Consider the following 96,641-nt stretch of genomic DNA (forward strand, 5'->3'; position numbering starts at 1 on the left):
CCGCCCTGGAGCTGCTGCGCCGCACGCTCCCGCAGACCGCGCTCGCGCTGGGCACGCTGCTGCTCGTGGCCGACCAGCTCACGCCCGGCAGCCTGGTCACGATCATCCTCTTCGCGGACCTCGCGTACGCGGCAGTGCTCTACGGCTCGCCCGCCGCCGCCCGGCGCATCCCGTGGACCACCGGTCTGGTCACGGTCGGCTCGACGATCGGGTTCCTGGCCTGGTTCCAGGAGCCCGAGGCCGTGCTGCTCGGCGTCATGATCGGGCTCGTCGGCTTCGCGCCCGCCACCACCGGAGCGATCGTCCGCAACCACCGGGACGCCGCCGAGACCGCCCGCCTGCGGGCCGAACAGACCGCGCTGCTCGCCGAGATGGACCGCACCCAGGCCGTCACCGCCGAGCGCGCCCGGATGGCCCGCGAGCTGCACGACATGGTCGCCAACCACCTCTCGGCGATCGCCATCCACTCCACGGCCGCGCTCTCCCTCGACGACCCGGGCACCACCCGCGACGCCCTCGGCGTGATCCGCGAGAACAGCGTCGAAGGACTGGCCGAGATGCGCCGCCTCATCGGCCTGCTCCGGGACGGCAGCGACGACCACGAGCCCGCCGCCGCCCCCACCCTCGACGGCCTCGCCGCCCTCGCCGAACAGGCCCGCGCCAACGGCCTCGACGTCACGCTCGACGGCCCCTCGCTCGACGGCCGCACGCTCGCCGACCACCGCCGCACCCGCTCCCCCCGCCTCCCGGCCCCGGTCGAGCTGGCCGCGTACCGGATCGTCCAGGAGTCCCTCACCAACGCCCTCAAGCACGCCGCGCCCGGACCGGTCCACGTCGCCCTGAGCCTCCCGGGCGAGACCCTCACGGTGACGGTGACCAGCCCGTTCGGCGACCCGTCGGGGCCGCGCGCGCCGGGCTCGGGGGCCGGGCTCGTCGGCATGCGGGAGCGGGCGTCGCTGCTCGGCGGGGAGTTCGAGGCGGGCCCGCGCGAGGACGCCGACGGCACGATCTGGTACGTACGGGCCGCGCTGCCCGTGGAAGGAGGAAGCGAATGATCCGGGTCCTGGTCGCCGAGGACCAGTCGGCGGTACGCGCCGGACTCGTCCTGATCCTGGGCAGTGCCCCGGACATCGAGGTCGTCGGCGAGGCGGCGGACGGCGCGGAGGCGGTGGCCCGCGCCCGCGAACTGCGCCCCGATCTGGTCCTGATGGACGTCCAGATGCCCCGCGTCGACGGCGTGACCGCCACCCGTCAGGTAGTCGCCGAGCAGCTGGCCGACGTCCTGGTCCTCACCACGTTCGACCTGGACGAGTACGTCTTCGGGGCGCTGCGCGCCGGCGCCGCCGGGTTCCTCCTCAAGAACACCGAGGCGGCCGACCTCCTTGACGCGGTGCGCACGGTCGCGCGCGGCGAAGGCCTGATCGCCCCCGCGGTGACCCGCCGCCTGATCGCCGAGTTCGCCGCCCGCACCCCCAACGCCCCTGCCCCGGCCGCCCTGGACACCCTCACCCGCCGCGAACGCGAGGTCCTCGGCTGCCTCGGCCAGGGCCTCTCCAACGCGGAGATCGCGGTACGCCTGGACATGGCGGAGGCCACGGTGAAAACCCATGTGAGCCGCCTGCTCGCCAAACTCAACCTACGCAGCCGGGTCCAAGCAGCAGTGCTGGCCCAGGAGTTGAGCACCTGACAGCCCCCCGCAACCAGTCTTCTTCCCCCACCCCGCCCCTTCCCGAAAGTCCTCGCCGGACAGGCCTCCTCAAACGCCGGAGGGGCTGAAATATGCGGGCTGGGGCTGGATTCAGCCCCAGCAGGGGCGGCTCTTAAGGGGCGCGGGGCTGCGACATCTGCGACTCCGCCACGTGGGCGCGACCAGCCACAACGCACCGGCAGCCGAACAACAACCGGGGCCGGGGTGAAGCCCCCGATAGGGGCGCGGGGAACTGCGCGACCAGCCACGACGACGCGGGCAGCCGAACGACGGCTTGGGGTTTGGGGCGCAGCCCAGTTGTTTTCAGGGGCGCGGGGAACTGCGCGACCAGCCACGACGGCGCAGCAGCCGAACAACTACCCGGGGGCTGGGGGCGAAGCCCCAGCCAGGGGCGCGGGGCTGTGACATCTGCGGCTCCGCCGCGTGGGCGCGACCAGCCACGACGGCGCGGCAGACAAAATGCAACCGGGAACGGGGCGAAGCCCCGAGAGCAGGGGCCAGGGGCGGCAGCCCCAGGCAGGGAGGGCGAGGGAGGCACAGCCTCCGTCAAGCAACGTTGACCCGCTGGCCCGGCGGCGCCGCCTCCAACCACGCCAGGAACCCGGTCAACGCATCCTCGCTCATGGCGAGTTCGATCCGCGTCCCCTCATGCGTACACCCGAGAACAATCGCATCGGAGAGCAGCGCCAGCTCCTCCTCCCCGTCGGGCGCACGCCGATCCACGACCTCGATCGCGGAGCGTTCCAGCACCCGCCGCGGCCGCGGCGCATACGAAAAGACCCGGAACCAGGCGATCCGATCGCCGTTGTACCGGGCCACCCCATAGCTCCAGCCCTTGCCGGACGTATCCCCCGGCTCGGGCGCGTTCCACCGCAGGGAACAGTCGAAGGTGCCGCCGGAGCGCTGGATCAGGCGCCTGCGCAGCCCGAAGACGAAGAGCCCCACCAACACGAGCACGACCACCAGCGCGCACACAACCACAGCGAGGATCATCGGCACCGACCTCCTCGCTCCGTCCAGTCACGCAAACCGACCATGCACCTGCATCGCCTCAGCCGCGGCCCGGTCCGGATCGCTCCGGTCCTGGCCGCGGCTGAGTCACACACTCCGCGTCGCGCTCTCGTCAGCGCGCCGCCACCGCACGAAGGCGGACGTCAGCGCGCCGCTCGGCGGCCGCGTCGGCCTCCGACTTCGCACGCTCCAGCGCCCGCTCCGCACGCTGAACATCGATCTCGTCGGCCATCTCCACGATCTCGGCAAGCAGCGAAAGCTTGTTGTCCGCGAACGAGATGAAACCGCCGTGCACCGCGGCGACGATCGTGCCGATCTCCTCGGAGGTCGTACGGATCGTCACAGGGCCCGACTCCAGCACACCGAGCAGCGGCTGGTGACCGGGCATGACGCCGATGTCGCCGGACGTGGTGCGCGCCACGACCAGGGTGGCCTCGCCGGACCAGACCTGGCGGTCGGCGGCGACCAGCTCGACGTGCAGCTCAGCAGCCAAGGGTGGCTCCTCGGGTCACCACCCGGCGGGTTCTGCCGGGTGTTGGGTCAAATTCTAGTAGGCGTACCGGGAGGGGCAGGACGCACCCGCCCCTCCCGTGAGTCAGCGGACTCAGGAGACGCCGAGCTCCTTGGCGTTGGCCTTGAGGTCCTCAATGCCACCGCACATGAAGAACGCCTGCTCGGGGAAGTGGTCGTACTCGCCGTCGCAGATCGCGTTGAAGGCCGCGATCGACTCGTCGAGGGACACGTCCGAACCGTCGACGCCGGTGAACTGCTTGGCGACGTGGGTGTTCTGCGACAGGAAGCGCTCCACGCGACGGGCACGGTGGACGACGAGCTTGTCCTCCTCGCCGAGCTCGTCGATACCGAGGATCGCGATGATGTCCTGGAGGTCCTTGTACTTCTGCAGGATCGTCTTGACACGCATGGCGGCGTCGTAGTGGTCCTGCGCGATGTACCGCGGGTCCAGGATGCGGGACGTGGAGTCCAGCGGGTCCACGGCCGGGTAGATGCCCTTCTCGGAGATCGGACGGGAGAGCACCGTCGTCGCGTCGAGGTGGGCGAACGTGGTGGCCGGGGCCGGGTCGGTCAGGTCGTCCGCGGGCACGTAAATGGCCTGCATGGACGTGATCGAGTGACCACGGGTCGACGTGATGCGCTCCTGGAGGAGACCCATCTCGTCGGCCAGGTTCGGCTGGTAACCCACGGCCGAGGGCATACGACCCAGAAGGGTCGAGACCTCGGAGCCGGCCTGCGTGAAGCGGAAGATGTTGTCGATGAAGAACAGCACGTCCTGCTTCTGCACATCGCGGAAGTACTCCGCCATGGTCAGACCGGCGAGGGCCACGCGCAGACGGGTGCCCGGCGGCTCGTCCATCTGACCGAAGACCAGCGCGGTCTTGTCGATGACGCCCGACTCGGACATCTCGTCGATGAGGTCGTTGCCCTCACGGGTGCGCTCACCGACACCGGCGAACACGGAGACACCGTCGTGGTTGTTGGCGACGCGGTAGATCATCTCCTGGATGAGCACCGTCTTGCCGACGCCGGCACCACCGAACAGACCGATCTTTCCACCCTTGACGTACGGGGTGAGAAGGTCGATGACCTTGACGCCGGTCTCGAACATCTCGGTCTTCGACTCGAGCTCGTCGAAGTTCGGCGCCTTGCGGTGGATGGACCAGCGCTCACCGACGTTGGCGTTCTCCTCGGGGACGTTCAGCACCTCGCCGAGGGTGTTGAACACCTTGCCCTTGGTGAAGTCGCCAACGGGGACGGTGATGCCGTCGCCCGTGTCGGTCACCGCGGCCTGGCGGACCAGACCGTCGGTGGGCTGCATGGAGATCGCGCGGACCAGGCCGTCACCGAGGTGCTGGGCGACCTCGAGCGTCAGGGTCTTCAGCTCGCCGTCGGCGGCCGGGTCGGCCACCTGCACGGTGAGCGCGTTGTAGATGTCCGGCATCGCGTCGACGGGGAACTCCACGTCGACGACCGGGCCGATCACCCGGGCGACGCGGCCCGTGGCAACGGCCGTATCAACAGTGGTCGTCATTACTTGTCACTCCCCGCGGTCGCGTCGGCCAGGGCGCTCGCGCCACCGACGATCTCGCTGATTTCCTGGGTGATTTCGGCCTGGCGGGCCGCGTTGGCAAGCCGGGAGAGGTTGTTGATCAGCTCTCCGGCGTTGTCGGTCGCCGACTTCATCGCGCGGCGCGTGGCGGCGTGCTTGGAGGCAGCCGACTGCAGCAGCGCGTTGTAGATACGGCTCTCGACGTACCGCGGAAGCAGGGCGTCCAGGACGTCCTGACCCGACGGCTCGAAGTCGTACAGCGGGCGGATCTCGTCCTTGGTGCCCGCCTCCTCGGCGACCTCTTCGAGGCTCAGCGGAAGCAGCCGGGCCTCGACCGCGTTCTGCGTCATCATCGAGACGAACTCGGTGTAGACGATGTGGAGTTCATCCACGCCGCCCTCCGCCGTCTCCTTCTCGATGGCCTCGATCAGCGGCCCGGCGACCGCCTTGGCGTCCGCGTACGAGGGCTCGTCCGTGAAGCCCGTCCACTCCCCCGCGATCTTGCGCTCGCGGAAGTTGTAGTGGGCGATGCCGCGGCGGCCGACGATGTAGCTGTCGACCTGCTTGCCCTCGGCCTGGAGCTTCTCGGTGAGCTGCTCCGCCGACTTGATCGCGTTGGAGTTGAAGGCGCCGGCCAGACCACGGTCGCTCGTGAGGAGCAGGACCGCGGCCCGGGTCGGGTTCTCCACCTCGGTGGTCAGCGGGTGCTTGTCGTTCGCACCCGTCGACACCGCGGTGACCGCGCGCGTGAGCTCGGTCGCGTACGGCGTGGAGGCCGCCACCTTGCGCTGTGCCTTGACGACACGCGAGGCGGCGATCATCTCCATCGCCTTCGTGATCTTCTTCGTCGCGGTGACGGACCGGATGCGACGCTTGTAGACCCGGAGCTGGGCTCCCATGAGTCAGGTCCCTTCCGTCGTCACTTGGAGACGTCGACGGCTGCCGGAGCGTCCTCGCCGATCAGCTTGCCGTCGGAGGTCTCGAACTGCTTCTTGAACTCCGCGATGGCGTCCGCGACGGCCGTGAGGGTGTCGTCGGACATCTTGCCGCCCTCCTTGATGGAGGTCATCAGACCCTGCTCCTTGCGGTGCAGGTGGTCGAGGAGCTCGCGCTCGAAGCGGCGGATGTCGGCGACCGGCACGTCGTCCATCTTGCCGGTGGTGCCGGCCCAGACGGAGACGACCTGGTCCTCGGTCGGCATCGGCTGGTACTGAGCCTGCTTGAGCAGCTCGACCATGCGCTGACCGCGCTCCAGCTGGGCCTTCGACGCGGCGTCCAGGTCGGAGCCGAAGGCGGCGAACGCCTCGAGCTCACGGAACTGGGCGAGGTCCACGCGGAGACGGCCGGAGACCTGCTTCATCGCCTTGTGCTGCGCGGAACCACCGACTCGGGAGACGGAGATACCGACGTTCAGCGCGGGGCGCTGACCGGCGTTGAAGAGGTCCGACTCCAGGAAGCACTGGCCGTCGGTGATGGAGATGACGTTGGTCGGAATGAACGCCGACACGTCGTTCGCCTTGGTCTCGACAATCGGCAGACCGGTCATCGAGCCCTTGCCCATCTCGTCCGAGAGCTTGGCGCAGCGCTCGAGGAGGCGGGAGTGCAGGTAGAAGACGTCACCCGGGTAGGCCTCGCGGCCCGGCGGACGACGGAGCAGCAGGGACACGGCGCGGTAGGCGTCGGCCTGCTTCGAGAGGTCGTCGAAGATGATGAGGACGTGCTTGCCCTCGTACATCCACTGCTGGCCGATGGCCGAACCGGTGTAGGGGGCCAGGTACTTGAAGCCCGCCGGGTCGGACGCCGGGGCGGCGACGATCGTCGTGTACTCGAGGGCGCCGGCCTCTTCGAGGGCACCACGCACGGAGGCGATGGTCGAGCCCTTCTGACCGATGGCGACGTAGATGCAGCGGACCTGCTTGTTCACGTCACCGGAGCGCCAGTTGTCGCGCTGGTTGATGATCGTGTCGACGGCCAGGGCGGTCTTGCCGGTCTGGCGGTCACCGATGATCAGCTGACGCTGACCACGGCCGATCGGGGTCATCGCGTCGACGGCCTTGTAGCCGGTCTCCATCGGCTCGTGCACCGACTTGCGCTGCATGACCGTGGGGGCCTGCAGCTCGAGGGCGCGGCGGCCGGTGGTCTCGATCTCGCCGAGGCCGTCGATCGGGTTGCCGAGCGGGTCGACGACACGGCCGAGGTAGCCCTCGCCGACGGCGACCGACAGGACCTCGCCGGTACGGGAGACCGACTGGCCCTCTTCAATACCGCTGAACTCGCCGAGGACGATCGAACCGATCTCGCGCTCTTCGAGGTTCAGAGCGAGACCGAGGGTGCCGTCCTCGAACTTCAGCAGCTCGTTGGCCATGGCCGAGGGCAGGCCCTCGACCTTCGCGATGCCATCGCCGGCCAGGGTGACCGTACCGACCTCCTCGCGCGAGGCCGCGTCCGGCTTGTACGCCTGGACAAAGTTCTCCAGCGCGTCCCGGATCTCCTCCGGCCGGATCGTGAGCTCCGCCATCTGGGTTCCCTGCTCTCCTTGTTGGGCCCGAAGTTTTCTTGGGGGGTCTGGGGTCAGCCCCCAGGAATCCTCTGCACGGCCCAACTCGGGCCGTAGTCATGCTTGTTGAGTTGATTCGCCGAGCGATACGCCCGGGTCGACCGTGTGGTCGTCAGCCGGCCATGCGGCGGCTCGCGTCCTCGAGCCGGTCCGCGATGGAGCCGTTGATGACCTCGTCGCCCACCTGCACCCTGATCCCGCCGAGGACCTCGGGGTCCACGTCGAGGTTGAGGTGCATCTGCCGGCCGTACAGCTTGGCCAGCGAACCCGCCAGCTTCTGCTTCTGCCCGTCGGACAGCGGCACGGCCGAGGTGACGATCGCGACCGTGCGGTCCCGGCGGTCCGCGGCAAGCTTGGACAGGGACTCGAGTCCCGCTTCCAGGCTACGTCCCCGCGGGTGGGTCACCAGTCGCGTGACCAGTCGCTCCGTCGTGGCCTCCGCACGGCCGCCGAGCAGGCTGCGCAGCAGCTCGCCCTTGGCCGATCCGGCGGCGGTACGGCTGGTCAGCGCGGCCCGCAGCTCGGTGCTGGAGGAGACGATCCGCCCGAAGCGGAACAGCTCGTCCTCGACGTTGTCGAGCTTGCCGGCGCGCTGCGCGGCAGTGAGGTCGGCGACATTGGCCAGCTCTTCGAGAGCGTCGACCAGGTCACGCGACTGCGACCAGCGGGAGCGGACGACGCCTGCCACCAGGTCGGCGGTCTCGGCGGAGACCTGTCCGCCGAGCACCCGGCCGATGAGCTCGGCCTTCGCCTCAGCGGCCTGCGCCGGGTCGGTCAGGACCCGACGCAGCGACACCTCGCGGTCGAGCAGCGCGGTGACGGCGGCCAGCTCGTCCGCGAGCGCGGCGGCGTCGACCGACGTGTTGTCGGTCAGCGCGTCGAGACGCTCACGTGCGGCGGCCAGTGCCTCGCGGCTCGCTCCGTTCATCGCGCGGCCTCGGCCTTCTCCTCGAGCTCGTCGAGGAAGCGGTCGATGGTGCGGCTCTGCCGGGCGTGGTCCTCGAGGGACTCGCCGACGAGCTTGCCGGCCAGGGTGGTGGCCAGCTGGCCGACGTCCTGACGCAGCGACTGCGATGCGGCCTTGCGATCCGCGGCGATCTGCGCGTGGCCGGCAGCGATGATCTCCTCACGCTGCCGCTGGCCCTCGACGCGCATCTCGGCGATGAGCTGAGCACCCTGCTCCTGCGCCTCCTGGCGCAGTCGCGCGGCCTCGTGCCGAGCCTCGGCGAGCTGAGCCTTGTACTGCTCGAGCACGCTCTGGGCCTCGGTCTGGGCGGCCTCGGCCTTCTCGATACCGCCTTCGATCGCCTCCCGGCGCTGCTCCAGAACCTTGTTGATGTTCGGGAGGAGCTTCTTCCAGAAGAAGAAGAAGACGATGGCGAAGGCAACGGTGCCGACGAGCAGCTCGGGGCCGGGCGGGACGAGCGGGTTCTGCTCTTCCTCGGCCGCCAGCTGCACCAGGTTGGCGATCACATCAGTGCCTTTCGTCTAAAGAGTGTCAGGTGGCTAGTTCTTAGACACCGAACACGAACGGCATAACGATGCCGATGAGGGCGAGCGCCTCACAGAAGGCGAAGCCCAGGATCTGGTTGGCGCGGATCAGGCCGGCGGCCTCGGGCTGACGGGCCAGAGCCTGCGTGCCGTTACCGAACACGATGCCGACGCCGATGCCGGGGCCGATCGCGGCGAGACCGTAGCCGATGGAACCGAGGGATCCGGTGACGGCGGCGAGTTCGATGGTCGCGGACATGCCGTTACTTCCTTCTCTTTCATGGACCGGTGGGGGTTGGCCACCGGGCGATCTGGGGGTGTTGCAGGCGGGGTGGCTCAGTGGTGCTCGGAGACCGCGCCCTGGATGTACGAGCAGGCGAGCAGCACGAAGACGTATGCCTGGACGGCCTGCACGAAAAGCTCGAAGAGGATCATGACCATGGTCATGACGAACGAGACGCCGGCAGCCGGGATCAGCCAGGAGTTCAGCAGGTACCAGGAGGCGACGGTGAACATCACCAGCATCAGGTGACCGGCGAACATGTTGGCGAAGAGTCGGACCGCGTGCGTGAAGGGGCGCACGAGCAGGTTCGAGAAGAACTCGATGAACGACACGAGCCACTTGATCGGGCCGAGCGAGTTGTCGTAGCCGGTGATGTTCTTCCAGCCGCCGACGAAGCCGTGGCGCTTGAAGGTCAGGGAGACCCAGGTGACGTAGACGATCGCGGCGAGCACGGCCGGGTAGGCGATGATCGAGGAGACCGGGAACTGGGCCAGCGGGATCACGGACCAGATGTTCATGATCCAGATGAAGAAGAACAGCGAGACCATCAGGGGGACGTACTTCTCGCCCTCCTTCTTGCCGAGGGTCTCGTAGACGATGCCGCGGCGTACGAAGTCGTAGCCCGCCTCACCGATCATCTGCAGCTTGCCCGGGACGACCTTCGCCTTGCCGAAAGCAAGGGTGAAGAACGTGACCACGATCAGCGTGGTGAGCAGCGCGAGCAGCATCACCTTGTTGAACTCGAAGCCGCCGATGTGGAACATCGGCTTGAAGAGGAATGAGTGCAGGCCCGGCGCCGGGAAGCCACATCCGTTGTCGGACATGATGCGGCAGCTCCAGTCAAAGGCGAGCTGGGTCTGGTCAGCACTCACCGCGGGCTCCTTCGGCGTGACGCATAAGTACGGCAACCTCGTTGTGTCGGCGCGGCGTGCAGCCGCGAGTCGGCACCGGTCTGGTGTTTCGGATATGGGGGCGGCGGCTATCAGGCGTTGAGCCTCGCGATGAAGCAGGCGTCAGCTCAGTTGCCCGCGCCCGCAGTGCCGCAGTTGGCACCGGACGATAGCAGGAGTTCTTACGGCTCTTTATCCCGGCCCTACCTGTCATGACGAAGACCCCGACTTGTCGTTCTTCGTGGCGTCCGAAGAGTCGGGGTCAATGTAGAAAATCTTCGCCTTGAGGTGGGCGCGGGCCTGTGCGGCAACCCATACGACAGCGGCAACGATGATCGTCGCGGCGAAAGCCTTCGGGTTGAAGAGAGTCGTGTTCTTGAAGATGGCGACGAACACGAACAGCACCAGCAACTGCGTCACATAGAGCAGCAGTCCCATGGCCTGGAACAGGTGCGGAAAGTGCTTGGCCGTGAACTGCAGGCCGAGAATCCCGAGCCCCATGAAGAGGCACACCACCGCGGTCGCGACGACAGCACCGATCGCTCCCTCGCCACCGGCGACGATTCCACTGACGACAGCGGCGATGGCGCCGACGGCGACGGTGGGCACGACGATGGGCACGAGAGTTCGGGCGTCATTGGACTGCATGGCGGCAGCTCCACTTACTGAAGAAGGGGACGAGTTGTCGTCATGGACGAGCGTAAGCCCGGGAACGGAGAGCTCCTGATGGCCAACCGACCGTCGCACTACGGTCCTTCGGCCCTACCCCGGGATCTCGTGAACGGTATCACAAACTATTTGATGAGGTCTTTACCCACCTGGTGTGCCAGCCGTCACACATGAGAGGTAATCCGCGCGTCTGCGCGCGCAACGGCCCGGCTTGTCTGGTATTGGCCCGATATGAAGAGTCGTCGTTCCCGACCGCCCTCCGCCCCCGCTCTCCGGGGCGGCGGCCACAGACCCCCCGTACGCCTCCTGTGAACGCCTGCGGCTCCGGTCCGCCCGGTCGGGGCGGTGCCGGAGCCGCGCGTTCAATCAGTGAAGCCGGAAGGCGTCAGCGGGCGTTCGGGGCGCCGGTCTAGACGCGGGAGTGGTCCGCCGCGGAACTGTCCTCCGTGAAACGGGAGCGCCCGCCGATCGCCGTCGAGCCGCCGGCCCGCACCGCGGTCCCCGGGGCCGGCTCCGCGGCCTGAGTCACACCCTCCGCCTCGCTGTCGGCCTCTTCCGCGGGCTCCGCCGCCAGGGCCCCCCGCCGGTACCGGGGCGGTACGAAGGCCTCCATCCACCGCGGCGTACGCGGGGTGAAGCGCGGAAGCAGCAGGAGCACCAGGCCGACGAAGCTCAGCGCCACGACCACCAGGACGATCCACATCGACGCCGAGTGCACCGAGTACGCCAGGGCGCCGAAGGCGATGAGCGCGGACCAGAAGTACATGATCAGGACGGCCCGGCTGTGCGAGTGGCCGATCTCCAGGAGCCGGTGGTGCAGATGGCCCCGGTCCGCCGCGAACGGCGACTGGCCGCGCCAGGTGCGGCGCACGATCGCGAGGATCAGGTCCGCGGCGGGCACCGCGATGATCGTCAGCGGCAGCAGCAGCGGGATGTAGACCGGCACCGTCTGGTGGACGGCGGAGCGCTCGGAGCCGGCGAAGAGGTTCATCGCGTCCGGGTCGACCTGGCCCGTGATGGAGATCGCGCCCGCGGCGAGCACCAGGCCGATCAGCATCGAGCCCGAGTCGCCCATGAAGATCCGGGCGGGGTGCATGTTGTGCGGCAGGAAGCCCAGGCACATGCCCATCAGGATCGCCGCGAACAGCGTGGCCGGGGCGGCCGACTCGATGCCGTAGCTGAACCAGATGCGGTACGCGTACAGGAAGAACGCCGTGGCCGCGATGCAGACCATGCCCGCGGCGAGGCCGTCGAGGCCGTCCACGAAGTTGACGGCGTTGATGGTGATCAGGACCAGGGCGACGGTCAGGAGGGTGCCCTGCTGGTCGCTCAGGGAGACCGATCCCACACCCGGAACCGGCAGCCACAGGATCGTCAGACCCTGCATGACCATCACGCCCGCGGCGATCATCTGGCCGCCCAGCTTGATCAGGGCGTCGATCTCGAACTTGTCGTCCAGGACGCCGATCAGCCAGATCACCGCGGCGCCGGAGAGCAGTGCTCTCGGTTCGTTGGAGTTCTCGAAGACCTCGTTGAGGTTCTCCAGGTGGTCCGCGACGAGCAGGCCCGCGCACAGGCCGAAGAACATCGCGATGCCGCCGAGCCGCGGGGTCGGTTCCCGGTGCACGTCACGCGCACGGATCTCCGGCATCGCCCCGGCGACGATGGCGAACTTCCGCACCGGCCCGGTCAGCAGATAGGTGACCGCTGCCGTGACGCAGAGCGTCAGCAGATATTCACGCACGGGCTTCCCCACAGGTATAGCTGGCCATCTCAGCCCCACACCCTAGCTTCGCGCGCATACGGTTGAGGACTTCCGGGTAGCGACGATGGTTGCACGGATGCCGGTCCACCCCGCTGCGCCTACCCCGGATCCGCACGGATACCGCCCAGGATGCGACGGTCCGTGACGGCGGCCGGGCCCTGACCGTGATGAACGACTCGGGATCAACGGCTCGGGATCAACGGCTCGGGTACGGCGGGAACCGGCGTACGAGCTCCCGGACCTCGGTGCGCAGCCGGCCGGGCTCGGCGTCGGCGTGCAGGGCCGACGCGAACAGCTCCGCGATCCGCGCCATCTCGTCGGCGCCCATGCCCTGCGTCGTGACGGCCGCCGTGCCCAGGCGCAGACCGCGGACGTCGCCGTGCGGCAGCGCACACGTGTCGAGGACCATACCGGCGGCGGCGAGGCGGCCCCGGGCGGTGCGGGCGTCCAGACCGAAGCGGCCGGTGTCCGCGGTGAGCAGGTGCGTGTCCGTGCCGCCGGTGGTGACGACCAGGCCGCGCGCCGTCAACTCCTCTGCAAGGACACGGGCGTTGGCGACCACCTTGTGCGCGTACGTGGTGAACGCCGGGGTCGCGGCCTCGCCGAACGCGACGGCCTTCGCGGCGATGGTGTGCATCTGGGCGCCGCCCTGCGTGAACGGGAACACGGCCCGGTCGATGCGCTCCGCGAGGTCGCTGCCGCACAGCACCATCCCGCCGCGCGGCCCGCGCAGCACCTTGTGCGTGGTGGCGCACACCACGTCCGCGTACGGCACGGGGTTGGGCGCCGCTCCCCCGGCGACCAGGCCGATGGGGTGGGCGGCGTCGGCGATCAGATACGCGCCCACGTCGTCGGCGATGTCCCGGAACGCGCCGTAGTCGATGTGCCGCGGGTACGAGATCGAGCCGCAGACCACGGCCTTCGGCTTGTGCGTGCGGGCGAGGGCGTGGATCTGCTCGTAGTCGATGAGGCCGCTCTCGGCGTCGACGCCGTAGCCGACGAACTCGAACCAGCGGCCGGAGAAGTTAGCGGGCGAGCCGTGCGTGAGGTGGCCGCCGAACGGCAGGCCCATCGCAAGGACCGTGTCGCCGGGGCGCAGCAGCGCGGCGTAGGCGGCGAGCACCGCGGAGGAGCCGGAGTGCGGCTGCACGTTGGCGTGCTCGGCGCCGAACAGGGCCTTGGCGCGGTCCACGGCGATGCGCTCGGCGACGTCGACGAACTCGCAGCCGCCGTGGTGGCGGGCGCCGGGGTAGCCCTCGGCGTACTTGTTCGCGAGCGGCGAGCCGAGGGCGGTGAGGACCGCGGGCGAGGTGAAGTTCTCGGCGGCGATCAACTGCAGGCCGTCCGACTGGCGTTCCAGCTCGGCGAAGAGGATCTCCGCCAGCTCGGGGTCCTGGCGGCGCAGGGCGTCGACGTCGGGCCCGAAGGGGCGTACGTGTGCGGCGGCGGCCGCGGAAGTGACCGGCATCATCGACTCCGGCGGGGAGAGGGACCTGGATCCCAATGTAGGCCGCCCGCCCGCGCCTTGCCCGGCGTACGCGTCCCGCCCTGCGGGCGGCTTGTTCCCCTCCCCGCCCCTTCCCGAAAGACTGCCGTCGGCGGTCGTTCGGCTGCTGCGCCGTCGTGGCTGGTCGCGCAGTTCCCCGCGCCCCTAAAACCAGCCCCTCCGGCGTTTGAGGAGCGGGGTCTGGGGCGGAGCCCCAGTTACGGGAAGGGGCGGGTACGGGGAAGAGAAAGGCCTACGCCGGCAACCCCGCCGCCGGAACCCCCGTCAAAGCGGTCACCACCGGGTCCAACGCCTGGTTGATCTCGTCGCCGATGGAGCGGAAGAACGGCAGCGGGGCGCCGTACGGGTCGTGCACCTCGTCCGCCTCCGCACTGGGCGCGAGCAGCCAACCCCGCAGCGCCGCCGCGGCCCGTACGAGAGCGCGGGCACGCTCCACGACGCCGTCGTCCAGCGGATCGGGCAGGGTCGCCGGATCTATGGCGCGGACGAGCCGCGTGAACTCCTTCAGGGTGAACGTGCGCAGGCCCGCGCTGTGCCCCATCGAGACGACCTGCGCACGGTGGTCGCGGGTCGCCGTGAGGACCAGGTCGGCGCGGATGACGTGCTCGTCGAGCAGCTCGCGCCCGATGAAGCCGGAGGAGTCCGCCCCGAAGTCGGAGAGGACCGTCGCCGCGTTGGTCTCCATGGCCGCGCCCTCGTGGCCCCAGGTGCCCGCGCTCTCCACGATCAGGCCGCGGGTGTCGAGGTCGCCGAGGCGGTGGGTCAGGGCATGACGGGTCAGCCGCTCGGTGATGGGCGAGCGGCAGACGTTGCCGGTGCTGACGTGGAGGATGCGGAAGCTGTCCGTGGGCCCGGCGAGTGCGCCGGGGAACGATTCGGGGAAGCCCGCTATGCCACGCCCCTCAGGGGCCGTCAATTGGCCACCTCGAGGTCGGGTACCACCTTGCGGAGCTCGTCGGCGTCGAGCGCGCCCGCGCGAAGGAGTACGGGGACCTTGCCGGTGACGTCCACGATGGAGGAGGGCACGATGCCGGGCGTCGGGCCGCCGTCCAGGTACACGGAGACGGAGTCGCCCAGCATGTCCTGCGCGGCGTCGCAGTTCTCCGGCGCCGGGTGCCCGGTGAGGTTCGCCGAGGTCACCGCCATCGGGCCGACCTCGGTGAGCAGCTCGATCGCGACGGGGTGCAGCGGCATCCGGATCGCGACGGTGCCCCGGGTGTCGCCGAGGTCCCACTGCAGCGACGGCTGGTGCTTGGCGACCAGGGTGAGGGCGCCGGGCCAGAACGCGTCGACGAGTTCCCAGGCCATCTCGGAGAAGTCGGTGACCAGGCCGTGCAGCGTGTTCGGGGAGCCGATGAGCACGGGCGTGGGCATGTTGCGGCCCCGGCCCTTGGCGGCGAGCACATCGGCCACGGCCTCGGACGAGAAGGCGTCGGCGCCGATCCCGTAGACCGTGTCGGTGGGCAGCACGACCAGCTCGCCGCGGCGGACGGCGGACGCGGCCTCGCGCAGACCGGTCACGCGGTCGGTCGCGTCGTTCGTGTCGTATCGCCGTGCCATTTAGCGAGCCTCCTCGTACGCGTACAACTTCTCGGTGATCTGCGGCAGTCGGGCCATCACGGCAGCGCCTTGCGGGCGGTCGCGAAGCGCGGCCGGTTGTTCAGGTCGGGGTGGTCGGCGGCGTCCGCCCAGCCCCGCTCCTCGGTGAAGATCCAGGGGACCTGGCCGCCCTGGGTGTCGGCGTGCTCGATGACGACGACGCCGCCGGGGCGGAGCAGCCGGTGCGCGGTGCGCTCCAGGCCGCGGATGGTGTCGAGCCCGTCCTCGCCGGAGAACAGGGCCAGCTCCGGGTCGTGGTCGCGGGCCTCCGGGGCGACGTACTCCCACTCCGTGAGCGGGATGTACGGCGGGTTGGAGATGACCAGGTCGACCTGGCCGTCCAGGTCCGGCAGCGCGGTGAGCGCATCCCCCTGGTGCAGCTGGACCCGCGTCCCCTCGACGTTCTTACGGGTCCACCGCAGCGCGTCCTCGGACAGCTCCACGGCGTGCACCCGCGAGCGCGGCACCTCCTGGGCCATGGCGAGCGCGATGGCCCCCGAGCCCGTGCACAGGTCCACGATCAGCGGCTCGACCACGTCCATCGCGCGGACCGCGTCTATGGCCCAGCCGACCACCGACTCGGTCTCCGGGCGCGGCACGAACACCCCTGGCCCCACCTGGAGTTCGAGGTACCGGAAGAACGCCCGGCCGGTGATGTGCTGGAGCGGCTCGCGGGCCTCGCGGCGGGAGACGGCCTCCCAGTAGCGGGCGTCGAAGTCGGCGTCCTTGACGTTGTGCAGTTCGCCCCGCTTCACGCCGTGCACGAAGGCGGCGAGCTCCTCGGCGTCGAAACGCGGCGAGGGCACGCCGGCGTCGGCGAGCCGCTGGGTGGCCTGGGCCACTTCCGCGAGCAGCACGCTGCGGGGGCTTGGGGGTCGCTCCCCAAATTGTCGCTGCACGCTGGTCCTCCGGTGCTGCTGTACGTGCTGATAGGTCGGTCGGTGCGTACGGCGGTTACTGCGCGGCCGCGAGCTTCGCCGCGGAGTCCGCGTCGACGCAGGCCTGGATGACCGCGTCCAGGTCGCCGTCGAGCACCTGGTCCAAGTTGTACGCCTTGAAGCCCACCCGGTGGTCGGAGATCCGGTTCTCCGGGAAGTTGTACGTACGGATCTTCTCGGAGCGGTCGACCGTGCGGACCTGGCTGCGACGGGCGTCGGCGGCCTTGGACTCGGCCTCCTCCTGCGCCGCGGCGAGCAGCCTGGAGCGCAGGATACGCATCGCCTGCTCCTTGTTCTGCAGCTGGGACTTCTCGTTCTGGCAGGAGGCCACGACACCGGTCGGGATGTGCGTGATGCGTACGGCGGAGTCCGTGGTGTTGACGGACTGGCCGCCGGGCCCGGACGAGCGGTACACGTCGATCCGCAGGTCGTTGGCGTGGATCTCCACGTCGACCTCCTCGGCCTCGGGCGTGACGAGCACACCGGCGGCGGAGGTGTGGATACGGCCCTGCGACTCGGTCGACGGCACGCGCTGCACGCGGTGCACCCCGCCCTCGTACTTCATCCGCGCCCAGACGCCCTGGCCGGGCTCGGTCGCGCCGCCCCCGCCCTTGGTCTTCACGGCGACCTGGACGTCCTTGTAGCCGCCCAGCTCGGACTCGGTGGAGTCGATGATCTCGGTCTTCCAGCCGATGCGCTCCGCGTACCGCAGATACATCCGAAGGAGGTCACCGGCGAACAGCGCCGACTCGTCGCCGCCCGCGCCCGCCTTGATCTCCAGGAGGACGTCCTTGTCGTCGGACGGGTCGCGCGGCACGAGCAGCAGGCGCAGCTTCTCGGTGAGCTCCTCGCGCTGCTCCTCGAGCTCCTTGACCTCGGCGGCGAACTCCGGGTCGTCGGCGGCCAGTTCACGGGCCGTCTCGATGTCGTCCCCGGTCTGCTTCCAGGAGCGGTACGTGCCGACGATCGGGGTCAGCTCGGCGTAGCGCTTGTTGAGCTTGCGCGCGTTGGCCTGGTCCGCGTGGACCGAAGGGTCGGCGAGCTGCTTCTCGAGATCGGCGTGCTCACCGATCAGTTCCTCGACCGCCTCGAACATCTCCGGGCTCCTGGGTGCGTGAAGGGAAGGGGTGCGACCAAAAACGCCGGTCCTGGTCGCCCCTGGGCGGGAGCGACCGAGGACCGGCGCTGTGGCTCGCTACTTCTTGGCGGAGCCGGCGGCCTTGCCGAAGCGGGCCTCGAAGCGGGCCACGCGGCCACCGGTGTCGAGGATCTTCTGCTTGCCCGTGTAGAACGGGTGGCACTCGGAGCAGACCTCGGCGCGGACGGTGCCGCTGGAGATCGTGCTGCGGGTGGTGAACGACGCGCCGCAGGTGCAGCTGACCTGGGTCTCGACGTACTCGGGGTGAATGTCGCGCTTCAAGGTGTCTCCTAGTTTCGGGAGGGCGCCGGGTCGCAGACGCGGGATGCGGGTGCGTGAACCGGGGCCGACGTACCAGTCTGCCAGGACTGGCCGCATCCCCCAAAACCGGGGAGGGGCGGGATCTATTCCCCCGGTCCGGACGGACGCGTTCCGCAGGGGTCAGCGGCTGCTGACCACGCTGCCCGCGCCGCCCTTGTCGCCCGCGGAGCCCTTGGTCACGGAGGCGGGAATCCGCTGGTCGGAGCGGAGCGCGGCCCAGAGGAGCTTGTCCTGCTTCACCAGCGGCACGACGCGGTTCGGGTCGGCCGGGTCGTACGTGACCGGCAGCGTCACCATGTTCATGTCGTTCGACTCGATGCCCTTGAGGCTGTTGGCGAAGCCGATCAGGCTCTTCGGGTCGTCGAGCTCGGAGTCGGTGGTGACGGCCTTGGTCGCGGTGTCCGCGAGGTCGTACAGCTTCTTCGGGTGGCTGAAGACGCCGACGTCCTTGATCTGGTCGAGGAGCGCCTTGATGAAGGCCTGCTGCAGCTGTATTCGGCCGAGGTCGCCGCCGTCGCCCACCGCGTGCCGGGTGCGGACCAGGCCGAGGGACTGCTCGCCGTCGAGGCGATGGGTGCCGGCGGCCAGGTTCAGGTGGCTGTTCGGGTCGGAGATGGCCTGTTCGGTGGTGACCTCCACGCCGCCGAGCTCGTCGATGAGCTTCTTGAAGCCGGTGAAGTCGACTTCCAGATAGTGGTCCATGCGGATGCCGGACATCTTCTCGACGGTCTTCACGGCACAGGCGGGGCCGCCCACCGAGTACGACTCGTTGAACATCTGGTGCGGGCCGCCGGGGTCGGTCGTCCCGGCCTCGGTCCTGCACGCGGGCCTGGTCACCAGGGTGTCGCGCGGGATGGAGACGACGCTGGCCTTCTTGTGGCCCTCGTAGACGTGCACGACCATCGCGGTGTCCGAGCGGGAGCCCTCCTGGCCCGCGCTGCCGTACTCGGCGTTGGCGCCCTCCCGGGAGTCGGAGCCGAGGACGAGGATGTCCATCGAGCCGTTGTCGACGTCGTCGGGGCGGTCGGTGCCGAGCGCGGCGTTGATGTCGACGCCGTTGATGTTGCCGTTCAGCTTGAAGTAGACGTAGCCCAGGCCTATGCCGCCGGCGAGGACCACGGAGGCGGCCGCCCAGGCGGTGACGACCAGGGCCTTGCTGCGCGCGCGGGGCGCGCGGCGCCTGCCGCCGGGGCCCTTGCGTCGGCGCTGCAGCGGATTCGTGGCGGGATCGTCGCTCTCGTCGGCCATGTGCTCCTCAGTCCTCGTCGGTCGGGTACCCCCTGCTCTCAGGGTCGGACGGGCTCGACGCCACCGAACATGGCGCATTGGTGCAGCCACTTGTCAGACGCCGAATCCCGAAAAAGGGTTGCACAGTGCATTAAGCGCTCCGTAAGGCCGAAGGGCCCGAGCTGCCCGGCGACGGTCGCGTGCGGTCCTCTTCCCGCACCGCCCGGCAACCCCTCTCACCTGCACGATCGGGGTACGGACCGGACCGCGCGCGCCGCCCCCGTACGCCCCTGACCTGTGGCAAAGCTCTCGCGCGCGGCCGTCCTCGTACGAGATACGCGATACGAGATACGAGAAAAGCCCCGCCCCCCGCCGCGGACGAACCGTGACGGGGGGCGGGGCCTTGAGCGCGGGACCTGATCAGTCGTTGCCGTTGCCCGGGGTGGGCGTGGTCTTGGCGATCTGCATCAGGAACTCGGCGTTCGACTTCGTCTGCTTCATCTTGTCGAGAAGCAGCTCGATCGCCTGCTGCGAGTCGAGCGCGTGCAGCACCCGGCGCAGCTTCCAGACGATGCTCAACTCCTCGCTGTTCAGGAGGATTTCCTCCTTGCGGGTGGAGGAGGCGTCGACGTCGACGGCCGGGAAGATGCGCTTGTCCGAGAGCTTCCGGTCGAGCTTGAGCTCCATGTTGCCGGTGCCCTTGAACTCCTCGAAGATCACCTCGTCCATGCGCGAGCCGGTCTCGACGAGCGCGGTGGCCAGGATGGTCAGCGAGCCGCCGTCCTCGATGTTCCGCGCGGCGCCGAAGAAGCGCTTCGGCGGGTACAGCGCGGTCGAGTCGACACCACCGGACAGGATGCGCCCGGACGCCGGGGCCGCGAGGTTGTACGCACGGCCGAGGCGGGTGATCGAGTCGAGCAGGACCACGACGTCGTGACCCAGCTCGACGAGACGCTTGGCGCGCTCGATGGCCAGCTCGGCGACGGTGGTGTGGTCCTCGGCGGGACGGTCGAAGGTCGAGGAGATGACCTCGCCCTTCACCGACCGCTGCATGTCGGTGACTTCCTCGGGCCGCTCGTCGACGAGGACGACCATGAGGTGGCACTCGGGGCTGTTGTGCGTGATCGCGTTGGCGATGGCCTGCAGGATCATGGTCTTGCCGGTCTTCGGCGGGGCCACGATCAGACCGCGCTGCCCCTTGCCGATCGGCGACACGAGGTCGATGATCCGGGTCGACAGGGCGCCGGGCTCGTTCTCCAGGCGCAGCCGCTCCTGCGGGTAAAGGGGCGTCAGCTTGTTGAACTCCGGGCGGCCGCGGCCGGTTTCGGGCGCCATGCCGTTGACCGAATCGAGGCGGACGAGCGCGTTGAACTTCTCGCGCCGCTCGCCGTCCTTGGGCTGACGCACCGCGCCGGTGACGTGATCGCCCTTGCGCAGACCGTTCTTGCGGACCTGGGCGAGGGAGACGTACACGTCGTTCGGGCCGGGCAGGTAGCCCGACGTACGAATGAACGCGTAGTTGTCGAGGATGTCGAGGATGCCCGCGACGGGGATCAGGACGTCGTCCTCGGACAGCTGCGGCTCGTTGACGTCGTCACGGCCGCGACGGCCGCGACGGTCGCGGTAGCGGCCGCGGCGACCGCGCCTGCCACCCTCGAACTCGTCGTCGTCCTGGCGGTCTTGACGGTCCTGACGCCCTCCGCCGCCCTGCTCCTTGCGGCCCTGGCCGCCGCCCTGACCGCCCTGCTCGTCGCCCTTGTTGCGACGGTTGCCGCGGTCGCGGCGGTTGCCGCGGTCACCGCGCTCGCCGCGGTCGCGGTCACGGCCGCGCCCCTCGGCGTTGTCCGCGGCGCCCTCGGCGCGGGAGTCCGCAGCCTCGGTCTTCGACTCGGCCTTGGCCTCGCTCTTCGACTCGGCCTGCGCGTCCGGGGCGCCGCCCTCGGAGGTGACGCGACGGCGGCCGCGGCGCTCACCGGCGGAGTCGTCGCTCGCGGGCTGGCCCGGGATGTCGATCTGCTGCTGAGCGGCCGGCTTCTCGGCGGCCTTCTCCGACTTGGCGGGCTTCTCGGCCTTCTCGGCCTTGGCGCCCTCGCTCTCGCCGGTACGCGCCTTGGAGGTGGCCCGGCGCTTGGGCTTGCTCTCGGTCTCGCCCGTCGACTTGGCGGGGGCGGAACCGCCCGCGGCCTGCGCCTCCTTGATGACGTCGATCAGCTGGCTCTTGCGCATACGCGCGGTGCCCCTGATCCCGAGGCCCGATGCGACCTGCTGAAGCTCGGCCAGCACCATGCCCTCGAGGCCGGTACCGCGGCGCCGCCGCGTGCCGGCCGAAGCACCGGTGGCAGGCGCAGCAGAGGCGTCCGTGGCGGGCGCGCCGGCGGTGTCGACCGCACTGTCGGCAGTCACGCCCATCAGATCGGTGGTGTCGCTCACGAAGGGTCCTTCCCTGGAGCGGACGTCGGCCTGTCTGGCTCGGCGACCGGTTGTGCTGTCCGGCGGGTGCCTGTGTGGTGCGGACCTGCCGGGGCGGTGGTCCCGCCGGAAGTGGCGGAAGAATTCATTGATGACGGCGCTACCCGAATCCGTGACACCGGTCGTGCTGCGTCACTCTGTTCGGTCGCACCGGGCTCCGGAGCGTGGTCAGCGCCGCTCGATGCTTGGCAACGAGCAGTTCGGGGGCTCCCGGAAGAAGGTCTGTCCCCTGCTTACCTGACAGGGACACGAGGCACCACGCCCTACAGGCGTCTGGTGCAGACTTGAGGTTAACACTACCGGATCCAACAAATATTCCCCCTCTCTTGCTCCGGCATTCGCATATCAGGGCGCGAGCGGCAGCACGCTCGCACCGCTTGCGTCGAGGGCGAGACGGTTGGCCGCCCAGCCCTCCCCCGCGAGGAGCGCGACCTTGTCGGCCGTACCGCGCTCGGCAAGGGCGAGGACCGTCGGGCCCGCGCCGGAGATGACCGCGGGGACGCCGTCCGCGCGGAGTCGCTCCACCAGGGCGGCGCTCTCCGGCATCGCGGGGGCTCGGTACTCCTGGTGCAGTCGGTCCTCGGTGGCCGCGAGCAGCAGCTCGGGGCGGCGGGTCAGCGCCTCGACGAGCAGCGCGGCCCGGCCCGCGTTGGCCGCGGCGTCCACATGCGGGACGGTGCGCGGGAGCAGTCCGCGGGCGGTCTCGGTCAGTACCGGCTTGCCCGGTACGAAAACCACCGGAACGACGGAATCGGCGGGGTCCATCCTGATCGCGCGCGCCGATCCGCCCTCCATCCAGGAGAGCGTGAAGCCGCCGAGCAGACAGGCGGCGACATTGTCCGGGTGCCCCTCGATCTCGGTGGCGAGCTCGAGCAGCGCGGCGTCGTCGAGCTTGGCGTCACCGCCTATGGTCACGGCCCGCGCGGCGACGATGCCGGCGCAGATGGCGGCGGACGAGGAGCCGAGGCCGCGGCCGTGCGGGATGCGGTTGGCGCAGACCACCTCGAGGCCGCGGGGCTGTCCGCCGAGCAGGTCGAAGGCGGTGCGCAGGGAGCGTACGAGCAGGTGCTTCTCGTCGCGCGGGAGGGTGTCGGAGCCCTCGCCCGCGATGTCGACGTGCAGACCGGAATCGGCCACTCTGACTACGACATCGTCGTACAGACCCAGCGACAGGCCGAGGGCGTCGAAACCCGGGCCGAGGTTGGCGCTGGTGGCGGGGACGCGCACGCGGACGGCGGCGGCTCGGAATGCGGGACCGGCCATCGCTCGATGACTCTCCTTGTTGAGCTGCGAGTTCGTGATCTCGCAAGGGGAACGACAGAGTACGGAAATACCCGAAGGCCGCTACCGGCGGCACCGCGGCATATGCGGCTTGGCGGGTTCGGTACAGCCTATCGAAGGAAGGTTCTGTGGCGACATAGGGCGCACAGGAGGCGCACGATGCGTGTCGTAAGCCCCCCGTGCACCCCCTGTCAGGGGATACGGGCCATGCCCGAGGTCATACCCCCGGGCACGCGCCGCTCACACCGGTGGTTGCGCGTGATTACGCGAGACCGAGGCGCTCGGCCGCGGTCGCGGCGTCGACCGGGACCGTGACGGGCTGCGGGGCGCCCGCGACCGCCCAGTCCGGGTCCTTGAGGCCGTTGCCGGTGACCGTGCAGACGATCCGCTGGCCCTTGTCGACCTTGCCCTCCTCGGCGGCCTTCAGGAGACCGGCGACCGATGCGGCCGAGGCGGGCTCCACGAAGACGCCCTCGCGGGAGGCCAACAGCTTGTAGGCACGCAGGATCTGACGGTCGGTCACCTCGTCGATGAAGCCGCCCGACTCGTCCCGCGCGGCCTCGGCGAAGGCCCAGGAGGCGGGGTTGCCGATGCGAATCGCGGTGGCGATCGTCGACGGGTCCTTGACGACCTCGCCGCGCACGATCGGCGCCGAACCGGAGGCCTGGAAGCCCCACATGCGCGGGGTGCGCTCGGAGAGGCCGTCGGCCTTGTACTCCTTGTAACCGCGCCAGTAGGCCGTGATGTTGCCCGCGTTGCCGACCGGCAGGACGTGGATGTCGGGGGCGTCGCCGAGGCGGTCCACGATCTCGAACGCGGCGGTCTTCTGGCCCTCGATGCGGACCGGGTTGACCGAATTCACCAGCGCCACCGGGTAGTTCTCGCTCAGGCCGCGGGCGAGCACCAGGCAGTCGTCGAAGTTGCCGTCGACCTGGAGGATCTTCGCGCCGTGCACGAGGGCCTGGCCGAGCTTGCCCATCGCGATCTTGCCCTGCGGGATGAGGACGGCGCTGACCATGCCGGCCTTGCCCGCGTACGCCGCGGCGGAGGCCGAGGTGTTGCCGGTGGAGGCGCAGATGACGGCCTTCGCGCCCTCCTCCTTGGCCTTGGTGATGGCCATGGTCATGCCGCGGTCCTTGAACGAACCGGTGGGGTTGGCGCCCTCGACCTTCAGGTACACCTCACAGCCGGTGAGCTCGGAGAGGACCTCTGCGCGGACGAGCGGAGTGCCGCCCTCGCCGAGCGTGACCACGGGCGTCGTCTCGGTGACGGGGAGACGGTCGCGGTACTCCTCGATGATCCCGCGCCACTGGTGGGCGCCGGCCTTGATGGCGGTCATGGCTTCGTTACTCCCCTTCAACACGCATGATGCTGGCGACACCACGCACGGTGTCGAGCTGCCGCAGAGCGTCGACGGTGCCGGTGAGGGCGGCGTCCGCTGCACGGTGGGTGACGACGACGAGCGATGCCTCGCCGTCCTTACCCGACTGGCGCACCGTATCGATCGATACGCCGTGCTCGGCGAAGACCGTCGCCACCTGGGCGAGCACGCCCGGCTTGTCGGCCACGTCGAGGCTGATGTGGTACCGCGTCACGACCTCGCCCATCGGGCTCACCGGCAGGCGGGTGTACGCGGATTCGCCGGGCCCGGTGGCGCCGGCGAGCTTGTTGCGGCAGACGGCCACGAGGTCGCCGAGGACCGCGGAGGCGGTGGGGGCGCCGCCCGCGCCGGGGCCGTAGAACATCAGCTGGCCGGCCGCGTCGGACTCCACGAACACCGCGTTGTACGCCTCACGGACCGAGGCCAGCGGGTGCGTCAGCGGGATCATCGCGGGGTGCACGCGCGCGGTGACGGACTCGCCGTCGGCGGCGCGCTCGCAGATGGCGAGCAGCTTGATGGTGCAGCCCATCTCCTTCGCGGATGCGAAGTCGGCGGCGGTGACCTCGGCCATGCCCTCGCGGTACACGTCGTCGAGGCGCGCCCGCGTGTGGAAGGCGATGCCGGCCAGGATCGCGGCCTTGGCGGCGGCGTCGAAGCCCTCGACGTCGGCGGTCGGGTCGGCCTCCGCGTACCCGAGCGCGGTGGCCTCGTCGAGCGCCTCCTGGTAGCCGGCGCCGGTCGTGTCCATCTTGTCGAGGATGAAGTTCGTGGTGCCGTTGACGATGCCCATGACGCGGTTGATCTTGTCGCCGGCGAGGGACTCGCGCAGCGGCCGGATCAGCGGGATGGCGCCGGCGACGGCGGCCTCGTAGTACAGATCCCGGCCGTGCTCGTCCGCCGCCTCGTGCAGGGCCGCGCCGTCCTGGGCGAGCAGCGCCTTGTTGGCCGAGACGACGGAGGCGCCGTGCTCGAAGGCGGTGGTGATCAGCGTACGAGCGGGCTCGATGCCGCCGATCACCTCGACCACGACGTCCAGATCGCCGCGTTTGACCAGGGCGGTGGCGTCGGTGGTGACGAGCTCCTTGTCGATGCCCTCGCGCACCCGGTCGGGGCGGCGGACGGCCACGCCCGCCAGCTCCACCGGGGCGCCGATCCGGGCCGCCAGGTCGTCGGCGTGCGTCGTCATGATGCGCGCCACCTCGGAGCCGACAACCCCGCAGCCAAGCAGCGCGACCTTCAGCGGACGCGTACGCATCATCCGACCTCACTTCTCATTACATCTACGGTTGGACCAGTCTCACCCACCGGAACGGAGTTTCTACCCTCGGTCCGGATCCTGAGACGGAAATTTCACGGGTCGGCCGGTGCCGACCCGTCGGACCTCGGTCATCCGACGTCCAGACGCAGGAGATCCTCCTCCGTCTCACGCCGCACGATCACTCGGGCCTCGCCGTTCTTGACGGCGACGACCGGCGGGCGCAGCGCGTGGTTGTAGTTGCTCGCCATGGAGCGGCAGTACGCGCCGGTGGCGGGCACGGCGATCAGGTCGCCGGGGGCCAGGTCGGCGGGCAGGAACGCGTCCTTCACCACGATGTCACCGCTCTCGCAGTGCTTGCCGACCACCCGCACGAGCATCGGCTCGGCGTCGGAGCGGCGCGACACGAGGGCCACGGTGTACTCGGCGTCGTAGAGCGCGGTGCGGATGTTGTCGGACATGCCGCCGTCGACGGACACGTACGTCCGCAGGCCTTCGAGGGGCTTGACGGTGCCGACGCGGTAGAGCGTGAAGGCGGTCGGGCCGACGATGGCGCGGCCCGGCTCGACGGAGATGCGCGGGGTGGCGAGCCCGGCGGACTCGCACTCGCGCGTGACGATCTCGCTGAGCGCCTTGGCGATCTCGTGCGGCTCGCGCGGGTCGTCGTCCGAGGTGTACGCGATGCCGAGGCCGCCGCCGAGGTCGATCTCGGGCAGCTCGACGCCGTGCTCGTCGCGGACCTCGGCGAGCAGCTGCACGACGCGGCGGGCGGAGACCTCGAAGCCGGCCATGTCGAAGATCTGCGAGCCGATGTGGCTGTGGATGCCGATCAGTTCGAGGCCGTCGAGGTCGAGGGCCCGGCGGACGGCCTCGGCGGCCTGGCCGCCGGCGAGCGCAATGCCGAACTTCTGGTCCTCGTGGGCGGTGGCGATGAACTCGTGGGTGTGCGCCTCGACGCCGACGGTGACGCGGATCTGCACGCGCTGGCGCTTGCCGAGCCGCTCCGCGGTGTGCGCGACCCGGGCGATCTCCTGGAAGGAGTCGAGCACGATGCGGCCGACGCCGGCCTCGACGGCCCGCTCGATCTCCTCGGCGCTCTTGTTGTTGCCGTGGTACGCGATGCGCTCGGCGGGCATGCCCGCGGCGAGGGCGGTGGTGAGCTCGCCGGCGGAGCAGACGTCGAGGTTGAGCCCTTCCTCCTGGAGCCAGCGGACGATCGCGCGGGAGAGGAAGGCCTTGCCCGCGTAGAAGACGTCGGCCTCGGTGCCGAAGGCGTCGCGCCAGGCGCGGCAGCGGGCCCGGAAGTCGTCCTCGTCGAGGAAGTACGCCGGGGTGCCGAACTCCTCGGCGAGGCGGGCGACTTCGATGCCGCCGACGCTGACGGCGCCCTCGTCGTCACGGGCGACGGTGCGGGACCAGACCTTCGGGTCGAGGGAGTTCAGGTCGGCGGGCGGCGCGGTGTAGTGACCCTCGGGCAGGACATCGGCGTGACGGGGCCCGGCGGGGTGTGCGGAACGGCTCATGATGCGGTCTCTCTCACAGATGTTCGGGTGCGCTGATGCCGAGCAGGGTCAGGCCGCCGGCGAGCACCGTCCCGGCGGCTTCGGCGAGCGCGAGCCGGGCGCGGTGGGCGGCCGAGGGTTTCTCGTCGCCGAGCGGCAGGACGGTGTGCTGGTACGCGAGCAGGGCATCGGCCCCGCCCACCAGGTGCCGCGCGAGCCGGTCGGGGGCGCGGTGGTGGGCGGCGGCTTCGAGTACGGCGGGGTGGTCGGTGAGGAAGGCGTGGAGCGGGCCGTCGGCCTCGCCTGCGCCGGGCTCGGGGCCGAAGCCGAGGTCGGCGGCGTTGCGCAGCAGGGCGCGTACGCGGGCGTGGGCGTAGCGGACCCGGAACAGCGGGTTGTCCTCGGTCTGGGCGAGCAGCTCGTCCGGGAGGCGCGGGGTCTCCTGCGGCGGGGTGCTCAGCAGGGCCCAGCGGGCGGCGTCCGCCCCGAACCGCTCGAACACGTCGCCCGCGCTGCGCGGCAGGGGTGCGACGCGCAGCGCCTGGTCCCCCGCGGGGACGACGCCGGCGCGCGCGCCGAGGGCCCGCAGGAGCCGGACGACGGTGTCGGTGACGATTCCGGCGCGCAGCTCGTCCACGGGCGCGAAGCGGAACTCCTGCCCGGCGAGCAGGTCCCCGCGTCCGTACGCCGCGCGCTGCGCGAGCACGTCTCGTACGACAGCGCTGTGGTCGGTGGCGGCAAGGGTGAAGTTCAGGAAGCCGGGGCCGGTGATCTCCACGTCTGCGATGCCCGGTTCGCGGGCGAGTGCGGCGGTCAGGACCTCGGCGACCTCGCGGGGCGGGCGGCCGGCCGGGCCTGCGAGCTGCAGCGCGACGTTGGAGGCGAAGTCCCCGCGTCCGCCGGGCCGCGGCCGCTCGATCACGACGCGTGCCGGGACGGCCACGCTCAGCCGCTCGTCCTCGACAGCGCGGCGCACGGCGCGCAGCACGGTACGGGAGAGATCGCTGGGGGTCACGGGTCAAGCGTATGGGAGGAGGGGGGTGGGTAGGCGAACCGGTTTCTGCGTCTTCTTGCGATGTGGACGCTCGGGCCCGCGCCCGTCCGCGCCCCCGGGTCAGCGGCGGGTGCGCTCCGCGGGGCCTTCCGCGCGCTTCCGCTTGAGCTCGCCCTGCCGCCCCTTCTCCCTCAACTGCCGTACGACCCTGAGGAGTTCGGACGGCTCGAAGGGCTTGCTGAGGAAGGCGTCGACGCCGACGGAGAGGCCGCTCTCCACCTCGTACCGCGTACAGGCGCTGATGATCGCCACCGGCACGTTCTGCGTCGCGGGTTCGGAGCGGAGCCGCGCGGCGGTGCGCAGTCCGTCGAGGCGGGGCATCACCACGTCGAGGGTGATCACGTCGGGGCGCACGTCCTCGACGACGTCCAGGCACTCGGCACCGTCGGCCGCGGTCACGACCTCGAAGCCCTCAAGTTCGAGATTGACCCTGATCAACTGCCGGATCACCTTGTTGTCGTCGACGACAAGGACCCGGCCGGACGCCCCTGGCACATATCGAGAGTAGGACCGCAAGGGGTTCCGCGTCCGGGTTTTCCCTACTTCCGCCCCGCAGGGGGTACGGCCCCGCGGGCTCGGCGCGGGGAGCCTTCACGGAGCCCCTGCGCACCCGCCCAATACCCGTTCCTGGCCACCCCCGTGGAGCTGGTAGGGTTCTACCCGTCGCCGCGCTCAGCGCCCGACAGGCCCGGTTTCAGGACCGGGCACGCCCCCGTAGCTCAGGGGATAGAGCAACGGCCTCCGGAGCCGTGTGCGCAGGTTCGAATCCTGCCGGGGGCACTCCGGAAATCAAGCCCTGATTTGCAGAAATGCAAATCAGGGCTTTTTTGCGCGCCCATGCCCGCGCCGCCGCTCCGCCGGCAACTACTAAGCGTGACCAGCCCGCGCCCCAACGTGCCCGCAGGTTTTGCTGATCTTGTGCTTCTTTCCAGGTGAGGCCATGGAAGACGGACGTCGTCGCCCATCTTGATCCGTCTTGAGCCGCAGGGTCTCCGTAGGGTCTACGCGGGGCGTGTAACAGTGAGTAACTAGACCCGAAGGAGACGGCCTCATGGGCATCTTCAGCCGTCGTCAGAGCGCCACCGCCGAGCGGTCCCGGACCGGTGGCTCCCGTACGACTGCTCCGCAGGCTGCCGCCGGCGGTGTCGCACTCGATCCCGCTCTTCGCGCGCTGACCGGACAGTGGACGATCGACCGGCCGCACAGCCGCATCGGGTTCTCCGTGCGGCACGCGATGGTCACGACCGTCCGGGGCGCGTTCGGCGAGTACGACAGCGCCCTGTACTTCGACGGGGACGAGCCCTCCGAGTCCCGGGCCGAGATCGTCATCCAGGTCGGGAGCGTCGACACCGGGGTCGAGCAGCGGGACGCGCATCTCGTCGGCGCGGACTTCTTCGACGCGAACCGCTTCCCGGAGATGTCGTTCCGCTCCACGTCCGCCGTCCACGAGGGCGGGGAGACCTTCCGTATGACGGGGGATCTCACCATCCGCGACGTGACCCGGCCGGTCGACCTGCAGCTCGACTACCTCGGGTCGGTCCTGGACCCCTTCGGGTACGAGCGCGCGGGCTTCGACGGGACCACCACCATCGACCGCACCGACTGGGGCCTCGTCTACAACCAGCGGCTCCAGGCGGGCGGCACGATGGTGAGCGAGAAGGTCCGCCTCCAGTTCGACATCTCGGCGGTCCGCACCTCGGCCGCCGCGTAGGCCTGTCGGGCAGGAGCTCGGCGGGAGGGCGGCGGTCTGCGACGCTTGGCGCATGCTGCTGCCGCCCTCGCGCGAGAAGACCGAGCTCCTGGAGGTCGTCCGCATCAGTGATCCGGCGGGGGCTCTGGGCTCGGAGCGGCTCGTCGGCGACGACGTCGCGATCTGGGACGGCGAGGACGCCCGCCGGGCGATGGACCTGGTGGACGCCCTGCCGGACGGCGTCAAGCACCGTTGTTTCACGCCGGGTTGGGGCCTTCGGGCCCACAGTCGCACCGAGCTGCTCTTCGAGGTCGCCTTCTGCTTCCGCTGCCACGGCGCCCGCATCTGGGCGGACGGCCTTCCCGTGGAGCGGCAGTTCCAGGACTTCGACGCCGAGAGCGGGGTCGCGCTTGAGCTCGTGCGGCTGTTTCGCGGCTGCGGTTCTTCCTGACCGCCAACTCCCGGTAGGGTTGCGGCTCCACGCAGTGCGTACGTACGAGGAGGTGAGAACCATCAACGCTGCAGCAGGTTGGGTGCTCTCGCCTCGTGATGGTGTGGTTGCCGGACGGCGGTGACCTGGGAGTGCCCTTTCCCTTCGCGTAAAGGTGCTTGTCTCTCATGTCTCTCACGGGTTCTGTCCCCCACTCCCCCTCCTCTCTTTCTTTTGACGGTGCTCTTCTCGACTCCGTCGTCGTTCGGCTGCGGCGGGCCGGTTGTGTGTTCGCCGAGGACGAGGCCGCGCTGGTCTTCTCCGTCGCGCGGGACGAGCGCGAGGTCGGCGTCATGGTCGAACAGCGCGTGCGCGGGCTGCCGTTGGAGCAGGTCGTCGGGTTCGCCGAGTTCTGCGGGCTGCGGGTCGGCGTCGAGGCCGGGGTGTTCGTGCCCCGGCGGCGTACCGAGTTCGTCGTGCGGCAGGCGCTCGCCGTGCTGCCCGAGCAGGGCGTCGTGCTCGACCTGTGCTGCGGCAGCGGGGCGCTCGGGCTCGCCGTCGCACACGGCGGGCCGGTCGGCGAGCTGCACGCCGCCGACGTCGACCCCGCCGCCGTCGCGTGCGCGCGCCGCAACCTCGCCGAGGCCGGCGGGCAGGTGTACGTCAGCGATCTGTACGCGGGGCTGCCCGCGCGGCTGAAGGGCCGGGTGGACGTGCTCGTCGTGAACGCCCCGTACGTACCGAGTGCGGAGATCGGGCTGCTGCCGGCCGAGGCGCGGGAGTACGAGCCGCTCGTCGCGCTCGACGGCGGGGGCGACGGCGTCGAGGTGCAGCGGCGGGTCGCCGCGACGGCCGGTGCGTGGCTCGCGCCCGGCGGCCGGCTGCTCATCGAGACCAGCGAGCGGCAGGCCGAGCGGACCGTGCGGGCCATGGCGGACGGCGGGCTCGGCACGCGGGTCGAGGAGTGCGAGGAGCTCGGGGCGACCGTCGTGATCGGGACCGCGCCCCCTGCCCGCTGAACCTCAACCGCCTTACGCCGACGTCCTCTTGCGCGGCGTCGAGGTCGACTTCTTCGCCGCCGTCTTCTTCGTCCCCGCCTTCTTCGCGGTACTGGAGGAGGACGAGGACTTCTTGGCCGCCGTGGAGGTCGACTTCTTCGTCGAGGACGACGTCGTCTTCTTCGCGCCCGAGGCCGTGGACTTCTTGCCGCCCACCGCCTTCGGCGTGGGCTGTGCCTTCTTGCGTGTACGGCTGATCGAGGTGACCTTCGCCGGTTCCTCGTCCTCGCCGCGGGCCTCCTGGGCCGCCTTGACCGAGCTCTCCAGGGCGGCCATCAGGTCGATCACCTTGCCGCCACCGGGGGCCCCTTCGGGGGCCTTCACCGGTTCCGTGCCCTCGACCTTCGCGGAGATCAGCTCCTCGACGGCCTCGCGGTAGTCGTCGTGCAGGGTCTCCAGGTCGACCTCGCCGAGGGTCTCCATCAGGGCGTCGGCGAGGTCCAACTCCGCGTCGCGGACGGTCACATGGGTGTCGGGGGCGACGTCCTCGGGGGCGCGGATCTCGTCCGGCCAGAGCAGTCCGTGCATGGCGATCACCTCGCCGACGACGCGCAGCATGCCGAGGCGCTCGCGACCGCGGAGGGCGAACTTCGCGACGGCCACCTTGTTGCTGCGCTTGAGCGCCTCGCGAAGCAGCGTGTACGGCTTGGCGGCCGGGACGCCGTTCGCGGCCAGGTAGTAGGCGGCATCCATCTGGAGCGGGTCGATCCGTTCCTGCGGGACGAAGGCGACGATCTCGATGGTCTTGGCCGTGGGGATCGGCAGCGCCGCCAGGTCCTCCTCCGTGATGGGGATGATCGAGCCGTCGGCGTCCTCGTACCCCTTGCCGATCTCGGCGGACGAGACCTCCTTCTCCTCCAGTTCGCAGACCTTGCGGTAGCGGATCCGGCCGCCGTCGGTGGTGTGGATCTGGCGGAAGGAGACGTTGTGGTTCTCGGTGGCGTTCACCAGCTTGATCGGGATGCTGACGAGGCCGAAGGAGATGGCGCCGTTCCATATGGATCGCACAGTGAGAACCCCTTACCTGCTCCGCAATGTCAGCATTCGCCCGCTATGTCCGTACGGGCCATCCTCATCGTATGACGCCGATCACAGAGGTGGAGGGGCGGCGGCTCGCGCTCACCAACCTCGACAAGGTGCTGTATCCGTCCGTCGGATTCACCAAGGGCGAGGCGCTGCACTACTACGCGACCTGCGCCGGAGCCCTGCTCGCGCACCTCTACAACCGCCCCGTCTCGTTCCTCCGCTTCCCCGACGGGCCGGACGGCCAGCGCTTCTTCACGAAGAACGTCCCGCCCGGCACGCCCAGCTGGGTCCGCACCGCCGAAGTGCCCCGGCGCAGCGAGGAGGGCACCGCGACCTACGTCCTCGTCCAGGACATGTCGTCCCTGATCTGGGCGGCCAATCTGGTGACGGAGTTCCACACCCCGCAGTGGCAGGCCGACTCCCCCGGGACGGCCGACCGGATGGTGTTCGACCTGGACCCCGGCGCGCCCGCGACGGTCGTGGAGTGCTGCACGGTGGCGCTCTGGCTGCGCGAGCGCCTGGCGGCGGACGGGCTGCACGTCTACGCGAAGACCTCCGGCTCGAAGGGCCTGCACGTGCTCGTGCCGATCGAGCCGACGCCGTCCGAGAAGGTCACCGCGTACGCGAAGGAGCTGGCCATGGAGGCCGAGCGGGAGCTGCCGGGGCTCGCGCTGCACCGGATGACGCGGAGTCTGAGGCCCGGCAAGGTCTTCGTCGACTTCAGCCAGAACGCGGCCGCGAAGACCACCGCCACCCCGTACACCCTGCGCGCCCGCGCCGAGCCGACCGTGTCCGCGCCCGTGACCTGGGAGGAGATCGAGGGCTGCGCGGAGCCGGGCGAGCTGTCGTTCCTCGCCACGGACATCGCGCCCCGGCTCGACGCGTACGGGGATCTGCTCGGGCCGCTGATCAACCTCAACCGGGCGCGGAAGCTGCCGCGGGGCTTCCGGTGACGGCGGCTCCCGTGCGGCCGCCGGTCCGAGTCGCGCTCGCCGAGTCCGTGGCGGAACTGCCGACCGAAGGGCCGTGGGCGTACGAGCCGAAGTTCGACGGGCACCGGCTCGTGCTGTTCCGGGGCGCGGACGCGGGCCCGCGCGGGGTGCTGCTTCAGGCGCGGTCCGGGCGGACGGTGACCGGGGCGTTCCCCGACCTGGTCGAGGCGGCGCGGGCGCTGCCGGAGGGGACGGTGGTCGACGGCGAGGTGGTGGTGTGGACGGAGGGGCGGATCGACTTCGCGGCGGTGCAGCGGCGGGCGGCGGCCACGCCGGGCCGCGTGCCCGAGCTTGCCCGCACGCTTCCCGCTTCGTACGCGGCGTTCGACCTGCTCGCCGACGCGGGCACGGACCTGCGCGCGCGGGCGTACCGGGAGCGGCGCGAGCGGCTCGTCGCGCTGCTCGCGCCGCTCGGGCCGCCGCTGCAGCCGGTGCCGATGACGACGGATCCGGAGCTCGCCGGGGTCTGGTACGAGTCGCTGCGCGCGACCGGCGTCGAGGGACTGGTCATCAAGCGGCTCGACCAGGCGTACCCGAGCGGCCGGCGGGCCTGGCTGAAGCTGCGGCACAGCGACACCCGGGACGCGGTCGTGGTCGGCTTCACCGGCGGCCGGGCGCGGCCGCAGGCGCTTGTCCTGGTGCTGCCGGGGGACGACGACCCGCTGCTCTCAAGCCCGCTGGCCCCTGCGGTGCGGGCGCGGGCCGCCGAGCTGCTGCCCGCGCCGGACGGGGAGGCCGGGATGAACGCGATCGGCTTCGGCGACATCACGTACCGGACCGTTCCGCCGGAGCTCACGGTCGAGGTGCGGCAACAGGCGACGCGACACCGGACGGCGGCGGTGGTGCGGTTCAGGGGCGGGGCGGAGTGAGGTTTCCGAGGCCAGTGAGGGCTTGGGGGCTTGGGGGCTTGGGGGCTTGGGGGCTTGGGGGCTTGGGGGCTTGGGGGCTTGGGGGCTTGGGGGCTTGGGGGCTTGGGGGCTTGGGGGCTTGGGGGTCATTAATCAAGTTTGACCAATGCCCGCGTGCGGCATACGTTCTCCGTACGAGTAGTCAAGCTTGACCAATCTGTCCGCCGAGCCGTGACCCGCCCACCGGAGGAGCCGCATGACCGTACTGCCCGACACCGGATACACCCCCACCGCCGAGGACCGGGCGAGCCTGGACGCCTGGTTCGCCGAGTACGACGCCGCGAGCGCGCGGCGGGACGTGGAGCGCATGGCCGACCTGGCCGCCTTCCCGCTCAACCTGGTCAGCGACGACTCCGCGGGCGACGGCCGGTCGGCGCAGTGGGACCGCGAGCAGTTCGTGGCGACCATGACCCACGTCATGGGCGACGGGAGCGAGGACATCGCTTTCGAGTCCGTACGCACGCCGGTCTTCCTCTCCCCCGCCATGGCCGTGGTCTTCACGGACTCGACGATGACGACGGAGGGGCGGAGCACGCAGCTCAGGTACGCGGACGTCCTGATCAGGCGCGGTGGGACGTGGGCGTTCCAGACGATGCTGCAGGGCGGCTGGGGCGACAGCCTCTAGGCCCGCCCCCTGTGCGCGATCAGGCCCGTGATCAGGCCCGTGACCAGGTGTGCCGGTCGCGGGCCTGAGCGTAGAGGGCGTCGACGTCGGCGGGCTTCAGGAGTCCGCCGCCCGCGGCGAGGGCCGCGAGCTCTACCGCCGGTACGACGCGGACCTCGCGCGAGGCCCTCGCCAGGTCGATCCGCGCGGCCTCGAACACCGCCAGGACCGGGCGCACTTCGACGGTGAGGGCGAGGGACGCCCGCTCCGCGTCGTGCGCGAGGCCGCGGAGCAGCGGCTGCGGCTCGGCCCGGCCGACGGCGACGTACGGCGCCTCGACCCGCACCCGGCGCTTGCGCGCGTACAGGCTGCGCAGGCAGTAGAGGCCTCCGGGGCCGATCAGCAGGTGATGCAGCCGGGCGCCGCCGGGGAGCGGTACGGAGTGCAGGGTGCGCCAGCCCGCGCCGTCGAGCCGGTCCAGGGCCTCGCCCACGGCCTGCTCGGCGGCGAGGCCCTGGCGGCGCGGGTCGGCGCGGAGCCGGTGGGGCGCGGCCGGGTCGCGGTCGAGGTCGACGAGGAGGGCCTCGCCGGGGCGGTTCGGGGCGAGGTCGTCGTCCGGGTGCAGGGCGAGTCCGGCCAGCTCGGCGGCGGTGGGCAGGGGCGGCGGGCCGACGGTGACGGGGCCGGTGAGGTACGGCGCGAGGGCGTCGAGGACGCTCTGCCTGCGGTCCTCGCTCAGCAGATGGACGCGGCCGGTCGCGCGCTCGTACCAGGCGACGTTCCTGCCGTCCGGCAACAGCACGTGGTAGAGCTCCCTGCCGTGCCGTCGGGTCGGTACGACGCGCAGTGCGGCCATGGTCCACTCACCCCCACGACCATGGGAACAGCTGCGGGGCGCTCGGGCAACAAAGGGCCGGGCAACAACGGGTCGGCGGTGAGGGTCAGTTGGCGGGGCCGGTACGCCCGGCTCGGCCGCTCTCCGAGCCGCCCGCGGCGCGGCGGCGCAGGTTCGGCGGCGCAGGTTCGGCGGCGCAGGTTCGGCGGCGCAGGTTCGGCGGCGCAGGTTCGGCGGCCGTGCACGAAAGCGACAAGTCGACCCGGCTTCGTATTCTGGCCAGTGGCGGTCGGGCCAGGGCCGCCTTCGTACGGAGGTGCCGTGTTCCGAAGCCGTCGAGAACGTCGTCGCCCAGGGCTCGCGGGCCGCGCGCGGGTCGTGCTGCTGCCCGTGCTCGGCCTGCTCGCGGGGTGCTCCGACGCGGGCGGCCTCGAGAGCGCGGGCCCCACGGAGCGCGCGGTCGGCCCGGCCCGGCTCTGGCCCCAACTGCCGCCCGCGCAGGCCGAGTCCCCGGACGCGGGCGAGGCGACCGTCGAGGTGGTCGAAGGCGTCGCCGTGCCCGACCGCGATCTGCACAAGGTCGACCCGCTCGCCGTCGTCAAGGCCGAGCTGGCCGCGCAGCCGCGCACCGACACCGGGTCCGAGGCCATCCCCGCCGACACCGCGGCCGCCGTCGAGCGCTGCCCCGCGAGCAAGAAACCCGACCAGGCGGTGCCCGGCTGCCCGGTCCTGCAGGCGTACTACCGGGACCTGACCGGCAGCGGGAAGGACGAGCTGATCGTCGGCATCCGGTACTCCCAGGGGGCCCTCGGCATCCGCGTCTACAGCCTCGACGCGGGCCGGCTCATCCGGATCATGTCGACCGCCGAGGAGGTCACCCGCGTCGAGCTGGCCGGGCGCGACGTGATCGTGCACGAGCCCGCGCAGAGCCCCGACTACGAGTTCCGCTACGCCTGGTCCTGGGACGCACGGCAGCACGCGATGCTGCCCGCCCGGATCGAGATCGTCCGCACCGACCGTCACGGCAGCCCCGAGCCCGAGCAGTCCGGCTCCCCCTCCCCCTCCGCCTCTCTCTCGCCCTCCCCCTCCGCCTCTCCCTCCGCGGGGCGGTCGTGAGGCTCCGGCTGCCCGCCTGGACGGCGACGCTCACCTCGAAGGCCGCGCTGTTCATCACCGTCATGTGCTGCGCGCTCGCCACACTGCTCGGTGCGCTGGTGCACGTCGCGGTCGCCCGCCAGACGGTCGGGAACGCCCGCGACAAGGCGCTCACCAAACTCGACGACGTCACCCGCCTGTACGAAGCCGGGGACCGGCTTCCGCCGGGCGCGGGCGTCGACCCGGCGGGCCTGCCGGAACCGCTGCGCGCGCTCGCCGCCGTGGGCCGGCGCGGCACGCTCGTCGCCGACCACGACGGCCGGCCGACGATGTGGGCGGCGGGTCCCGCCGACGGCGGCCGGACCATCGCCGCCGAGGTCGACTACACCCAGGGCGCCCGCACCATCGACGGCCTGGACCGCGCCATCGCCGGCTCCGCCGTGCTCGCCATCGGCGCGACGCTGCTCGTCGGCGCGTTCGCGGTGACCCGGGTGACACGGCGACTGCACCAGACGGCGACCGTCGCCCGCCGGATCGGCGCCGGCGACCTGGCCGCCCGCGTCGACGACCCCCGTACGAAGGATCCCTCGCGGGCGCAGGACGAGGTGGCGACCGTCGCCGGGGCCCTCGACACCATGGCCGCCAAGCTGCAGGCCAAGCTGGAGAGCGAGCAGCGATTCACGGCCGACGTCGCGCACGAGCTGCGCACGCCGCTGACCGGGCTGCACGCCGCCGCGGAGCTGCTGCCGCCGGGGCGGCCCGCGGAGCTGGTGCGGGAGCGGGTGCAGACGATGCGGGTGCTCACCGAGGACCTCCTGGAGATCTCCCGGCTCGACGCCCGGCGCGAGCAGGTCGACCTCGACTGCCATCCGCTCGGCCCGCTCGCCGAACGCGCGGTGCGGGCCACGGGGACCGACACCGAGGTGCGGGTGGTGCGGGACGTGAGCGTGGAGACCGACCGGCGGCGCCTTGAGCGGGTGCTCGGCAATCTCGTCGCCAACGCCCACAAGCACGGTCGTACGCCGGTGGTGCTCACCGTCGACGGGCCGGTCCTCTCGGTGCGCGACCACGGCGACGGGTTCCCCGCGTATCTCGTGGAGCACGGGCCGCAGCGGTTCCGTACGGAGGGTGGGGCGCGGGGGCACGGGCTCGGGTTGACGATCGCCGTCGGGCAGGCGGGGGTGCTGGGGGCGGGGATCGCCTTCGCGAATGCGGAGGGTGGGGGTGCGGTGGCCACGGTCACGTTGCCGACGTCGCCTTGCGGGGAGGGCGGGGGCGCGGGCTAGCGATCTTTTCCCCACCCCGCCCCTTCCCGAAAGTCCTGCGGACAGCTCCGGGGGCCAGCCCCCGGACCCCCGCTCCTCAATCGCCGGAGGGGCTGAGTTTTCTTGCTACGTTGCCCGGTATGACCGGAAGAGCCGTTGATGTGACAGACAGGGTGGAAAAGTCCACCTCGGTGGTTCCGGTCGTCCACCCGCGTCGCGGCACCGAGCTCGCCCTGCTCGTCCTCGCGGTCGGCCTGTGCGTGCTCGGCTATCTGAACGTCGGCCTGGCCCGGTACGGGGCCGTGCCCGGCAACGTCACCGACTACGCGTGCGGGCTCGGGGCGCTCGCCCTGCTCGCCCATGTGGCGGTGCGGGTGCGCGCCCCGTACGCCGATCCGCTGCTGCTTCCGATCGCCGTGCTGCTCAACGGACTCGGCCTGGTCCTCATCTACCGGCTCGACCAGGAGACCCCGGACGACCCGGCCGCACTGGCCCAACTCACCTGGTCCACGGCCGGGGTCGCGCTGTTCATCGTGGTCGTCGTGGTACTGCGGGACCATCGGACGCTGCAGCGGTACGCGTATCTGTTCGTCGCCGCCGCGCTCGCGCTGCTCGTCTCGCCGGTGTTCTTCCCGGCCGTGAACGGGGCGCGGATCTGGGTGCGGATCGCCGGATTCTCGCTGCAGCCCGCCGAGTTCGCGAAGATCCTGCTCGCCGTGTTCTTCGCCGCGTACCTGGCCGCCAACCGCACGGCGCTCGCGTACGCGGGACGGCGGGTGTGGAAGATGCAGTTCCCCACCGGGCGGGTGCTCGGGCCGATCGTCGCGATCTGGCTGATCAGTGTGGGGGTGTTGATCCTCGAGCGGGATCTGGGGACCTCGTTGCTGTTCTTCGGGCTCTTCGTGGTGCTGCTCTACGTGGCGACCGGGCGGACCGGGTGGATCGCGGTCGGGCTGCTGCTCGCCTGCTTCGGGGCGTTCGCCGTCGGCTCGCTCGAACCCCATGTGCACAGCCGCGTCCAGGACTGGCTGCACCCCTTCGCCAGCATCGACGCGGGCCGCGGGCCGACCCAACTCGCCCAGTCCCTCTTCGCGTTCGCGGCCGGCGGGCTGCTCGGCACCGGGCTCGGCCAGGGCCACTCCTCGCTGATCGGCTTCGCCGTGAAGTCCGACTTCATCCTGGCCACGGCCGGCGAGGAGCTGGGCCTGACCGGACTCTGCGCGATCTTCCTGCTTTACGCGGTGCTCATCGCCCGGGGCTGCAAGGCGGGGCTCGCCCTGCGGGACCCGTTCGGGCGGCTGCTCGCGATCGGGCTCGCGTCGATCCTGGCCCTGCAGGTCTTCGTGATCGCGGGCGGCGTCACCGGGCTCATCCCGCTCACCGGCATGGCGATGCCGTTCCTCGCGCAGGGCGGCTCGTCCGTCGTCACCAACTGGATCATCGTCGCGCTGCTCGTCCGGGTCAGCTCCGTGGCCCGCGCGCAGCCCGACGCGTACGAGCAACTGCCCGAAGAGGACTGAGGCTTGACCCGCCACATCCGCCGCGCCGCTGCGTTCTGCCTGCTCCTGATGCTCGCCCTGGCCCTGAACGCCACCCGCATCCAGGTCTTCCAGAACGACACCTACGACGACAACCCGGCCAACCGCCGCCAGACCATCGCCCGCTACGCCCAGGAGCGCGGCGACATCTATGTGGACGGCCGGCCCATCACCGGCTCCGTCGACACCGGCGAGCAGCTGCGCTACGAACGGACGTACAAGAACGGCCCGTTGTACGCACCCGTCACCGGCTACGCCTCGCAGACGTACGGCTCGACCCTCCTGGAGGGCGCGGCCGACCCGCTGCTCTCCGGCACCGACCCGCAGCTCGCGCCGTTCCCGCTGGTGGACGGCGTGGCGCGGGTGCGGCGGCCGGGCGGGGCGGTGCACACCACGATCGCGCCGTCCGTGCAGCAGGCCGCGTACACCGCGCTCGGCGACAAGCAGGGCGCGGTGGCGGCGCTCGACCCGACGACCGGGCGGATCCTCGCCCTGGTCTCCACCCCGTCGTACGACCCCGGGCTGCTCTCCGGGAACGGGACGTCGGAGGCGCAGCACTGGACCACCCTGAACAACGCGGCGAGCAAGCCGATGCTCAACCGGGCCATCGGGCAGACCTACCCGCCCGGTTCGGCGTTCAAGGTGGTGACCGCGGCGGCCGCCCTGGACGCCGGGGTCGTCACGGACCTGGACGCCAAGACCCGCTCCCCTGCCCCGTTCACGCTGCCCGGCACCTCGACGAAGCTCACCAACGAGGTCGAGGGCTGCAAGAACGCCTCCCTCCGCTATGCCTTCGAGTGGTCCTGCAACACGGTCTTCGCCAACCTGGGCGCGCGGGTGGGCCTGGAAGGCCTGGTCGGGACGGCCGAGCGGTTCGGCTTCAACGACTCGGACCTTCGCATCCCGTCGCGGGTCGCGAAGAGCAACCTGGACCGGGAGATGGACCCGGCGAGCGTCGCGCTGTCCGCGATCGGGCAGTACGACACGACGGCGACGCCGCTGCAGATGGCGATGGTCGCCGCGGCCGTGGCCAACAACGGGGACCTCAAGTCGCCCCACCTGGTGGACCGGACGACCGACGCCTCCGGCCGTACCGTCTCCACCACCCACCCGAGTTCGCTGCGCCAGACGTTCAACCCGGGCACGGCCTCGCTGCTCCGGGAGCTGATGGTGGGCGTGGTCGAGGACGGCACCGGGTCCAACGCGGCGATCCGGGGCGCGGTCGTCGGCGGCAAGACGGGCACCGCTCAGCACGGCATCGGCAATGTGGGCCTGCCGTACGCCTGGTTCATCTCCTGGGCGCAGGCCGAGGGCGATCCGCAGCCCGGGGTGGCGGTCGCGGTGGTCGTGGAGGACGCGGCGGCCGACCGGGAGGACATCAGCGGCGGCGGCAGCGCGGCGCCGATCGCGCGGGCCGTGATGCGGGCGGCGCTCGCGTTGTGAGACGGCCCTGTGCGCGTCCCGCCGGGCTGCCTAGGGTGCGCCCATGGTCAAGGACTCAGCTGCGTACGAACTCGCCCAGGTCAACATCGCCCGCCTCAAGTTCCCTTTGGACTCACCGGAGTTGAAGGACTTCGTCGACGCGCTCGACCCGGTGAACGCGGTCGCGGACGCGGCGGACGGGTTCGTGTGGCGGCTGCAGAGCGAGTCGGGCAACGCGACGGACGTGCCGGTACTCGGGGACTCCTGGCTGATCGTCAACATGTCGGTGTGGCGGGACACGAATGCGCTCACGGCCTTCATGTACCAGGGGCAGCACCGGGAGCTGCTCTCCCGGCGCTTCGAGTGGTTCGAGCGGGTCGCCGAGGCGATGACGACGCTGTGGTGGGTGCCTGCGGGCCACCGCCCGACGGTCGCGGAGGCGGAGGAACGCCTCCTCCACCTCCGCGCGAACGGCGCGACGCCGTACGCGTTCACTCTGCGGACGTCGTTCCCGCCGGGCCCGGCCACGGCCGAGGCCGTTTCCGAACAGGTCAGTTGAGCGGTTCGCGCATCTCCTCGCGGACCTTCAGGGTGGTCGCGGCCGCCTTCTTCAGGTCGATCGACTCGGGGTCCTGGGTCGCGCTCGACTGGTCGACGAGGCCGACGGTGGCGGACGTGTTGTCGTCCGCCCAGGCGCACATGGGCACGGCCGCCGTGGTTCCGGCCTCCTCCATGGTGAGCACCTGACAGCGCACGATCTCGCCGTCGGTGACGATGTCCTCCGGGGGTACGGCGACCTTGGCGCCCTCGCTCTCGGCGGCGCCGTCGGACATGCTCCTACGGGTGTCGTCGTGGTCCTTGATGAGCCCGTACGCCCCGGAGACCACGAGGACCTTGCCGGAGGCGGGGTCCGCGCCGGTGTACTGGGCAGCCACCGGCGTGAAGTCCTTCATCCCCGACTCGTCCCAAGTCCCGTCGTCCTGCGGGCCCTTGCTCGACATGTCGGCGGCCAGCTTGTACTCGCCGGCGACGAGGGTCTTGGGCAGGGCGAGCTTGTACTCGGCGGCGGGGAAGGAGTCGGCGGAGCTGTCCGGGTCGCCCCCCGAGGTCCGCTCGTCCTTCAGCATGACGAACACCCCGAACAGGATGACCGCGAGCGCCAGCCCGAGGCCGCCCCAGAGCCCCATCGGCTTCTTCCGCGGCGGAGGCGGCGGCCCACCCCAACCACCGGGCCCCGGCGGCGGGTAGGGCCCCTGGCCGTACGGGCCGGGCGGGGGCTGCTGGGCGTAGGGACCGGGTTGCGGCTGCTGGGCGTAGGGACCGGGTTGCGCGTACGGACCCTGCTGCTGGGGTCCCGACTGGCCGTATCCCCCGGCCTGTGGTGGCTGCGGCGTAGACATGCCGGAACATTATGTGACGTCCCCGTCACCCCCGGCGTCGGGCCCCTTGCGGCAGCCGGTCAGGCGCCGCCCGCCTCGATGGTCTCCTCGACCTCCGCGACGCGTTCCGCCTCCTCCGCCGCGAAGCGTTCCGCGTCCAGTTTCTCGGCGATCTCCTCGTCCTGGGCCATCAGCTGGTCGAGGTTGGAGTTCCCCATCTCGAAGACGCCCATGTCGACGTACGCCTCCTGCAGCCGTTTGCCCCACAGGCCGATGTCGCGGACGCACGGCACGATGCGGGAGAAGAGCAACTGGCGGAAGAGCGCGAGGTATTCGGAGTTCTCGCTGTACTCGTCGGCCTCCTGCCGGGAGATGCCCAGGTTCTCCAGGACCTCCACGCCGCGCAGCCGGTCGCGCATCAGGTAGCAGCCCTCGATGACGAACTCCTCGCGCTCGCGCAGTTCGGCCTCGGTGAGCTGCTTGTAGTAGTCGCGCAGCGCCATCCGCCCGAAGGCCACATGCCGGGCCTCGTCCTGCATCACGTACGCGAGGATCTGCTTCGGCAGCGGCTTGTCCGTGGTGTCGCGGATCATGCCGAAGGCGGCGAGCGCGAGGCCCTCGATGAGGACCTGCATGCCGAGGTACGGCATGTCCCAGCGGGAGTCGCGCAGGGTGTCGCCGAGCAGCGACTGCAGGTTGTCGTTGATCGGGTACAGCATCCCGACCTTGTCGTGCAGGAACCGGCCGAAGATCTCCGCGTGCCGGGCCTCGTCCATGGTCTGCGTCGCCGAGTAGAACTTGGCGTCCAGGTCCGGCACCGACTCGACGATGCGGGCCGCGCACACCATCGCGCCCTGCTCGCCGTGCAGGAACTGGCTGAACTGCCAGGCCGCGTAGTGCTGCCGCAGCTCACCCTTGTCCTTGTCGGTCATCTTCGACCAGTGCCGGGTGTCGTAGAGCGTGAGCGCCTCGTCGGGGGTGCCGAGTGCGTTGTGCGGGTCGACCTCCAGGTCCCAGTCGATCCGCTTGGCGCCGTCCCACTGCTTGTCCTTGCCCTTCTGGTAGAGGGCGAGGAGACGATCTCGACCTTCGTCGTACTCCCAACTGAAGCGGGCCGAACCGCTCGCCGGGACCTGCCAGATCGGCTCGCCCGGGTCCATGCTGTAGAGCTCCTGCGTCGACACCGCCACGCCTCCATCGCCTCGCGAACTGCCGTACGGGAAAGGCTCGTTGGCAGGCTCACACGTATGAGACACCGGGTCAACAAGTAGTGCGGACCCGGCAGGACGGCCGAATCCCGGTACCGCGCGCGTCCGAATGTGGACGTTCTGCGAAGCCCGCGCGCACAACCCGTGGGCCGGGCGCGGCGAGGTGCGGATACGCTGCGGGCATGTCCCCGGCAGCAACCTCGCGCGCAACGCCCCCCGCCTACCGCCGGCTCAGCGTGGAGGAGCGGCGCAGCCAGCTCCTCGAAGCCGCGCTGTCCCTCTTCGCGCACCGCGCGCCGGAGGAGGTCTCCCTGGACGACGTCGCCGAGGCGGCGGGCGTCTCCAGGCCGCTGGTCTACCGCTACTTCCCGGGCGGCAAACAGCAGTTGTACGAGGCCGCGCTGCGCACCGCGGCCGACGCCTTGGAACAGTGCTTCGACGAGCCGCCGCACGGCCCGCTCACCGCGCGCCTCGCCCGCGCCCTGACCCGGTACCTCGCCTTCGTCGACGAGCACGACACCGGGTTCAGCGCGCTGTTGCAGGGCGGCAGCGTCGTCTCCACCTCGCGCACCAGCGCCATCGTGGACGAGGTGCGGGCCGTCGCCGCCGCGAGCATCCTGGACCACCTGCCCGTGTCGGACCCCGGTCCGCGGCTGCACATGATGGTGCGTACGTGGATCTCCGCCGTCGAGGCCGCGTCCCTGATCTGGCTGGACGAGGGCAAGCAACCGCCCCTCGACGAGCTGCGGGACTGGCTGCTCGACCACTTCCTCGCCGTGACCACCGCCACCGCCGCCTCCGACCCGCAGACCGCCGAGGTGCTGCGGGCGGCGCTCGAACTGGAGGAGGCGGACGGCTTCGCCGCGTCGCTTGCCGGGCGGGTGCTGCCCGTGGTGAGCGACGCCGCGCACCTGCTGTGAGACTGGTCGCGTGAGAAGCGAGGACATCCCCTTCGAGGGCGGCCCCCTGGACGGCCGGACCCTGCCGGTCCTGCTCGGCGCGACCGGGCAGCCGCCGAAGGTGTACGAGGTTCCGGTGCCGGATGCGGAAGGTGGCCCGCCGACGGTGCTCGTCTATCGGCGCGAGGCCGCGGGGTTCAGCCGACGCCTCGGGGTACCTCGGGGGTGGAAGTATGTGTTCGACCCGGAGGGGCGGGGGGTTGGGCGGATCAAGTGGCCTTGGTCCAGGCCGAGTTCGCCGCCGGCGTCTTGATTTTCCCCTCCCCACCCCGCCCCTTCCCGAAATCCTGCGGAGCTTCGGGGGCTCCGCCCCCGGACCCCCGCTCCTCAATCGCCGGAGAGGCTCATTTTTGAGCCTCTCCGGAAGGGGCGGGGAGGGGAAAAACCCCCGGGAGGGGTGACCTGATACCTCCACCGGGGTGCACTCGACCAGCGCCGCCGGGGCCACCACCGCATGCTCGCCGCGGAGGTGATGGTGTGTCAGCCAAGAGCAGGAGCATCGGCCGGGCCGTCTGCGCCGCGGCGGTGGTGGCGGGACTGGTGACCGGGCCGCAGGCCGCGGCCGCCCCCAGGCCCGCCCCCGGGCCCGCCGCCGGCCCCGAGGAGGGTTCCGTGGCGGGGCTTCTCACGGATCTCCAGGAGCTGTACCGCAAGACCGAGCAGGCCACCGAGACGTACAACGCCACCGCGGAGAAGCTGAAGAAGCAGCGCTCCGAGACGAAGAAGCTGGGCGCCGAACTGGCGAAGGCCCGTACCGCCCTGCACGACAGCCGCGCGGCCGCCGGACGCCTCGCCCGCCAGCAGTACCAGAGCGACAGCGAGCTCTCCCCGTATCTGAAGCTGCTCCTCGCCCGCGATCCGCGGCGCGCGCTCGACCAGGGGCACGTCGTGCGACGCATGGCGGCCCAGCGGGTCGGGACGGTCGGGCGGCTCGTCGACCGGGAGAAGAAGGCCGACGGCCTGGCGCGGCGCTCCCGCAAGGCTCTGGCCGCCCAAGTCGCCCTGGCGGCACGGCAGAAGGAGCAGCGGGACGAGGTGACCGAGCGCCTCAAGGACGTCGAGGAGATGCTCTCCGACCTCAGCCCGGACGAGTTGGCCGCGCTGCGGCGGCTTGAGGAGAAGGGCACGGCGGACGCCCAGCGGGACCTTCTGGGCTCCGGTGCGCTCGGCGGGGCGGCCGGTTCGCCGGGGGCGTCCGCGCAGACCCGCGCGCCCTCGAAGGCGGGGGACGCGGCGCTTCGGTACGCGGTGAAGCAGATCGGCAAGCCGTATGTGTGGGGTGCGGAGGGGCCGGGGTCCTTCGACTGCTCGGGGCTCACGTCGCGGGCCTGGCAGCGGGCGGGGGTGGAGATTCCGCGGACCTCGCAGGAGCAGTGGGCTCGCCTTGAGCGGGTTCCGTTGCACCGGCTGCGGCCCGGGGACCTGGTTGTGTACTTCCCCGAGGCCACGCATGTCGCCCTCTATCTGGGGGACGGGAAGGTGGTGCAGGCGCCGCGGCCCGGGTCGCGGGTCAAGGTCTCGCCGATCGCGGCGAATCCGCTGCTGGGGGCGGTGCGGCCGGATCCGGAAGGGCGCGCCCTGTCCGACCCCGACTACCGGCCGCCGGAGTTGCCTCCGGGCGCGATGTCGGGGTCCGACCTGGGGTACGGGGCGGGGGTGGCGCCGGAGGAGGGGTGAGGCTGGGGCCTTCTTCTTTTCCTTTCCCCACCCCGCCCCTTCCCGAAAGACTGCCGTCGGCCCCTGGGGGCCAGCCCCCAGACCCCCGCTCCCCGGGGCCCCGGACCCCGCTCCTCAATCGCCGGAGGGGCTGAATTTGGGGAGTGCGGGGTGGGGGCTGAATCTCGCGGACTGGCGCTGCGACAAGTGCCCCACCAGGGGCGCGGGGAACTGCGCTGGCGACCACGACGCCGCGGCAGCCGAAAAACAACCGGGCGGGGCGGGGGGGCAAAGCCCCGAACCAGGGGCGCGGGGAACTGCGCGACCAACCACCACGACGCAGCAGCCGAAAAACAACCGGGCGGGGCGGGGGGGGGCAAAGCCCCGAACCAGGGGCGCGGGGAACTGCGCGACCAGCCACGACGGCGCGGCAGCCGAAAACAGCCGGGATCCGGGGCGCAGCCCCGAAAGCGGGGTCCTGGGGCGGCAGCCCCGGGAATGGAGTCCAGGGGCAGCAGCCCCGGGAGTGGAGTCCAGGGGTGGTGTCCCCGGGAGTTGGCCCGGGGGACGCTGGTGGCCGGCCGTCAGGACTTGAGGGAAGGGGCGGGGAGGGGGGGAAGACCTCAGCGGAGGGACGACAAGTAGCGTTCCGTGTGGGCCGGTTCGTAGAAGTAGTCCTCGAAATCCGACGGGTCGTCGAAGCCGTTGGCGAAACGGTGCGCGATCTCGGGCTGCTCCGCGGCAGCGGTGATCAGCGCGAGGACATGCGCAGGCGGCGGCGCGAGCATCGCATTGGTCCAGCGCGTCGTGGGCCGCCCCACCGACTCCCAGAACCGGTCGAACGCCGACCGCATCCACTCCGCGTCGAACGGCTTGTCCCCGTGCTCCAGGATCGACCCGAGGTACGAAGCCGCGCACTTGGCGGCCGAGTTGGCGCCCTGCCCGGTGACGGGGTCGTTGGCGACGAGCGTGTCGCCCACGCCCAGAACGAGCCCGCCGGACGGCAGCGTCGCGACGGGATGGCGCACGGTCGGCGTGTAGCGCCCCGCCAACGTGCCGCCCGCGTCGGTGAGTTCGACGGCACGGGCCCGCCCGTACTCCCAGGGCGTGTAGCGCTCCATCAGGGAGAGGGTGAGGGCGAGGTGTTCGGCGGGGTCGGCGATGCCGCGGAACGCGTCGACGGGGCCGCCCGGCACGCCCTCCCAGAACAGGATGTCGGCGCGGCCCGAGGTCGTCAGGGCCGGCATGACGACCAACTCGCCCACGCCGGGCACCAGGTTGAGCCGGACCTGCCCGGTGTCGGGCCCGTCGGGGCGCGGCCCGAGCCCGTGTACGTAGGAGACGGCGAGGGAGCGCTGCGGCCGGTTGTAGGGGGAGCGGGCCGGGTCCCGGTCGAAGAGGTGGACGAGCTCGCCCTTGCCGGCGGCGACCAGGACCAGGTCGTACAGACGTGAGAAGTAGTCGAGGTCGGAGACGGCCGCGCTGTGGATCACCAGCTGGCCGCCGCGCTGCGCGAACGTGTCGAGCCAGCCGGCCGTCTTGACGCGCTGGTCGACGGACTGGGCGATGCCGTCGAGGGGGCCGAGCCAGTCCACGGCGCGGTGCGCGGGGCCCGGGTCGTGGCTGCCGGGGGCGGCGACGGTGACGCCGAGCCCCTCGATGTCGGGGGCCTGGGACTCCCAGAAGTTCAGCTTGAGGTCCCGCTCGTGCTGCAGCGCGGTGTGGAAGAGGACCTGCGTGGACATGACCCGGCCGGCCCGGATCTCGTCGGCGGTGCGCTGCGACATGAGGGTGACCTCGTACCCCTGCGCCTGGAGTCCCAGGGCGAGTTGGAGACCGGACTGGCCGGCTCCGGCGATGAGTATCTTCCGCATGCGGTGGTCTCGCTCCTACTCCTACGGTTACTGCGGTACGGACTGCTCCGGCGCGGTCTCGCAGGCGTGCCCCACGAGGGCGAGGAGGGTCTCCACGACGCTGATCCGGCGGCGTGCGTCCATGACGAGGACCGGCACGTGGGCGGGCACGTCGAGCGCCTCGCGCACCTCGTCGGCCGCGTACAGGTCGGAGCCGTCGAAATGGTTGACGGCCACCACGTACGGCAGTCCGCTGCCCTCCACGTAGTCCAGGGCCGGGAAGCAGTCGTCGAGGCGGCGGGTGTCGGCGAGCACGACGACGCCGACCGCGCCACGCATCAGGTCGTCCCACATGAACCAGAACCGGGCCTGGCCCGGCGTGCCGAACAGGTAGAGGACGAGGTCGTCGTCGAGCGTGATCCGGCCGAAGTCCATGGCGACCGTGGTCGTGGCCTTGTGCGGGACCGGGGCCAGGTCGTCCTCCCCGGAGGCGGCACCGGCCTCGGTCATCAGGGTCTCGGTGCGCAGCGGAGTGATCTCGGAGACGGCTCCGACGAGGGTCGTCTTGCCCGCGCCGAAGCCGCCCGCGACCACGATCTTGGTGGCGATGGGGGCCCGGCTGAGGTCGGACTGCCAGGGCTGCGCGCCCTCCTCGTCCAGGAGCGGGTCGGTCCGCCCTTCGGCGGTGGCCGTCGTGAGCGTGCCCGTCGTGAGCGTGCCCGTCGTGTGCGCGCCCGTCGTGTGCGCGCCCGTCGTCGGCGTGTTCGTCGTGAGCGTGTCAGAGGCGGCGGAGTCCACCCAGCACCCTTTCCAGCAGCGCGCGGTCGGGCTGTCCGGGGCCGTGCCCGGTGCCGTACACCCGGATGCGTCCTTGGTCGGCGAGGTCGCTCAGCAGGACGCGGACCACGCCGAGCGGCATCTTCAGGAGCGCGGCGATCTCGGCGACGGTGCGCATCCTGCGGCACACCTCGACGATCGCCCGCATCTCCGGCACGCCCCGGCCGCGTGGCGCGAGGGCCCGCCGCTCCTCCGCCCCCGGCGCCTGGATCGCGGCGACGAAGGTCTCGACGAGCAGCACGTGCGCGAAGCGCGTACGGCCGCCGGTGAGCGAGTACGGGCGGACCCGCGCGGGCCTGCGTCCCCGGCCGCGCACCGGCAGTTGCGCGGCGGCGCCCGGGGCGGTCACCGTCCGCTCTCCATCGACTGCCGCAGCTCGCTGCGGAGTTCGGGGGTGAGGACGTGTCCGGCGCGGCCCACGAAGAGCGCCATGTGGTACGCGACCACGCTGACGTCGCAGTCAGGTGCGGCGTGCACGCCGAGCAGCGAGCCGTCGCTGATCGCCATCACGAAGAGGCTGCCCTCGTCCATGGCGATCACGGTCTGCTTAATGCCGCCGCCGTCCATCAGCTTGGCCGCCCCGATGGTGAGGCTGCCGATGCCGGAGACGATCGTGGCGAGGTCGGCGCTCGACCCCTTCGGCCCGGCGGCGGTGCGCGGCTGCTGCGCCGCGCCGTTCACCGCCGGGTCGGAGGAGAGCAGCAGCAGTCCGTCGGAGGAGACCACGGCCACCGAGAGCAGCCCTGGCACCTCCCGGACCAGGTTGTCGAGCAGCCAGTGCAGGTTCTGGGCTTCGCTGCTGAGACGGTACGCACGGGACGTACTGGGTGCGGTCAACTGCGGGCCTCCTCGGCTGGGTCCCCCTGGTCGGTCCGGGTCGCCCGGTCGGGCACCTCCCCGGTGGCCATGTCGTCGCCGGCGGCGAACTCGCCGGTCCGCTCGGCGAGTTCGGCCTGTACGTCACGGCGGCCGGAGTTGGCTCCCCGGTGGAAGTTGCCGAGCCTGCGGCGCAGCTCCTCCGGGTCGACGGAGCTTCGGCGGGCCACGGGCTCGGGGGCGGGCCCGGTGGCCTTCGGGGTGCGCTTGGGCAGTCCCGTCTCGGTGGTGCGCTCCCGCTGCGGCAGGGCCTCGGGCATCTCGCGCCTGGCCTGCTGCGGGACGGTCTCTTCGGCCTGGGCTCCGGGTCCGGGCGCGGCTGCGACTTCGGCTTCGGGTGCGGCTTCGGCTTCGGCTTCGGGGCGGGGTGCGGCTTCGGCGGCTCCGACCTCGGCCGTGTCGGCGGCGCGCTCGTGGCGCTCGTCCGCCTCGGGCGCGAGCACGGACTCGCTCGCGGGGGCGGGCAGCGGCTCCAGGTCCGCCGCGCCCTCGACGGCAGCAGCGAGCGCCGCCGACTCGGGCTCCTCGCCCAGGAGTTCACGGTCGGCCTCGGCCTCCGGGGAGAGGAGGTCGTCGAGAGTGCGCAGGCTCTCCAGGGCCTGGGCCTTCGCCTCGCCCTGACCCTCGTCCTGACCTTCGTCCTGACCCTCGTCCTGACCTTCGTCCTCGCCCTCGGCGGTGGGCCTGGAGTGCTCGGGGGCGGGCTCGTCGTCGGGCTCGGTGTCCGCACCCGCACCCGTGTCCGCGTCCGCGTCCGCGGCCTGGGCCTCCTCGAAGGCGCGCTCGGCAGCGCGGATGAAGGGGTCCTCGACCGGGGCGGCTACGTCGGCCGCCTCTGCTACCGCGTCCGTCTCATCCGCCTCGTCCGTCGCATGGAGCTCATCCGCCTCATCCGGCTCATCGGGCGAACGCCGGTCCAGGGCATTGGAGTTGGCCTCGGCCTCCGCGCCCGGCAGGCGCACCTGCGGCGCCTCGGCCATCGCGACGGAGTGCTGCGGGGTCGCCTCCGCCGGGGCGGCGGCGAGGATCGTCGTGGGCAGGACGACGAGCGCCGCGAGGCCGCCGTGCTTCTGCTCCCGCAGCTCGACCCGCAGTCCGTGCCGGGCGGCGAGCCGGGCCACGACGTACAGGCCGAGCCCTAGCCCCTCGGAGCCCGCGCCCTCGGCCTCCGCAGCCGTCGGCTCGTACGGCTGCTTCGGGTCGAAGTCCGTGAGGCGGGCGTTGAGTTCGCGCAGCCGCTCCTCGGGCAGGCCGATGCCCTCGTCGCGGACGGAGAGCATCACGTCGCCGCTCTCCAGGAGCCAGCCGGAGGTCTCGACGGCGGAGTCCGGCGGCGAGAACGTCGTGGCGTTCTCCAGGAGTTCGGCGACCAGGTGGCTGATGTCGTCCGCGGTGGAGCCGGCGAGGTGGGCGTGCGGCGGCAGCGATGCGATGCGGACCCGGTCGTACGCGTCGATCTCGCTGACGGCGGCGCGCACCACGTCGACAAGGGGGACCGGGCCCGGGTGGCTGTCGCGGTGCTCGGCGCCCGCGAGGACCAGGAGGTTCTCGCTGTGCCGGCGCATGACCGTGGCGAAGTGGTCGAGCTTGAAGAGGGTGCCGAGGCGGTCGGGGTCCTGTTCCCGCTCCTCCAGGTTCTCGATGACGCCCAGCTGGCGCTCGACGAGCGCGAGGTTGCGCAGGGCGAGCTGGACGACGGTGCCGCCGCCGTTCCGGCCGGAGCGCTCCGCCTCGGCGAGTGCCTCGTCGAGCTGTTCGCGCAGCTCCTCGCGCTCGTCGGCGAGCTTCTCGCGCTGGCCGACGAGGTGCTTGCGGTCGCCCTCGAGGAAGGTGAGGCGCTCCTGCAGGCGCTGGGTGTGCGCGTGCAGGGTGTTGACCGAGCGGACCACGGCGGCGAACTCGTCGTTGCGGCCGGTGAAGCGGATCGGCTCGTCCGTGGCCGGGGTCTCCGCGAGCCGGGCGGAGCCGAGGCGGAGGACGGCGAGCGGGCGGGTGAGGGTGCGGGCGATCGCGGTGGCGATGCCGATGGCGAGGAGGAGCAGTACGCCGACGAGGGCGATGCGCACTTCGAGGGCGGTGACGTCGTCGTCGCGGAGCTTCGACAGGCTCTCGACGCGGTCGGCGCTCAGGGTGTTCTCGACGCTGCGCAGCTGCTCGACGCGGGCGGAGAGCGCGGCCGCCACCCGCTTCTGGTCGTAGCGGAGTTCGGCGGCGGAGAGCGTGGGCTGGTCGGTGAGCCGGGCCAGGTAGCGGTCGGCGGTGGCGACCTCGGGCCCGGTGACCGTGGAGCCGAGCTTGGCCAGGTCGGTGTCCGGGGCGGACCGCTCGAAGTCGGCGAGCGCCGCCAGTTCGCTGACCCGGGCCTGCTGGGCGGCGGCCGCGAGGGCGTTGCGGTTGCGGGAGTTGGCGCTGGCGCCGGCCTGCGGGCGGCCGGTGGCCGGGTCGACTCCGCCGGCCGCGTCGCGGGGCGTGGCGAGGGCGGCGAGCAGCAGGCCTCGGGTGGCGCCGGCCTGCTGGACGGCGCGGTCGAGCTCGGCGAGCGCGCGGGCGCCGGAGCCGGCGCGCGGCGGCATTTTCTCGGCCAGGTGCTCGACGAGGGCGTGGAGTTCGCCGATCGCCTTGTTGTACTCGTCGTGGACCGCGTGCGCTTCGAGGGCGGTGCCCTTGCCGTCGGCGGCGGCGCGGCGGACCTGTTCGAGGTCGTCGAGGTCGTGGCGGAGCCCGGCCGGGGCCTCGGCGCGCACTTCGTTGATGCGGCGGTCGACGCTGCCGCGGCTCTCGGCGAGCGCCGCGGCCGAAGCGCCCGCGGGGCGGCCCGCGGCGATCTCCGCGGTGACCTCGTCGCGTTCGTCGGCGAGGGCGTGCGCCAGGGTGACCGCACTCTTGGTGAGTTCGGCGAGCGTGACGAGTTCCTGGGACTCGGCGAGCTGCGCGGAGGACTCGGTGATGCCGGGGGCGCCCGCGCCCGCGACGGTGGCGGCGACCACGGCGACGGCCGCGACCAGGCGGTTGCGCACCCGCTTGCGGCGGCCCGCGGGGGCGGTGTCGGGCGCCGGCCGTTCCGTGGCGGTGCCCTGCCCCGTGGCGGCGGGCTCAGGAGTGTCGGCGCGCCCCTCGGAGGTCGCGCCCTCGGCGTCCACGGGCCGCTCCGCGGCCTTGTCGCCCTTGCCCCGAGGCCGCTTCATCTGCACCGGTGCTCGCATTCTTGAAGTTCTCGTTCCTCACCGGGAGCGCAGGTGACGACGAGTCAACACCAGGCCCCTCTGGTACGGCTCATGACCATTCCAGTGCGGTTGAGCAGTGGTCGCCCATCCTCCGCCGGGCCACCCGAAGGAGTGAACATCGACGGGAGTGCCCCGGCAAGTTCCTCGGGCACACGCATCTACCGCACGCGGAGCGCCGGTTGGACGGGCCGGGCCCGCTTTGGCAAGATGCCCCGCCGCTCGCACGCCGGAGGCTATCAATCCGTCGGAAACCCGGCTTCCGGGCGGCCGGAGCGGCCCAAGTCCCGGCTCGTGAAGCTCTCGTGCAGACTGGCTGAATGCGCATCGAACTGGCCACGGAGCCCGGCGACCCGGGGCGCCCCAACGAGGACTACGCATCGGTCGCGCTCCCCGCCTCCGGCAAGGGCGGAACGCTGGTGCTGCTCGACGGGGTCACGCCGCCGGCCGGCGACTGCGGCTGTCTGCATTCCGTCCCCTGGTTCACGGCCCGGCTCGGCGGCGCGCTAGGCGAACTGTCCGGTTCGCGGCGAGATTTGGGCTTGCGTGAAGTCCTGGCCGCCGCCATCGCGCGTACCGCCGACGCCCACGGTCAAACCTGTGACCTTTCTCACCCTCGTACGCCACAGGCGACCGTGGTCCTCGTGCGGTGGGACGAGGAGAAGGTCGAGCATCTGGTGCTCTCGGACTCGGCGCTGCTCGTGGAGGAGGCCGACGGCGCGGTGCGCCCGGTCCTCGACGAGCGCCTCGGTGCGCTCCCGCCGCACATCGACCGGCTGCGCGCGGCGGTGCGCGCCCTGCCGGAGGGCTCGCCCGAACGGGCCGCGGCAGCACGGGAGTACGTCACCGGGGTGGAGGCCCTGCGCAATACGGAGGGCGGCTTCTTCACGGCGGCGGCCGACCCGGACGTGGCGCGGCGCGCGGTGTGCGGGACGCGGCCGCGCGCCGAGGTGCGCAGCCTGGCGGCGCTGACGGACGGGGCGACGCGCTGGGTGGAGAAGTTCGGCGCGGGCTCCTGGGCGGAGTGCCTGGCGCTGCTGCGCAAGGCGGGCCCGCAGGAGCTGATCGACCGGGTCCGGGCGCTGGAAAACGCCGACCCGGCGGGGCGGTCGGCCCCGCGCGGCAAGGTGCACGACGACGCGGCCGTGGTCTTCGTGGAGCCGTAGCCGTACGACTGCGGGCGGCTCGGCTCTGCGTGGAGCTGCAGCCGAACGGCCGCGGGCGGCTCAGCCTTCCTGGCTGTCGTTCAACTGGCCGAGGAGGCGGGCCAGTTCGGCGACCTCGTGGCGGTCCCAGCCGGCCAGGCGCTGGACGTACTTGGCGCGGCGCGCGTCCCGGACCGTGCGGAAGCGGGCGCGGCCCTCGTCGGTGAGGCGCATCAGGGAGGCCCGTCCGTCGACCGGGTCGGGGTCGCGGGCGACGAGCCCCAGCTCCTCCAGGGCCCGCAGCTGACGGCTCATCGTCGCCTTGCCCACGCCGATGTACGCGGCGAGTTCGGTGGCGCGCTGCGGCCCGCCCTCCTCCAGGCGGACGAGCAGTCCGTACGCGGCGGGCTCCAGGTCGGGGTGGACGGCGCGGGCCATCTCTCCGGACGAGGCGCGAGCGCGGCGCAGAAAGACGGTCAACTCGCGTTCCAGGGCGAGGAATTCGTGGTCCACACCGCTCTCGGGGCGCGGCTCGCCTCCGCTCGCCCCACCGCTCTCGTGCACGTCAGAACCCATGAATCGCTTTCCCGTTCCTGAAAGTTTCCGCCCGCGGCGGCCGATCGCCGCAGCTCGGCCAGTATTCCGCAGGAGTAGACCTTCGGCAGCCTTCAGCCACTCTTCCCTCGCGGGGTCTACGTGCGTAGCGTCCTGGGTAAGTGCCCTATGACATGCACACGTTCGGTTCGTTCCAGGTCCCCCCACCGCACTTCTGACGCCTCCGGAGGCGCTTCATGCCCGTGCACAGACCCGGATCCCCCACCAGACCGCACCGTTCCACCGGATCGCACGGCTCGCGCAGGCCCGCGGTCGCGGTGGTCCTCACCGTCCTGTCGCTCCTCCTCGCCTTCCCCGGCGCCGCGCAGGCGGCCGAGGACGTGCCGCCGCGGGGCAGCGCCCACATGGGCATGGGCGTCGTCGAGCACGACGGCGAGGGCCCGATGCCGCCCGACTCGCCGAGCGCCGCCGCCGTCCAGACGGAGGGCGTGGACGTCTCCAGCCACCAGGGCAACGTCAACTGGGCGTCGCTCTGGAGCAGCGGCGTCAAGTGGGCCTACGTCAAGGCGACCGAGGGCACGTACTACAAGAACACGTACTTCACGCAGCAGTACAACGGCTCGTACAACGTCGGCATGATCCGGGGCTCGTACCACTTCGCCACTCCGGACACGTCGAGCGGCGCCGCGCAGGCGGACTACTTCGTCAACAACGGCGGCGGCTGGTCCAAGGACGGCAAGACGCTGCCGGGCGCGCTCGACATCGAGTGGAACCCGTACGGGAACCAGTGCTTCGGCAAGTCCCAGGCAGGGATGGTCAGCTGGATCTGGGACTTCGTGAACCGGTACAAGTACCGCACGGGGCGCTATCCGGTGATCTACACGGCGACCAGCTGGTGGAAGACGTGCACCGGCAACTACAGCGGTTTCGCGACGAACCATCCGCTGTGGGTCGCGCGCTACAACACGACGCCGGGTGAACTCCCGGCCGGCTGGAGCTTCTACACGATGTGGCAGTACACGTCCTCCGGCCCGATCGTCGGCGACCACAACAAGTTCAACGGGGCTTACGACCGGCTGCAGGCCTTGGCCAACGGGTAGCGGTCGGCCTGCGGGCCGCGGGCTTCTCCCCTCCCCGCCCCTTCCCGAAACTGGGGCTCCGCCCCAGACCCCGCTCCTCAAACGCCGGAGGGGCTGGATTTAGCCCCGATAGGGGCGCGGGGAACTGCGCGACCAGCCACGACGGCGCAGCAGTCGAACGTCACCGCCGGAGGCTTTCGGGAAGGGGCGGGGCGGGGACCGAAAAAGGGCTTCGCCCCCGGCACCGAGAAACCGGGGCCGGGGGCGAAGCACCCGTTACGCCGCGACCGGGACCTCGACCTGGACCTCCGCCGGGGCGAGGGCCAGTTCCAGGACCTGGCGGACGTCCGTCACCGGGTGGACCTCCAGCTTGTCGAGAACCTCCGCCGGGACGTCGTCCAGATCCGCCTCGTTCCGCTTGGGGATGATCACCGTGCTGATCCCCGCCCGATGCGCGGCGAGCAGCTTCTGCTTCACACCGCCGATCGGCAGCACCCGCCCCGTCAGCGACACCTCACCGGTCATCGCCACATCCGTACGGACCAACCGCCCGGAGAGCAGCGACGCGAGCGCCGTCGTCATCGTGATGCCCGCGCTCGGCCCGTCCTTCGGGACCGCGCCCGCCGGGAAGTGGATGTGCGCGCCGCGGTCCTTCAAGTCGCCCACGGGAAGCTCCAGTTCGGCCCCGTGCGAGCGCAGGAAGGAGAGCGCGATCTGCGCGGACTCCTTCATCACGTCGCCGAGCTGACCGGTCAGGGTGAGCCCCGCCGCGCCCGTCTCCGGGTCGGCGAGGGACGCCTCCACGTACAGGACGTCGCCGCCCGCCCCCGTGACCGCGAGGCCGGTGGCCACGCCGGGCACGGACGTGCGCCGCTCGGCCGGGTCCTGGGCGGACTCGGGCACGTGGTGCGGACGCCCGATCAGGCCGCGCAGATCCCCTTCGGTGACCGTGAACGGCAGCTCCCGCTCGCCGAGTTCGCTCTGCGCCGCGACCTTGCGGAGCAGTCGCGCCACCGACCGCTCCAGGTTTCGCACGCCGGCCTCGCGGGTGTACTCACCCGCCAGCTTGCGCAGCGCACCCTCGTCCAGGGCCACCTCGCCCGGCTCCAGGCCGGCCCGCTCCAGCTGGCGCGGGAGCAGGTGGTCACGGGCGATGACGACCTTCTCGTCCTCGGTGTACCCGTCGAGCCGGACCAGCTCCATCCGGTCGAGCAGCGCCTCCGGGATGGCCTCCAGGACGTTGGCCGTGGCCAGGAAGACGACGTCGCTCAGGTCGAGTTCGACCTCCAGGTAGTGGTCGCGGAACGTGTGGTTCTGTGCCGGGTCGAGGACTTCGAGCAGGGCCGCGGCCGGGTCGCCGCGGAAGTCGGAGCCGACCTTGTCGATCTCGTCGAGCAGCACGACCGGGTTCATGGACCCGGCCTCCTTGACCGCCCGTACGATCCGGCCCGGCAGGGCTCCCACGTACGTACGCCGATGGCCGCGGATCTCCGCCTCGTCGCGGACGCCGCCGAGGGCGACGCGGACGAACTTGCGGCCCATGGCGTGCGCCACGGACTCGCCGAGGCTGGTCTTGCCGACGCCGGGCGGGCCGACGAGCGCGAGCACGGCGCCGCCGCGCCGCCCGCCGACGACCCCGAGACCGCGGTCCGCGCGCCGCTTGCGCACGGCCAGGTACTCGGTGATCCGCTCCTTCACGTCCTCCAGACCCGCGTGCTCGGCGTCGAGCACGTCCTTGGCGCCCTGGATGTCGTACTGGTCCTCGGTCCGCTCGTTCCACGGCAGTTCGAGGACCGTGTCCAGCCAGGTGCGGATCCAGGAGCCCTCCGGGGACTGCTCGCTGGACCGCTCCAGCTTGTCGACCTCCTTGAGCGCGGCCTCGCGGACGTGCTCGGGCAGGTCGGCGGCCTCGACACGGGCCCGGTAGTCGTCGGACTCCTCGCCCTCCGACTCCCCGTTGAGCTCGCGCAACTCCTTGCGTACGGCTTCGAGCTGGCGGCGGAGCAGGAACTCGCGCTGCTGCTTGTCGACGCCCTCCTGGACGTCCTTCGCGATGGACTCGGCCACGTCCTGCTCGGCGAGGTGGTCGCTGAGCAGTTTCGCGGCGAGCTTGAGGCGCTCGACCGGGTCGGCCGTCTCCAGGAGCTGGACCTTCTGATCGGTGGTCAGGAACGGCGAGTACCCGGAGTTGTCGGCGAGCGCGGAGATCTCCCCACTGTCTGCGAGCTGCTGCACCCGGTCCACGACCTGCCAGGCCCCGCGCTTCTTCAGCCAGCTGGTGGCGAGCGCCTTGTACTCCTTGGCCAGCTCGGTGACGGCGCCGGGCAGCGGGTCGGGCACGGTCTCGTCGACCTCGATGCCCTCCACCCACAGGGCGGCGCCGGGGCCGGTCGTGCCCGCGCCGATCTGCACCCGCCTGCGGCCCTTGATCAGGGCGCCGGGGTCGCCGTCCGCGAGACGGCCCACCTGCTCGACCGTGCCGAGGACGCCGGTCGCCGCGTACGTGCCGTCGATGCGCGGCACGAGCAGGACGCGTGGCTTCCCCGTCAGCCCGCGGGCGGCGGCCTGCGCGGCCTCCACCGCGGCTCGTACGTCGGGATCGTTGAGGTCCAGGGGCACCACCATGCCGGGCAGCACGACCTCGTCGTCGAGCGGAAGGACGGGCAGGGTGAGCGTTGTGGACGTCGATGCCATGATCTCCCCTTCGGCAGTCAAGTTGAGCTATGCACGCTCAATGCTTGTGAGCCCCCGAATGTTCCCCACCCTCTGTTCGCCCAGAGCGATCACTCCCCCACCCCACCCCCAGAGGCTCCGCCCTTGATCCCCTCCCCGCCCCTTCCCGAAAGACTGCCGTCGGCTCCTGGGGGCCAGCCCCCAGACCCCCTCCCCCAAGCTCTCGGCTGCGCTCGAGCAGGGGGGACCCCCATCTCAAACGCCGGAGGGGCTGGATTAAGCCCCGATAGGGGCTTTTCAGGGGCGCGGGGAACTGCGCGACCAGCCACAGCGGCGCCGCAGCCAAAGAACAGCCGGGGCGGGGGCGCAGCCCCAGGGGGCCGGGCCCCGAAAGGGGCGCGGGGAACTGCGCGAGCAACCGCAGCGGCGCGGCAGGCGAAGGACCGCCGGGGTCCGGGGCGAAGCACCGGAGGCGGGCACACGACAGCGCGGCAGGCGAAGGGCGGCCAAGGCCCGGGATGTCCGCAGGACGTCGGGGGAAGCGCAGGCACCCACGACAGCCCCCACCCCCCTTCGGCATGATGCGCCCATGGACCGACTCCGACAGAAGCTCAGCACGATCGCGCACGGCGACCACCACATCGCCGCCCCGCTGCACGAATCGACGGTGCGGCACCTCCTCGACCTCGCCCTCCCGCACGGCGACGAGCGCGTCCTCGACCTCGGCTGCGGCGAGGGCGCCTGGCTGCTGCGGGCCGCCGCCGAGCGCCCCGGCGTACGGGCCGACGGCGTCGACGTCAGCGATTCCGCACTCGCCCTGGGGCGCGAGCGGATCGCCGCGGCCGGGCTCGCCGACCGGGTGGCGCTGCACGAGGAGGACGCCGCTTCGTACAGCGCCCCGCACCAGTACGACGTGGTCCTCTGCGTCGGCGCCACGCACGCCTTCGGCGGGCTGCTGCCCACCCTGGAGGCGGCCCGCAAGCACCTCGCGCCCGGCGGCACCCTGATCGTCGGCGACGGGTTCTGGGAGCAGGCGCCCGGCCCCGAGACCCTCCAAGTCGGTTTCCGCGAGGACGAGTTCATGTCCCTGCCGAACACCGTCGACCAGGTCCTGCTCGACCAGTGGATCCCCGTGCACGGGCACATCAGCTCGCTCGCCGAGTGGGACGAGTACGAGTGGGCTTGGACCGGCACCCTGTCCCGCTGGGCCCTCGACAACGCCGCCGACCCGGACAGCGCGGAGGCCCTGCGCACCGCGGCCCAGCACCGCGAGGAGTGGCTGCGCGGCTACCGCGGCACCCTCGGCTTCCTCACGATGCTGCTGCGCCAGCAGGCCCGCTCGGAACCCCAGCACACCCTGTTCCGGCACTGACCCGATCGCACCGAACTGCCTTGCGTCGTAGGCCTGTTGGACCCCCGGCCCGGACACCCCGGGTCGGGGCGGCGGCGTCCGTGGGGCAAACTCGGGGGCCTCCACAAACAGAAGCAAGCAGCAGGACAACGGCAGAGGCCGGCGGCCCGCCTCGTACGGCAGCGGCCGCCCCCGCCCGAACCGCAGGATGGACCCATGCACGACCCGTACGACACCGAGCAGCCCGTCACCCTCGACCGCCGCACAGGACCGCACGGCGAGGTGGTCCTGCGCAGGCACGGCGACCTGCTGCAGATCATCGCCAACGGCACGTTCCTGATGGACACTTCGGACGGCCGCTCCGAGCGCCTGCTCGTGGACGCGGCCCGCGACGCCCTGGACGACCGGCCCGAACCGAGCGTCCTGATCGGCGGCCTCGGCGTCGGCTTCTCCCTCGCGCACGCCGCCGCCGACCCGCGCTGGGGCCGCATCACCGTCGTCGAGCGCGAGGCGGCGATCGTCGACTGGCACCGCACCGGCCCCCTCGCCCCGTACACCGCCGAGGCGTTCGCCGACCCGCGCACCCGGATCGTCGAGGCGGACCTCGTCGCCCACCTCCACGACCGCGAGGCGCCCGCGTACGACGCGCTCTGCCTCGACATCGACAACGGCCCCGACTGGACCGTCACCGCGGACAATGGCAGCCTCTACTCCCCCGCCGGACTCGCCGCCTGCGCGGGCCGGTTGCACCCCGGCGGCGTCCTCGCCGTCTGGTCCGCCCAGCCTTCACCCGATTTCGAGAAGGCTCTGCGTAATGCCGGTTTCGGGGCGGTACGTACGGAAGAGGTAGCCGTTGCCCGGGGCGTTCCGGACGTGGTCCATCTCGGCATCAGGGCTGCGTAGCCGAGCCGCCGTAACTCCCCGTACGCTCTGACCGACACACGCGGGATCTTTACTGCAGATCCACCGAAGGCATTCAAGGCGCATTTTCAGGGGCGGGGCCATGGAGCAGACACACACCTCCCACAACGGCACGGCGCCCACGCCGGGTGCCCAGCGCCGGGTCCTCGTCATCGAGGACGATCCGACCATCGTCGACGCCATCGCCGCCCGGCTGCGCGCGGAGGGCTTCCTCGTGCAGACCGCGGCCGACGGCCCGTCCGCCGTGGACACCGCCGAGGCCTGGCAGCCCGACCTGCTGATCCTCGACATCATGCTGCCCGGCTTCGACGGCCTCGAGGTCTGCCGCCGGGTTCAGGCGCAGCGCCCGGTGCCGGTGCTGATGCTCACGGCTCGTGACGACGAGACGGACATGCTCGTCGGCCTCGGCGTCGGCGCCGACGACTACATGACGAAGCCGTTCTCCATGCGGGAGCTGGCGGCCCGGGTGCACGTGCTGCTGCGCCGGGTCGAGCGGGCCGCGCTCGCCGCCGCGACGCCGCGCAGCGGCATACTGCGACTCGGCGAGCTGGAGATCGACCACGCGCAGCGCCGCGTGCGGGTGCGCTCCGAGGACGTGCACCTCACCCCCACCGAGTTCGACCTGCTCGTCTGCCTGGCGAACACCCCGCGCGCGGTGCTCTCCCGCGAGCAGCTCCTCGCCGAGGTCTGGGACTGGGCGGACGCCTCCGGCACCCGCACCGTCGACAGCCACATCAAGGCGCTGCGCCGGAAGATCGGCGCGGAGCGCATCCGTACGGTGCACGGGGTGGGGTACGCCCTGGAGACCCCCACGCCGTGAGGGGACAGGCATGAGCGGCGGGCTCCGCAGCCGGGCTGCCGGCACCTCCGAAGCGCAGCACGCCTCCGATCCACAGCAGGGCACGGCACGGCCGGGAGTGCTCGCGCGCCTGCGGCCGGCCGAGCGCGGCAGGGAACTCCTCGCGGCGCTGCGGCCGAAGCGGCTGCTCACCGCGTTCCGGCAGCCGAAGGCGCTCTTCGTGGGGCTGCTGCGGCCGCCGACCGCGCTGCACGACCTGCGGCCGTTCTCGATCAAGACGAAGCTCGGCACGCTCGTGGTCGTCTCGGTCTTCATCACCACCGGCCTGCTGATGATCGCCGTGCGGACCGAGACCGAGCTGCGCTTCATCACGGTCTTCTCGGTCATCGCCACGCTCCTGATCACCCAGTTCGTGGCGCACTCCCTGACCGCCCCGCTCGACGAGATGAACACCGTGGCCCGGTCCATCTCGCACGGCGACTACACCCGCCGGGTCCGCGGCGCCGGCCGCCGCGACGAGCTGGGCGACCTGGCCGGCACGATCAACCGCATGGCCGACGACCTGGAGGCCCAGGACCAGCACCGCAAGGAGCTGGTGGCGAACGTCTCGCACGAGCTGCGCACCCCGATCGCGGCCCTGCGCGCGGTCCTGGAGAACGTCGTCGACGGCGTCTCCGAGGCCGACCCGGAGACCATGCGCACCGCCCTGAAGCAGACCGAGCGCCTCGGCCGCCTGGTGGAGACGCTGCTCGACCTGTCCCGCCTGGACAACGGCGTGGTCCCGCTGCGCGCCCGCCGCTTCGAGGTCTGGCCGTACCTCTCGGGTGTCCTGAAGGAGGCCCAGCTGTCCGGCGCGGCCAGCGTGCAGCGCCAGGGCATGCCGTCCGGCTCCGGCCGGCACACGCGTACGGACGTCCATCTGCACCTCGACGTCTCGCCGCCGGAGCTGACCGCGCACGCCGACGCGGAGCGCCTGCACCAGGTCGTGGCGAACCTCATCGACAACGCCGTGAAGCACTCCCCGCCGCACGGCCGGGTCACGGTGCGGGCCCGGCGCGGGCCGGCGCCCGAGTCGCTCGACCTGGAAGTGCTCGACGAGGGCCCCGGCATCCCCGAGTCCGAGTGGCACCGCGTCTTCGAGCGGTTCAACCGCGGCACCGCGGCCGGCAAGCACGGCGGGGACAACGACGGCGGCACCGGCCTCGGCCTCGCCATCGCCCGCTGGGCGGTCGACCTGCACGGCGGGCGGATCGGCGTGGCCGAATCCACCCGCGGCTGCCGGATCCAGGTCACCCTTCCGGGAATTCCCTGACATCTCGCGTTGACGTAGGGTTCGAAACGGACGCACCGGTTCTTCGAATCTTCGGCTCGCCGCGAACATCTCCGCGACGAGTTCACGAGGAAGGACGCGTTCCGAGGCAAGGGTGCGGCCCGCAGCAGGGCCGCAGCCGCGGACGCGCGTGCCCTGCCGCAGCGGAACCTCGCTTGTTTCCCGCCATTTCCAGCCCCGAAACACGCGATCCAATGTGACTTACGCGACCAAAGTCCCGCCCGGTCTGCACCTCTCGGCCACGGAGGCGTAGCCTTTATTCCCGCTGTCCATCACCTTGTGAAGCGGAAGAGGGCGGTTACCGCCGTGTCGCCACAGTCCCCCAGTAACTCGAGCACCACGACCGACCAAGAGGGGCAGGGCAAGAACCCTGCCGCTGCTTTCGGTCCCAACGAGTGGCTCGTCGACGAGATCTACCAGCAGTACCTCCAGGACCCGAACTCGGTTGACCGAGCCTGGTGGGACTTCTTCGCCGACTACAAGCCGGGGGGCGCCACCGCCGCTCCGGCCCAGCCGACGCAGGCTCCCGCCACCGGTACCGCAGCCGCGGGGGCTGCGGTGACTCCCACCAAGCCGAGCGCTCCCGCAGGCGTTTCGACGCAGACCCCGGCCCCCGCGAAGCCCGCGGCGGACGCCCCGGTCAAGCCGGCCCCCGCAGCGCCCGCCCCGGTGAAGCCCGCGGCCCCGGCCGCGCCCGCCGCCGCGAAGCCCGCTGCCGCGCCGAAGAAGGCCGAGCCGGCCGCCGAGGCCCCCGCGGGCCCCGAGCTGGTCACGCTGCGCGGCCCCGCCGCCGCCGTCGCGAAGAACATGAACGCCTCCATCGAGGTCCCCACGGCCACGTCCGTGCGCGCGGTCCCGGTGAAGCTGCTCTTCGACAACCGCATCGTCATCAACAACCACCTGAAGCGCGCCCGGGGCGGGAAGATCTCCTTCACCCACCTCATCGGGTACGCGATGGTGCAGGCCATCAAGGCCATGCCGTCGATGAACCACTCCTTCGCGGAGAAGGACGGCAAGCCCACCCTGGTCAAGCCGGAGCACATCAACTTCGGCCTCGCCATCGACCTGGTCAAGCCCAACGGCGACCGCCAGCTCGTGGTCGCGGGCATCAAGAAGGCCGAGACCCTGAACTTCTTCGAGTTCTGGCAGGCCTACGAGGACATCGTCCGGCGCGCCCGCAACGGCAAGCTCGGCATGGACGACTTCACCGGTGTCACGGTCTCGCTGACCAACCCCGGCGGCCTCGGCACCGTCCACTCCGTGCCGCGCCTGATGCCCGGCCAGTCGGTCATCATGGGCGTCGGCTCCATGGACTACCCGGCGGAGTTCCAGGGCACCTCCCAGGACACCCTGAACAAGCTCGGCATCTCGAAGGTCATGACGCTCACGTCGACCTACGACCACCGGGTCATCCAGGGCGCCGCCTCCGGCGAGTTCCTGCGCATCGTGGCCAACTTCCTCCTCGGCGAGGAGGGTTTCTACGACGACATCTTCAAGTCGCTGCGCATCCCCTACGAGCCGGTCCGCTGGCTCAAGGACATCGACGCGTCGCACGACGACGACGTCACGAAGGCCGCCCGCGTCTTCGAGCTGATCCACTCCTACCGGGTCCGCGGCCACGTCATGGCCGACACCGACCCGCTGGAGTACCGCCAGCGCAAGCACCCTGACCTGGACATCACCGAGCACGGCCTCACCCTGTGGGACCTGGAGCGGGAGTTCGCGGTCGGCGGGTTCGCCGGTCAGTCGATGATGAAGCTCCGCGACATCCTCGGCGTGCTGCGTGAGTCGTACTGCCGCACCACCGGCGTCGAGTTCATGCACATCCAGGACCCGAAGCAGCGCAAGTGGCTGCAGGACCGCATCGAGCGACCGCGCAACAAGCCGGAGCGCGAGGAGCAGCTGCGCATCCTGCGCCGGCTGAACGCCGCCGAGGCCTTCGAGACGTTCCTGCAGACCAAGTACGTCGGCCAGAAGCGGTTCTCCCTGGAGGGCGGCGAGTCCGTCATCCCGCTGCTCGACGCGGTCATCGACTCGGCCGCCGAGTCGCGCCTGGACGAGGTCGTCATCGGCATGGCCCACCGCGGCCGCCTGAACGTCCTCGCCAACATCGTCGGCAAGTCGTACGCGCAGATCTTCCGCGAGTTCGAGGGCAACCTCGACCCGAAGTCGATGCACGGCTCCGGCGACGTGAAGTACCACCTGGGCGCCGAGGGCACCTTCACCGGTCTCGACGGCGAGCAGATCAAGGTCTCGCTCGCCGCGAACCCCTCCCACCTGGAGGCGGTCGACCCGGTCCTGGAGGGCATCGCCCGCGCCAAGCAGGACATCATCAACAAGGGCGGCACGGACTTCACGGTCCTGCCGGTGGCGATCCACGGCGACGCGGCCTTCGCGGGCCAGGGCGTCGTGGCCGAGACCCTGAACATGTCGCAGCTGCGCGGCTACCGCACCGGCGGCACCGTGCACGTCGTCATCAACAACCAGGTCGGCTTCACGGCGGCGCCCGAGTCCTCGCGCTCCTCCATGTACTCGACCGACGTGGCGCGGATGATCGAGGCCCCGATCTTCCACGTCAACGGCGACGACCCCGAGGCCGTCGTCCGCGTCGCGCGCCTTGCCTTCGAGTTCCGGCAGGCGTTCAACAAGGACGTGGTCATCGACCTCATCTGCTACCGCCGCCGCGGGCACAACGAGTCGGACAACCCGGCGTTCACGCAGCCGCTGATGTACGACCTGATCGACAAGAAGCGCTCGGTGCGCAAGCTCTACACCGAGTCCCTCATCGGTCGCGGCGACATCACCCTCGAAGAGGCCGAGCAGGCGCTGCAGGACTACCAGGGCCAGCTGGAGAAGGTCTTCACCGAGGTCCGCGAGGCCACCCAGCAGTCCGCTCCGGGCGAAGTCCCGGGCGCCGAGGCCGAGTTCCCGGTCGCGGTCAAGACGGCCGTCTCGCAGGAGGTCGTCAAGCGGATCGCCGAGTCCCAGGTCAACATCCCCGACCGCGTCACCGTGCACCCGCGGCTGCTGCCGCAGCTGCAGCGCCGCGCGTCCATGGTCGAGGACGACACCATCGACTGGGGCATGGGCGAGACCCTGGCCATCGGTTCGCTGCTCCTGGAAGGCACCCCGGTCCGCCTCGCGGGCCAGGACTCCCGCCGCGGCACCTTCGGCCAGCGCCACGCGGTCCTCATCGACCGCGAGACCGGCGACGACTTCACGCCGCTCCTGTACCTCTCCGAGGACCAGGCCCGGTACAACGTCTACGACTCGCTGCTCTCCGAGTACGCGGCGATGGGCTTCGAGTACGGCTACTCGCTGGCCCGTCCCGAGGCGCTCGTGATGTGGGAGGCGCAGTTCGGTGACTTCGTCAACGGCGCGCAGACCGTCGTCGACGAGTTCATCACCTCCGCCGAGCAGAAGTGGGGCCAGCACTCCGGCGTCACCCTGCTCCTGCCGCACGGCTACGAGGGCCAGGGCCCGGACCACTCGTCCGCACGCCCGGAGCGGTTCCTGCAGCTGTGCGCGCAGAACAACATGACGGTCGCCATGCCGACGCTGCCGTCGAACTACTTCCACCTCCTGCGGTGGCAGGTGCACAACCCGCACCACAAGCCGCTGATCGTCTTCACCCCGAAGTCGATGCTGCGCCTGAAGGCCGCGGCCTCGAAGGCGGAGGAGTTCACGACGGGCGGCTTCCGCCCCGTCATCGGCGACGAGTCGGTCGACCCGGCCGCGGTCCGCAAGGTCGTCTTCTGCGCTGGCAAGGTCTACTACGACCTGGAGGCCGAGCGGCAGAAGCGCGGCGCCACGGACACGGCGATCATCCGCATCGAGCGTCTGTACCCGCTGCCGGGTGCGGAGCTCCAGGAGGAGATCGCCAAGTTCCCGAACGCCGAGAAGTACCTGTGGGCCCAGGAGGAGCCGGCGAACCAGGGTGCCTGGCCGTTCATCGCGCTCAACCTGATCGACCACCTGGACCTGGCCGTCGGCGCCGACGTCCCGCACGGTGAGCGCCTGCGCCGCATCTCGCGGCCGCACGGCTCGTCCCCGGCGGTCGGCTCGGCCAAGCGCCACCAGGCCGAGCAGGAGGCGCTCGTCGCGGAGGTCTTCGACGCGTGACGCCGCACTGAGCGGTAGGCAGTGAGCAGTACGTGAGTCGGGCCGCACCCCTTGCCGGGGGTGCGGCCCGATCGCGTTGCCGCGAGGTGTCGCGATGGCCGCGAGGTGTCGCGTCAGATGGTCTGCGGCTCGAAGTCCCAGTACGGGCGGCGGCCTTCGAACATGTAGCGCACCTGCCGGTGCTTGTCGTAGAGGTTCTCCTCCAGGACGGTGAGCGCCTCCCGGTGCACCTGCTCGGCCTCCTCGGCGGCGCCGCTCGCGCGCAGGTCCTGGGCCAGGCCCGCCGCCAGGTTCAGGGACAGCACATGCCGCTCGCCGATCTCGGCGCGGGCCCGGTCGAGGGCGTCCCGGCCGAGCTCGACCGCGCCGGGCAGGTCGCCGGTGGCCGCCCGCGCGGAGGCGCCGTTCATCGCGCAGCCGATGGACCAGACATGCCGTCGGCCGAGGGCCCGCTCCATCCGTTGCCGGGCCTCCTCGGCGCGCGGCCGGGCCCCGTCGTGGTCGCCCTGGCAGCGCTGGATCAGCGCGCAGTTGTCCAACAGGCCCGCCGTGTACGGGTGGTGCTCGCCGAGCAGCAGCCGGTACCGGCCGAGGGTGCTCTCGGCCAGCTCCCGGGCCTCGTCGAGGTCGCCGTTGTCCCGCAGCAGCATCGCGTAGTCCGAGCTGACCATCAGCGTCTCGGGGTGGCTGGGTCCGCGGCGGCGGGAGAAGCGGTCGAGGACCGAGCGCATCATCACCCGGGCGAAGCCGATGTCGCCCTCGCGGCGCCGGCACAGGGCCAGGTTGTGCTGCGAGAGCAGGCTCTGGCTGTGGTTCTTGTCGAGGACCTGGGAGTGCAGGTTGCTGTTCTGCTCCTGGATGGCGAGGGCTTCCTCGTACCGCCCGAGGAGGCGGAGCATCCAGGCCGTGTGCAGGCCGGCGTGGAGGGTGGACTGGCTTCTGCCGCCGAGGAGTTCGATGCTGGACTTCAGGACGCCGCGGTGCAGTTCGTACGACTCCTGGTAGCGGCCGGTCAGGCCGAGGGCGATGGCCAGGTTGCCGCGCGTGGCCAGGGTGCGCGGCACGCCCTCGTCACCGAGGGCCTCGGCGGACTGGGCGGCCGCCTCGGCGAGGAGGGTGCGCGCCTCCTCGTAGAGGCCGAGGGCCATCAGGGTGCCCGCGAGGCCGTTCTTGGCGCGCACCACCTGGATCGGCCCCTGCTCGGGGCTTGCGGTCACGGCTGCCAGGACCTTGCGGCCGAGGCGCTCCGCCGCCGCGTAGTTCCCCAACCGGCGTTCCATGACCATGAGTTGGTGGGTCGCGACGAGCACCTGCGGGTCGGTGGGGCCGGACTGCGGCGTCCAGGCGTCCACGGTGGCGCGGCCGAGCCGGACGCCCTCCTTGTACTCGCCGCGGACGCGCAGGTATTCGATGCAGTTGAGGACGAGGGTGCGGACGTCGGGTGAGGCGGAGGCGAGGGCGCCGGCCTCCTCCAGGTGCGGGATCAGCTCCGCGTACCGCGCCCAGTTGCCGGCCTGGCCGGGCTCGCGCGGGTCGGCCGAGACCAGCACCTGGCAGGCGATGCCGGAGGCCTCCGTCTGCTGCTGCTCGGTGAGTTGGACGCGTACGAAGCGGTGGAAGAGGCGGTGCATCTGCAGCGCGGAGACGATCTGGGTGTCCAGGTAGGGGCCCTTGTCGTACTCCAGGCGCATCGAGGTGGCCTCGGAGAGTCTGCGCAGGGTGCCGTTCCAGCTGCTCGGCTCGGCGACGAGCGCCGCCAGGTGGTCCGGCAGGTCGGCCGCACGCGCGGTGCGCAGCAGGCGCACGGGCACGGCGTCCGGGGAGAAGAACACCAGGAGGCAGAGGAGTTCGTACGCGTGCGGGTGCTTGTCGCGCAGGGTGTTGAGGGTGATGCTCCAGGCCATCTGGAACGTACGGTCGTCGCCGTCCGTCGCCACCTGGGCGGCGTGCGGGTCGCCCTCGCGGATCTCGCGTACGTATTCGTCGACGTCGGCGGTGGAGTTGGTGTCCAGCCAGGCCGCGGTCTGGGCGAGGAGCAGGGGCATGTCCTCGACGGCGTCGGCGAGTTCGGCCGCGGCGTCCTTCCGGAGCCGCTTGGTCCGCAGGCAGGCGAAGGCCACCGACTCGTCCCGCTCGAAGGGCGGCAGCTCCACGAGTTCCGCGCCGGCCCCGCCCCAGGTCGTGCTGGTCGTGGTGATCAGGAGATGCCCCGGGCCGTCGGGCAGCACCGCGGCGAGCTCCTCGGGGTCCTCGGCCCCGTCGAGCACGATCAGCCAGCCGCGCCGCTCCGCCAGCTCCCGCTTGACCGCTTCGATCCGGCCGCGCAGCACGTCCCCGGTGTCCACGAGCAGGTCGAGCCGGTCGGCGAGCTCGGCGAAGCCCTCGCGGGCGGTGGCGCGTTTGGTCGCCCTGACCCACCACACGGTGTCGTACTCGGCGGCGTGCCGGTGCACGAACTCGATGGCAGTGGCGGTCTTGCCGACTCCGTGGACGCCGTGCAGCGCGACCCGCGCGCCCTCGCCGCCCTCGGTGAACTTGCCGTGCAGCTCGGCGAGTGCCTGCTCGCGGCCGGTGAAGCGGGCGTTGCGGCGGGGCGTGTTCCTGGCCCTCCAGGTGGTGTCGGGGAAGCGGCCGCGGGCGAGGTCGACGGGCCGGCCCGACTCCGGGGCGAGGCCGAGGGCGTCGAGCAGCCGGGCCTCGGCGGCCTCGGGCGCGAGGCCGCGCAGCTCGATGACCGGCCCGAGCTCGGCGAGGCCTTCGGGCACCGGCGACGCGGTCACGGTGACCATGACGAGGCGCTCGCGGACGTCCGGCGCGAGCTCGCGCACGAGGTCGACCCACACGTCGGGCCGCCGGTGGTCCACCCGCAGGAACCAGTCGTCGAGGACGAGGACGATCGGGCCGGGCACGGTCGTGATCCGGTCGAGGTCCTCGGCGTCCGGGCGCCGGCGCAGCGGGTCCCAGAGCACCGAGCTGGTCTCGGCGCCCGACCTGGCAAGCCGCTCGCTCATCCAGGCGGCCCAGTGGGCGGACTGGCCCGCGTGGACGAGGGCGAGGTGCTGGGGCGGGGTGGGAGCGGTCATTCGGGAGGGCCTCCTCCTCCGTGTCTCTTCGGGAGGTTACGTCACTCTTCGTCAACTACCGGTAAACGTACGTCAGTTAGGGCGCCTTGCGCCGAGTGGACGCCGGGCGGGCCGGACGGGCCGTCGCGGGTACGGCTGCGGGTGCGCCTTTCCAGTTCGCCGGCGAGGCGGTCGGCGAGGTGGCGGATGAGGCGTTCCAGGTCGGCGCAGTACACGCTGGGGTGCCGGAAGCCGCCGGTGCGGGCGGAGTAGCGGTGGGCGTAGTTGCCGCCACCGCAGACCCGCACGACCGGGCAGGCCAGGCACTCCTCGGCGAGCGCGCGCAGCCCCTGCCTGCGGGCGGCGATCCCGGGGTGGCGCAGGGCCTCGTCGAAGGAGTTGCGGAACACGTCGAGGCCGGTGGCGGGCGCCCCGTCGTAGGCGGACTTGAGCGCGTCGACCTGTTCGACGGCGCCGTCCGTGTCGACCACGACCACGGCGAGCGGGGAGGTCCCGACGGCCTCGGTGGCGCTCTCCGCGCCGAGCAGCAGCGCCAGGATCTCGCTGAACAGCCGAAGCCGCGGCCGGCCCGGCTCCCGGTCGGCCCACCACTGCTCGAACGCGCCGATCAGCCAGTCCGCGTACGGGGTGGGGCTCGGCCGGTGCCGACCGGGGGCCGCTGCGGCCCAGTGGGCGTGCGGGAGCAGGAAGTCGAGCGCGGGCGGGCCGAGCCGGCGCAGCGAGCGGTACACCTCGCGCGGGTCGGTGACCGGGTCGATGGTGCTGAGCAGGCCCGCGTACGTCTCGGGTCGTGCCGCGAGGAGTCCGGCGGCGCGCCGGACGGCCGGCCAGGACGGGCGGCCCGCGTGGTCGACCCTGCGGGCGTTCAGGTCCGCGGAGCCTCCGTCGAGGCTGAGGCCGACGCGGATCCCGGCGGCGGCGAACCGGTCGAGGACCGCCGGGGTGAGCAGGGTGCCGTTGGTCTGCACGGTGACGTCGACCCGCGCGCCCGGCGCCGCCTCCCGTACGGCGGCACGGACCCTATCGGCGTACGCGACGAGGAACCCGGGGCCGGCGAGCAGCGGTTCGCCTCCGTGCAGGTCCAGCCGGATGCGGCCGATGCGGTGCGCGGCGGTGTGCTCGGCGATGCGGTACGCGACCTGGCGGACGGTGGCCTCGGGAATACGATGCGGGCGCTCACGCCAACTGCCGTCGGGGCCGGTGTAGATGTAGCAGTAGGTGCAGGCGAGGTTGCAGCGGCTGTGCACTTTGAGGACGAACTGACGGAAGCCGGTGGGTGTTTGGGGCTCTTGTTCGTGCTTGTGCTCGTGCTCGTGCGCTTCGGGTCGGCCCGGCTGAGGCCTGCTGCGCGGCTCGCCCCTGGGACTGTCGGGCCTGCTCACTTGGGGTCCGCCGCATCCGAGTAGTACGCGAGCCCGGCCTCACCGGAGGCCTCCCGCTCCCCGATCTCGACCAGGACGGCGGCGAGGACCGGGTGGCGGACCGAGCCGGGGGCGGGGCGCGGGAAGACGGGCAGGGGTATGTCCGCGGAGTCCCCCTGAGCGGGAGTGTTCATGGGCGGGAGTCCGGAGGACGGGAGTCCGGGGGGCGGAAATCCGGGGGGCGGGAGCCCGGGGGTGCGGGGGTCTGCTGGTCGGCGCCTGCCGGGTGGGGCGGCTGCTGGTCCGCGTCCGCCGGGCGGGCGGCCTGCTCGTCCGCTTCTGCCGGGCGGGCGGCCTGCTCGTCCGCGTCAGCCGGGCGAGGCGTCTGGCGCTCCGGCTCCGCCGAGCGGGACGCCTGGGCCACCTCGTCCGCGTCCGCCGGGCGAGAGCCCTGCCGCTCCGCCTCGGCCGTCTGGTCCGCGGCGGTCTGGTCCGGGGCCGTCTGGTCCGCCGCCGTGATCAGGGTGCGCAGCTCGTGCTCGACGCGGGCGTGCAGGCGGGACCGTTCGCCGGAGTCCGCGTCGTCCGCCGTGGTGCCCGCGCCGGCATCGAGAGCCGTCAACTTGCGGTGGGCGCGCTCCAGTTCGTTCACGGCCGCGGCTCGGCCCGCCGTGGCCATGAGCTGGCCGGAGCGCTCGATCCGCGCCTCCACGGCCAGCGTCGCGAAGCCCAGCTGCTCGGCCTCCTCCACGCAGCGGCGGTAGTGGTCGGCGGCCGTCACGCGGTAGCGGTGGGCTCCCGTGCGGCGGGCGAGCGCGTCGGCGACGCGGCCTCGGTGCAGCGCGGCGTACGCGACGATCTCGTCGTCCCCCTCTCGCATGGCCACGCCGAGGGCCCAGTCCGCTTCATGCAGGTCCGAGAGGGCCTCGCCGTGGCGGTACCGGGAGATCAGGGACACGGCGAAGAGCAGGTGCCGGCGGGGCGCTTCGGGGTCGCTGGCGGCGGTGAGATCGAGGGCGGCCCGGAACGCGCGGACACAGCGGTCCAGTTGTCCGGGAGACTCGTTTTCCTCGTCTTCCTCGTTTTCCTCGGCTTCGCGGTGGCCCACGACGCCGTACCGCCCGGGAGGGACTCCGTCGGCGTCCAGCAGGAGCTGGCCGAGCAGTGTGTGCAGCCCGGCGTCCTCAGGGACCAGCTCCAGGGCTCTGTCCAGGTCGGCGACGGCCTGGGCGAGGCTGTCCTGCGGGCCGAGCAGGTGGCCGTAGCGCCAGAGGTGGAACGCCCGGTTCGCCAGGGCCGTGCTCAGTTGCCGGGGGTCCACTGAGGTCTCGATCGCCTGGTCGAGCGCCGCGAGGCCGGCGATCAGCGGGTCGAGCAACGATTCCGCCGGGTCGACGGTGAGCTCGTGCGCCTCGGCCAAGTCCAGCCAGCGCACGGCCAGTTCACCGGCCTCGATGTTCGCACCCAGCAAGCCCGACGTGCCCGACGCACCCGACGCACCCGCCCGCGGAGCCAGCACGCGCTCCAGGTCCACGACCGCACGCCCCGCCAGCTCCCGCTGCTGCCGCGGGTCCCGAAGGTCCGGGGGGCGCGGCTGGGGACCGCGCCCCGCGTCCCGGCGCGCCAGGTCGAGCAGGCCGAGCCCGCGCAGCAGATGCAGGTCGGACAGCTCAAGTCCGAGCAGCAGGTCGGGGTCGGGCTGGGGGCCCGAGACCTGCTCCAGCCTCAGCACCAGCTCGTCCAACCACTCCACGCAGCGCGCCATGAGCCCGCCGAACGCCGCGTCCACCGCACCCTCGTCCTGCCCCGTGAGCCGGGTGGCCTGCGCGGCGACCAGGGCGAGGCGGCGCAGCGCCCCGACGCGCTGCACACCCAAGGTGCGCAGCAGCACCTCCGACCCCGCATCGACGCTCGGCGCGAGCCGCTCGAACGCGGCGACCAGCGTGGCGTCCTCACGCTCCAGCAACCGCAGCACGGCCAGGGCGGCCCGCAGTCGATGAAGGTTCGCCAACTCAGGTTCCCCTGCGGCGAGTTGAGCGACCTCACCGCGCACCTCGCCCGGCAGCACCGCGGACCCGGGCCCCGAGCGCAGCTCCTCGTCAGCCATCGCTTCCAGCACCCGCGCGTACGTCAACGCGGCCACGGGATGGTCCTCCGCATCCGCCCGGACGCAGTCGTACGCCTCAAGGAGATCGCCGGGGCGGCGTCCGCCGAGCCAGCGCTGCAGCAGTACGTCCCCCAGCTCGATGCGCGCGACATCGGCACCCTCGAAGCCTGAGTCCGCCCGCAGATGCCGGAACAGCTCCGCGGCGTCGTCGAGGACCTGGGGCGAGCCGTTCTCCTCGAACTCCTTCGCCAACCTCCGGGCGCGTTCGAGGAGTTGAGCGGGCGTGGTGCCCGTTTCCTCGGTGCCCGTCACCCCCGGGACCAGGGGCACGGTCGGTCCGGCCCCGAAGCGTCCCATCACCTCCGCCGAGACCCGCGCGAACGCCCTGAGCATCGGGTCCTGTGGCACGCCGTCCGCCCCGAGGAGCGGGCTCGCGTGGTCGGCGGCCCCGCGTCCCTCCAGGTGGGCCGCCGCAAGGGCCGGGAAGTTCCGCGCCGTTCTGCCGTATCTGTGCTCCACGTAGCGGGAGCAGTGCTTCAGGACCAGGTGCAGGTCGCTCTCCTCGCTGCGGCGCAGCAGCTCCGCCCGCACTCCTTCGGCGAACTCGTAGGCGTGCAGCCCCTCGACGTCAGGTGCGCGCCGCAGCAGCCCGCCGACCAGCACCTCGGCGAGCACCTCGGGCCCGCTGCCGGGGAGCATCGCCCGCTGCACGAGGCGCATCACGGGCAGCACCAGGGGCGCGGCCGCCAGATGGCCGACGAGGCGGACCGCCGACGCCGAGGCGGTGCGCACGAACGCCCGCACCCGGTCGCGCGGCGGTACGACCCGGTCGGTGCCGCGCGCGGACGCGGACGCGGGATGGTCGGCCCGCACCCAGCCGGCCGCCGCGCGCAGCCGCTGCTCCGTGCCGCCGCCCACCAGGTGCACCCAGGAGCCGAGCGGTCCCGGCCGGGGCGCGATGATCGGCACCGCGAGGGCCCCCTCCGGCGGGAGCCCGGCCCCGCGCGCGGACCTGAACTCCAGCCTGCCCGCGGCCCCTTCGCAGCGGCGTAACTCACCCTCGTCGGCGGGGAGGTGTGTCCTGCGCCAGTGGCGCTGCGGCAGGGGCTGGACCACCGCGACCGGGCTGTTCCGCGCCAAGCCGTGCAGCAGCCGTTGCATGCCGCCGTCCCGCCACATCGGGCCCACGCAGTCGCTGAAGACGAGGATCACCTGGTGGCCGGTGGGGTCGCGGAGCTCCGCGGCGGGACGCAGAGCTGCGCCGCCCGTCGCCGCGGTGGCGAGGGCGGGCGCGCCGTCCGGGCCCTCGCGCAGGAAGTGCGGGCGGACCTCGCGGAAGGCGCCGGCCCGCTCGCAGATCTCCCGCAGCTCCGCGAAGGCGTCCTCCCAGACGACCATGGATGTGGAGACGTCCATGACCAGGCGCAGCCGTGCCTCACGGCGCCGGGACGGGCGCAGGATCGGCAGCATCAGGCCGGTGTCGGCGGTCCGCTCCGCCGTGGCCCGCTCGTCGAGCACGCTGTGGGCTCCGCGGCCCGCCGTGCGGAATCTGCGCAACGGGCTCAGCGCGCGCTGCAGGGACTGCGGGTCGGGGAACGTGACCGCGGTGGGCACCCAGACCGGGACGGCGTTCGCAGGCACACGCTCGCCGTCCGCGCCCGGCACCGTCAGCTCGACGGCCCCGGCCGGGGTGCGCTGCCTTCCCTCGCCCGTCGGCGCCCGCAACTGCGCCGCCGGGGCCGCCTTGCCCGCGGGGCGCACCGGGGTCTGCTGCGGCTCCGGCAGCGGCGGTACGTCCGTCACGGTGCCCGTGTCCGGGCCGCGGACCGTGGTGTCGGGCACCCACTGGGCGAGCCACAGGGCGTCGGCGAGCTCCTCCGGGTCCGGCTCCACGCCCACGTCCCGCAGCCGGGACACGAGAAGCGTCAGCGGATCGGAGGGCGCCGGCTCGACGGGCGGGGGCTCGACGGGCATGACGGCTAGCGCCTGGGCTCTTGGTCGGGGGAGCCGATCAGGAGTCGGGCGATCTCCGCCCGGCGCGCCGAGTCCTCCTGCCCGGCCGCGTGTTGGGTGAGGAAGATGGCGTTGAGCAGCTGGTCGGTGGGCCGGTGCGCGCCGCCGCTGTCCCGGGTGAAGAGGCTGAAGACATCGCTGTGCGTCTCGTCCGCCTGCTCGCCGAAGTGGGCCTGGACCATGGCCGCGAGGCGCTCGCCCTTGGGCGGTTCGAGGTTCAGGTGGATGCAGCGGCGCAGCAGCGCGGGCGGGAACTCGCGCTCGCCGTTGCTGGTCATCACGATGAACGGGAAGGCGTGGCAGCGCACTCTGCCGCCGGTCACGGTGACCGGCCGGCCGTCGTCGCTGAGCACGGTCACCTCGTCCCGGCCGTCGCGACCGGCGATGCGCTCCAGTTCGGGGATCGCGAACTCGCCTTCCTCGACGACGTTGAGGAGGTCGCCCGGCAGGTCGATGTCGCTCTTGTCCAGCTCGTCGATGAGCAGCACGCGCGGCTGCCTGCTGGGCAGCAGCGCGGTGCCGAGCGGGCCCAGCCTGATGTACCGCCCGATGTCGCTCTTGGGGCGTCCCCGGGTGAGCGCGGCACGGGGCCGTCGCGGCCCCGCGGTGTGCGCGTCGAGCTGGGTGTCCTGGAGCCGGCCGATCGCGTCGTAGGCGTACAGGCCGTCCTTCAGTTCCGTGCGGCTGACGACGGGCCACTGCAGCACGCGGCCGAGCCCCAGCTCGTGCGCGACCGCGTGCGCGAGCGTGCTCTTGCCGGAGCCGGGGGCCCCGGTGACGAGGAGCGGTCGCCGCAAGTAGAGGGCCGCGTTGATGAGTTGGAGGGTGCGGTCGTCCTGGATGCGGAGCATCGGGTTGTCGCCGAGGCGGCGCAGGGAGGAGTGGTCGATGTCCGGGGCGCGGTCCTGTTCCGCGGGCGGCGGCGTGCCGTCGAAGCGGCGCCAGTGCGGCGCTTCGGGCAGGTCGGCGATGCGGTTCCGGGCGGGCTCCCCCGTCCCCCTGAAGATCAGCCAGTCGCTCATGGCTCGCTCCTCGTCAGCGTTCGATGGCTTGCCGCGCGCCGGCCGACGAGGGTGGCCCCCGCCCACAACGGGCCCCTGGAAATGTACCCGCAGCGGCCGCCGAAAATGACTGTTTCAAGCCATACCGCGCGCGCAGCGATGTGGCTGAAGTCGAGCCCTGCGTCTCCGGTGTTCATGACGGCGAGTCCAGTGGTACGGGTGCGTCGTCGACCGGCCGGTCGTAGAGCAGCGCGAGCGCCGCGGCCGGGTTCGGTCCGGCGCCGTGCGCGATGTCGCGCCGCAACTGCCAGACGGCATGCGGCAGTTCGTCGGCCGTACGACAGGATCCGCAGATGTCGTCCAGCTGTTCGTGCAGGGCCGTGCAGGCGTCGCTGCAGGGGCTGCGCTCGTGGCCCACGCCGTGCCACAGCGCGATGCCGTGGTCCTGGTCGATGACCGCGCCGAGCGCCTCCGCGCCGACCGGGTCGCCGGCCGACCTGCACAGCGTGGGCACCTCGCCGGGTGCGATCCGCTCGGCCGCTCTGCCCAGGGGTTTGCCCGCGGGCGGCAGCCGCACGGCACTGATCCGCTCGGCGGCGTGCAGGTCGCGCCAGCGGCTGCCCCGGCGGTCGCTGCGCTCCGGGTCCAGCTCGCGCAGCCGCATCAGACTGCGCACGACCACGGGCCGGTGCACGCCCAGCGGCTCCTTGGCGAGGTCCTGGTGCAGCGGGACGGTGTTGTTGAGCTGCCACTGGTGCACCGGCTCGTCGAAGTGGTCGTGCTGCAGGGCCACTTCGAGCGGTGCGGGCGAGCCGCCGAGGTCCGCCAGCTCGAAGGCGCGGGTCAGGGCGCCGCCCACTTCGTGCACCAGGTCGCGGTAGAGCGCGCCCGGACCGGCCTCGTTGTCGTCGAGCGGGGCGTCGTCATCGTCGGCGTGGTCGATGCGCACCGTCCAGTAGAAGCGGCGCTCCTGCTCGCCGAGCACCTCTTCGAGCTCCAGGACGACGATGGACCGCTCGCTGCCCGGGTGGGGGTACGCCACCGGTTCGACGGCGGTCTCCGGCGGCCGCACGTGCACCGCCTGCACCTCGGGTCCGGGGTGTGCGTGTCCGGTCGGGCCGCTCCCGCCGCCCATGTGCCCGTGGTCCGGCGCGGGCTCCGGACGCGGGAGCGGCACCGGCCGCCGCCTTCCGGGGAGCTGCTCCTCCCGTTCGTCCAGCCAGTGCGCCAGCTCGCCGGTGTCGAGCCCGGTGGACTCGGCGTACTCGGTCACCCGGCGCAGATAGCGCAGGAAGACCTCGGCTTCGAGGGGGCGGGCGCCGTCGTACAGCTCGCCGTGGCCGTCGCGCCAACTCTGCGGCGCGGGGTGGGAGTTGGAGAGCCAGCGCCGCCGCTTCGCCTGCCGCACGAGCACGTCGATCTCGCCGGGCTTCTCGCTCTCCGTGCCCTTGGGCAGGTCCCGGCGCAGGCGCGCGAGGTGGTAGAGGGCCGTGGACCGGTCCGTCGGCGACCAGAGGTCCGGCGCACCGCTGCGGCCTGCGGCGCGCGCCGCCTCCTCCTGCAGCGCCACCCAGCTGCCCGGCCGGTCGCGGCGCTCGTGGTGCCAGATGTCGTGGGCGGCGGCGACGTCCGCGTACAGCTCGCGGAAGCCGCGCATCGCCGTGATGTCGATGGCCGCGCCGCCGTACCCCTCCTGGCGTGCCTTCATCACACCGACGACGGCGCCGGCCTCCGGGGCGGCCACCGAGGAGCCGGACAGACCGGACTTGAACTGCGCCATCGGCTCGAACCGCCGCTCGCCGCCGTCCGCCACGTTGATCCTGGCAAGGACCTGGCGCATCCGTGCGTCGCCGGATTCGCCGGGGTGGTAGCCGAGGACGAGTCGCTCGTCACCGAGGGGGCTTCCCGCCCAGTCGGCGATCCAGACGCACTCGTGCCGTCCGGCGAGGTCCTCGTCCTCCAGGCGCAGCAGGGCGAGGTCCTGCTCGAAGGGGATCTTGCCCGCCTTGCCGGCCGGCCAGAGCGTCTGCTCCAGTCGCGCCTCGGCCGGCGTGCTCGCGCCGACCACCGCACCCGTGACGCCGAAGCGCCCGCCCTGGAGCTGGGCCTGGGCCTGAGCCTGGGCCGGTTGCGGGAGAACCACATGCGCGCAGGTGAGGATCCAGCCGGGCGCGACGAAGAACCCCGTCCCGAGAAGTCGAGTGCTCACCTTGGCCGCCGCGCCCTTGGACTGCGCCCCGTTGCTCCCCTTGGACTGCGCCCCGTTACTCCCCTTGGACTGCGCCCCATCGACCCCGTTGGCTCCGCCGGCCCCCTCGGCCCCGTTCCTCGGTGCGGGGATGTTCCTCGGTGCATGGATCTGGACGGTGGCGGCCTCGATCAACTGTGTGAGGGCCGCCGAAAGGTCAGGCATCGGCTCCGCCGAGGTGCCAGGTGAGGGTGACCTGCACGGACGCCTTCGCCTCCCCCTCGGCGAGAATCGCGAACGCCCGGCCCGACTTCGTGCTCAGCTCGACGCCGAAGGTGATGGCGGCCTCGTCCGGGGCCACCTCCTTCGCCGCATCGAGCACGGAGGTGCCCACGCCCTTGATCAGCTCGCCGAGCTGCTCCAGCCTCGCGCCCGCGTTGTCGAGCACGCCGATGTCCTGGTCCTCGTACAGATCCGTGGGCGTGACCCGGGCCATGATCTGCCCCGCGCCGCCGGGCAGGGTGATGGGCCACACGCCCTGGGGCAGGGCGTCCGCCGGGATCGCCCCGTCCTGCTCCCCCGCCGTTTCGTCCGTCCACACGCTGTCCGCCATGACGCCCCCGTCCGTACGCAGCCTCGACCTGCCGGTGCTCCCGCCAACTCCCTTGGCAGCACCGGCTCTTGATCTACGACGAGGTTAGCCACCGGGCCGGTTGCGGGCGACCCCTGTGGATAACTCCGTTCCGGCCGGTCAGGGGCTGGCTCGATCCGATCGGTCAGGGCGGGCTCGGTAAAGTGGACGGGGTTCCCAGGCCTTCCCCGAGGCCCCGGAGACCCGCACCACCACCGGCGCCGCTTGGGCGTGGCGACAGGAGCAGCAAGCACATGTACTTCACCGACCGAGGCATCGAAGAGCTGGAGAAGCGGCGCGGCGAGGAAGAGGTCACCTTCGAGTGGCTCGCCGAGCAGCTGCGGACGTTCGTCGACCTGAACCCGGACTTCGAGGTGCCGGTCGAGCGCCTCGCCACGTGGCTGGCCCGCCTGGACGACGAGGACGAGGACGAGTAGCCGCCGTCCGGGTCCGGACGACGAGTAGCCGCCGTCCGGGTCCGGACCAGGGGCCGCGCTGGTCGAGGGGCAGGCCAAGGACCGCGCTGGTCGAGGGGCAGGCCAGGGACCGCGCTAGTCGAGGGGCAGGCCAGGGACCGCGCTAGTCGAGGGGCAGGCCAGGGACCGCGCTAGTCGAGGGGCAGGCCAGGGGCCGCGCTAGTCGAGGGGGCGCTGCATTTCCCGTACGAGGGCCAGGGCGCCGTGGACCAGCAGCAGCGCGCCCGCTGTCGTCAGGGCGGCACTGTGGCGCCGTAGGCCCCAGAGCGTGAGCGGGAGGCCCGTCGCGAGCTGGGTCGCGGCCAGGGCGCGGGCGATCAACGTGCCGCCGTCGGGGGCGAGTTCGGCGCGTACGGCCTCGCGGAAGCCGGGCCACTCGACGGCCTCGGCGTCCGGGAGCGCGCGCACCGCCGAGCGCAGAGTTTCCGCGCTCGCGCCCGGAGCGAGGCCCGGGGGCGCGGCGAGTCCGGCACGGCCGAGGAGCGCGAGGAGGCCGCGCAGCCGGTCGTCGGCGCCGGCCGCCGGATCGGCCCGGGTCAGCGGTTCGAGCGACTGCATGTCGAGTACGGGGTCGAGGCCGAGCCGGGAGGCGAACGTACGCATCGCTTCGTCCTCGCCCACCGGGGTGCCGTCGGCGAGCCACACGTAGCCGACGCTGCGGTGGAAGCCCGAGGCGAGCGTGTAGCCGCTGCGGTCCGCGTCCCACCACAGCGCGAGCACCGGCCGGCCCGCGCCGACGGCGAGCGCGGTCGCCCAGCCCGCGAGGACCCGGTCGACGGGCTCGTCCTCCCGGGCCCACGGGACGCCGTCGGGCACCAGAACGCTCCACTCCGGTCCGGCCGGGGCGAGGTGGAAGCGCTCGCGCAGGAGCCCGGCGACGGGGCGGACGTCGACGGACGCGGCACGGCAGAACAGCAGCGCGCCGGGTGCTTGGGGCAGCTCGGGCGGGGATGACACAGATCCACGCTAGGGCAATTTGCCCGTACAAGCCCTGGTATGCCCCACCCCTGGAGACCAAGCCTCCCTCCAGCATCGGAGACTCGCCCACCCTTGACGCGTCACAACCGCGATATATCGTGTGTTACGCGCACGTCCGTGTGTCACGCGTACGCCTGAGGGAGGTCAGCAGCATGGCGGAGACCGGCTGGGAGATCGCCGAACCGCAGAAGTCCGTTTTCGGCGATCCGGTGCGTTCACTGCACGTACGCCTCGTCAACGGCACCGTGAACGTGGTGGGCACCGACGAGGACGCGGCCCGCCTTGAGGTGTCCGAGCTGGACGGGCCGCCGCTGCGTGTGACGCTGAAGGACGGCGCGCTCAGCGTCGCGTACGAGGACCTGCCCTGGAAGGGCTTCCTCAAGTGGCTGGACCCCAAGGGGTGGCGGCGGCATGCGGTGGTCTCGCTCGCGGTGCCGTCGGGCACGGCGGTCGAGGTGGGCACGGTCCGCGCGACCGCCACCGTGTCCGGGATCGCCGGGCGGACGAGCGTCAGGGGCGTGCACGGCGAGACCACCCTCGTCGGCCTCTCCGGCGACGTACGGGCGGAGACCGTCACCGGGAACGTCGAAGTGCAGGCCGTGACCGGGGACTTGAGGTTCACCTCGGTCTCCGGGGACCTGACCGTGGTCGCGGCCGGGCCGTCGGTGAAGGCGGACTCGGTCAGCGGCGACATGATCGTGGACGTGGACGCCGACGCGGCGAGCGGCGCGACGGGAGGCGGCGCCACGGAAGGCGGCACGACGGCACGCGGCGCCACGGACATCCGGCTCACCAGCGTCTCCGGCGAGATCGCGATCCGCCTTCCGCACCCGGCGGACGCCGTGGTCGAGGCGGACACCACGAGCGGTGCCGTCTCCAACGCCTTCGAGGACCTGCGGGTCGGCGGCGAGTGGGGCGCCAAGAGGATCACCGGCCGGCTCGGCGCGGGCACGGGCGCCCTCAAGGCCACGACCGTCTCCGGCGCCATCGCCCTCCTGCGCCGCCCCCAACCGGAGCCACAGGAGGAGCCACAGGAGAAGACGTACGAGAGCACGTACGAGGAGACGTACGAGGAGAAGGAGGCGGGCGAGGCGGGCGAGACGCGCGAGGCGGGCGACGGCACCCCCGGCGCACCGCGGACACAAGCGGACGGGAAGAATCCTCCTTCGGACACGCCCCCGGCGGACACCCCGCCCGCCGGTGACAGCACGACCGGGAAGGTGCTCTGACATGCCCCCCGTCTTCGCCCACGGCCGCCTGCGCCTCTACCTCCTGAAGCTCCTCGACGAGGCGCCGCGCCACGGCTACGAGGTGATCCGGCTCCTGGAGGAACGCTTCCAGGGCCTGTACGCGCCCTCGGCGGGCACCGTCTACCCGCGCCTGGCCAAGCTGGAGGCCGAAGGCCTGGTCACACACGCCACCGAGGGCGGCCGCAAGGTCTACTCGATCACCGACGCGGGCCGCGCCGAACTGGCCCACCGCAGCGGCGAGTTGGCCGACCTGGAGCTGGAGATCCGCGATTCCGTCGCCGAGCTCGCCGCCGAGATCCGGGACGACGTCCGGGGCGCGGCCGGCGAGCTGCGGCGCGAGATGCGGGCGGCGGCGAGCGCGACCCGGCGCGGACACGGCACGTCCGGTGCGTCCGGTGCGTCTGCCCAGGCCGAGCCCGAGCCCGAAGCCTGGCGGGCGGCGAAGGAGGAGCTGCGCCGCGTCAAGCAGGAGTGGAAGGAGCAGGCCCGCCGCGCCAAGGACGAGTCGCGCCGCGCCCGCGAGGAGGCACAGCGCGCCCGCCGCCAGGCCAAGGAGGCCGAGGACGAGGCGCGCGACGAGGTGCAGCGGATCGCGAATCGCGTACAGGACCAGGTGCAGGACCACTTCGCGCGCGGGGACTGGCCGACGGGGCTGCGGGAGGGCCTCGCCGAGATCACCAAGGAGTTCGGCCGCTTCGGCAAGCCCCGCCCGGCCGACGCAGCGGAACCGAAGCCCGAGACCGAGACCGAGACTGGCGCGGCGGCCGAGCCGGAGTGGGCGCGGGCGGAATCCACCGGCGATCCGGCCCGCGACCTGGACCGCCTCCTGGACCGCTTCCGTGACGACATCCGCGACGCGGCCCGCGACAACGGGGTGAACGAGTCCCAACTCCGCGACGCCCGCCGCCACTTGTCCGCAGCGGCGGCGCACATCGGGGCGGTGCTGCGGGGGGTCGACGGAGGCTGACGCCTCCGGCGGGCTTCTTCCCCTCCCCGCCCCTTCCCGAAAGTCCTGCGGACGGCTTCGGGGGCTGCGCCCCGGCCCCCGCCGGTTCTTCGGCCGGCCCGCCGTCGTGGCTGGTCGCGCAGTTCCCCGCGCCCCTGAAAACCAGCCCCTCCGGCGCTTGAGGAGGCCCGTCCGGCGAGGCCACGCGGCGACAGCCGCACATCGGATACCGCGGGAAGGGGCGGGTAGGGGAAAAAGCAACCTCAGACAGTCAGCACGATCTTGCCGAACTGCCCACCCCCCGCCATCCGTTCGAACCCCTCACGCGCCCGGTCCAACGGAAGCTCCTCGTCGATGACCGGCCGGATCCCCGTATTCGCGCAGAACGCGAGCAGGTCCTCCAACTCGTCCTTGGAACCCATCGTGGAGCCGACGACCTTCAGTTCGAGGAAGAAGATCCGGGTCAGCTCGGCGTGCGAGGGCCGGTCGCCGCTGGTCGCACCGGAGATCACAAGGGTGCCGCCGGGCTTGAGGGACTTCACGGAGTGCGACCAGGTGGCCGCGCCGACCGTCTCGATCACCGCGTCCACCCGCTGCGGCAGCCGCGCGCCCGACTCCACGGCCTCCACCGCGCCCAGCTCCAGGGCCCGCTTGCGCTTGGCCTCGTCGCGGCTGGTGGCGAAGACCTTCAGGCCGGCGGCCTTGCCGAGGACGATCGCGGCCGTGGCCACGCCGCCGCCCGCGCCCTGCACGAGCACCGAATCCCCGGGCCGCACACCGGCGTTGGTGAACAGCATGCGGTACGCGGTCAGCCACGCCGTGGGCAGACAGGCGGCCTCGGCGAAGCTGAGCTCCTTGGGCTTGGGCAGCACGTTCCACGTCGGGACGGAGACCTGCTCGGCGAACGTGCCCTGATAGCGCTCGGTCAGGATCGAGCGGGGCTCGTCCGGGCCGACGCCGTGCCCGGACTGGCCGATGACGGAGTGCAGCACGACCTCGTTGCCCTCGGCGTCGACCCCGGCGGCGTCGCAGCCCAGGATCATCGGAAGCTTGTCCTCCGCGAGGCCGACGCCCTGCAGGGACCAGAGGTCGTGGTGGTTGAGGGAGGCGGCCTTGACGTTGACGGTCGTCCAGCCGGGGCGTGCCTCGGGGGCCGGGCGCTCCCCCAACTCGAGGCCGTTGAGCGGCTGGTCACGGTCGATACGGGCGGCATAGGCGGCGAACATGCCGCCGACGATATTGCGGCACGGCCCGCACCGGAACCACGCCACGGTGTGACCCCCGCAACTGAGGGCTCCGCCCCCAGACCCCCACTCCTCAAACGCCGGAGGGGCTGGATTCAGCCCCGACAGGGGCGCGGGGAACTGCGCGACCAGCCACGACGGCGCAGCAGCCGAAAGACAGGCGCCGCAGCCACGCGGGGCGCCAGCCGCAAACCGACACAGCCGGGAAGGGGCGGGGAGGGGCACAAAAAAACAGCCCGTGCAAGAGGGCCGAACACGGGCAAGGGCCCCGCCAACAGGCAGGGCCCTTGCACCAGTTCCGGCTCCACGCCGGGCCCGGGGCGAAGCCCCGATCCCGCCGCACAAGGGGGGCGGGGCCAAACCCCGTCCACCCCCACACGCTCAGCGGCGGGCGACACCCTCCGCACGAGCCGCAGCCGCGACCGCAGCGGTGACGGCCGGCGCCACCCGCTCGTCGAACGGCGACGGGATCACGTACTCCGCGGACAGCTCGTCACCGACGACCTCGGCGAGCGCGTCGGCCGCCGCGATCTTCATGCCCTCGGTGATCTGCGAGGCCCGCACCTGCAGCGCGCCGGCGAAGATGCCGGGGAACGCGAGCACGTTGTTGATCTGGTTCGGGTAGTCCGAGCGCCCGGTGGCCACGACCGCCGCGTACTTGTGCGCGACGTCGGGGTGCACCTCGGGGTTCGGGTTGGCCATGGCGAACACGAAGGAGTTCTCCGCCATGGAGGCCACCGCGGGCTCCGGGACCGTACCGCCGGAGACGCCGATGAACACGTCCGCGCCCGCGAGGGCGGTCTCGAGCGTGCCGGTGATGCCCGCCTTGTTGGTGATCTCCGCGAGCTCGCGCTTGACCGGGGTGAGGTCCTCCCGGTCCTTGCTGACGATGCCCTTGCGGTCCGCCACCGCCACGTCGCCGATGCCCGCCTCCAGGAGGAACTTGGCGATGGCGACGCCGGCCGCGCCCGCGCCGGAGATCACGGCGCGCAGGTCGCCGAGGGTCCGGTCGGTGAGCTTCGCGGCGTTGCGCAGCGCGGCGAGCGTGACGACCGCCGTGCCGTGCTGGTCGTCGTGGAAGACGGGAATGTCGAGGGCCTCCTTGAGGCGGTCCTCGATCTCGAAGCAGCGGGGCGCCGAGATGTCCTCCAGGTTCACGCCGCCGAAGGACGGGGCGAGCCGGACCACGGTGTCGACGATTTCATCGACGCTGGTGGTCGCGAGGGCGATCGGGACGGCGTCCACGCCGCCGAACTGCTTGAAGAGAATGGCCTTGCCCTCCATCACGGGGAGGGAGGCTTCCGGACCGATGTCGCCGAGTCCGAGCACGGCCGTGCCGTCGGTGACGACGGCGACGACGTTGGACTTCCACGTGTAGTCGTCCACGAGCTCGGGCTGCTCGGCGATGGCGCTGCACACCTTGGCCACGCCAGGCGTGTACGCGAGGGACAGGTCGTCCTTGTCACGCACCGGCACGGTGGCCTGAACAGCCATCTTGCCGCCACGGTGCAACGCGAAGGCGGGATCGAAGGGCTCTTCCGCGCCCTCCGCACCGGCGTCGCTGCGAGGGTTGACGATCTCCGCTGCCACTTTTGTCTGACCCCTTAAGTCTTATTCGTTGAGGGTGACCACTCCTGGTTTAGGGGTGGGCGGGCACCGCGTCCGTGTCTCGTCTCGGCGGTTGGCCCGCCTCCACGAGGGGAGGTACGTACGCGCGGGCGCGCCGCACACGCGCCCTGAGCCCCGGATGAGGGGTGTAACAGCCCTTTTTACCTGAAGACTGCACGGACGGGCGAGCGGCATTGGTCACTGCCCGGTAAGGGCCTTTTGCCCGTACGGAAAACGAACGATCATCGTTCATCGCACGGTCACCGGGAATTGCCCGCACGCTTCCCACCTGCGGCGTTGCCTGCACCGCCGGGGCCGTACCGGCAGTACGGGCGGCCACCCCGAAGCGGGTGCATCCAAGTCGCCACAAAAGCAGACAAGGCGCACACTGAATACCCGGAAAGATCTGTCCACATGGCGAGATTCGCCGGAGATCGCATAGTTAGCGGCTGTTCACCGGTTACGCCCCGTTCCGCTCAATGACGGACCGCACACCCTCAGGCTCGCCCCGTTATCCGATTTTGACATAGCGACCCTCCGAAATCCGGACGTCCGAATGGCAAGATGCGGGACACGCGAGGCCGCGCCGCTCGGCGCTTCCCCACCCTCCACCCCGTACGACGTCCCCCTCACCTGCCGGAGGCACCACCATGACCGCAAGCACCACCCGTCGCTCGGCCGCTCGCAGGACACGAATACTCGCGGTCGGCGCCGTTGCGGTCTCGGGCGCTCTGCTCCTCGCCGGCTGCGGTGACCAGACCAACGCCAGCCAGGGCGGCTCCGACGTCAAGAGCGCCCCGCTCGCCGACAAGCTCCCGAAGAGCGTCAAGGACGCCGGTGTGGTCAAGGTCGGCTCCGACATCGCGTACCCGCCGGTCGAGTACAAGGACAAGGACGGCAAGGTCGTCGGCATCGACCTGGACATCGCCAAGGCCCTGGGCGAGCAGCTCGGCGTCGAGTTCGCCTTCGAGAACGGCACCTTCGACACCCTGCTCGGCGGTCTCCGCTCCAAGCGGTACAACATCGCCATGTCCGCCATGACGGACACCAAGGACCGCCAGAACGGCATCGACTCCGAGACTGGCAAGAAGGTCGGCGAGGGTGTCGACTTCGTCGACTACTTCAACGCGGGCGTCTCGATCTACACCAAGAAGGGTGACACCCAGGGCATCGAGACCTGGTCCGACCTCTGCGGCAAGAAGGTCGTCCTGCAGCGCGGCACCGTCTCGCACGACCTGGCCAAGGCCGAGTCGAAGAAGTGCGAGGGCGGCAAGAAGATCGCCATCGAGGCCTTCGACAACGACCAGCAGGCCCAGACCCGGCTGCGCTCCGGTGGCGCCGACGCCGGTTCCTCCGACTTCCCCGTGGCCGCGTTCGCCGTGAAGACCTCCGGCGGCGGCAAGGACTTCGAGCTGGTCGGCGAGCAGGTCGAAGCAGCTCCGTACGGCATCGCGGTGCCCAAGAACAACCCCGAACTGCGGGACGCCATCAAGGCCGCGCTCGACGCCATCATCAAGAACGGCGAGTACGACAAGATCATCTCGAAGTGGGGCGTCAAGGACGGCGCCGTCACCGAGGCCAAGATCAACGGCGGCAAGTGACGACTCCGCGTCGTCGGTGAAAGGCATCTCGTGACTGTGGACACTGAAAAGAAGGGCCCGGAGGACACTCCTCCGGCGGCCCCTGAAGCCATCAAGGCCGTTCCGGTGCGGCACTACGGCCGCTACCTCTCGGCCCTCATCGCCCTGGTGGCGCTCGGCGCGATCGTCTACGCGTTCGCGCAGGGCAAGATCAACTGGGGAGCGATCCCCGACTACTTCTTCGACGAGCGCATCATCAGCGGTATGCGGGAGACCCTGCTCCTGACCGTGCTCTCGATGCTGATCGGCGTCGGCGGCGGCATCCTGCTCGCCGTGATGCGGCTGTCCCGGAACCCGGTGACGTCGTCCATCGCCTGGTTCTACATCTGGTTCTTCCGCGGCACCCCGGTCCTCGTCCAGCTCTTCGTCTGGTTCAACCTGGGCTTCGTCTTCGAGTACATCAACCTCGGCCCGATCTACAAGGACGAGTGGTCGGACTTCATGACGCCGTTCCTGACGGCGCTGCTCGGACTCGGCCTGAACGAGGCCGCGTACATGGCGGAGATCTGCCGTGCCGGTCTGCTGTCCGTGGACGAGGGCCAGACCGAGGCGGCGCACGCCCTCGGTATGAGCCACAGCAAGACGCTCCGCCGTGTGGTCCTGCCCCAGGCGATGCGCGTCATCGTCCCGCCGACGGGCAACGAAGTCATCAACATGCTGAAGACGACGTCGCTCGTCGCCGCCGTCCAGTACTACGAGCTGCTGCGCAACGCGCAGGACATCGGTCAGAGTTCGGGCGCCACGGTCGAGGTCCTGTTCCTCGCCGCGACCTGGTACCTGATCATGACCTCCATCCTCAGCGTCGGGCAGTACTACCTGGAGCGGCACTACGCCCGTGGCTCGTCCCGGCAACTCCCGCCGACGCCCTGGCAGAAGGTCAAGGCCAACTTGCTGTCGCTGCGCCGTCCGGAGGTCGCCCGATGAACGCCATGGTCAAGGCCGAGAACGTGCACAAGTCCTTCGGGCACGTCGAGGTCCTCAAGGGCATCGACCTGGAGGTCAAGCAGGGCGAGGTCTTCTGCCTGATCGGCCCGTCGGGCTCCGGCAAGTCGACGTTCCTGCGCTGCATCAACCACCTGGAGAAGATCAACGCCGGACGGCTGTACGTCGACGGCGACCTGGTCGGGTACCGGCAGAAGGGCGACAAGCTCCACGAGCTCAAGGACAGCGAAGTCGCCCTGCAGCGCCGGGACATCGGCATGGTCTTCCAGCGCTTCAACCTGTTCCCGCACATGACGGCCCTTGAGAACGTCATGGAGGCGCCGGTCCAGGTCAAGGGCGAGTCGAAGGCCGCGGCACGCGAGCGCGCGGGCCAGCTCCTGGAGCGCGTGGGCCTCGGCGACAAGGCGGGCAACTACCCGTCGCAGCTCTCCGGCGGCCAGCAGCAGCGCGTGGCCATCGCGCGCGCCCTGGCCATGGAGCCGAAGCTGATGCTCTTCGACGAGCCGACCTCGGCTCTCGACCCCGAGCTGGTCGGTGACGTCCTCGACGTGATGCGCGACCTCGCGGAGTCCGGCATGACGATGATCGTCGTCACGCACGAGATGGGCTTCGCCCGCGAGGTCGGCGACAGCCTGGTCTTCATGGACGGCGGCGTCGTGGTCGAGTCCGGTAACCCGAGGGACGTCCTGACCGACCCGCAGCACGAGCGGACGAAGTCGTTCCTGTCCAAGGTGCTTTAGCCATTGGGTAGTTGAGGGCGGTACGGGGCTTCCGGTACCGCCCTCTTCCCGTGCTCGGCGGCTACTTCACCGCGAGCACCAACCCGTCCGAAGGCGACGCCCACACCGTGCGCGCCTCGGCGAAGCCCTGCTCGCGCAGCACGCGTGCGTGCCACTCGGCGGGCGGGGTGTCGCCGTCGGCGTGCTCCCCGTAGATCTCGAACCGCTTCGCGGTCGGCTCGGCGAGGACCGGGTCCTTGGCGGCGAGCTGCCACCAGTCCGCCCAGTCAAGCGCGCCGGCGGCCTTGGCCCGGTCCTGGCGCGCGTGCCGCTGGGCGCGGTCGGCGGCGTTGATGCGCGGGGTGGACGGGTCGGGCATGTGGTCGGCGTTCATGAACACCCCGCCGTCCCGGACGAGTTCGGCGACCTGGCCGTAGAGCACGGCGAGCGGTTCGCTGTGCAGCCAGTGCAGCGCGGTGGCGGTGAGGACCGCGTCGTACGAGTCGTACGGCAGCTTCGCGCGCCAGTCCGGGTCCTTGAGGTCGGCGGTGACGAAGGTGACGCGGTCGTCCCCGGCGAAGGTGCCCTCGGCGATGGCGAGGAGCGCCGGGTCGAGGTCGACGCCCGTGCTCGTCGCCTCCGGGAACCGCTTGAGCAGCCTGTCCGTGATACTTCCCGTGCCGCAGGCCAGATCGAGGACCCTCGGCTTCGGCCCCACAAGGGCCTCGACCATGTCGAGCATGACGCGGAACCGCTCCTCGCGGTCCGGCATGTACCACTCCTGCTGCCGGTCCCAGCTCAACTGCCAGGCCTGCCAGTCGGCCGCGCCCGCCGTGGTTCCCGCGGTGGTCTCGGTCATGGAACCCTCCCGTACGACATCACGAGTACGTAATACCCTGGACGCAGAAGCGCCCATTACCTCTGCAAGCTCGACGATAGCCCGCCCCCGTAAGGACTACAAGTGGAACTGGCCTATTACTCGGACTATGCCGTGCGCCTGGTCAACAGTGAGGAGCCGGCCCGGAACAAGGACTCCCTCACCTCGGTCGACGCGGTCCGGGACCTCTTCGGGCCGAACTCCACCGCGGCCCGCCGCGCCACCGACGCGGACGTGACCCGGTTCCGCTCCGTACGGGCCCGGCTGCGCGCGGTCTTCGAGGCGGCGGACGGCGGCGACGAGACCCTGGCCGTCGACCTGCTCAACTCACTGCTGCTCGAATTCCCGGTCAGCCCGCAGATCTCCGGACACGACCACCGCGACGAGGACAACCGCCCGCTCTGGCACATGCACCTGGCCGACCACCCGTCGAACGCGACCGCGGGCTACGCCGCCATCGCCTCCATGGGCCTCGCCTTCCACCTCACCGAGCACGGCGTGGAGCGGCTCGGTATCTGCGAGGCGACGCCCTGCCGCAACGCATACCTGGACACGTCCACCAACCGCTCCCGGCGCTACTGCTCGGACCGCTGCGCGACCCGCGCCAACGTCGCCGCCTACCGCGCCCGCAAGCGCGAGGAGGCCGACCGGTCGCACAGCACCGGACGTACGGCGGAGAGCGCCCAGAGCAGTGCTCTGAACGGTGAGCGCTGACCCGAAGGCCGCGGCCTGAACCGGCCGACGACACGGGCGAGGACGAGCTCCTCGGGCACGGTCCCGTAGTCCGTACTGTCCCCGCCCGCATAGGAGTTGTCGCCGAGCACCCACCAGCCGGCCTCGCGCAGCTCGACGGCGCGCTTCACCACGAGCAGGTCCTGCTGGAACGGGTGGCGGAGGACGACGACGTCACCCGGCCGGACCCGCACCCCGTACCGGACGAGCAGTTGGTCGCCGTGGCGCAGCGTGGGCACCATCGAGGGCCCGTGCACCTCGGCCACACCGAACGGCGCCCGCGCCTGACCGGCCCGCCCCGGCTCACTGCCCTGCTCCCGCATCCCGCACCTCTCGCCCGTCGTCGCGACGCATGTCGTCCGACGCGTGTCATCCGACCCATGCCATGCGACCCATGTCAACGGATGCCACCAGTCTGCCGTTCGCATCCGTCTCGGGTCCCGGTTCGACCCCGGACTTTCGTCCCAGCCTCTGGGCCGCCCGCGAAATCCCCTCTCTCACGGAGTAATGTCCCCCCTGAGAAGACGATCACGAGGAAGGACAGCTCAATGCTCTCCCGCCTGTTTGCCCCCAAGGTGAAGGTCAGCGCCCACTGCGACCTGCCCTGCGGTGTCTACGACCCGGCCCAGGCCCGCATCGAGGCGGAGTCGGTCAAGGCCGTCCAGGAGAAGATGGCGGCGAACGACGACGCCCACTTCCAGGCCCGCGCCGTTGTCATCAAGGAGCAGCGCGCCGAGCTCGCGAAGCACCACGTCTCGGTGCTCTGGAGCGACTACTTCAAGCCCCCGCACTTCGAGAAGTACCCGGAGCTGCACCAGCTGGTCAACGACACCCTGAAGGCCCTCTCGGCCGCCAAGGCGTCGACGGACCCGGCCACGGGCCAGAAGGCGCTGGACTACATCGCCCAGATCGACAAGATCTTCTGGGAGACGAAGAAGGCCTGACCTTCGCGTTTCGTCGAACGATCCGGCGAACCATTCGTCGACGGAGAACACCCGGCATCCGCGCGGAGCCGGGTGTTTTTCGTTTGCTCCCGCCGTACGTCCCGGGCTCGGGGCACGTCTAGGCAGCCTTCCAGCAGGCCTCGCGGTCGTCCGGGTCCCCGTACCTCGAGGTCTGGGCGACGCGCAGCGACTGATCTCCGGGTCGCGGTTGCGCAAGGGAGACTGTCTGGCCCGGTCTGGCCTCTCAGCGGCGGCGACACACGAGAATGCCGCCAAGACAGTGGATCTCGAACGCCCCGTGCCGGGCGATGTGTTCCTCCAGGATGGTGCGGGCCCGCGCGATCGTGGCCTCGAAGGGCACGTCGTGCTGATCCGCCCAAGCCTGGTACGAGGCCATGTGTGCGACCACGGGTTCGGGATCGGTGACCGTGATGGTGCCGGGTAGCTCGGTCGTCTCGACGCGGTCGAACTCCTCGCCGAGGAAGGCCGGCGCCTTTTCCAGGGAGAAGCGGGCACTGAGCGAGACCCGAGCCGGCCCTCGGTCGGTCCCGAGTACGTCACCGGCCGCCCGTACCCACAGTTCGTCCAGCTCGGCCTTGTCGCGGTCGCTGTTGGTGGAGGCGATCAGCAGGCCGTCGTCGGTCACGACGCGGGACAGCTCTCGTACGGCCTGGGGGATGTCCGGGGCGTGGTAGAGCATGTGCATCGCGAGAGCGGCGTCGACGCTCGCCGATGCCAGCGGAAGCCTCGCCACATCCGCCACCGCGACCGCGCCAGGTACATCGGCGAGGATGCCGGGCGCGATGTCCAGGCCCAGAAGTTCCAGGTCAGGTCGGTCCTGACGCAGACGCTTGATGAACTTGCCGTTCCCGCAGCCGACATCGACGACCCGTCCGTGCACGGCGGCGAGGTGGTTGGCGACGATGCCGGGCAGATCGTAGCGGGGCCGCTGCCACTGGTAGAGGGACTGCCGGGCGGCGAGGTCCCGGTCACCGTTGTAGGCCCTCCCGGCGAGGCGGTCGCGGTCGGTCACGGCGGCGTCGTGGGCGGCGGAGAGGTCGGTCACTTCGGCAGCTCCGGTGGACGGGCGGCGGGCAGGGCCGCGAGAACGGCCGTGTGCTGGAGTCGCTCGCGCAGCTGTGTGGCCTGCGCGGCTCCACCGTACTGCGGTCCGTTCAGCTCGCGGCTGAGATCGACAAGTCGCCGGACGATGCTTGCGGAGAGCCGCTCGGGCGGTGCTTCGAGCACGAACCCGAGCATGGCCTCGGCACCATCGATGTCGGCAAGGAGTAGCTGCCCTCGCGCGAGGTCGACGTGCGCGGCGAAGAGGTCGCCCACCGACTGGTCGTCGCGGTCCGCAGAGCGATAGAGCTGAACTGCCTTGTCAGCACTGGCGATTGCCTGCTGAACGTGTTCGCGTCCGCCGATGGCGAGGTGTGTCGTCCCGGCGTACGTGAACTGCTTGGCCATCGGGAAAGAGAACACTCCTGGGATCTCGTCTGCTACCTGCTCCCGCTCACGGGCACGCTCGGCGTCGACCAATGCAGCCCCCGCGCCTTGTCCATCACCCGCGATTGCGAGCGCTCTTGCCTCCAGACTGGCCAGGCGTGCTCCGATGCTGCCGCCCGCCCGGTGCCGGCGTCCTGCTTGCGCCAGGCATGCCGCCTGTTCGTACCGGCCGGTCCAGTAGGCGATCAACGACTCCACGGCCCGCACCCACGCGAGCAGCCCCTCACGCCCAGCAGCCTCGGCGCACGCCCGAGCCGTCCGGGCGTGGGTCGCCGCCGAGTCGTAATGGCCAAGGTCCAGACAGACGTGGGCGGACAGCCCGCAGAGCCGGGAGGCTGATACGTACAAGTCGCTTGTCTGGCGCGGCCGCTGCCGCCCACGCAGGAGGCTGAACACCCCATCGCGTAACTGCCGGATCTCGACGTACAACTCCATCAAGGGGTGACTGACGTAGGCGCGCGCCAGCCGGGCCACGTCGACGTCGAGCTGTTCGACCACAAACTCGTCCGCGTTGCGCTGGGCAATGAATCGAGCGAACTCCGCTGACGACGAGGCATCTGCGGCAGTCTCGGCGACCTCGGATCGTGAGGCCGGCGACCACGGCTCACCAGTTGGCGAGGCACCAGTTACGTCCACTCCTCTGGTCTTCCGCTTGCTGACTGCGACGGCCCGGTCGAGCAGGGCGACATCGACGTCGAAGACCAGAGCGAGAAATCGCCGGGTGTACGGCACCGGGACACGAACCTCACGCTCGTACCGCCCGATTTCCTTGCCCGTCTTCGCGGCGCGCCCCTCCAGGGCGTTGCACTCATCGGCGACCCGCTGTTGGGTCCAGCCACGCTCAGTCCTCAGCTGGACGAGCAAGGCGCCGATGCCGGTTTCGCCCATCCCGACTCCTCGCGGTGTACGAACTGTGGCCCTCATCGTGGCCCCTTGATTGGCCCCCGCGCTGGCTCCCGACCCAAATGAGCTACCGCGATTGGCTGTTGGCATGCCCAACGGAACATGCCATGAGCCAACGACACGCGAGCCCAACCAGAATCAGCAGCCCTTAAGTGCCGCCGTCGAACACCACTCCAGGCGCTTCACCCGACGCAAGGCCAACGTGCCAGCCGCCCGCAGGTTCGTCGCGGAGGTTCTTACCGGGTGGGGCCACATGCAACGCCTAGACGACGTCCGCCTGTGCGTATCCGAGTTGGTGACCAATGCGCTGTTGCATGCGCCGGTTGCGGACGGGCTGATCCTGGTACGCCTCGAACTCCACGGCTCGCACGTGCTGCTTGATGTACAGGACGGCGGAGTTGGCACCCCGTCACCACGCACTGCCCAAGAGGCCGACGACGGCGGCCGCGGCCTCCTCCTCGTAGAAGCCCTGGCCGACACCTGGGGACTCACGACCCGACATGGTCCTGGCAAACGCGTCTGGTCGACGTTCCGGCACGAGCACCCCCACGCCCTAGCCGAATGAAGTCCCATCCGAAGCAAGGGAGTTCCTCATGACGTTCATGCCCGTCTCGCCGAACACCGTGCTGGCCAACGCTCTCACTCATGCCGAGGACGTGCTCTCCCCACGTATCCAGGCGGCCCCACCCGAGAAACTCGTCCTGGTCGTCGGCACGCAGATCAACGGCGCCCCGCACATCGGCACCTCGCTCGTGCAGTCCCTCGCCTTCGCAGTGGCGGCTCGCCTCCGGAACCGCTTCGGCCTGCCCGCGGAAGTCCTCTTCGGAGCTCTCGACAACGCGCCGTACGACCTGACCACGGACCCGGCGACCGGCCACCGCTACCAGCGCGCCTACGCCCAGGCCCTCGGCGAGCAAGCCCTGGCCGCCTTGGTCGATGGGCCCTCCGGACCTCTGCTCGCGATGCTGTCGCGCCGCACGGGCGTCCCGTTCCGCGTCGAGACGTACACCCAGCAGCAGGCCGGCGAGCACTTCCGCCGCACCTGGTTACGGCTCCTCCCCCGCATCGACGCCGCCCGCTGGTGGCTGGCCCCGTCCACCGGGACACCACACGTCCGCGTCCCGTGCCCGCGCCCCGGATGCGGCTGGGCGGAGAAGCACGCCGAACGTACACAGGTCCTTCTCGCGGCCCCGGAAACGGCTTTGGTCAAGGCCGTCTGCCTCCACCACGGCCCGTACGAGGTCCGCATCACCCCCACCGAGGGCGCCTATCTCGACCTGGCCACCCTGTACCGCAACCTCGTCAAGGAACTCGCGCTCGTCGGCCCACCGCACAACGCCCTGCACATCATGATCAAGGGCGGCGACTGGGTCTTCGGCTCACATCTAGTCGACGAGGCTCACCAGGCCGTCGGCCTCACCCGCGCCCAACTCCCGGCCCGCCTCTTCTGCCCTCAGGTCGTCACAGACACCGGAGCCAAACTGTCCAAATCCCTGATCCGCGAAGGCCGAGCCCCCTTGCCGGACGGCGCGGCCGACTGGATGCTCGACACCCGGCAGTGGCCCGGCTCGTTGCCCGAGTACGCCGACCAACTGCTCGCCCTGACCGAGACCCTGCTCGCCGACCCGCGCCACTTCTTCCGTTCGTACTCCGCTGCCGAGATCGGCCGCATGATGAGCACCCCAGCGACCAGGAGCATCCCCGCACCATGAGCGACACCACCGCCCGCGTCCGCGAACTCCACCTCTACCGCAAGTACTTCGAGCTCGTGGCGGCGGGCACAAAGACCATCGAGGTGCGGGTGAAATACCCGCACCTGGAAGACCTCGCCGCCGGCGACATCATTCGCTTCCGCATCAAGGGCACCGACGAGACCTGCGACGTCCGCGTCCTGCGCGTGACCGAGTACCCAAGCTTCGAGGCGCTCCTGGACGGAGAGGGCCCCTCCAACGTCAACCCCAAGGCCACTCACGGCGAACAACTGACCAACATGCGCAGTATCTACAGCCCCGAGAAGGAGAATCTCGGCGCCCTCGCCATCGAGATCCAGCTGGTGAAAGACTTTCGCAGCCTTCCGCTCAGGACGTCGTGTGGTGAGGCCGAACCTGCCGCAGAGAGCCCCACAACCCGGGGAAGCCGAGAGGGTCTGCAACCGCCCCCTTCAACAACGCCTTCCGTGGATGGCATCCCGGCTATTACTCAATCCAGCCAGGTGCGTTGAAGGACGGAACCGACTGATCCTCGCCCTGAGTCATCAGTTCCGGTGCCGGATAGATCATATTCGCGTATGTGATGCACAGCATCTATCAGTCTTGGCGCTCGGGCGCAGACTGCGGGGGAGGTTAACGGGGGATGGGCTACGTACTGCCCGACTGGGTGGACACGCTTCTCGACTTCGCAGGCATCAACTGGCCGAACGTGGACGAGGACGACTACCGCGAGATGGCCGACGCGTTGCGTGAGTTCGCGGATGCCTTCGACGACCACGCGGGTGAGGCGCACGGTGCGGTGAGTCGTCTGCTGGCGTCCAGCGAGGGCTGGGCTGTGGACT

The 96,641-nt window shown here is 71.3% G+C and carries 84 protein-coding genes, 1 tRNA gene and 1 pseudogene (1 of these 86 only partly in view); 36 read left to right on the forward strand and 50 right to left on the reverse strand.

Translation table 11 applies throughout. The features are described from left to right. Together QIS96_RS11840 and QIS96_RS11845 are read left to right on the forward strand one after the other, a co-directional pair. A protein-coding gene (locus QIS96_RS11840) for a sensor histidine kinase (protein ID WP_282542535.1) crosses the window boundary here: on the forward strand, positions 1–1,055 show its 3' portion. The gene continues 148 nt to the left of window position 1, outside the view; 1,055 of the gene's 1,203 nt are visible here — the last part of the coding sequence; the start codon falls outside the window, past its left edge; its stop codon occupies positions 1,053–1,055. Then, the gene (locus tag QIS96_RS11845) at positions 1,052–1,687 is read left to right on the forward strand and encodes a response regulator (protein WP_282542457.1); all 636 of its coding nucleotides are present in this window, start codon (positions 1,052–1,054) and stop codon (positions 1,685–1,687) included. The genes QIS96_RS11840 and QIS96_RS11845 overlap by 4 nt, the downstream gene beginning before the upstream one ends. Before the next feature lie 567 nt (positions 1,688–2,254). On the opposite strand, the gene QIS96_RS11850 is transcribed toward QIS96_RS11845, so the two are convergent. From QIS96_RS11850 to QIS96_RS11970, 25 genes are all read right to left on the reverse strand, one after another. Next, positions 2,255–2,701: a DUF2550 domain-containing protein gene (locus QIS96_RS11850; RefSeq protein WP_282542536.1), complete on the reverse strand. Its 447-nt coding sequence runs from the start codon at positions 2,699–2,701 to the stop codon at positions 2,255–2,257. 130 nt (positions 2,702–2,831) lie between these two features. After that, positions 2,832–3,212 carry a F0F1 ATP synthase subunit epsilon gene (locus QIS96_RS11855; RefSeq protein WP_282542458.1) on the reverse strand — a complete coding sequence of 127 codons (381 nt, stop codon included), beginning with the start codon at positions 3,210–3,212 and terminating at the stop codon, positions 2,832–2,834. Between the two features lie 111 nt (positions 3,213–3,323). Continuing rightward, positions 3,324–4,766, reverse strand: a complete 1,443-nt coding sequence (atpD, locus tag QIS96_RS11860; RefSeq protein WP_282542459.1) for a F0F1 ATP synthase subunit beta — start codon at positions 4,764–4,766, stop codon at positions 3,324–3,326. Further along, complete coding sequence (locus QIS96_RS11865) at positions 4,766–5,683, reverse strand: F0F1 ATP synthase subunit gamma (RefSeq protein ID WP_282542460.1); 918 nt, start codon at positions 5,681–5,683, stop codon at positions 4,766–4,768. Before QIS96_RS11865 ends, atpD begins: the two co-directional genes overlap by 1 nt. A 20-nt stretch (positions 5,684–5,703) precedes the next feature. Beyond that, on the reverse strand, positions 5,704–7,302 hold the full coding sequence (atpA, locus tag QIS96_RS11870) for a F0F1 ATP synthase subunit alpha (protein WP_282542461.1): 1,599 nt from the start codon (positions 7,300–7,302) through the stop codon (positions 5,704–5,706). Between the two features lie 151 nt (positions 7,303–7,453). Next, complete coding sequence (locus QIS96_RS11875; protein ID WP_282542462.1) at positions 7,454–8,269, reverse strand: F0F1 ATP synthase subunit delta; 816 nt, start codon at positions 8,267–8,269, stop codon at positions 7,454–7,456. Then, positions 8,266–8,814: a F0F1 ATP synthase subunit B gene (locus QIS96_RS11880; RefSeq protein WP_282542463.1), complete on the reverse strand. Its 549-nt coding sequence runs from the start codon at positions 8,812–8,814 to the stop codon at positions 8,266–8,268. Before QIS96_RS11880 ends, QIS96_RS11875 begins: the two co-directional genes overlap by 4 nt. 40 nt (positions 8,815–8,854) lie before the next feature. Next, on the reverse strand, positions 8,855–9,091 hold the full coding sequence (atpE, locus tag QIS96_RS11885) for an ATP synthase F0 subunit C (protein ID WP_282542464.1): 237 nt from the start codon (positions 9,089–9,091) through the stop codon (positions 8,855–8,857). A gap of 77 nt (positions 9,092–9,168) precedes the next feature. Beyond that, the gene (atpB, locus tag QIS96_RS11890; RefSeq protein WP_282542537.1) at positions 9,169–9,939 is read right to left on the reverse strand and encodes a F0F1 ATP synthase subunit A; all 771 of its coding nucleotides are present in this window, start codon (positions 9,937–9,939) and stop codon (positions 9,169–9,171) included. A 276-nt stretch (positions 9,940–10,215) separates the two neighbouring features. Further along, positions 10,216–10,653, reverse strand: coding sequence for a hypothetical protein (locus QIS96_RS11895; RefSeq protein ID WP_282542465.1), 438 nt, complete (start codon positions 10,651–10,653; stop codon positions 10,216–10,218). A gap of 430 nt (positions 10,654–11,083) precedes the next feature. After that, a complete protein-coding gene (locus QIS96_RS11900) occupies positions 11,084–12,418 on the reverse strand; it encodes an MraY family glycosyltransferase (protein ID WP_282542466.1) in 1,335 nt (444 codons plus the stop codon). Positions 12,419–12,635: 217 nt separating this feature from the next. Then, complete coding sequence (locus tag QIS96_RS11905; protein WP_282542467.1) at positions 12,636–13,907, reverse strand: serine hydroxymethyltransferase; 1,272 nt, start codon at positions 13,905–13,907, stop codon at positions 12,636–12,638. A 271-nt stretch (positions 13,908–14,178) separates the two neighbouring features. Then, entirely contained in the window at positions 14,179–14,862 is a 684-nt protein-coding gene (locus QIS96_RS11910) for an arsenate reductase/protein-tyrosine-phosphatase family protein (protein ID WP_282542468.1), read from the reverse strand. Then, a complete protein-coding gene (locus QIS96_RS11915) occupies positions 14,859–15,506 on the reverse strand; it encodes an L-threonylcarbamoyladenylate synthase (RefSeq protein WP_282542469.1) in 648 nt (215 codons plus the stop codon). The genes QIS96_RS11910 and QIS96_RS11915 overlap by 4 nt, the downstream gene beginning before the upstream one ends. Positions 15,507–15,562: 56 nt before the next feature. Further along, entirely contained in the window at positions 15,563–16,444 is an 882-nt protein-coding gene (gene prmC, locus QIS96_RS11920; RefSeq protein ID WP_282542470.1) for a peptide chain release factor N(5)-glutamine methyltransferase, read from the reverse strand. Between the two features lie 55 nt (positions 16,445–16,499). After that, positions 16,500–17,579, reverse strand: a complete 1,080-nt coding sequence (gene prfA / locus QIS96_RS11925) for a peptide chain release factor 1 (RefSeq protein WP_282542471.1) — start codon at positions 17,577–17,579, stop codon at positions 16,500–16,502. 99 nt (positions 17,580–17,678) lie between these two features. Beyond that, on the reverse strand, positions 17,679–17,903 hold the full coding sequence (rpmE, locus tag QIS96_RS11930) for a 50S ribosomal protein L31 (protein WP_055696813.1): 225 nt from the start codon (positions 17,901–17,903) through the stop codon (positions 17,679–17,681). A 159-nt stretch (positions 17,904–18,062) separates the two neighbouring features. Further along, on the reverse strand, positions 18,063–19,190 hold the full coding sequence (locus QIS96_RS11935) for an LCP family protein (protein ID WP_282542472.1): 1,128 nt from the start codon (positions 19,188–19,190) through the stop codon (positions 18,063–18,065). A gap of 399 nt (positions 19,191–19,589) precedes the next feature. Next, entirely contained in the window at positions 19,590–21,599 is a 2,010-nt protein-coding gene (rho, locus tag QIS96_RS11940; RefSeq protein WP_282542473.1) for a transcription termination factor Rho, read from the reverse strand. A 384-nt stretch (positions 21,600–21,983) separates the two neighbouring features. Further along, the gene (gene thrB / locus QIS96_RS11945; protein ID WP_282542474.1) at positions 21,984–22,901 is read right to left on the reverse strand and encodes a homoserine kinase; all 918 of its coding nucleotides are present in this window, start codon (positions 22,899–22,901) and stop codon (positions 21,984–21,986) included. Positions 22,902–23,181: 280 nt separating this feature from the next. After that, positions 23,182–24,258 (reverse strand): threonine synthase, encoded by a 1,077-nt coding sequence (gene thrC, locus QIS96_RS11950; protein ID WP_282542475.1) that lies wholly within the window; start codon positions 24,256–24,258, stop codon positions 23,182–23,184. 7 nt (positions 24,259–24,265) lie between these two features. After that, positions 24,266–25,558, reverse strand: a complete 1,293-nt coding sequence (locus QIS96_RS11955; protein ID WP_282542476.1) for a homoserine dehydrogenase — start codon at positions 25,556–25,558, stop codon at positions 24,266–24,268. Positions 25,559–25,686: 128 nt separating this feature from the next. Beyond that, positions 25,687–27,078, reverse strand: a complete 1,392-nt coding sequence (gene lysA, locus QIS96_RS11960) for a diaminopimelate decarboxylase (RefSeq protein ID WP_282542477.1) — start codon at positions 27,076–27,078, stop codon at positions 25,687–25,689. A gap of 13 nt (positions 27,079–27,091) precedes the next feature. Further along, a complete protein-coding gene (gene nrtL / locus QIS96_RS11965; RefSeq protein WP_282542478.1) occupies positions 27,092–28,072 on the reverse strand; it encodes an ArgS-related anticodon-binding protein NrtL in 981 nt (326 codons plus the stop codon). Between the two features lie 99 nt (positions 28,073–28,171). After that, positions 28,172–28,606, reverse strand: coding sequence for a response regulator (locus tag QIS96_RS11970; protein WP_349017379.1), 435 nt, complete (start codon positions 28,604–28,606; stop codon positions 28,172–28,174). A gap of 213 nt (positions 28,607–28,819) precedes the next feature. Between QIS96_RS11970 and QIS96_RS11975 the strand changes: the two genes are divergently transcribed. From QIS96_RS11975 to QIS96_RS11990, 4 genes are all read left to right on the forward strand, one after another. Further along, a tRNA-Arg gene (locus QIS96_RS11975) sits at positions 28,820–28,891 on the forward strand. Between the two features lie 271 nt (positions 28,892–29,162). Continuing rightward, positions 29,163–29,822 carry a YceI family protein gene (locus tag QIS96_RS11980; protein ID WP_282542480.1) on the forward strand — a complete coding sequence of 220 codons (660 nt, stop codon included), beginning with the start codon at positions 29,163–29,165 and terminating at the stop codon, positions 29,820–29,822. Positions 29,823–29,874: 52 nt separating this feature from the next. Beyond that, positions 29,875–30,252, forward strand: coding sequence for a hypothetical protein (locus tag QIS96_RS11985; protein ID WP_282542481.1), 378 nt, complete (start codon positions 29,875–29,877; stop codon positions 30,250–30,252). Between the two features lie 167 nt (positions 30,253–30,419). Then, positions 30,420–31,250, forward strand: a complete 831-nt coding sequence (locus tag QIS96_RS11990) for a putative protein N(5)-glutamine methyltransferase (protein ID WP_282542482.1) — start codon at positions 30,420–30,422, stop codon at positions 31,248–31,250. Between the two features lie 12 nt (positions 31,251–31,262). On the opposite strand, the gene ku is transcribed toward QIS96_RS11990, so the two are convergent. Further along, on the reverse strand, positions 31,263–32,297 hold the full coding sequence (gene ku, locus QIS96_RS11995; RefSeq protein ID WP_282542483.1) for a non-homologous end joining protein Ku: 1,035 nt from the start codon (positions 32,295–32,297) through the stop codon (positions 31,263–31,265). A gap of 71 nt (positions 32,298–32,368) precedes the next feature. Between ku and ligD the strand changes: the two genes are divergently transcribed. From ligD to QIS96_RS12010, 3 genes are all read left to right on the forward strand, one after another. Continuing rightward, on the forward strand, positions 32,369–33,268 hold the full coding sequence (ligD, locus tag QIS96_RS12000) for a non-homologous end-joining DNA ligase (protein WP_282542484.1): 900 nt from the start codon (positions 32,369–32,371) through the stop codon (positions 33,266–33,268). Beyond that, a complete protein-coding gene (locus QIS96_RS12005; protein WP_282542485.1) occupies positions 33,265–34,176 on the forward strand; it encodes an ATP-dependent DNA ligase in 912 nt (303 codons plus the stop codon). The genes ligD and QIS96_RS12005 overlap by 4 nt, the downstream gene beginning before the upstream one ends. A 235-nt stretch (positions 34,177–34,411) precedes the next feature. Then, positions 34,412–34,840 carry a DUF4440 domain-containing protein gene (locus QIS96_RS12010; RefSeq protein WP_282542486.1) on the forward strand — a complete coding sequence of 143 codons (429 nt, stop codon included), beginning with the start codon at positions 34,412–34,414 and terminating at the stop codon, positions 34,838–34,840. Positions 34,841–34,871: 31 nt separating this feature from the next. On the opposite strand, the gene QIS96_RS12015 is transcribed toward QIS96_RS12010, so the two are convergent. After that, entirely contained in the window at positions 34,872–35,675 is an 804-nt protein-coding gene (locus tag QIS96_RS12015; RefSeq protein ID WP_282542487.1) for a nuclease-related domain-containing protein, read from the reverse strand. A 300-nt stretch (positions 35,676–35,975) separates the two neighbouring features. Between QIS96_RS12015 and QIS96_RS12020 the strand changes: the two genes are divergently transcribed. The 5 genes from QIS96_RS12020 to QIS96_RS12040 all read left to right on the forward strand — a co-directional run bounded on the left by QIS96_RS12020 (position 35,976) and on the right by QIS96_RS12040 (position 41,533). Next, positions 35,976–36,770, forward strand: a complete 795-nt coding sequence (locus QIS96_RS12020) for a hypothetical protein (protein ID WP_282542488.1) — start codon at positions 35,976–35,978, stop codon at positions 36,768–36,770. Next, complete coding sequence (locus QIS96_RS12025) at positions 36,767–38,035, forward strand: sensor histidine kinase (RefSeq protein ID WP_282542489.1); 1,269 nt, start codon at positions 36,767–36,769, stop codon at positions 38,033–38,035. Before QIS96_RS12020 ends, QIS96_RS12025 begins: the two co-directional genes overlap by 4 nt. A 119-nt stretch (positions 38,036–38,154) precedes the next feature. After that, positions 38,155–39,534, forward strand: coding sequence for an FtsW/RodA/SpoVE family cell cycle protein (locus QIS96_RS12030; protein ID WP_408907164.1), 1,380 nt, complete (start codon positions 38,155–38,157; stop codon positions 39,532–39,534). Positions 39,535–39,537: 3 nt separating this feature from the next. Then, a complete protein-coding gene (locus tag QIS96_RS12035; protein WP_282542491.1) occupies positions 39,538–40,995 on the forward strand; it encodes a penicillin-binding transpeptidase domain-containing protein in 1,458 nt (485 codons plus the stop codon). Positions 40,996–41,038: 43 nt separating this feature from the next. Further along, a complete protein-coding gene (locus QIS96_RS12040) occupies positions 41,039–41,533 on the forward strand; it encodes a DUF3291 domain-containing protein (protein ID WP_282542492.1) in 495 nt (164 codons plus the stop codon). On the opposite strand, the gene QIS96_RS12045 is transcribed toward QIS96_RS12040, so the two are convergent. Next, positions 41,526–42,374, reverse strand: coding sequence for a hypothetical protein (locus QIS96_RS12045; protein WP_282542493.1), 849 nt, complete (start codon positions 42,372–42,374; stop codon positions 41,526–41,528). The two genes, QIS96_RS12040 and QIS96_RS12045, sit on opposite strands and share 8 nt — an antisense overlap. Before the next feature lie 59 nt (positions 42,375–42,433). Beyond that, on the reverse strand, positions 42,434–43,537 hold the full coding sequence (locus tag QIS96_RS12050; protein ID WP_282542494.1) for a ferritin-like domain-containing protein: 1,104 nt from the start codon (positions 43,535–43,537) through the stop codon (positions 42,434–42,436). 206 nt (positions 43,538–43,743) lie between these two features. Between QIS96_RS12050 and QIS96_RS12055 the strand changes: the two genes are divergently transcribed. From QIS96_RS12055 to QIS96_RS12065, 3 genes are all read left to right on the forward strand, one after another. Continuing rightward, positions 43,744–44,481, forward strand: coding sequence for a TetR/AcrR family transcriptional regulator (locus QIS96_RS12055; protein ID WP_282542495.1), 738 nt, complete (start codon positions 43,744–43,746; stop codon positions 44,479–44,481). 10 nt (positions 44,482–44,491) lie between these two features. Beyond that, positions 44,492–44,773: a hypothetical protein gene (locus QIS96_RS12060; RefSeq protein ID WP_282542496.1), complete on the forward strand. Its 282-nt coding sequence runs from the start codon at positions 44,492–44,494 to the stop codon at positions 44,771–44,773. Positions 44,774–44,997: 224 nt separating this feature from the next. Further along, complete coding sequence (locus QIS96_RS12065) at positions 44,998–46,197, forward strand: C40 family peptidase (protein WP_282542497.1); 1,200 nt, start codon at positions 44,998–45,000, stop codon at positions 46,195–46,197. A 602-nt stretch (positions 46,198–46,799) separates the two neighbouring features. Here QIS96_RS12065 and QIS96_RS12070 read toward each other — a convergent pair. From QIS96_RS12070 to QIS96_RS12090, 5 genes are all read right to left on the reverse strand, one after another. Then, a complete protein-coding gene (locus tag QIS96_RS12070; RefSeq protein WP_282542498.1) occupies positions 46,800–48,050 on the reverse strand; it encodes a styrene monooxygenase/indole monooxygenase family protein in 1,251 nt (416 codons plus the stop codon). 27 nt (positions 48,051–48,077) lie between these two features. Continuing rightward, positions 48,078–48,689 (reverse strand): GTP-binding protein, encoded by a 612-nt coding sequence (locus QIS96_RS12075; protein ID WP_282542538.1) that lies wholly within the window; start codon positions 48,687–48,689, stop codon positions 48,078–48,080. Between the two features lie 118 nt (positions 48,690–48,807). After that, a complete protein-coding gene (locus QIS96_RS12080; RefSeq protein WP_282542499.1) occupies positions 48,808–49,215 on the reverse strand; it encodes a DUF742 domain-containing protein in 408 nt (135 codons plus the stop codon). After that, on the reverse strand, positions 49,212–49,703 hold the full coding sequence (locus QIS96_RS12085) for a roadblock/LC7 domain-containing protein (RefSeq protein ID WP_282542500.1): 492 nt from the start codon (positions 49,701–49,703) through the stop codon (positions 49,212–49,214). Before QIS96_RS12085 ends, QIS96_RS12080 begins: the two co-directional genes overlap by 4 nt. Next, positions 49,700–52,945, reverse strand: a complete 3,246-nt coding sequence (locus tag QIS96_RS12090) for a sensor histidine kinase (protein ID WP_282542501.1) — start codon at positions 52,943–52,945, stop codon at positions 49,700–49,702. Before QIS96_RS12090 ends, QIS96_RS12085 begins: the two co-directional genes overlap by 4 nt. Positions 52,946–53,283: 338 nt before the next feature. Between QIS96_RS12090 and QIS96_RS12095 the strand changes: the two genes are divergently transcribed. After that, entirely contained in the window at positions 53,284–54,129 is an 846-nt protein-coding gene (locus QIS96_RS12095) for a protein phosphatase 2C domain-containing protein (RefSeq protein WP_282542502.1), read from the forward strand. A 60-nt stretch (positions 54,130–54,189) separates the two neighbouring features. Here QIS96_RS12095 and QIS96_RS12100 read toward each other — a convergent pair whose 3' ends face one another. Beyond that, the gene (locus tag QIS96_RS12100) at positions 54,190–54,684 is read right to left on the reverse strand and encodes a MarR family winged helix-turn-helix transcriptional regulator (protein ID WP_282542503.1); all 495 of its coding nucleotides are present in this window, start codon (positions 54,682–54,684) and stop codon (positions 54,190–54,192) included. Positions 54,685–54,899: 215 nt separating this feature from the next. Between QIS96_RS12100 and QIS96_RS12105 the strand changes: the two genes are divergently transcribed. Continuing rightward, positions 54,900–55,763, forward strand: a complete 864-nt coding sequence (locus tag QIS96_RS12105) for a lysozyme (RefSeq protein ID WP_282542504.1) — start codon at positions 54,900–54,902, stop codon at positions 55,761–55,763. Between the two features lie 255 nt (positions 55,764–56,018). On the opposite strand, the gene lon is transcribed toward QIS96_RS12105, so the two are convergent. Continuing rightward, positions 56,019–58,436 carry an endopeptidase La gene (lon, locus tag QIS96_RS12110; RefSeq protein ID WP_282542505.1) on the reverse strand — a complete coding sequence of 806 codons (2,418 nt, stop codon included), beginning with the start codon at positions 58,434–58,436 and terminating at the stop codon, positions 56,019–56,021. A 568-nt stretch (positions 58,437–59,004) separates the two neighbouring features. On the opposite strand from lon, the gene QIS96_RS12115 reads away from it, so the two are divergent. The 5 genes from QIS96_RS12115 to QIS96_RS12135 all read left to right on the forward strand — a co-directional run bounded on the left by QIS96_RS12115 (position 59,005) and on the right by QIS96_RS12135 (position 66,938). Next, positions 59,005–59,787, forward strand: a complete 783-nt coding sequence (locus tag QIS96_RS12115; RefSeq protein WP_282542506.1) for an SAM-dependent methyltransferase — start codon at positions 59,005–59,007, stop codon at positions 59,785–59,787. Between the two features lie 195 nt (positions 59,788–59,982). Then, positions 59,983–60,669 (forward strand): spermidine synthase family protein, encoded by a 687-nt coding sequence (locus tag QIS96_RS12120; RefSeq protein WP_282542507.1) that lies wholly within the window; start codon positions 59,983–59,985, stop codon positions 60,667–60,669. A 100-nt stretch (positions 60,670–60,769) separates the two neighbouring features. Beyond that, a complete protein-coding gene (locus tag QIS96_RS12125; protein WP_282511563.1) occupies positions 60,770–61,507 on the forward strand; it encodes a response regulator transcription factor in 738 nt (245 codons plus the stop codon). A gap of 235 nt (positions 61,508–61,742) precedes the next feature. Next, entirely contained in the window at positions 61,743–62,798 is a 1,056-nt protein-coding gene (locus tag QIS96_RS12130; RefSeq protein WP_282542539.1) for a HAMP domain-containing sensor histidine kinase, read from the forward strand. Between the two features lie 324 nt (positions 62,799–63,122). Continuing rightward, positions 63,123–66,938, forward strand: coding sequence for a multifunctional oxoglutarate decarboxylase/oxoglutarate dehydrogenase thiamine pyrophosphate-binding subunit/dihydrolipoyllysine-residue succinyltransferase subunit (locus QIS96_RS12135; protein ID WP_282542508.1), 3,816 nt, complete (start codon positions 63,123–63,125; stop codon positions 66,936–66,938). A gap of 113 nt (positions 66,939–67,051) precedes the next feature. Here QIS96_RS12135 and fxsT read toward each other — a convergent pair whose 3' ends face one another. From fxsT to QIS96_RS12170, 7 genes are all read right to left on the reverse strand, one after another. After that, on the reverse strand, positions 67,052–70,021 hold the full coding sequence (gene fxsT / locus QIS96_RS12140; RefSeq protein WP_282542509.1) for an FxSxx-COOH system tetratricopeptide repeat protein: 2,970 nt from the start codon (positions 70,019–70,021) through the stop codon (positions 67,052–67,054). 41 nt (positions 70,022–70,062) lie between these two features. After that, the gene (locus QIS96_RS12145) at positions 70,063–71,268 is read right to left on the reverse strand and encodes an FxsB family cyclophane-forming radical SAM/SPASM peptide maturase (protein ID WP_408907165.1); all 1,206 of its coding nucleotides are present in this window, start codon (positions 71,266–71,268) and stop codon (positions 70,063–70,065) included. A 131-nt stretch (positions 71,269–71,399) separates the two neighbouring features. After that, a complete protein-coding gene (locus QIS96_RS12150) occupies positions 71,400–71,576 on the reverse strand; it encodes a hypothetical protein (protein ID WP_282542510.1) in 177 nt (58 codons plus the stop codon). Continuing rightward, positions 71,573–75,463, reverse strand: coding sequence for an SAV_2336 N-terminal domain-related protein (locus QIS96_RS12155; protein ID WP_282542511.1), 3,891 nt, complete (start codon positions 75,461–75,463; stop codon positions 71,573–71,575). Before QIS96_RS12155 ends, QIS96_RS12150 begins: the two co-directional genes overlap by 4 nt. A gap of 5 nt (positions 75,464–75,468) precedes the next feature. After that, complete coding sequence (locus QIS96_RS12160) at positions 75,469–76,524, reverse strand: AAA family ATPase (RefSeq protein WP_282542512.1); 1,056 nt, start codon at positions 76,522–76,524, stop codon at positions 75,469–75,471. A gap of 172 nt (positions 76,525–76,696) precedes the next feature. After that, positions 76,697–78,916 (reverse strand): VMAP-C domain-containing protein, encoded by a 2,220-nt coding sequence (locus tag QIS96_RS12165; RefSeq protein ID WP_282542513.1) that lies wholly within the window; start codon positions 78,914–78,916, stop codon positions 76,697–76,699. Next, complete coding sequence (locus QIS96_RS12170) at positions 78,909–79,304, reverse strand: CU044_2847 family protein (protein ID WP_282542514.1); 396 nt, start codon at positions 79,302–79,304, stop codon at positions 78,909–78,911. The genes QIS96_RS12165 and QIS96_RS12170 overlap by 8 nt, the downstream gene beginning before the upstream one ends. A 272-nt stretch (positions 79,305–79,576) precedes the next feature. On the opposite strand from QIS96_RS12170, the gene QIS96_RS12175 reads away from it, so the two are divergent. Continuing rightward, positions 79,577–79,759, forward strand: a complete 183-nt coding sequence (locus QIS96_RS12175; RefSeq protein ID WP_003961784.1) for a DUF6104 family protein — start codon at positions 79,577–79,579, stop codon at positions 79,757–79,759. A 198-nt stretch (positions 79,760–79,957) separates the two neighbouring features. Here the strand turns inward: QIS96_RS12175 and QIS96_RS12180 are convergent, their stop codons facing one another. Beyond that, complete coding sequence (locus tag QIS96_RS12180) at positions 79,958–80,755, reverse strand: hypothetical protein (RefSeq protein WP_282542515.1); 798 nt, start codon at positions 80,753–80,755, stop codon at positions 79,958–79,960. Positions 80,756–80,928: 173 nt separating this feature from the next. Here QIS96_RS12180 and QIS96_RS12185 point away from each other — a divergent pair, with 173 nt between their 5' ends. Both QIS96_RS12185 and QIS96_RS12190 read left to right on the forward strand, forming a co-directional pair. Beyond that, positions 80,929–82,005: a DUF4097 family beta strand repeat-containing protein gene (locus QIS96_RS12185; protein ID WP_282542516.1), complete on the forward strand. Its 1,077-nt coding sequence runs from the start codon at positions 80,929–80,931 to the stop codon at positions 82,003–82,005. Between the two features lies 1 nt (position 82,006). Then, positions 82,007–82,993 (forward strand): helix-turn-helix transcriptional regulator, encoded by a 987-nt coding sequence (locus QIS96_RS12190; RefSeq protein WP_282542517.1) that lies wholly within the window; start codon positions 82,007–82,009, stop codon positions 82,991–82,993. Between the two features lie 242 nt (positions 82,994–83,235). Here QIS96_RS12190 and QIS96_RS12195 read toward each other — a convergent pair whose 3' ends face one another. Continuing rightward, a complete protein-coding gene (locus QIS96_RS12195) occupies positions 83,236–84,198 on the reverse strand; it encodes a zinc-binding dehydrogenase (RefSeq protein WP_282542518.1) in 963 nt (320 codons plus the stop codon). 399 nt (positions 84,199–84,597) lie between these two features. Next, complete coding sequence (locus tag QIS96_RS12200) at positions 84,598–85,806, reverse strand: NAD(P)-dependent malic enzyme (RefSeq protein WP_282542519.1); 1,209 nt, start codon at positions 85,804–85,806, stop codon at positions 84,598–84,600. A gap of 668 nt (positions 85,807–86,474) precedes the next feature. On the opposite strand from QIS96_RS12200, the gene QIS96_RS12205 reads away from it, so the two are divergent. The 3 genes from QIS96_RS12205 to QIS96_RS12215 are packed head-to-tail and all read left to right on the forward strand — an operon-like array spanning position 86,475 to position 89,146. Beyond that, positions 86,475–87,425: an ABC transporter substrate-binding protein gene (locus QIS96_RS12205; protein ID WP_282542520.1), complete on the forward strand. Its 951-nt coding sequence runs from the start codon at positions 86,475–86,477 to the stop codon at positions 87,423–87,425. A gap of 30 nt (positions 87,426–87,455) precedes the next feature. After that, entirely contained in the window at positions 87,456–88,388 is a 933-nt protein-coding gene (locus tag QIS96_RS12210; RefSeq protein ID WP_282542521.1) for an amino acid ABC transporter permease, read from the forward strand. Continuing rightward, entirely contained in the window at positions 88,385–89,146 is a 762-nt protein-coding gene (locus QIS96_RS12215) for an amino acid ABC transporter ATP-binding protein (RefSeq protein WP_282542522.1), read from the forward strand. The genes QIS96_RS12210 and QIS96_RS12215 overlap by 4 nt, the downstream gene beginning before the upstream one ends. A gap of 61 nt (positions 89,147–89,207) precedes the next feature. Here the strand turns inward: QIS96_RS12215 and QIS96_RS12220 are convergent, their stop codons facing one another. Continuing rightward, complete coding sequence (locus QIS96_RS12220) at positions 89,208–89,984, reverse strand: class I SAM-dependent methyltransferase (protein WP_282542523.1); 777 nt, start codon at positions 89,982–89,984, stop codon at positions 89,208–89,210. A 102-nt stretch (positions 89,985–90,086) separates the two neighbouring features. On the opposite strand from QIS96_RS12220, the gene QIS96_RS12225 reads away from it, so the two are divergent. After that, the gene (locus QIS96_RS12225; RefSeq protein ID WP_282542524.1) at positions 90,087–90,716 is read left to right on the forward strand and encodes a CGNR zinc finger domain-containing protein; all 630 of its coding nucleotides are present in this window, start codon (positions 90,087–90,089) and stop codon (positions 90,714–90,716) included. Here the strand turns inward: QIS96_RS12225 and sodX are convergent. Next, positions 90,620–91,057, reverse strand: coding sequence for a nickel-type superoxide dismutase maturation protease (sodX, locus tag QIS96_RS12230; protein ID WP_282542525.1), 438 nt, complete (start codon positions 91,055–91,057; stop codon positions 90,620–90,622). The genes QIS96_RS12225 and sodX overlap by 97 nt on opposite strands. 225 nt (positions 91,058–91,282) lie before the next feature. Between sodX and sodN the strand changes: the two genes are divergently transcribed. Next, the gene (gene sodN / locus QIS96_RS12235) at positions 91,283–91,678 is read left to right on the forward strand and encodes a superoxide dismutase, Ni (RefSeq protein ID WP_187811750.1); all 396 of its coding nucleotides are present in this window, start codon (positions 91,283–91,285) and stop codon (positions 91,676–91,678) included. A gap of 244 nt (positions 91,679–91,922) precedes the next feature. Here the strand turns inward: sodN and QIS96_RS12240 are convergent, their stop codons facing one another. Continuing rightward, positions 91,923–92,744: a class I SAM-dependent methyltransferase gene (locus tag QIS96_RS12240; protein ID WP_282542526.1), complete on the reverse strand. Its 822-nt coding sequence runs from the start codon at positions 92,742–92,744 to the stop codon at positions 91,923–91,925. Then, positions 92,741–94,075 (reverse strand): helix-turn-helix domain-containing protein, encoded by a 1,335-nt coding sequence (locus tag QIS96_RS12245; RefSeq protein WP_282542527.1) that lies wholly within the window; start codon positions 94,073–94,075, stop codon positions 92,741–92,743. Before QIS96_RS12245 ends, QIS96_RS12240 begins: the two co-directional genes overlap by 4 nt. Positions 94,076–94,178: 103 nt before the next feature. Here QIS96_RS12245 and QIS96_RS12250 point away from each other — a divergent pair, with 103 nt between their 5' ends. The 4 genes and pseudogenes from QIS96_RS12250 to QIS96_RS12265 all read left to right on the forward strand — a co-directional run. Then, a complete protein-coding gene (locus QIS96_RS12250; RefSeq protein WP_282542528.1) occupies positions 94,179–94,655 on the forward strand; it encodes an ATP-binding protein in 477 nt (158 codons plus the stop codon). Between the two features lie 28 nt (positions 94,656–94,683). Further along, positions 94,684–95,802 carry a hypothetical protein gene (locus tag QIS96_RS12255; protein WP_282542529.1) on the forward strand — a complete coding sequence of 373 codons (1,119 nt, stop codon included), beginning with the start codon at positions 94,684–94,686 and terminating at the stop codon, positions 95,800–95,802. After that, positions 95,799–96,146, forward strand: a pseudogene (locus tag QIS96_RS12260) (ASCH domain-containing protein); the annotation flags it as partial. The gene QIS96_RS12255 and the pseudogene QIS96_RS12260, both read left to right, overlap by 4 nt. A gap of 296 nt (positions 96,147–96,442) precedes the next feature. Further along, positions 96,443–96,641: hypothetical protein (locus QIS96_RS12265; protein ID WP_282542530.1), on the forward strand; the 199-nt coding region annotated here is incomplete at its 3' end.

The sequence above is a fragment of the Streptomyces cavernicola genome, assembly GCF_029968035.1.
In the GTDB taxonomy this organism is placed as follows: Bacteria; Actinomycetota; Actinomycetes; order Streptomycetales; family Streptomycetaceae; genus Streptomyces; species Streptomyces cavernicola.

Excerpts from the sequence above, each read along its gene's own strand:
- QIS96_RS12250 (WP_282542528.1), top strand. The coding sequence starts at position 94,179 with ATGCCCAACGGAACATGCCATGAGCCAACGACACGCGAGCCCAACCAG.
- QIS96_RS12175 (WP_003961784.1), top strand. The coding sequence starts at position 79,577 with ATGTACTTCACCGACCGAGGCATCGAAGAGCTGGAGAAGCGGCGCGGC.
- QIS96_RS12120 (WP_282542507.1), top strand. The coding sequence starts at position 59,983 with ATGCACGACCCGTACGACACCGAGCAGCCCGTCACCCTCGACCGCCGC.
- QIS96_RS12070 (WP_282542498.1), bottom strand. The coding sequence starts at position 48,050 with ATGCGGAAGATACTCATCGCCGGAGCCGGCCAGTCCGGTCTCCAACTC.
- QIS96_RS12125 (WP_282511563.1), top strand. The coding sequence starts at position 60,770 with ATGGAGCAGACACACACCTCCCACAACGGCACGGCGCCCACGCCGGGT.
- fxsT (WP_282542509.1), bottom strand. The coding sequence starts at position 70,021 with ATGACCGCTCCCACCCCGCCCCAGCACCTCGCCCTCGTCCACGCGGGC.
- QIS96_RS12150 (WP_282542510.1), bottom strand. The coding sequence starts at position 71,576 with ATGAACACTCCCGCTCAGGGGGACTCCGCGGACATACCCCTGCCCGTC.
- QIS96_RS12245 (WP_282542527.1), bottom strand. The coding sequence starts at position 94,075 with ATGGGCGAAACCGGCATCGGCGCCTTGCTCGTCCAGCTGAGGACTGAG.
- QIS96_RS12155 (WP_282542511.1), bottom strand. The coding sequence starts at position 75,463 with ATGCCCGTCGAGCCCCCGCCCGTCGAGCCGGCGCCCTCCGATCCGCTG.
- QIS96_RS12115 (WP_282542506.1), top strand. The coding sequence starts at position 59,005 with ATGGACCGACTCCGACAGAAGCTCAGCACGATCGCGCACGGCGACCAC.
- QIS96_RS12170 (WP_282542514.1), bottom strand. The coding sequence starts at position 79,304 with ATGGCGGACAGCGTGTGGACGGACGAAACGGCGGGGGAGCAGGACGGG.
- QIS96_RS12205 (WP_282542520.1), top strand. The coding sequence starts at position 86,475 with ATGACCGCAAGCACCACCCGTCGCTCGGCCGCTCGCAGGACACGAATA.
- QIS96_RS12185 (WP_282542516.1), top strand. The coding sequence starts at position 80,929 with ATGGCGGAGACCGGCTGGGAGATCGCCGAACCGCAGAAGTCCGTTTTC.
- QIS96_RS12160 (WP_282542512.1), bottom strand. The coding sequence starts at position 76,524 with ATGAGCGACTGGCTGATCTTCAGGGGGACGGGGGAGCCCGCCCGGAAC.
- prfA (WP_282542471.1), bottom strand. The coding sequence starts at position 17,579 with ATGTTCGAGGCGGTCGAGGAACTGATCGGTGAGCACGCCGATCTCGAG.
- QIS96_RS11850 (WP_282542536.1), bottom strand. The coding sequence starts at position 2,701 with ATGATCCTCGCTGTGGTTGTGTGCGCGCTGGTGGTCGTGCTCGTGTTG.
- QIS96_RS12010 (WP_282542486.1), top strand. The coding sequence starts at position 34,412 with ATGACCGTACTGCCCGACACCGGATACACCCCCACCGCCGAGGACCGG.
- QIS96_RS12100 (WP_282542503.1), bottom strand. The coding sequence starts at position 54,684 with ATGGGTTCTGACGTGCACGAGAGCGGTGGGGCGAGCGGAGGCGAGCCG.
- QIS96_RS11845 (WP_282542457.1), top strand. The coding sequence starts at position 1,052 with ATGATCCGGGTCCTGGTCGCCGAGGACCAGTCGGCGGTACGCGCCGGA.
- QIS96_RS12190 (WP_282542517.1), top strand. The coding sequence starts at position 82,007 with ATGCCCCCCGTCTTCGCCCACGGCCGCCTGCGCCTCTACCTCCTGAAG.
- QIS96_RS11935 (WP_282542472.1), bottom strand. The coding sequence starts at position 19,190 with ATGGCCGACGAGAGCGACGATCCCGCCACGAATCCGCTGCAGCGCCGA.
- QIS96_RS12045 (WP_282542493.1), bottom strand. The coding sequence starts at position 42,374 with ATGTCTACGCCGCAGCCACCACAGGCCGGGGGATACGGCCAGTCGGGA.
- sodX (WP_282542525.1), bottom strand. The coding sequence starts at position 91,057 with ATGCGGGAGCAGGGCAGTGAGCCGGGGCGGGCCGGTCAGGCGCGGGCG.
- QIS96_RS12105 (WP_282542504.1), top strand. The coding sequence starts at position 54,900 with ATGCCCGTGCACAGACCCGGATCCCCCACCAGACCGCACCGTTCCACC.
- QIS96_RS12255 (WP_282542529.1), top strand. The coding sequence starts at position 94,684 with ATGACGTTCATGCCCGTCTCGCCGAACACCGTGCTGGCCAACGCTCTC.
- lysA (WP_282542477.1), bottom strand. The coding sequence starts at position 27,078 with ATGAGCCGTTCCGCACACCCCGCCGGGCCCCGTCACGCCGATGTCCTG.
- thrC (WP_282542475.1), bottom strand. The coding sequence starts at position 24,258 with ATGACCGCCATCAAGGCCGGCGCCCACCAGTGGCGCGGGATCATCGAG.
- QIS96_RS12215 (WP_282542522.1), top strand. The coding sequence starts at position 88,385 with ATGAACGCCATGGTCAAGGCCGAGAACGTGCACAAGTCCTTCGGGCAC.
- QIS96_RS11875 (WP_282542462.1), bottom strand. The coding sequence starts at position 8,269 with ATGAACGGAGCGAGCCGCGAGGCACTGGCCGCCGCACGTGAGCGTCTC.
- QIS96_RS12030 (WP_408907164.1), top strand. The coding sequence starts at position 38,155 with ATGACCGGAAGAGCCGTTGATGTGACAGACAGGGTGGAAAAGTCCACC.
- QIS96_RS12055 (WP_282542495.1), top strand. The coding sequence starts at position 43,744 with ATGTCCCCGGCAGCAACCTCGCGCGCAACGCCCCCCGCCTACCGCCGG.
- atpD (WP_282542459.1), bottom strand. The coding sequence starts at position 4,766 with ATGACGACCACTGTTGATACGGCCGTTGCCACGGGCCGCGTCGCCCGG.
- QIS96_RS12015 (WP_282542487.1), bottom strand. The coding sequence starts at position 35,675 with ATGGCCGCACTGCGCGTCGTACCGACCCGACGGCACGGCAGGGAGCTC.
- ligD (WP_282542484.1), top strand. The coding sequence starts at position 32,369 with ATGACGCCGATCACAGAGGTGGAGGGGCGGCGGCTCGCGCTCACCAAC.
- QIS96_RS11990 (WP_282542482.1), top strand. The coding sequence starts at position 30,420 with ATGTCTCTCACGGGTTCTGTCCCCCACTCCCCCTCCTCTCTTTCTTTT.
- QIS96_RS11985 (WP_282542481.1), top strand. The coding sequence starts at position 29,875 with ATGCTGCTGCCGCCCTCGCGCGAGAAGACCGAGCTCCTGGAGGTCGTC.
- atpB (WP_282542537.1), bottom strand. The coding sequence starts at position 9,939 with ATGTCCGACAACGGATGTGGCTTCCCGGCGCCGGGCCTGCACTCATTC.
- atpE (WP_282542464.1), bottom strand. The coding sequence starts at position 9,091 with ATGTCCGCGACCATCGAACTCGCCGCCGTCACCGGATCCCTCGGTTCC.
- QIS96_RS12165 (WP_282542513.1), bottom strand. The coding sequence starts at position 78,916 with ATGCCTGACCTTTCGGCGGCCCTCACACAGTTGATCGAGGCCGCCACC.
- QIS96_RS11915 (WP_282542469.1), bottom strand. The coding sequence starts at position 15,506 with ATGGCACGGCGATACGACACGAACGACGCGACCGACCGCGTGACCGGT.
- QIS96_RS11895 (WP_282542465.1), bottom strand. The coding sequence starts at position 10,653 with ATGCAGTCCAATGACGCCCGAACTCTCGTGCCCATCGTCGTGCCCACC.
- QIS96_RS12195 (WP_282542518.1), bottom strand. The coding sequence starts at position 84,198 with ATGTTCGCCGCCTATGCCGCCCGTATCGACCGTGACCAGCCGCTCAAC.
- QIS96_RS11955 (WP_282542476.1), bottom strand. The coding sequence starts at position 25,558 with ATGATGCGTACGCGTCCGCTGAAGGTCGCGCTGCTTGGCTGCGGGGTT.
- thrB (WP_282542474.1), bottom strand. The coding sequence starts at position 22,901 with ATGGCCGGTCCCGCATTCCGAGCCGCCGCCGTCCGCGTGCGCGTCCCC.
- QIS96_RS11865 (WP_282542460.1), bottom strand. The coding sequence starts at position 5,683 with ATGGGAGCCCAGCTCCGGGTCTACAAGCGTCGCATCCGGTCCGTCACC.
- sodN (WP_187811750.1), top strand. The coding sequence starts at position 91,283 with ATGCTCTCCCGCCTGTTTGCCCCCAAGGTGAAGGTCAGCGCCCACTGC.
- QIS96_RS12090 (WP_282542501.1), bottom strand. The coding sequence starts at position 52,945 with ATGCGAGCACCGGTGCAGATGAAGCGGCCTCGGGGCAAGGGCGACAAG.
- atpA (WP_282542461.1), bottom strand. The coding sequence starts at position 7,302 with ATGGCGGAGCTCACGATCCGGCCGGAGGAGATCCGGGACGCGCTGGAG.
- QIS96_RS12095 (WP_282542502.1), top strand. The coding sequence starts at position 53,284 with ATGCGCATCGAACTGGCCACGGAGCCCGGCGACCCGGGGCGCCCCAAC.
- QIS96_RS11980 (WP_282542480.1), top strand. The coding sequence starts at position 29,163 with ATGGGCATCTTCAGCCGTCGTCAGAGCGCCACCGCCGAGCGGTCCCGG.
- QIS96_RS12040 (WP_282542492.1), top strand. The coding sequence starts at position 41,039 with ATGGTCAAGGACTCAGCTGCGTACGAACTCGCCCAGGTCAACATCGCC.
- QIS96_RS12220 (WP_282542523.1), bottom strand. The coding sequence starts at position 89,984 with ATGACCGAGACCACCGCGGGAACCACGGCGGGCGCGGCCGACTGGCAG.
- lon (WP_282542505.1), bottom strand. The coding sequence starts at position 58,436 with ATGGCATCGACGTCCACAACGCTCACCCTGCCCGTCCTTCCGCTCGAC.
- QIS96_RS11905 (WP_282542467.1), bottom strand. The coding sequence starts at position 13,907 with ATGCCGGTCACTTCCGCGGCCGCCGCCGCACACGTACGCCCCTTCGGG.